This is a genomic window from Paenibacillus sp. YAF4_2 (assembly GCF_052113225.1).
Classification (GTDB): Bacteria; Bacillota; Bacilli; order Paenibacillales; family Paenibacillaceae; genus Pristimantibacillus.
Genome location: NZ_JBFRCT010000008.1, coordinates 1 through 115,343 on the forward strand (window position 1 = coordinate 1; position 115,343 = coordinate 115,343).

Annotated in this window: 89 protein-coding genes, 1 rRNA gene and 4 pseudogenes (1 of these 94 running past the window's edge); 72 read left to right on the forward strand and 22 right to left on the reverse strand. The window is 44.5% G+C overall.

What is annotated here, in order from left to right; all coding sequences use genetic code 11:
• Both AB4Y93_RS18700 and AB4Y93_RS18705 read left to right on the forward strand, forming a co-directional pair.
• A 23S ribosomal RNA gene (locus AB4Y93_RS18700) occupies nucleotides 1-145 on the forward strand; the annotation flags it as partial.
• 359 nt (nucleotides 146-504) lie between these two features.
• Nucleotides 505-1,143, forward strand: coding sequence for a cell wall hydrolase (locus AB4Y93_RS18705; protein WP_441894375.1), 639 nt, complete (start codon nucleotides 505-507; stop codon nucleotides 1,141-1,143).
• Between the two features lie 46 nt (nucleotides 1,144-1,189).
• Here AB4Y93_RS18705 and AB4Y93_RS18710 read toward each other — a convergent pair whose 3' ends face one another.
• Together AB4Y93_RS18710 and AB4Y93_RS18715 are read right to left on the reverse strand one after the other, a co-directional pair.
• Nucleotides 1,190-2,536: an Nramp family divalent metal transporter gene (locus AB4Y93_RS18710; protein WP_441894376.1), complete on the reverse strand. Its 1,347-nt coding sequence runs from the start codon at nucleotides 2,534-2,536 to the stop codon at nucleotides 1,190-1,192.
• A gap of 303 nt (nucleotides 2,537-2,839) precedes the next feature.
• Entirely contained in the window at nucleotides 2,840-3,046 is a 207-nt protein-coding gene (locus AB4Y93_RS18715; protein WP_441894377.1) for a hypothetical protein, read from the reverse strand.
• A gap of 207 nt (nucleotides 3,047-3,253) precedes the next feature.
• Between AB4Y93_RS18715 and sigK (AB4Y93_RS18720) the strand changes: the two genes are divergently transcribed.
• Both sigK (AB4Y93_RS18720) and AB4Y93_RS18725 read left to right on the forward strand, forming a co-directional pair.
• Nucleotides 3,254-3,952 (forward strand): RNA polymerase sporulation sigma factor SigK, encoded by a 699-nt coding sequence (gene sigK / locus AB4Y93_RS18720; protein WP_015845870.1) that lies wholly within the window; start codon nucleotides 3,254-3,256, stop codon nucleotides 3,950-3,952.
• Between the two features lie 780 nt (nucleotides 3,953-4,732).
• Nucleotides 4,733-5,233, forward strand: coding sequence for a hypothetical protein (locus tag AB4Y93_RS18725; protein ID WP_441894378.1), 501 nt, complete (start codon nucleotides 4,733-4,735; stop codon nucleotides 5,231-5,233).
• A gap of 744 nt (nucleotides 5,234-5,977) precedes the next feature.
• Here AB4Y93_RS18725 and AB4Y93_RS18730 read toward each other — a convergent pair.
• Both AB4Y93_RS18730 and AB4Y93_RS18735 read right to left on the reverse strand, forming a co-directional pair.
• Nucleotides 5,978-6,469: a hypothetical protein gene (locus AB4Y93_RS18730; RefSeq protein ID WP_441894379.1), complete on the reverse strand. Its 492-nt coding sequence runs from the start codon at nucleotides 6,467-6,469 to the stop codon at nucleotides 5,978-5,980.
• A 40-nt stretch (nucleotides 6,470-6,509) separates the two neighbouring features.
• Nucleotides 6,510-7,949 (reverse strand): hypothetical protein, encoded by a 1,440-nt coding sequence (locus tag AB4Y93_RS18735; RefSeq protein ID WP_441894380.1) that lies wholly within the window; start codon nucleotides 7,947-7,949, stop codon nucleotides 6,510-6,512.
• A 429-nt stretch (nucleotides 7,950-8,378) separates the two neighbouring features.
• Here AB4Y93_RS18735 and AB4Y93_RS18740 point away from each other — a divergent pair, with 429 nt between their 5' ends.
• The 15 genes and pseudogenes from AB4Y93_RS18740 to AB4Y93_RS18810 form a co-directional block, all read left to right on the forward strand.
• Nucleotides 8,379-8,774, forward strand: a complete 396-nt coding sequence (locus tag AB4Y93_RS18740) for a hypothetical protein (RefSeq protein ID WP_441894381.1) — start codon at nucleotides 8,379-8,381, stop codon at nucleotides 8,772-8,774.
• A 253-nt stretch (nucleotides 8,775-9,027) separates the two neighbouring features.
• Nucleotides 9,028-9,621 (forward strand): histidine phosphatase family protein, encoded by a 594-nt coding sequence (locus AB4Y93_RS18745; RefSeq protein ID WP_441894382.1) that lies wholly within the window; start codon nucleotides 9,028-9,030, stop codon nucleotides 9,619-9,621.
• Nucleotides 9,622-9,779: 158 nt separating this feature from the next.
• Entirely contained in the window at nucleotides 9,780-9,992 is a 213-nt protein-coding gene (locus tag AB4Y93_RS18750) for a bacteriocin immunity protein (protein ID WP_441894383.1), read from the forward strand.
• 749 nt (nucleotides 9,993-10,741) lie between these two features.
• On the forward strand, nucleotides 10,742-11,578 hold the full coding sequence (locus tag AB4Y93_RS18755) for a hypothetical protein (RefSeq protein WP_441894384.1): 837 nt from the start codon (nucleotides 10,742-10,744) through the stop codon (nucleotides 11,576-11,578).
• Between the two features lie 133 nt (nucleotides 11,579-11,711).
• A complete protein-coding gene (locus AB4Y93_RS18760; RefSeq protein WP_441894385.1) occupies nucleotides 11,712-11,987 on the forward strand; it encodes a hypothetical protein in 276 nt (91 codons plus the stop codon).
• A 175-nt stretch (nucleotides 11,988-12,162) separates the two neighbouring features.
• Nucleotides 12,163-12,375: a DUF6864 domain-containing function gene (locus AB4Y93_RS18765; RefSeq protein WP_441894386.1), complete on the forward strand. Its 213-nt coding sequence runs from the start codon at nucleotides 12,163-12,165 to the stop codon at nucleotides 12,373-12,375.
• Nucleotides 12,376-12,897: 522 nt separating this feature from the next.
• Complete coding sequence (locus AB4Y93_RS18770) at nucleotides 12,898-14,901, forward strand: peptidoglycan D,D-transpeptidase FtsI family protein (RefSeq protein WP_441894387.1); 2,004 nt, start codon at nucleotides 12,898-12,900, stop codon at nucleotides 14,899-14,901.
• Between the two features lie 235 nt (nucleotides 14,902-15,136).
• Nucleotides 15,137-15,346 (forward strand): hypothetical protein, encoded by a 210-nt coding sequence (locus AB4Y93_RS18775; RefSeq protein WP_441894388.1) that lies wholly within the window; start codon nucleotides 15,137-15,139, stop codon nucleotides 15,344-15,346.
• A 201-nt stretch (nucleotides 15,347-15,547) separates the two neighbouring features.
• Nucleotides 15,548-16,462: a phosphotransferase gene (locus AB4Y93_RS18780; protein WP_441894389.1), complete on the forward strand. Its 915-nt coding sequence runs from the start codon at nucleotides 15,548-15,550 to the stop codon at nucleotides 16,460-16,462.
• Nucleotides 16,463-16,554: 92 nt separating this feature from the next.
• Nucleotides 16,555-17,208, forward strand: coding sequence for a class I SAM-dependent DNA methyltransferase (locus AB4Y93_RS18785; RefSeq protein WP_441894390.1), 654 nt, complete (start codon nucleotides 16,555-16,557; stop codon nucleotides 17,206-17,208).
• A 584-nt stretch (nucleotides 17,209-17,792) separates the two neighbouring features.
• Nucleotides 17,793-18,344 carry a hypothetical protein gene (locus tag AB4Y93_RS18790; RefSeq protein WP_441894391.1) on the forward strand — a complete coding sequence of 184 codons (552 nt, stop codon included), beginning with the start codon at nucleotides 17,793-17,795 and terminating at the stop codon, nucleotides 18,342-18,344.
• A gap of 389 nt (nucleotides 18,345-18,733) precedes the next feature.
• Nucleotides 18,734-19,507, forward strand: coding sequence for a nucleotidyltransferase (locus AB4Y93_RS18795; RefSeq protein WP_441894392.1), 774 nt, complete (start codon nucleotides 18,734-18,736; stop codon nucleotides 19,505-19,507).
• Between the two features lie 273 nt (nucleotides 19,508-19,780).
• Entirely contained in the window at nucleotides 19,781-20,632 is an 852-nt protein-coding gene (locus tag AB4Y93_RS18800; RefSeq protein WP_441894393.1) for an ornithine carbamoyltransferase, read from the forward strand.
• 1,173 nt (nucleotides 20,633-21,805) lie between these two features.
• Nucleotides 21,806-22,144, forward strand: coding sequence for a hypothetical protein (locus AB4Y93_RS18805; RefSeq protein ID WP_441894394.1), 339 nt, complete (start codon nucleotides 21,806-21,808; stop codon nucleotides 22,142-22,144).
• A gap of 306 nt (nucleotides 22,145-22,450) precedes the next feature.
• Nucleotides 22,451-22,555, forward strand: a pseudogene (locus tag AB4Y93_RS18810) (transposase domain-containing protein); the annotation flags it as partial.
• Between the two features lie 33 nt (nucleotides 22,556-22,588).
• On the opposite strand, the gene AB4Y93_RS18815 reads toward AB4Y93_RS18810, so the two are convergent.
• A complete protein-coding gene (locus AB4Y93_RS18815; RefSeq protein WP_441894395.1) occupies nucleotides 22,589-23,437 on the reverse strand; it encodes a helix-turn-helix transcriptional regulator in 849 nt (282 codons plus the stop codon).
• A gap of 148 nt (nucleotides 23,438-23,585) precedes the next feature.
• On the opposite strand from AB4Y93_RS18815, the gene AB4Y93_RS18820 reads away from it, so the two are divergent.
• From AB4Y93_RS18820 to AB4Y93_RS18840, 5 genes are all read left to right on the forward strand, one after another.
• Nucleotides 23,586-24,377, forward strand: a complete 792-nt coding sequence (locus AB4Y93_RS18820; RefSeq protein ID WP_441894396.1) for an SDR family oxidoreductase — start codon at nucleotides 23,586-23,588, stop codon at nucleotides 24,375-24,377.
• Nucleotides 24,378-24,881: 504 nt separating this feature from the next.
• On the forward strand, nucleotides 24,882-25,538 hold the full coding sequence (locus tag AB4Y93_RS18825; RefSeq protein ID WP_441894397.1) for a hypothetical protein: 657 nt from the start codon (nucleotides 24,882-24,884) through the stop codon (nucleotides 25,536-25,538).
• Between the two features lie 5 nt (nucleotides 25,539-25,543).
• Nucleotides 25,544-25,819 carry a tyrosine-type recombinase/integrase gene (locus AB4Y93_RS18830; protein WP_441894398.1) on the forward strand — a complete coding sequence of 92 codons (276 nt, stop codon included), beginning with the start codon at nucleotides 25,544-25,546 and terminating at the stop codon, nucleotides 25,817-25,819.
• A gap of 37 nt (nucleotides 25,820-25,856) precedes the next feature.
• Nucleotides 25,857-26,201, forward strand: coding sequence for a hypothetical protein (locus tag AB4Y93_RS18835; protein ID WP_441894399.1), 345 nt, complete (start codon nucleotides 25,857-25,859; stop codon nucleotides 26,199-26,201).
• Nucleotides 26,202-26,979: 778 nt separating this feature from the next.
• Entirely contained in the window at nucleotides 26,980-27,411 is a 432-nt protein-coding gene (locus tag AB4Y93_RS18840; RefSeq protein WP_441894400.1) for a hypothetical protein, read from the forward strand.
• Nucleotides 27,412-27,545: 134 nt separating this feature from the next.
• Here the strand turns inward: AB4Y93_RS18840 and AB4Y93_RS18845 are convergent, their stop codons facing one another.
• Entirely contained in the window at nucleotides 27,546-28,457 is a 912-nt protein-coding gene (locus tag AB4Y93_RS18845; protein WP_441894401.1) for a LysR family transcriptional regulator, read from the reverse strand.
• Nucleotides 28,458-28,655: 198 nt separating this feature from the next.
• On the opposite strand from AB4Y93_RS18845, the gene AB4Y93_RS18850 reads away from it, so the two are divergent.
• The gene (locus AB4Y93_RS18850) at nucleotides 28,656-29,120 is read left to right on the forward strand and encodes a DinB family protein (protein ID WP_441894402.1); all 465 of its coding nucleotides are present in this window, start codon (nucleotides 28,656-28,658) and stop codon (nucleotides 29,118-29,120) included.
• A 78-nt stretch (nucleotides 29,121-29,198) separates the two neighbouring features.
• On the forward strand, nucleotides 29,199-29,597 hold the full coding sequence (locus AB4Y93_RS18855; RefSeq protein ID WP_441894403.1) for a nuclear transport factor 2 family protein: 399 nt from the start codon (nucleotides 29,199-29,201) through the stop codon (nucleotides 29,595-29,597).
• Nucleotides 29,598-29,821: 224 nt separating this feature from the next.
• Here the strand turns inward: AB4Y93_RS18855 and AB4Y93_RS18860 are convergent, their stop codons facing one another.
• Nucleotides 29,822-30,022, reverse strand: coding sequence for a hypothetical protein (locus AB4Y93_RS18860; protein ID WP_441894404.1), 201 nt, complete (start codon nucleotides 30,020-30,022; stop codon nucleotides 29,822-29,824).
• A gap of 201 nt (nucleotides 30,023-30,223) precedes the next feature.
• On the opposite strand from AB4Y93_RS18860, the gene AB4Y93_RS18865 reads away from it, so the two are divergent.
• Together AB4Y93_RS18865 and AB4Y93_RS18870 are read left to right on the forward strand one after the other, a co-directional pair.
• On the forward strand, nucleotides 30,224-30,631 hold the full coding sequence (locus AB4Y93_RS18865) for a MerR family transcriptional regulator (protein WP_441894405.1): 408 nt from the start codon (nucleotides 30,224-30,226) through the stop codon (nucleotides 30,629-30,631).
• Nucleotides 30,628-30,927 (forward strand): annotated as a pseudogene (locus AB4Y93_RS18870) (NADPH-dependent F420 reductase); the annotation flags it as partial. The gene AB4Y93_RS18865 and the pseudogene AB4Y93_RS18870, both read left to right, overlap by 4 nt.
• 174 nt (nucleotides 30,928-31,101) lie before the next feature.
• Here AB4Y93_RS18870 and AB4Y93_RS18875 read toward each other — a convergent pair.
• Together AB4Y93_RS18875 and AB4Y93_RS18880 are read right to left on the reverse strand one after the other, a co-directional pair.
• Nucleotides 31,102-32,541, reverse strand: coding sequence for a glycosyl hydrolase (locus AB4Y93_RS18875; RefSeq protein ID WP_441894406.1), 1,440 nt, complete (start codon nucleotides 32,539-32,541; stop codon nucleotides 31,102-31,104).
• Nucleotides 32,542-33,033: 492 nt separating this feature from the next.
• Nucleotides 33,034-33,873, reverse strand: a complete 840-nt coding sequence (locus tag AB4Y93_RS18880) for an AraC family transcriptional regulator (protein WP_441894407.1) — start codon at nucleotides 33,871-33,873, stop codon at nucleotides 33,034-33,036.
• Nucleotides 33,874-34,010: 137 nt separating this feature from the next.
• Between AB4Y93_RS18880 and AB4Y93_RS18885 the strand changes: the two genes are divergently transcribed.
• The 3 genes and pseudogenes from AB4Y93_RS18885 (at nucleotide 34,011) to AB4Y93_RS18895 (ending at nucleotide 38,583) form a co-directional block, all read left to right on the forward strand.
• On the forward strand, nucleotides 34,011-35,984 hold the full coding sequence (locus tag AB4Y93_RS18885; protein WP_441894408.1) for a beta-galactosidase: 1,974 nt from the start codon (nucleotides 34,011-34,013) through the stop codon (nucleotides 35,982-35,984).
• A 190-nt stretch (nucleotides 35,985-36,174) separates the two neighbouring features.
• A pseudogene (locus AB4Y93_RS18890) lies at nucleotides 36,175-38,336 on the forward strand (alpha-galactosidase).
• A 94-nt stretch (nucleotides 38,337-38,430) separates the two neighbouring features.
• The gene (locus tag AB4Y93_RS18895) at nucleotides 38,431-38,583 is read left to right on the forward strand and encodes a hypothetical protein (RefSeq protein ID WP_441894409.1); all 153 of its coding nucleotides are present in this window, start codon (nucleotides 38,431-38,433) and stop codon (nucleotides 38,581-38,583) included.
• Between the two features lie 5 nt (nucleotides 38,584-38,588).
• Here AB4Y93_RS18895 and AB4Y93_RS18900 read toward each other — a convergent pair whose 3' ends face one another.
• Both AB4Y93_RS18900 and AB4Y93_RS18905 read right to left on the reverse strand, forming a co-directional pair.
• Complete coding sequence (locus AB4Y93_RS18900; RefSeq protein WP_441894634.1) at nucleotides 38,589-40,427, reverse strand: glycosyl hydrolase; 1,839 nt, start codon at nucleotides 40,425-40,427, stop codon at nucleotides 38,589-38,591.
• Between the two features lie 624 nt (nucleotides 40,428-41,051).
• Nucleotides 41,052-41,816 carry an AraC family transcriptional regulator gene (locus tag AB4Y93_RS18905; RefSeq protein WP_441894410.1) on the reverse strand — a complete coding sequence of 255 codons (765 nt, stop codon included), beginning with the start codon at nucleotides 41,814-41,816 and terminating at the stop codon, nucleotides 41,052-41,054.
• A 1,174-nt stretch (nucleotides 41,817-42,990) separates the two neighbouring features.
• Here AB4Y93_RS18905 and AB4Y93_RS18910 point away from each other — a divergent pair.
• The 9 genes and pseudogenes from AB4Y93_RS18910 to AB4Y93_RS18950 all read left to right on the forward strand — a co-directional run.
• Nucleotides 42,991-43,305: pseudogene (locus AB4Y93_RS18910) on the forward strand (hypothetical protein); the annotation flags it as partial.
• 84 nt (nucleotides 43,306-43,389) lie between these two features.
• On the forward strand, nucleotides 43,390-43,929 hold the full coding sequence (gene sigK, locus AB4Y93_RS18915) for an RNA polymerase sporulation sigma factor SigK (RefSeq protein ID WP_441894635.1): 540 nt from the start codon (nucleotides 43,390-43,392) through the stop codon (nucleotides 43,927-43,929).
• A 232-nt stretch (nucleotides 43,930-44,161) separates the two neighbouring features.
• A complete protein-coding gene (gene cysD / locus AB4Y93_RS18920) occupies nucleotides 44,162-45,085 on the forward strand; it encodes a sulfate adenylyltransferase subunit CysD (RefSeq protein WP_441894411.1) in 924 nt (307 codons plus the stop codon).
• Between the two features lies 1 nt (nucleotide 45,086).
• Nucleotides 45,087-46,745: a GTP-binding protein gene (locus AB4Y93_RS18925; RefSeq protein ID WP_441894412.1), complete on the forward strand. Its 1,659-nt coding sequence runs from the start codon at nucleotides 45,087-45,089 to the stop codon at nucleotides 46,743-46,745.
• Nucleotides 46,746-47,408: 663 nt separating this feature from the next.
• Nucleotides 47,409-52,910, forward strand: coding sequence for a family 43 glycosylhydrolase (locus AB4Y93_RS18930; RefSeq protein ID WP_441894413.1), 5,502 nt, complete (start codon nucleotides 47,409-47,411; stop codon nucleotides 52,908-52,910).
• Between the two features lie 465 nt (nucleotides 52,911-53,375).
• On the forward strand, nucleotides 53,376-54,107 hold the full coding sequence (locus AB4Y93_RS18935) for an ABC transporter permease subunit (protein WP_441894414.1): 732 nt from the start codon (nucleotides 53,376-53,378) through the stop codon (nucleotides 54,105-54,107).
• The gene (locus tag AB4Y93_RS18940) at nucleotides 54,104-55,015 is read left to right on the forward strand and encodes a carbohydrate ABC transporter permease (RefSeq protein ID WP_441894415.1); all 912 of its coding nucleotides are present in this window, start codon (nucleotides 54,104-54,106) and stop codon (nucleotides 55,013-55,015) included. Before AB4Y93_RS18935 ends, AB4Y93_RS18940 begins: the two co-directional genes overlap by 4 nt.
• A gap of 42 nt (nucleotides 55,016-55,057) precedes the next feature.
• Nucleotides 55,058-56,833 carry a hypothetical protein gene (locus tag AB4Y93_RS18945; protein WP_441894416.1) on the forward strand — a complete coding sequence of 592 codons (1,776 nt, stop codon included), beginning with the start codon at nucleotides 55,058-55,060 and terminating at the stop codon, nucleotides 56,831-56,833.
• A 26-nt stretch (nucleotides 56,834-56,859) separates the two neighbouring features.
• A complete protein-coding gene (locus AB4Y93_RS18950; protein ID WP_441894417.1) occupies nucleotides 56,860-58,398 on the forward strand; it encodes a carboxylesterase/lipase family protein in 1,539 nt (512 codons plus the stop codon).
• Here AB4Y93_RS18950 and AB4Y93_RS18955 read toward each other — a convergent pair.
• Nucleotides 58,367-59,188 carry a helix-turn-helix transcriptional regulator gene (locus AB4Y93_RS18955; protein ID WP_441894418.1) on the reverse strand — a complete coding sequence of 274 codons (822 nt, stop codon included), beginning with the start codon at nucleotides 59,186-59,188 and terminating at the stop codon, nucleotides 58,367-58,369. The genes AB4Y93_RS18950 and AB4Y93_RS18955 overlap by 32 nt on opposite strands.
• 211 nt (nucleotides 59,189-59,399) lie before the next feature.
• Here AB4Y93_RS18955 and AB4Y93_RS18960 point away from each other — a divergent pair, with 211 nt between their 5' ends.
• Entirely contained in the window at nucleotides 59,400-60,170 is a 771-nt protein-coding gene (locus AB4Y93_RS18960; RefSeq protein ID WP_441894419.1) for an alpha/beta hydrolase, read from the forward strand.
• 57 nt (nucleotides 60,171-60,227) lie between these two features.
• Here the strand turns inward: AB4Y93_RS18960 and AB4Y93_RS18965 are convergent, their stop codons facing one another.
• Entirely contained in the window at nucleotides 60,228-61,934 is a 1,707-nt protein-coding gene (locus AB4Y93_RS18965) for an RICIN domain-containing protein (RefSeq protein ID WP_441894420.1), read from the reverse strand.
• 126 nt (nucleotides 61,935-62,060) lie between these two features.
• Here AB4Y93_RS18965 and AB4Y93_RS18970 point away from each other — a divergent pair, with 126 nt between their 5' ends.
• The 12 genes from AB4Y93_RS18970 (at nucleotide 62,061) to AB4Y93_RS19025 (ending at nucleotide 78,879) form a co-directional block, all read left to right on the forward strand.
• Nucleotides 62,061-62,216: a hypothetical protein gene (locus AB4Y93_RS18970; RefSeq protein ID WP_441894421.1), complete on the forward strand. Its 156-nt coding sequence runs from the start codon at nucleotides 62,061-62,063 to the stop codon at nucleotides 62,214-62,216.
• Nucleotides 62,217-62,338: 122 nt separating this feature from the next.
• Nucleotides 62,339-63,910, forward strand: coding sequence for a response regulator transcription factor (locus AB4Y93_RS18975; protein WP_441894422.1), 1,572 nt, complete (start codon nucleotides 62,339-62,341; stop codon nucleotides 63,908-63,910).
• A gap of 5 nt (nucleotides 63,911-63,915) precedes the next feature.
• Nucleotides 63,916-65,700, forward strand: a complete 1,785-nt coding sequence (locus AB4Y93_RS18980; protein ID WP_441894423.1) for a sensor histidine kinase — start codon at nucleotides 63,916-63,918, stop codon at nucleotides 65,698-65,700.
• Between the two features lie 14 nt (nucleotides 65,701-65,714).
• Nucleotides 65,715-67,271 (forward strand): response regulator transcription factor, encoded by a 1,557-nt coding sequence (locus AB4Y93_RS18985; protein WP_441894424.1) that lies wholly within the window; start codon nucleotides 65,715-65,717, stop codon nucleotides 67,269-67,271.
• Between the two features lie 102 nt (nucleotides 67,272-67,373).
• A complete protein-coding gene (locus AB4Y93_RS18990) occupies nucleotides 67,374-69,080 on the forward strand; it encodes an ABC transporter substrate-binding protein (protein WP_441894425.1) in 1,707 nt (568 codons plus the stop codon).
• 93 nt (nucleotides 69,081-69,173) lie between these two features.
• Complete coding sequence (locus AB4Y93_RS18995) at nucleotides 69,174-70,139, forward strand: ABC transporter permease (RefSeq protein WP_441894426.1); 966 nt, start codon at nucleotides 69,174-69,176, stop codon at nucleotides 70,137-70,139.
• 14 nt (nucleotides 70,140-70,153) lie between these two features.
• Nucleotides 70,154-71,059 (forward strand): carbohydrate ABC transporter permease, encoded by a 906-nt coding sequence (locus AB4Y93_RS19000; RefSeq protein ID WP_441894427.1) that lies wholly within the window; start codon nucleotides 70,154-70,156, stop codon nucleotides 71,057-71,059.
• 248 nt (nucleotides 71,060-71,307) lie between these two features.
• On the forward strand, nucleotides 71,308-72,963 hold the full coding sequence (locus tag AB4Y93_RS19005) for an extracellular solute-binding protein (RefSeq protein WP_441894636.1): 1,656 nt from the start codon (nucleotides 71,308-71,310) through the stop codon (nucleotides 72,961-72,963).
• A gap of 55 nt (nucleotides 72,964-73,018) precedes the next feature.
• Entirely contained in the window at nucleotides 73,019-74,767 is a 1,749-nt protein-coding gene (locus AB4Y93_RS19010) for a sensor histidine kinase (protein WP_441894428.1), read from the forward strand.
• A complete protein-coding gene (locus AB4Y93_RS19015) occupies nucleotides 74,760-76,400 on the forward strand; it encodes a response regulator transcription factor (RefSeq protein WP_441894429.1) in 1,641 nt (546 codons plus the stop codon). Before AB4Y93_RS19010 ends, AB4Y93_RS19015 begins: the two co-directional genes overlap by 8 nt.
• 110 nt (nucleotides 76,401-76,510) lie before the next feature.
• The gene (locus tag AB4Y93_RS19020) at nucleotides 76,511-77,938 is read left to right on the forward strand and encodes a glycoside hydrolase family 43 protein (RefSeq protein WP_441894430.1); all 1,428 of its coding nucleotides are present in this window, start codon (nucleotides 76,511-76,513) and stop codon (nucleotides 77,936-77,938) included.
• A gap of 83 nt (nucleotides 77,939-78,021) precedes the next feature.
• Entirely contained in the window at nucleotides 78,022-78,879 is an 858-nt protein-coding gene (locus tag AB4Y93_RS19025; RefSeq protein ID WP_441894431.1) for an AraC family transcriptional regulator, read from the forward strand.
• A 155-nt stretch (nucleotides 78,880-79,034) separates the two neighbouring features.
• Here the strand turns inward: AB4Y93_RS19025 and AB4Y93_RS19030 are convergent, their stop codons facing one another.
• Nucleotides 79,035-80,195 (reverse strand): glycoside hydrolase family 27 protein, encoded by a 1,161-nt coding sequence (locus AB4Y93_RS19030; protein ID WP_441894432.1) that lies wholly within the window; start codon nucleotides 80,193-80,195, stop codon nucleotides 79,035-79,037.
• A 288-nt stretch (nucleotides 80,196-80,483) separates the two neighbouring features.
• Between AB4Y93_RS19030 and AB4Y93_RS19035 the strand changes: the two genes are divergently transcribed.
• The 7 genes from AB4Y93_RS19035 (at nucleotide 80,484) to AB4Y93_RS19065 (ending at nucleotide 91,625) form a co-directional block, all read left to right on the forward strand.
• Nucleotides 80,484-82,010, forward strand: coding sequence for a glycoside hydrolase family 43 protein (locus tag AB4Y93_RS19035; protein ID WP_441894433.1), 1,527 nt, complete (start codon nucleotides 80,484-80,486; stop codon nucleotides 82,008-82,010).
• 3 nt (nucleotides 82,011-82,013) lie between these two features.
• Nucleotides 82,014-83,027 (forward strand): endo-1,4-beta-xylanase, encoded by a 1,014-nt coding sequence (locus AB4Y93_RS19040; protein ID WP_441894434.1) that lies wholly within the window; start codon nucleotides 82,014-82,016, stop codon nucleotides 83,025-83,027.
• A gap of 310 nt (nucleotides 83,028-83,337) precedes the next feature.
• Complete coding sequence (locus tag AB4Y93_RS19045; protein WP_441894637.1) at nucleotides 83,338-84,063, forward strand: ABC transporter ATP-binding protein; 726 nt, start codon at nucleotides 83,338-83,340, stop codon at nucleotides 84,061-84,063.
• Entirely contained in the window at nucleotides 84,026-85,084 is a 1,059-nt protein-coding gene (locus tag AB4Y93_RS19050) for an efflux RND transporter periplasmic adaptor subunit (RefSeq protein WP_441894435.1), read from the forward strand. The genes AB4Y93_RS19045 and AB4Y93_RS19050 overlap by 38 nt, the downstream gene beginning before the upstream one ends.
• Before the next feature lie 48 nt (nucleotides 85,085-85,132).
• Entirely contained in the window at nucleotides 85,133-88,000 is a 2,868-nt protein-coding gene (locus tag AB4Y93_RS19055) for an FtsX-like permease family protein (protein ID WP_441894436.1), read from the forward strand.
• A gap of 3 nt (nucleotides 88,001-88,003) precedes the next feature.
• Complete coding sequence (locus tag AB4Y93_RS19060) at nucleotides 88,004-88,894, forward strand: ABC transporter ATP-binding protein (protein WP_441894437.1); 891 nt, start codon at nucleotides 88,004-88,006, stop codon at nucleotides 88,892-88,894.
• Between the two features lie 55 nt (nucleotides 88,895-88,949).
• Nucleotides 88,950-91,625, forward strand: a complete 2,676-nt coding sequence (locus tag AB4Y93_RS19065) for an endo-1,4-beta-xylanase (protein ID WP_441894438.1) — start codon at nucleotides 88,950-88,952, stop codon at nucleotides 91,623-91,625.
• Nucleotides 91,626-91,752: 127 nt separating this feature from the next.
• Here the strand turns inward: AB4Y93_RS19065 and AB4Y93_RS19070 are convergent, their stop codons facing one another.
• Nucleotides 91,753-92,508: a response regulator transcription factor gene (locus AB4Y93_RS19070; RefSeq protein ID WP_441894439.1), complete on the reverse strand. Its 756-nt coding sequence runs from the start codon at nucleotides 92,506-92,508 to the stop codon at nucleotides 91,753-91,755.
• 259 nt (nucleotides 92,509-92,767) lie between these two features.
• Here AB4Y93_RS19070 and AB4Y93_RS19075 point away from each other — a divergent pair, with 259 nt between their 5' ends.
• From AB4Y93_RS19075 to AB4Y93_RS19120, 10 genes are all read left to right on the forward strand, one after another.
• Nucleotides 92,768-94,171, forward strand: a complete 1,404-nt coding sequence (locus tag AB4Y93_RS19075; protein ID WP_441894440.1) for an ABC transporter substrate-binding protein — start codon at nucleotides 92,768-92,770, stop codon at nucleotides 94,169-94,171.
• A 92-nt stretch (nucleotides 94,172-94,263) separates the two neighbouring features.
• Nucleotides 94,264-97,164: an extracellular solute-binding protein gene (locus AB4Y93_RS19080; RefSeq protein ID WP_441894441.1), complete on the forward strand. Its 2,901-nt coding sequence runs from the start codon at nucleotides 94,264-94,266 to the stop codon at nucleotides 97,162-97,164.
• Nucleotides 97,165-97,181: 17 nt separating this feature from the next.
• Nucleotides 97,182-98,147: a carbohydrate ABC transporter permease gene (locus tag AB4Y93_RS19085; RefSeq protein WP_441894442.1), complete on the forward strand. Its 966-nt coding sequence runs from the start codon at nucleotides 97,182-97,184 to the stop codon at nucleotides 98,145-98,147.
• Nucleotides 98,148-98,161: 14 nt separating this feature from the next.
• On the forward strand, nucleotides 98,162-99,022 hold the full coding sequence (locus AB4Y93_RS19090) for a carbohydrate ABC transporter permease (protein ID WP_441894638.1): 861 nt from the start codon (nucleotides 98,162-98,164) through the stop codon (nucleotides 99,020-99,022).
• 89 nt (nucleotides 99,023-99,111) lie between these two features.
• Entirely contained in the window at nucleotides 99,112-100,494 is a 1,383-nt protein-coding gene (locus AB4Y93_RS19095) for a hypothetical protein (RefSeq protein ID WP_441894443.1), read from the forward strand.
• Nucleotides 100,475-101,110 (forward strand): YIP1 family protein, encoded by a 636-nt coding sequence (locus AB4Y93_RS19100; RefSeq protein ID WP_441894444.1) that lies wholly within the window; start codon nucleotides 100,475-100,477, stop codon nucleotides 101,108-101,110. The genes AB4Y93_RS19095 and AB4Y93_RS19100 overlap by 20 nt, the downstream gene beginning before the upstream one ends.
• 275 nt (nucleotides 101,111-101,385) lie before the next feature.
• Complete coding sequence (locus AB4Y93_RS19105) at nucleotides 101,386-103,938, forward strand: DUF5696 domain-containing protein (protein WP_441894445.1); 2,553 nt, start codon at nucleotides 101,386-101,388, stop codon at nucleotides 103,936-103,938.
• Nucleotides 103,935-104,849, forward strand: coding sequence for a carbohydrate ABC transporter permease (locus tag AB4Y93_RS19110; protein ID WP_441894446.1), 915 nt, complete (start codon nucleotides 103,935-103,937; stop codon nucleotides 104,847-104,849). The genes AB4Y93_RS19105 and AB4Y93_RS19110 overlap by 4 nt, the downstream gene beginning before the upstream one ends.
• A gap of 22 nt (nucleotides 104,850-104,871) precedes the next feature.
• Nucleotides 104,872-105,810 (forward strand): carbohydrate ABC transporter permease, encoded by a 939-nt coding sequence (locus tag AB4Y93_RS19115; protein ID WP_441894447.1) that lies wholly within the window; start codon nucleotides 104,872-104,874, stop codon nucleotides 105,808-105,810.
• Nucleotides 105,811-105,899: 89 nt separating this feature from the next.
• On the forward strand, nucleotides 105,900-107,150 hold the full coding sequence (locus AB4Y93_RS19120; protein ID WP_441894448.1) for an endo-1,4-beta-xylanase: 1,251 nt from the start codon (nucleotides 105,900-105,902) through the stop codon (nucleotides 107,148-107,150).
• Nucleotides 107,151-107,393: 243 nt separating this feature from the next.
• On the opposite strand, the gene AB4Y93_RS19125 is transcribed toward AB4Y93_RS19120, so the two are convergent.
• Complete coding sequence (locus AB4Y93_RS19125; RefSeq protein WP_441894449.1) at nucleotides 107,394-108,254, reverse strand: EamA family transporter; 861 nt, start codon at nucleotides 108,252-108,254, stop codon at nucleotides 107,394-107,396.
• A 15-nt stretch (nucleotides 108,255-108,269) separates the two neighbouring features.
• Complete coding sequence (locus AB4Y93_RS19130; protein ID WP_441894450.1) at nucleotides 108,270-109,223, reverse strand: metallophosphoesterase family protein; 954 nt, start codon at nucleotides 109,221-109,223, stop codon at nucleotides 108,270-108,272.
• A gap of 246 nt (nucleotides 109,224-109,469) precedes the next feature.
• Here AB4Y93_RS19130 and AB4Y93_RS19135 point away from each other — a divergent pair, with 246 nt between their 5' ends.
• Entirely contained in the window at nucleotides 109,470-110,240 is a 771-nt protein-coding gene (locus AB4Y93_RS19135) for a DeoR/GlpR family DNA-binding transcription regulator (protein ID WP_441894451.1), read from the forward strand.
• Nucleotides 110,241-110,406: 166 nt separating this feature from the next.
• Here AB4Y93_RS19135 and AB4Y93_RS19140 read toward each other — a convergent pair whose 3' ends face one another.
• From AB4Y93_RS19140 to AB4Y93_RS19150, 3 genes are all read right to left on the reverse strand, one after another.
• Nucleotides 110,407-110,751, reverse strand: a complete 345-nt coding sequence (locus AB4Y93_RS19140) for a DoxX family protein (RefSeq protein WP_441894452.1) — start codon at nucleotides 110,749-110,751, stop codon at nucleotides 110,407-110,409.
• Nucleotides 110,752-110,891: 140 nt separating this feature from the next.
• Nucleotides 110,892-111,338 carry an RrF2 family transcriptional regulator gene (locus AB4Y93_RS19145; protein WP_441894453.1) on the reverse strand — a complete coding sequence of 149 codons (447 nt, stop codon included), beginning with the start codon at nucleotides 111,336-111,338 and terminating at the stop codon, nucleotides 110,892-110,894.
• Between the two features lie 395 nt (nucleotides 111,339-111,733).
• Nucleotides 111,734-112,258: a hypothetical protein gene (locus AB4Y93_RS19150; protein WP_441894454.1), complete on the reverse strand. Its 525-nt coding sequence runs from the start codon at nucleotides 112,256-112,258 to the stop codon at nucleotides 111,734-111,736.
• Between the two features lie 361 nt (nucleotides 112,259-112,619).
• Here AB4Y93_RS19150 and AB4Y93_RS19155 point away from each other — a divergent pair, with 361 nt between their 5' ends.
• Entirely contained in the window at nucleotides 112,620-113,189 is a 570-nt protein-coding gene (locus AB4Y93_RS19155) for an SF0329 family protein (protein WP_441894455.1), read from the forward strand.
• Nucleotides 113,190-113,225: 36 nt separating this feature from the next.
• Here the strand turns inward: AB4Y93_RS19155 and AB4Y93_RS19160 are convergent, their stop codons facing one another.
• Both AB4Y93_RS19160 and AB4Y93_RS19165 read right to left on the reverse strand, forming a co-directional pair.
• Nucleotides 113,226-114,971, reverse strand: a complete 1,746-nt coding sequence (locus tag AB4Y93_RS19160) for a sensor histidine kinase (protein ID WP_441894456.1) — start codon at nucleotides 114,969-114,971, stop codon at nucleotides 113,226-113,228.
• A protein-coding gene (locus AB4Y93_RS19165; protein WP_441894457.1) for a response regulator transcription factor crosses the window boundary here: on the reverse strand, nucleotides 114,968-115,343 show its 3' end. The gene runs 1,181 nt beyond the window's last position; only the last 376 of its 1,557 coding nucleotides appear in the window; its start codon lies beyond the right edge, outside the window; its stop codon occupies nucleotides 114,968-114,970. Before AB4Y93_RS19165 ends, AB4Y93_RS19160 begins: the two co-directional genes overlap by 4 nt.

Consider the following 115,343-nt stretch of genomic DNA (forward strand, 5'->3'; position numbering starts at 1 on the left):
GAAAGCATCTAAGCGTGAAGCCCCCCTCAAGATGAGATTTCCCAATTAGTAAGACCCCTTGAAGACGACGAGGTTGATAGGTTCGGGGTGGAAGCACAGCAATGTGTGGAGCTGACGAATACTAATCGGTCGAGGGCTTATCCTACAAAATCTTGCGTGTTAATCGCAAGTGATATAAATTGCTTAAGTTTCATTCATTCGCATCCAGTTTTCAAGGCGTAAGCCAAGAAAAGTCTGCCGCATTAGCGGCAGGCTTTTTTGTTGTTTTAAGGGGTTGAAGGAAAGTTAAAAGATATTAATAATCATTTCAACCCTCCGATAACTTAATAATAATACGAATTATATATTAAATAACGAGTATATTCATGAAAGAACATCAGTGAATTAGAGTTATATTAGAACAGATTAGAATATTCTAGTTAATTATGATGTTCAGGATAGTTATGGTATACTCGTGAGCCCAAGAACAATTTAGGCTACATACATTCTGGAGGGATTTGCTTGATGAAACGAAAGCTAGGATTACTTGCTCTAACGATGCTGATGGCATCGATCTTCTGTCTGCCATTTCAGGCTTCAGCCGCATCATTAACCGTAGGCAGCAAAGGTAGTGAGGTTGGAGATTTACAGGAAAGACTCTACATGCTGGACTATTATAAAGGTTCAATTACAAAATACTTTAGCGCTTCGACGAAATCGGCTGTTGCAGCCTTTCAAAAGGGAGCAGGCCTTAAAGCTGACGGTGTTGCGGGTTCCGTTACGCTGCATGCGCTGCATAAAGTTACGGTTGACCGCTCCGACCTATCTCGAATGGCGAGAGTCGTGAATGCAGAGGCGAAAGGCGAAAGCTACAAAGGGAAAATCGCTGTAGCTGCTGTTATTTTGAATCGGACCAAAGCTAATGGTTTCCCAGGTACAATTCGCGGCGTTATTTTTGCACCAAGCGCTTTCAGCGTAGTGAGTAACGGGCAATTCTGGGATATGCCAACAGTCAGTGCACTGGATGCATCAAAGGATGCTGCGAAGCGCATAGATCCAACGCATGGAGCATTGTATTTTTACAACCCAAAACTTACCGATTCCAAATGGATGAAGTCTCGTCCGGTAATAGCGAAGATCGGGAATCATGTCTTTACGAAGTAAATAGAATGGCCTGTCGTTACGATTATCGTAATGACAGGCCATTTTTTTATCCGAAGAAGGTTTTGTACAGCAGGTAGATATTGAGTCCAATAATGATAATGGCCACGAACCAGGCAAGCAGCTTAACCCAGAGTGGATTAACGAATGTGCCCATCTTCTTCTTATCACTTGTGAATTGAATGAGCGGGATAACGGCAAAGGAGAGCTGGAATGACAAGATGATCTGGCTTAAGATCAAAAGATCGGTTGTACCGCTTTCTCCGTATATGGCTGTTACGATAACGGCTGGAATAACGGCTAAGAGCCGTGTAATCAAGCGGCGGAGCCATGCGGCAATCCGAATGTTCAGGAATCCCTCCATGACGATCTGGCCGGCCAAAGTCCCCGTTAAGGTTGAATTTTGACCAGATGCAAGCAGGGCAACTCCAAATAAGACGGAGCCTACTGCTGTTCCAAGCAAAGGTGTCAATAAATCATAGGCTTCACTAATGTCAGCAACCTCGGTCATGCCTGCTTTGTTAAAGGTTGCAGCAGAGATGATCAGAATGGCAGCATTGATGAATAGGGCAAAGAACAAGGCAATTGTAGAATCCCAAGTTGCATATTTTATCGCTTCACGTTTGCCAAGCTCTGTCTGCTCAATGCGCCTAGTTTGAACGATAGAGGAATGCAAATACAGGTTATGGGGCATAACGGTTGCACCGAGAATACCGATCGCGATGTAGAGCATAGTAGGATCCATAATGATGTGATGACTTGGAATAAATCCGGCAAATAAGGCCGATGTATCTGGCTTGGCGAAGAAAATCTCCGTTATGAAACACGCACCAATCGTAAAAATAAGAACGATAACTAAAGTTTCAATATAACGGAAGCCTTTGTTTTGCAGCAACAGCACGATAAATACATCGAGTACGGTAATAATAACTCCATATATAATCGGGATTCCGAATAATAAATTTAATGCGATGGCAGAACCAATAACTTCGGCTAAGTCACAAGCTGCAATCGCGAGCTCACAAAGGATCCAGAGACCAAATACGACCGGTTTGCTGTAATGATCGCGGCAAGCCTGCGCTAAGTCACGGCCTGTTACAATTCCGAGTCTGCCAGCCAATGCCTGAAGAAGCACTGCCATCAGGTTGGAGATGAGGATAACGGAGAGCAGGGTATAGCCAAACATGGCGCCTCCAGCAATATCAGTGGCCCAGTTCCCTGGATCCATGTAGCCAACAGCAACCAAATAGCCAGGACCTGCGAAGGCGAGAAATTTTTTGAGCCAAGAGCCTTTCAGTGGAATACGGAGCGAGCGATGCACCTCAGGGAGAGAAGGTTGAGAGCCTTTTGTTCTCCATGCATCATCCTGCGAGCCTGTAGCAGATGGTCCTACCATCGTGAATCACCTCTTGTCTTTTCCTTAGACTAATAATGTTGCCTTAGCGCAACTTATCTTGTAAAAAAAACCACATACTTAGGTGTATGTAGATATTATCTGAATGTTCCTATAAATTTATTGTACCAGTGCAACTTTTTTTGTCAACGACAACTTTTCCGTAAAACCAAAATGGTTATTTAGAGTGAAGGATAAATAGTACTCGTGTGGAAAAAGTTATTCTGTCCCATTTTGTTAATTAATACTCCATGTAGGTGATGTGTACGCGAAAGGCTGTTCCGCTCGGGAACAGCCTTAACTTGATTAGGGATGTTTATGAGTAGGAAGCTCCTCATAGTGGCTATCAAATGATTGTTGAACATGATCCACGATTTCTTCAACGGCTTCGCTGACCATATCCAGTGGTCCAGTGTTTTCATGATTTTTTGGCGTATTAATGCCTGCTACGGTATTGGACGTTTCATTATACATTTCGTTATATTCGTCATCGTGCTTCTCTTTGTTGTGCATGTTAGATTGCCTCCTTCTACACATAGCTCTGCTACTGGTCTTGAGGTAGTTTACCCGATTAGAGGAAAAGCCAAACAGATGTCATTCGACGAATTTCTACGTACATGCACTTCTAGGCCGTGGCCTACATACAATGTAGAACCGACTTCATCGTGAACCAGTGGTATGTCATGCCCCTGGTAATCCAGCTTATGGGGGTGCAGGAATATGGGATTGTTTGCTGCAATTGCTCTGTTCATTAAGCAGCTGTCGCTGCTCGTATCGTACGTGAAAAATAATGCTTTTCCGCAGCCGCTTCATGAAGAGGAAGAGATGAAGCATCTGCAGTTGATGGCAGAGGGCAATGCGCATTCGCGCAATCTGTTGATTGAACATAATTTGAGGTTAGTCGCGCACATTGTCAAAAAATTCGACAATACAGGAGAGGACCTCGAGGATCTAATCTCGATCGGAACCATCGGGCTTATTAAAGCGATCGAAAGTTTTCAGACGGGTAAGGGGACGAAGCTCGCGACATTCGCAGCTCGTTGTATCGAGAATGAAATACTTATGCATTTACGCTCTTTGAAGAAGACTAGGAAAGACGTCTCTCTGCATGACCCTATAGGCACAGACAAAGAAGGCAATGAAATTACTTTGATCGATATCCTGGGTACAGAAGCAGACGATGTTGTTGACCGGGTGCAGCTGAAGATCGAGAAGAGCAAGATCTACCGTAACCTCGATATACTCGATGAGCGGGAGCAGGAAGTGATCCGCGGCCGCTTCGGCCTGGATCATGGTGGGGATGAGCGGACGCAGAGGGAGATTGCGAAGGAACTGGGTATCAGCCGGAGTTATGTGTCGCGGATTGAGAAGAGGGCGTTAATGAAGCTATATCATGAGTTTTATAAGGCGAAGAAGTAAAGTGAAGAAAATGGATTGTTATAACTACAAATTGCAATGAGTTAAACTAATTGCTCGTAAGAGGGACATTAAAACATAATGTAAGAGATGAATTCTTGTTCGCATTATTAAGCCATCCTTTTAGTGAAGGATGGCTTTTTGAATGAAGAATTTTAAATTGGAGAGAATGTAATATTCCTCTCCTACCTACACAAATTGGTTGTTGAAGCTGCGGACTGGACCGCAACCAATGAAATTCTCTGATAAGTATGAAACATCCTGGACACTTTGAGAGCGAATTAAGACTTCCCTATTTTTCATTAGCTAGGTCACATAAGAATTTCTCTACCACATCGTCCTCGAGATGGAATAGATCTATTATAGCGTAATCTTGCTCCAGTATATGAGCACCTACGTATTCCTTTTGAGTAAGGGTAAGACGTCCTTTATTATTGTTTCTCCTACTGTACTCAAACGATAAGAAATTTATAAGTTGGAAATACCTCATGTCAGTATACTTGTCCATCCATAACTCTTGAATTAAATGGGTGATTCTTGCGATGCGTTCAGGGCTTCTCATGATATTGGCCTCCAGTAACTCTCTTAAATGGTTTTTTATTATAACTTCTGTGAGGGTTTTAGGATTTCCTCTTGTCATATAAATATTTTAACGAGCTGAAAGGGCAGGAGTTATTAAGCTAACGGGCAGGTTAACGCAACTACTGATCAGCAGGATGCGTATTTATAAGAGAAGACAATTACCTGTTAGTCAAAATTCAACAGATAGGAAGATTGTATCAAATGATGAAGCAAACTAAATTCACCTTGCTATCTCTAGCACTAGCCGCAGCTTTAACGATTCCAGCAGTAATTAACGCTGATTCTGAAGAGGTAACACCGACAGAATCCAATTCCCCAATCGTAACTCCAGCCACGTCGCCAGAAGTACCTGACGAAGGCTTTGAATCTATTACGCCGTTTATTAAGGGTAACCAACAGCCTCTCACAACCGTGACCGCTTCTACTTCTGGCGCCCCCGCCTATTTTGTAATACCAGCTGGTTATGGACATGGAAAATTTTATTTTCACAACACAGGTAAAGGCGTGCTAACGGTTACGATGAAACACTCGTCAGGGTTAGAGTATATTGCAGCAACTATACAGCCAGGACAAGCATATACATGGAGAAGTACGACGGATTATCCACAAGGAATGCGCGGTGGTGATTATGCCATCTCATTCCAGTGTTCCAATGGTGTAAGTGTAGAGTGGTCTGCATCCGCTTCCGATAGTGTAACTTGAAGAAATTACACTGAATGAAGATCTGGGATTGATAAAGGGAAGTCGGATGGATTGGTATCTTCACTTTTTACGTTAAGCTATCGGGAGACTATAGTTCAATCAATAAGGCTGCAGCAGATCGGAAGATCTGCTGCAGCCTTTGTTGAAGTAAAGGGCAGGTTAATTTCAATATGAGGTAATATAAATATTATCCTATTGTGGCTAGGGAGTAGTGTAACTGTCTAAGCATCAGCTCATTGAAGTTATGGGAGATGATTAAAAGTTATACAGGGTTACCAATAAGTGAGGCATATGAACCTAGATGGATTAAACAACTCCGCAGACTATTACGGGGAACTTTAGTTGAATAGCCAAACTAAATGAAGCCGCCGGTACACGATCGGCAGGTTTTTTTCGTTAATAGAGGGAGTGGATTTCCAATATATTACAAAAGTATGTTGGGAGGTGTGTTATATACGGTAACTGACCATTAGACGGTTACCGCTATCAGCGGTTCGGAGGTTACTAAAGAAACTACATATTTTTTATTCGCTTGAATGGATCAGCTAAGAAAGTATATTTACTACTAGGCATTTTCATTAAAATAGCGATGCAGGGATGAACTGCAACGCTATTTTATGATAATCACTTCTTTGGATATACTTACGTGAACCGTAACTCCAGCGAGTTACCCCCTTTAGGGACAACCCTTTTATAAGTACGGTGGAGTGAGAGGACGGGGGCTAGCGCTCCCACCTACACGATTCAATGACTACTACCGCTGTTTTCCAACTTTACCCCGGCTTTATTGCCCTCGAAGTAATGCCAGGTTCGATAGCTGTCAATGACGCTTGGGTCGGTGCTAGAACCGTAGTAGCTCGAGACGTATTTGTAATCCGCAGTATCTTTGCCGCTCAGCATGAAGACAATCTCAATATCGGGATAGGGAAAAGTCCGTTTGCCATGCTTATCGGCATAGCGCTGCTTCACGATCTTCGTCTGTACCGGATCGCTGAGGAAGAAGTTGCGAGTCTCCTCGAAAATTGCCGTCCGCTCGGCATCGCTGCCGTCCATGACATACCGGAACGATAAGCCTGTATCGCCGGAGAGGATCGTAAGCTGCTTGACGGATGTGTACCGCGACAGGATGTCGCTTCGGAACGTCTTCGTTTCATCCGTCTGAACGGACGAAGGTTGTGAGCAACTTGCAATAAAAAGCAAGCAGCAGGCCATCAAGATGAAATAAGAGTTGCGCATGGCAGTGCCTCCTTTAGATGGTGAAGTGATAAATAGTGGACTATGAGAAGTAGATCAGACCCGGCGAACCGATAATGCCTTCGAACGCTTTCATAGCATCGAAGTGGGTCCGGTAGTTGATGCTTTCTCTACGGCCCCAAGTCGAGACAGCAATCCAGCGGTTGTCGTTCACGTCGCGGTAATATTTTGTAATGGTCATCCAATGCCATTCATATTCGTAATCGGAAAACTTGGATAGATTAAGCGTGCCTACCGGAACATTGGAACTAAGACCAGCTTTAATATATGTCGCGGTATTATCCAGAGTGAAGGAAGCATTGCTAGTTACCCGCTTGAGCGTAACGCCTTTGTCCTTAGCATATGATTCGATATCGTCTGCAAAATCCCAGATGGACAATTCGCCGAGCCAGCCCGGATTGATTCTAGAATACATCGTGTTCATATGGGCTAAGAAATCAGTATAGGACAGCGTGCTACCAGTGTATAATTTACCGTATTTAGTCGAATTAGTAATCTTGGCCATGTAGTTAGTAATATTCGCGGCGGCTACGGGTCCACAGCCATTATTCTGCCAGTCGCTATCCGCGTACCAGTTTTGATTGCCCCCATAGCTGTAAACGCCTGTTTTGTATTCAATAGGAACGAATAGTGAAGAGCTGCTCTCCGTCGTTAAGCTTACATCTTCCTTTGTAACGGTCGCAGCGGCGGCCAATGCAGCCGAGCTCGTAACTATGGAAGATGCGTTCAATGCCGAGACGGCAGCTACGGGATCATTAGAAGCGGAAACATTATCGGAGCTGTTCAGAATGTTTTTCAAATGCTTCTCGTTCTCCGCATTGCGAATGAACTCGTAGCCGCTCCGAAGAGCTGCCTTGTTCTTAAGTATCTTCTGGGTCACATCTTTCTCCGCCGATGGCTGCGTCAGATCGGAATATTGCTCACCGCTAGGTTGTACCGCCTTGACAAAGTATTGATAAGGAGGTAGGAATACGACGGAAGCAACGGACGCGCCGTTCGCTAGTGCTGCTAAGAGTTTCTCGCGAAGAGTTGAGACGGCATTATCTTCGATTCGAACGGAATAAACATCATAACCATCGGCAAGGGCGCCTACCGTTATGAATCCGATTTCCTTATTGGCCTCAAGCAGAGGAACCATATAAGCAAACAGGTTGCCTTCGAAATCATAGAGCGGCAATATATTATCCGACGGAGTGATTTTTTTGCCTTGCGTTTGAAAATCGTCTTTTAAATAATGCTTAATGTGGTACTGTGCTACTTTCAATATCTCTTTCGTGTTCAACTTGACAGCGTTCTTTAACGATTTGAGGGTGGAAGTCTCTGTCGCTTCCGGCTTAACTTCTTTTACAGACTGCGCTTCGTTGGTGTTGGCAGAGTCTGCGGCGGTAACAGACGTTCCTCCTGCCGTAATTGCACATGTTAATAACGCGATTAATAATTTTTTGTTAATACTAGCGGACATAACAATCCCCCTAATTTGGTAGAAGTCCCCTTATTTTTTCACAAATTAGGAATTTTGTAAGTCGAAATATAGCGAATGAACATAGTTGTTTCGACCTATTTTTATTAAATATATTTTATGAGCGCTATTGGTACTAGGATTCATTAAGTCAAGTTATGCAGACAAATTGGCACTAGAATCTTGGCAAACAGGAATCAAATATCGAAAATTTGCTGCATTGGATGTTTATTAACAAATTAACTCTCCACATTACTCAATTTTTGCTGTTAGTATTGATGAACAGAATTGAGTTAACGGAGAACTATAGTTCAATTAATAAGGCTGCAGCAGATCGGAGGATCTGCTGCAGCCTTTGTTGAAGGGCAGGATAGCGCAACTTTCCAACTGTTGGAAACGTAAATTAACATGAGGGGTATTGGAGGTGATTGATTGATTAACAAGAGGAAACGAAGTGTTTTAATTGCAGTTATATTAGTAGTAGCGTTATTTACTTCGATATATTATTATGCTGAACGGAGAAACAACTCTTATACAAGTGTTACAATGTTCATGTACATTGAGAAGAAAGAAGATTATATCGAACCTGGTAAGTACATGAAAATGTGGGTAATTGGTTCAAACTCAAGTGACAGTAGTCAAAACAAATTAAAATATAAAGTAATGATAAAGGACTCATCGATATATAACCTTTTAGAGGAAGGTAAGGAATATTTCGTTACTTTTGAAGGGGTAAAAAAGAAAAATCAATCCGAGTATACTTACACCTTTGGTCAATTGAGTATTCCCGGAGGGACGGAACTACGTGGCGAAGGAATAATTGAATAAAAATTAGAGATTCAACTAACGGTGAACATTAGCGTAACAATACGACAGCAGCCGGCGTACAACGTTTGGTTGCTGTTTTTGTTGAAGTAAAGGGCAGATTAGTGGGATAGTATCGAACTTATTATTCTGTAGAAAAATGCATTTATATAATCAGAAGTAAAGCGATCATAAAGGAGAATATAAGAGTTTCTCGAATACTCTGAAATGCTGATATTTTAGGTGTGTATTTATTGTTTTCAAATGGGGGGATCAAATGTCTGTTACTTTATATCTTATGAGACATGGTGAAACGGATTGGAATAAGGAAAAGAGGCTCATGGGTCACTTTGATGTACCCATTAATGAGGTCGGATTACAACAAGCACATATATTGGTTGAAAAACTTTATAATATTAAATTAGATTCAATTTATAGCTCAGATCTTCGAAGAGCTTTACAGACAACAGAAGTTCTCGCTGATCAGTTAGGGATTAGCAAAATAAAAAGCGATTGTCGATTGCGAGAAGCGCAAGGCGGAGTTTGCGAAGGATTAACTTGGGCTGAAATGCATCAAGCACATCCTGAGTGGTGGGAGAATGACCAGAAAGACTGGTATTCCACTCCTTATTCAGGCGGAGAAAGTTTGCTCGATATAACTAACCGTGTTGAAGATATTTTGAATGAACTCGCTAAAAAACACGTCGGAAAGCATATTGGTGTGGTGACACACTGGGGGGTTATTTGCGCTGTATTAATTTCTGTACTTAAAATAGATCAAGAACATATGAAAAGAGTACATATCGATAATTGTGGGTTAACAGTAGAACATTGGGGAAAAGAAAAGTCTTTACTACGACTAAATGCTTGAGAATAAACTACGCTAACGGGGAACTTTAGTTCAATCAATAAAGCTGCAGCAGATCAGAGGATCCACTGCAGCTTTTGTTTGTTGAATTGAAGTAAAGGGCAGGTTAACGTGGTGACTACGCAGAAATATTATTCATCATTATAGGATGGGTGACCGTAATGAAGGTACTAATTAAAGAGGAATTGATCGAGTTAGTAAGGAAAATTATGAACGTTGAAGGTAGTGAGGAAGAAATCGATAACATGATCGAACTTCTCAAATCTAACGTCCCGCATCCTGAAGTTAGTGATTTAATTTACTGGAATGAAAAAGAACTTACAGCAGAGCAAGTGGTTGAACAAGCACTGAGCTATAAGCCCATTCGGCTATAAACATTGCGCTAAACGAGGGACGGGGAACGTTAGTTGAATAGCCAAAGGACGAATAAAGATGCCGGCATGCAACCGGCATCTTTATTACTTCTTTATTATTATATTATTATTTATTAGTGTCGGGTGACAAGAACTTGATAACATTCCCGATAAGACACTTCATTAAGTCATTGCAGACAACATAATTTGCGAAAGTCTTATTAAGTTATTCGGGATCAACGTCCCAACCAGCCTAACCATGGTTGAACAAGTAGGGTAGTTTTGGCAAGGCTGGTAGCTCAGAAATGACCTACGATGTATGGAACCAATTGATGGCCTCTACTACAGGAGGAAGTAGCGCGCAGTATCAATATAATGGAGAAGAATTGCGAGTTAAGAAGACAGTAGGTAATCAAACGACGCAATATCTATACGAGTATGATCAGGTCGTACTCGAAACAGACGGTGGTGGGAAACAAACAGTCAGTTGTTCCTCTTAGTACTATAGTATCTATTTGGACTTAGACTAGAAAATATATGGTGTAAAATGGGTTAAATAAAAGGCATATACAATGTTTTAAATAGATAATATTACCTATATTAATGTTAGTTCTGATGATCAAAAATCCCTTTAAACTTTTAAATCAATAGTTATAAGATAATTTGTAATTATATGTTACGATTTCGTGAAAGATATAGACTTTATACTATTCCATATTATAGAATTTGACATGCAACAAACTACTATGATTTGGGAGTGAATGTTTATCATGTTTAAAAAGTTATTGGCATCATTGGTATTACTCTGTATGTGTATCGCCCCTAGTTTTGCCCTGGCTTCTGCTGCAGACCCAAGTGCTTCATCTGAGTTAGATTTGGTTAGAAACGCTGTTACTAATTTCTATGAAAGTATCAATAATAAGGATAGCGAGCTTTACCTTCAGTCTATTGCAAATCCTGAAGAACCTGCTAATCAATACAATGCTGTTAATCTATCGAATGAAGATTTGATTATTAATTTTGATATTATTGATATTGAAAAAGTAAATGATTCTAAATATACAGTTAATGTAGCTAAGACACAAAATGGTGTTGAATATCCACTAACACCTTATGATGTAATTCTTCAAGATGGTCAATGGAGATTCGATCCATCTAATATTGTTTTCTATGACAAGAAAGATCTCTATGCTGATCATATTAACGAGAATGTGAATGTAGTTAGTGAAAATGAGAATTACGCTGTGAGTAAAACTGAAACAAATCCTATTGATTATAATGAAGCTTTTGCAAGTGTAAATACATTATCTGTTTTCACAACACTTGGATCGCTGTCATACAATTTTGGTAATATGTCAACTGATATCTATTTCTCTGGAACGATAACGGTTAAAACAACTCCAACAAATGCTAATAACCCAAGTGATGACTTTGTTGCTGTAGAAGTTTATAACGTTGCATCTAGTGGTGGTGCATATTTGACAGGCAAAACAGCTAGTGCTACAGGTTCTGCAACAACAACTTTTAGCGGATATTATGGTTATTATAAAGTAAGTGCATATTTGTATAACTATGGTGGGGCTGGCACGTTTACAATTAACTACTAAAATAAAAACTGCCTCACTCTAGCGAGGGAGGCAGTTTTTATTTGCGTTATTTTTCGAGAATTGGTGTACTAGCAACAATATACTGCATATAAACGTCAATTAAGAAGTAGAGTTATGAAAGGAGGTGAAACAGTTGAGTAAAGCTAAAAAGATAATCTTTTCTTGCTCACTTACTGCAGCACTTATCGTAGGTGGTGCCTCTGCTGTCTATGCACAGTACACTAACCAAGACGCACCCGATTATCAAGTAATTACAGCTGATGAGTACTTAAGAATGTCTCATATTGTTGGGGAAGTAAATCAAGGGAACTTACCAGTGTCGGCTCTTAAAGAGGCTGGACCAGTACTAGAAAAACATCCAGAAATGATTACAAAAGAAACATGGGCAAAGTATAATGCATTAAAGTAGTCTTATTATTTAGATTTTAATATTAATAACCATTACTTGACGACAGCGCCAATAGGGCTGTCGTCTTTTATATCCATATAGATGATCAGAAGAATTAGATTATGCTAACGGTTTGAAGAGCTGAGAGAAAGCATTCATTATAAAATTGGATTTCTGAAATGTGAGGGTGTAAACAATGAAAATTAAGTCCGGCGGATTCGAAGCAATGTATCACGGTCGCATACTGGCCTATGGGATGAATCCGATCGAAATTGTATTGTCGGAAGAGAGCGATCCGCTGACCTTCGCCCTGTTAATCATAAAGAAGAATAGCATTATATTGAAAAATATGAAAACGGCTAATCTAATGTCGGGTGACAAGATCATAGTAACATTGAGAGTCGCATAATCTGCGGGGCTTTATTGTTTTATGTTATCAAGTTCTTGTCAAAATGAAATGACAAGAACTTGATAACATTCCCGATAAGAAACTTCATTAGTCACTGCAGACAACAAAAATTTGCGAAAGTCTTATTTAGCTAAGGAGTAGAATAGTTCCAATAAATGGTTTAAGAATTATATGAAATACAGAGCACATTATATTCATGTTTGACTCTTTAGAAGACACTGTAATTGAAGCCATTCTTCCACTGCCACAACTTCTATTTGATTTGGTCGTCTTAAATGTGGGATATTTTGCAAAGTGACTGAGGAAGGTGTGTTAAGAAGGTGTCAGATTAAGAGAATAGGAACTTCTATTAATCAAAATCAGATTGTTTAAAAATGATTCGCCAAGTAATGTCATCCAGGGCATTATCCATTTTAATGTTATTAAAAAGGACTCTGGATTTGGGATGAATTATGTACCTTTTCAAACCATCAACTGTTATCTTTTTATACGTCCAATTTTTTAACAAGAGGTGAAACAGGCTTGCATGATGATCCGCAGAAACGGGAAATTACGAATCGGCGTCATTTCTCGTTTCGTTTGAACTTATTCTTTTTTGTCGTATTTGGGCTATTTAGCGTACTTATTATTCAGCTTGCTATCTTGCAGTTTGTAGAAGGCCCGAAGCTTAGCGCCCAAGGCAGCCAGAAGAGCACAAGAAGCGTCAAGATTGCGCCGATTCGCGGCAATATATACGATTCGTCAGGCACTCCGATTGCTTATTCGACATCAACGCAGTCGCTGTATTTCACAATCTCGCCTGATTTCAAGGACGGGGATGCCGAAACGATCGCGGCGAAGCTTGCTGCCGTGTTTAAGGATAAAGGCAGTGATGATCCAGAGAAGCAAATGACAGTGGAAGATATTATCCGGCAGATGGACTTGGACTTCCGCCGCAATACGATTTCTACCCCACGGCGTATCAAAACGGATTTAACGAAAAAAGAAATCGCTTATTTCATGGAACACCGCTCAGAGTTCAAAGGGATCGATATTGTAGAAGAAAGCGTTCGTAACTATAGCAAAGATACGGTCGCCGTACAATTAGTCGGTTATTTGAAGAAATTTAAAGGTGGTGTACGCGAAGCGTTAGACTTTTACAAGGATAAAGGGAATGAAGAAGATCCGCAGCTTCAATATCTGGACGATGAAGACGTAGGCTATGATGGTTTGGAATTTATGTACCAGGATATTTTGCGCGGAAAAAACGGTCTGAAGACGTATCCGGTTAACAATGCGGAGCGGATTATTGGACCGGTTCAGATTACAAACCCGCAAAAAGGCGATGATCTATATTTGACGCTCAACCGGAATGTTCAATTAACAACGGAACAGGCGATCGTTGACCAGATCCATAAAATCAGCACGTCAACCATTAAATCAGAACGTGCCGAGAATGCAAAAATTGGTTTTGCTGTCGCAATGGAAGTGAACACGGGCAAGGTTGTGGCGATGGCGAGTATGCCGGACTATGATCCGAATATTTGGTTTGGCGGCAAGATCAGCAACGAAGATTATAAAAACTTCGAATCCGTCTTGAACAACGGGACGATCAGAGAGGTATTTCCTCACTACGAAACCAAGGAAGAGCGGAACCAGCATCCATCGTCCCTCGTTCCTCCGGGCTCAACGATGAAGCCATTGTCGATTCTGATCGGCTTGAAAGAGAAGCTGTTTACAACATCCAGCACCTATTACGATAACGGGGCCTATTTCTTTGGTTCTAAAGGCCATGAAGTGGAGATTGGCAATGCCTCGAAACACGCCTACGGCTTGCTTGACCCGGCATCAGCGATTGCCCATTCCTCCAACCCGTTTATGGCGAAGATGGTGGGTAACAACCTGTATGAGAAATATGGCAAAAAAGGCGTCGACGTATGGGATAACTACATGAGGCAGTTTGGCCTTGGCGTCTTGACCGGCAGCGGTCTTCGAGGCGAATCCAAAGGCACGATCGATTACTACCATGAACAGCAAACGGCCAGTTCCCAATCCGCATTGGTGCGGGCATCGTTCGGTCAGCAGGCGCGTTATACGCCACTGCAACTGGTGCAGTACGCAGCCATGCTAGCGAACCATGGCAAACGGATGAAGCCGCAATTCGTCGATCAGATTAAAGACGCGGAGGGCAATGTCGTTCAGACCTTTAAGCCTGAAGTGCTGAACACGGTTGATTTCTCCGAAGCGTATTGGGAAGAGATCGAGAAAGGCATGTCTCAGGTTAAGGTGCAAGGATTTGAAGGCGTAACTTATACGTTCGAGAGAAAAACCGGTACGGCCCAGTCCGACGTAGCCGGCCGCCGTGTGGATAATGCGGTATTTATCGCATACGCGCCAAGAGAAAATCCGAAGCTGGCTGTAGCGGTTGTTATTCCGGACGGTGAGTTCGGCGGCTGGGGCGCTGCTCCTATTGCCCGTAAAATTTTCGACTCGTACGATTACGAGGTTGGTCTTGATGGCCCAGCGGGCAAACTGAGCGATCCATGAGCTACCGATCGAGTTAGAGAAGCTGGAGCACCTGCGAATCTTGGACTTAGGAATGTGCATGATCCAGCGGAAGCCAGATTTCCTCTACGGTATGAAGCAACTGAAATATATTAATGTGTCGAGGAATTCGTTATCGTTATGGGAAACGATTGAATCAGAACAGTAGCTTAATGCACTAACGGGAAACTATAGCTGAATTAAATGAACGAAATGGAAGGATAAGGAGGTGATTGTTATGGATCGCATTTCAATTTTAACAACATTATTTGCTTGTTGGATTATTGTGTTGCTTATTGAAATTTTTAAGCTTCATAATACGGTTAATGAGGTGCACACACCTGATAATACTCTATTTAATATCACTCTAATTGCAATCACATTAATAGTAGGTGCTGTGGGTATTATAGTTGCCGCAATTGTATCACCGAAAAAATCATTAAACTAAATGGGAACTATAGTTCAATCAATAAGGCTACAGCAGATCGGAGAATCTGCTGCAGCCTTATTTGAAGTAAAGGGCAGTTTAGTGGAACAAAACGGTTAGATTGTTCTCAAACAGAATATTAAATCCATGTTATGATGTGGCAAATGGGTCAAGGTTAGGTGAGCAGATTTTCTATTTTTGCGAGGGAGGCGATAAAGGGATATGGTAAGTTCGAATCAATGGGATGCAGAATGGGAAGTATCAGAAGAATTGGCTCATAAATTAATAAATAGTCAGTTTCCACAGTTAGCTACACATAGCGTAAAAAAACTAGGACATGGCTGGGATAACACTGTTTTTCTTGTCGGGGAGGAATATGTATTTCGCTTTCCAAGAAGAGAAGTTGCAATTAATCGTTTAAGGATGGAAGGAAAGATACTACCTAAGCTTAAAGATTATTTCTCCATTGCATATTCGATACCATTATTTTTTGGTGAAGGGGATTTTAATTATCCTGCACCCTTTCTTGGCTATCACTATTTATCCGGAGAGTTTCCAATCGGACTAACTGACAAGCAACGTGCGTTATCAGCAACAACGCTCGCGCAATTTTTAAAAAGCTTACATGCATTCCCTGTGCAAATTGCTCAAGAAACTGGAGTTCAACATGACCATAGAAATCTGACTGATATTGCGATGCGTAAGGAAAAGATGTATCAATTCATTACCGACCTTACCCATCATTTTAGTGAAGAAGAGTATCATGCAATATCGAATTATTTGGAACAGCTCAGAACTGAAAGCGTGAAACAAAAGTACGTATTCCTTCATGGTGACCTTCATTTTAAAAATATGCTGGTAGATGATAATGGGAGAGTTTCAGGGATTATCGACTGGGGAGATATCAATATAGGACATCCTGCTTGTGATTTGAATGTTGCATTTAGCTTTTTACCTCCGGATGCGCGTTCTGACTTTTTCAAAGAATATGGGGATGTAGATGAAGAAACGAAGATATTAGCTAAATTTATTGCCATATTTATTCCTATTTTGATAATGATGCAAGCTATTGATGATAAAGATGAAAAGTTGGTTGATGAAGCAAAAGCGAACATAAAACGTGCTCTTGCAGATTAAGAAATGTTATTCCGCTAACGGGAGACGATAACTCAAAAAAACACGTGAACGATATTATCATTAAATAGATTGTGTGGAGGTGCGATACATTAGTGAATAATTCGCAGAATGATAAGTTCAAGATATCGCAAATGTACGATGGTATTGCTGAAATATACGAAAAACATACGACACCTCTAACCCATTTTCAAGCTTCCGTAAAGGATTTTCTAGAAGAGAACGTACGTGCTGGACATCGTTTACTTGATATTGGGTGCGGTCCTGGACATTTGACGAACGCAATGCCACTTGAAGTGGAGGTCGTCGGTCTTGATTTATCGACTTCTATGGTTGAAATCGCACGACTTAAACGCCCTTCTGGTACATATTTAGTACACGACTTCCACAGGACATTGCCTGTTGAACTCGGGAAGTTTAATACGATACTAGCTAACGGTTGCTTCGATTTTTGCGAGGATCTGATGCAAGTCATCGGTAATGTGTCAGCAGCTCTTGAACGGGGAGGCCGTTTTTACTTCACTGTAAACGAACGCCGCGCTGAATTGCCATTTCATGATGCGCCTTGGATTGACGCAACTGGTGGATTGACTGATACACGGATATTTTTCTGGACTTTTTCCGAAACGGTTGCTGCAATTGAGCAGTTTGGCCTCCGACCTTTAACTTATCGGCACGCGCCTGGTTGGGAGAACGAGGCTTTAGAGACAACGATCTATTACGGCTACTGGGTGGTGGAACGTCTCTAGCGTTTCTGATGTACAAAAAGCGATAGCAGGCTGCCAACATAAACGGCAGCCTGTTCAACTAACGGGAAACTATAGTTGAATAACCAAACGTAACAAAGCTGCCGGTACACGATCGGCAGCTTTGTTACGTTTATGGGCAGATTAACGCAACAAACTCTATAGATATTCGTCTAAATACTGGAAGTATTAATTGGGATTCATTTAGTTCTTTATAAAATGCACCAATGGAATCCACTAAAGGAGTGTATTAAAATTACCGTGAGTATAAGTTTCATTTTTTTAACTGTCCTAATTGTCTTACTAATAGTATTTTTGGTGAATTGGTTTGCATTATGGTTCAAACCACTCAATATCGTTTTGTAAGGTATTCAGTTAAATATCACTGGTGTATTTTTGTTACTTTTGTGGCTAGTATTAAATCACAAACTCGAAGAGCAGCATTACAATGTACTAGTATACCTTGCTATAGCATTCGGTGTTTTAGGGATTTTATTAAGCTGCTCTTTTGCATTGAGAAGGCATGAATAAATCCGAATGCGAGGTTTACAGCAGGGTTTCGGGATAATCCTTAATGAGGTGATAAAATGAATAGGAAATTCATCTTCGTACTACTCGGAGTAATTATAATTGCATCTCTTGGATTTAATGTATATCAACATAAGGAAATACGAAGTGAAAACAATGAAAGAGAAGAAACATCCAAATATTTCATGAGAGAGCATGAAGTAATATTTTCAAATGCACTTGCATCAATAAAAGATGATAAAGCAGACCGCACCAATACAGATATACTTAATACGCTTATTGAAGAAGTTAGCAAAGCACAAATGGATTTTTTGGCTGCAAGGTATGTCCAGGAATCTGAGAATGGTGGTCAATTCGAAGTGAATAATCTTGTAGTAAATGGATATTTAAATCAATTTAAGGCTTACCGTAGGCAACTTAAAAATGAGACCATCTCTAAACAAAATGGTGAAGTTAATGAGCAAATAAATGACTTGCAATACATTGCACAGTGGTTGGATAAGAAGTATCAGAACAAAGATTTTGATGTTTATTCGGACCAAGAATTCTATAACGAAGTTTTTCCTCAATTGAAAAGTAGTGTTAAAGATTATTATTTTAAAGGTTATTAGTAAGGACTTAAACTAAACATTCCTGTAGAGCTTAAGAAATGAGCTTTGAAAAAAAGGGAGCGCCTCGTTATGATGGGTTTGTCGACAACACATCAAGGAGGCGCTCTTATTATGAAGTTTAAGCAAACAGATGCACAAAATCAACGGATTGAACAGATTACCACCTCACATCTTGTCATCGGGATCGACATCGCTCTGACTAATTAAACTATCTGGGAACGATAGCTCCATATACACCTACGACGAAGCTGCCGGCATTATCGGCAGCTTCGTCGCGTTAACGGGAAGGTTAGTTGAATGATTTCGCGAATAACTTAAGTCATGACGAATTTACGAAGTTCGCAAAATGACGTTAGCCAAAAGAAGTTCTTAGTTTAGGAGGAGTCTATATGATATTAGAAAAAGTTATAAATAGAATTGTAATACAAAGTGAATATAAGGATTTTGTTGATAAGTATATAGATAATATACTTACCGAATTTAAAAGTAAGATTCATAGCATTTATATGTGTGGCACGATTCCAAAAGGAACTGCTAAACCTTTTAAGTCAGATGCGGACTTTACTATTGTATGTGTAAATCCCAAAGATATTGATTACGAAAGATTGTCAAATATTAAAGACAGGCTTTTGGAAGAATATCCAGTAGTAACTAAGATTGATACAATAATTTGCTCGATTGACGATGTATTAAGTAAACCAAATGAGTGGGGTTTTTGGGTAAAGATAATTTGTGTTTGCATATATGGTCATGACGTTGGTGAAAAAGTACCACCGATAATTATTTCTCCAGAGTTCATTTTAGACTTAAATACAGAGACCAAGAAGGAAGTAGGTCGTGTACATAGAGGTTTAATTTCTAATGCTAGTGATAACACATTGAAAACTAGACATATTAAAGGTTACTCTAAGAGATTAATTCGTGCATTATACTCTTTGGTTTTAGAAGATACTGGTGTATGGCAAGATGACATTATTAAGATGAAGGATGCCATATTAAACTATTGTGAGATTGACTCCGCTTTAGTTGATTATCTGTATGCTTGTTACTTGGATAGTAATAATGTACTTGTTGAAGAGTTTCTGGGAATTGCAGATGAAGTATATAGCTATTTTGAGAACGCCTTAAATGCAATGGCTGATTCCAGAACTTCCTTCGACTAACACCATATTGACGCTCCGGGTCACTCAGAGAAGCGAGTGACCACATCCAGTCCCCTAAGCCCGTCGGGACGTCACTGCATTAGGTGTTCGGCAAGCTCACAACTATAAGCAGCGACTTGAGAACAACAAAATGGCAGCTGATCTAGATGATCAGTTGCCATTTTTGATGAAGAAAAGGGAGTTTAGTCTAAATACTTGCAGTTAATCGGATGAATTTGATAATGTATAAATATGCAGTGATATATTTATTTATACAATTTAGGGGGTAAGTATGTGCACTTAGTGGATATTAGAGGATTGACGTATAAGCAAATCACTGAAATTTTTATGCTAACCGACAAACTAAGAATGCAAAATGATACATATTCGAGTTCTTTAGCTGGAAAAACCTTTGTTCTATTCTTTCCTGAATCGAGTCTAAGAACAAGAATTACTTATGAGAAAGGTATAAAAGAATTAGGAGGAGAGTGTGTATTATTTCCTCCTGAAACCCTAGACAAGAGGGAAAAGTTAAGTGATGTCATTAATTACTTGGATAATTGGGTGGATGGAGTCATTGTAAGGCATCCTGATTTTTCGAAAATCCAAGAATTATCTAGCCAATCATCGATACCCATTATAAATGCAATGACATCCGACAACCATTCTTGTGAGATTTTGTCTGACTTATATTCAATAAGCAGGCTAAGAGAGGACTATATGGAACTTGTATATACTTTTGTAGGACCAGCGGGTAATATTTGCAAATCGTGGGCAGATGTTGCAGCTGTAATGAATCTAAATTTTCATCACGTTTGCACAAAAAGTCATGATTTGGGCATAGGTTCCCCACACTACAACTTCCATATTGAACTTGAAAATATTTTAATGAGAAGCGATATTATATTAACCGATTCTCTACCTAAGGAATTGATTACCATTGAGTACATCAATAAGTACCAAATTACTTTAGATAGAATGAAATTAACAAAGAATAATGCAATTCTGAATCCGTGTCCTCCGTTTTTCAGAGGAGAAGAGATAAGTGAAGATGCAATATCTTCTGATTATTTTGTTGGTTATTCATTTAAGAGGGATTTACTATATGTTCAACAAGCTATTGTACTATATAGTTTGTTGAACTAACGTAAGAAGTACGACAAGTTCTGCTATAAGCGCCGAACAGCGTGAAAGGCAGAAGATTACAAAATAGTAATCTTAACTTTACAACCGAGGATGGGAATGATGGAGCCATGTTTCTTGAAACCATCCCGCCAATACTCCTGCAGGCGTCGTGGCTGGCAGGTCACGGGGTATGAAGTACAGGTAGATTCGGCAGAACGAAGGCTGGAGCCATTCTAACAGAAAAGGTATGCCAACGGATATGCCGCGCGGCTGAAAAACTGGATATGGTGAGAATGTTCCCCGGAAGGAACTGACGAACAACCGAATGTACGGGTCTAAAGTTAGAACATATGGAAACATATGGACCATCAAACGGTGGGGTGAGCGGCGTAAAGTAAGAATTTCTTCTATGAAATACGCTATACCGAACAATGGCGGCATTAAACTCACAGGCCTAGAGGTAACACCTAAGTCCAGAAGGAAGAGCTAGGTTGTAAGGGACTTGGAAAACAAGGGACGTTGCAACAAGGGCTGTCACCCGAAACGGTTGCTATAAGGCATTTGCCGAAATGCATTTATCTTTGTGAGGGTAGGGGCACGATTGATGAAGTTCCTGTAATGGGAATGGAGGAACAGCCCCAAGTCTAACTGAAAAGAATGATCATTCTCCAAGCGTGAATTGCACCGATCGGGTATGAACGTGGGGATTTCCACAGTGCAAACTTAACGGATTTTGGATGCGTAAATCCCAAATCTGTAAGTAACGAGGACCTAATGATCTAGTACGTTCAGTTAGAGGGAGCGCGGAGTGCGGTGAAAGTCGCACGCTCCGTGTGGAGCAGGGGAAAAGCTGGAGATCACATCAAACGCTTACCTATTGCGACCTATAGTTCAATCAATAAAAGCTGCAGCAGATCGGTGGATCTGCTGCAGCTTTTTTTAAAGTAAAGGGCAGGTTAGTGGGAATAACTTGAAAAAAATAGAGGACGAGATAAAATGAAAAGACATTGATATAAAATAGTAAAGGAGCTGGTGAAAGTATTTATGTCAGCGACAAATAAATCAACATTTTTGGGGAAATTTATTGCATATACAATATGTTCAATTCTCATCATCTCACTAGGAATAAATGTATATTAACACAATATGTCTATTTCCGAAAGAAATAATGCTATAAAAATGTCTGAAGATTTCATGAGCAATCATGCAGCAACCTTTTCAAATGCTTTATATTCTCCTGAAAATATTGATATTATGGAATACATTAATAATCCAGATAAGTTAAGTGTAATTATTGAAGGAGTTCAACTTGCCGAATCTTATTATTTGGCAGCTTCGAAATTCAAAACAATGCAACTGAGCGGTAAAAGCACTTTGCTATCGGGATTACTTCTCAATGATTATCTAAATGAACTTCGTTCATATCGAACCTATCTTCAAAGTAATTCCAAAGAACCTTACGATATTAAAGAAGTTGCAATTGTTATCAAAGACCTCCAAACGATTTCAAAATTGGTTAATGGGAAAATATAAAAATAAAGAGTTTGAAGTATATACGGACGAAGATTTTTATAGGGATGTTTACCTGAAGCTTGAAAGTGATGTGAAGAGTTATCGGTTTGAACAGCAATTCTAAGTTAATTCATTACGCTAACTGGAGACTATAGTTCAATCAATAAGGCTGCAGCAGATCGGAGGATCTGCTGCAGCCTTTGTTGAAGTAACGGGCAGGAGAGTTGAAGGGTGAGGGTGAGTCTATGGGTTATATGTTTCAAGATGGGTTTCCAAATTATTCAAGAGATGATGTTACTGAAGAAATTAGGTTAATTCCCTTACAATAACGCAGCAATCTACAGCGTGGTCGAAACGGCAAAGGAAAACGGGCTCCATCCGTTCCGATATCTCATATACCTGTTCGAGCAATTGCCTCTACTTCTGGATTAGCGGGAACCAAATGCGTTGGAACTGTTCATGCCTTTATAGACTCTCAGAACGAAACTCAGACAATAAATCTTCTAACCGTTCATCAGTTCCAGTGTCTTCGATTGGTGTGAACACCCTCATCAAGAAGTCACCGCTTTCAGAAACTGTGAAATTATTGTAACGAAATGTCAACAGGCCCGCTTGAGGATGTTGGATTACTTTTTCCCCTTCCGAATTTCCGGTAACATCATGTCTCCCCCACCACTCCCTGAACTCCTCACTCCTGTCATATAACATGTTAACTAATTCCTTATACCACGAATCATTCATGTATAAGGCATATCGGCTTCTGAAATGAGCTAGCAGCATGGTGGCAACGTTTTCCCAATTAACAATGCGAGCTTGCTTATCCTTCATCATAAACATGCGCCAAAGGATATTCCTCTCGATCTCTGTCGCTTGTTTAAAGTCTCCACATACCTTATTCGTTGCTTGGTTCCATGCAGAAACGTTCCAGCGCTTATCGATGACATAGGCAGGGTAGGTCCCCATCCTGTCAAGAATTTGTTGAATGGCTGGAGAAATGGATTCATCCACTGTTTCGTGTGGAAGTACGGCATGGTTAGCCAACACGAGCAGATGATTGCGTTCGTCGTTGCTAAGTTGAAGGGTACGTACCAAGCTTTCCAGTACTTGTTCCGATACTTGAATATCACGTCCCTGCTCCAGTGCGGTGTACCACGGTAAGGAAATGCCTGATAGACTTGCCACTTCTTCCCGCCTTAGACCAGGCGTACGACGGCGTGAGGTCTCAACCGGTAATCCCGCCTCATGCGGAGATAGACGCGAGCGGCGGGTCCGGAGAAAATCAGCTAGTTCTTTTCGTCTTCTTTCAGAATTCATAACAAGGATTCACCTCCATATCCTAATATGTTTTATACCAGTATCCATACGATTAGTATTCGGAATAGTACTACAAACACAGACCTATTTGTGTGTTTATTAGCTGATTATAATCGAATTGTCGCCTGTAGTGAAGGAGGAGTCGGCAGTGAATTTGTTCAAAACCGATCATGAAAACGAGGGAGATTCTATGGTAAAAATAGAACAGAGCGAACGAAGCAGTACATTAAGAGGCAAACGCGTTGTCCTCCTTGGAGGAACGTCAGGAGTTGGATTTGCAACAGCCGAAGCCGCTGCGCGGGAAGGGGCGTCCGTAGTCGTCGTCTCCAGTCGAAAAGAGAGAGTTGACAATGCGATCTCGCGTCTGCCCCAAGGTGCGGAAGGGCATGTGGTTGATCTATCGAATGAAGAGAGGGTTCGTGCATTCTTCAGCCAAATTGGAGAATTTGATCATTTGATTTTCACGGCTGGCGAGTCCTTGCATATCGAAAATCTCAGCACAATTGACATGGAAACAGCACGTCGATTTTTTAACCTGCGCTACTGGGGGGCGTTTATGGCCGCTAAATACGGTAGCGAGAACCTCAGAGAGGGCGGGTCAATCATTTTAACTTCTGGCGTTGCCGGAGTTCGGCCGCAGAAGGGTTGGGCGGTCACAGCCAGCATATGCAGCGCTATTGAGGCACTGACCAGGGCATTGGCTGTCGAACTTAGCCCGCTTCGAGTCAACGCGATAAGCTTCGGGTTAATGCGTACCGAGTTGTGGAACGACATGCCTGAGGAAAACCGAAACGATATGTACGAGACTTTGGGAAAAACCCTCCCGGTAGGCCGAGTAGGAGAACCGGAAGATGCGGCCGAGGCCTTTCTATATTTAATGCGCGAGAAATTCTCCACCGGACAGACTATTGTCGTGGATGGCGGTTCTTCGCTGGTATAACCGGGACCGTGTGACTAAAAGGACCGCTGCGATCGTCCGTTTGCGGCGGTCCGTTTAGTCGCACGGTCCCTAAAAAAGGTGTGGGGGATTAAACTAACTGGGAACAATAGTTCAATTAAAAAATCTGCAGCGGTTCGGAGGATCTACTGTAGCTATTATTGAATCATTTTCACCGTCAGTAAAGTCACAGCATTTTTCCCGTTGCCCTGATCTATATGACCATGATCAAGTAACGGCAAACGGTGATGTTGTGAACGCTCATGGAAAACCGCTCAGCACTCGGAGCGGTTTTTTTATGAGCAGTTTAAGACATAACCTGTATGATAAAAAATCACATAATGACGCAAGGTAAAGCAACTTCTTACGGGAAAATACGTACATATAGAGTGTGGTAAAATTTAGGTGTTAAGTATAATCTCGATTGCTTTAAAATTAATCCTATAATATCAATTCATGGTAATTTAAGGATGGGTAAAAGTTCACTGAATTAATAAGGAGGTATATATGAAAAAAATATTCCTTATTGTTATGTTGTTATCAACGACTTTGTTACTTATTGTTGGGTGCAGCAAAGAGAAAACATCACCTTATGGTACGCCTGTACCTATCAAAGGTTTAAAATGGGGCATGAATGAGGAAGAGGTAATGAATGCTTTAAAACTCTCCGATAAAGATATTACAAATGTAGATACAGGGCATGCTCATAATGATCAAATTAATTTTAATAATCCAATTAAATTATTTGACCACCCTGCTGAAGCTAGTATGACTTTCTCCTATAACATATTAATTGGAATTACAGCGCAATTTGCACCGGAAGATGTACCAGACTTAGAAAAAGCGATAACGAAAGAGCGGGGAACAGGGATTTACAAATATAACGGCAAAAATGAGAAAGCCGATGTAACCTGGGCAGACGACATACTTGAAAATAACAAAACGTGGAAAGCTGCAGTGAAAGAGATCTATAAAAAACTTGGAGTTAAGGTTAGCGATAATTTAATGGAAGATGGGGTTTCCGTTGGTCAAATGCCGATAACAAGTTGGAATCTAACTATTGATAAAAACAGCCCCCGATATGGAAATATGATAATAAATGGTGATGTCGCAGCGATGCTAAATTATCCTGAAAAGTATACGCCCGAAATGATTAATAAATAGTTTTAATGAACCGCCTTTTCTGCGAAGGCGGTTCATTAAATGGTGGGGAGGTAAACTCAACGCTAAGGTGGGTATTAAAGCAGCTTGCAGACCGAGGAAAGATTGAAGCCAATGTATACCCTCATCGCTTCCGTCACACTTATGCATGCCAACTTCTTGATAACGGTGCACCATTAGATTTCATACAAGGTATGCTAGGACATGAAAAAGCATCAACTACACAAATCTATGCTCAGTTACGTGGCGAGCGCCGGCGAGAACTCTATCGTAGGTTCTTTTAAGGTAATTGGATCTTAGACAAAAAAGGTGGAAAGAAACTTGGATAACAAATTAACTCCTAAACAGCTAAAAAGACAGCAGGAGCGTGAAATGATTGATGAATATCACAAATTGGTAACTGAAAAAGCCCTGGAACCTTTGTATCAATCATTTAGGGAATGGAAATCAGGTGCTTTGCCATATTTTGAACTTACAGAGCTCATTCATCAGTTTCATAAGAATAACCAGGAAATATATAAGGACTTTAACTACACTGAATATCAAGAGCTGGTTCTTCTTGCTAAGATGAAATTGGGACGATTAACTGAGGATGAAATCAAAGAAAATAAGCGACTTTTAGAGGTCTTGGGATTCGAGGATAGAAGTATTGATCTAGAAGAATAGGTTTTTACAGGTGTTGAAGATCCATTATTGAATTCAGAACGGTAGCCTCAATAAAAGGCTACCTTTTTTTGAATAGGCATAGGCTGTTTACTTGCAACAAACTCTCAATTAGTAATATTCCACCTTGTTTTAAGAATACAATTTAATAGAATACAAGGGGGTTGAGCGTGAATAAGAGCATTAATTATATATTTGGGTTGATTGGCGGATTAGGACTTATTATTCCTCTAATATTAGCAAGTAGTATTCCTCCTTCAATCTTCAGGGCTGCATTTTATATCGACGTACTTAATGTTATAAAGTTGCTAGCTAATATTGGGTTATATGCTGTTTTACTGTTCAGTTTCTTACTGGTTCTAAGCGGAATAAAATCTCTAGTAAAGAAGTGAATAGGCATTCTGACCTCTATGTATGACTATAAGAAACAAGAACAGTAGCCGGCCAATAATGACCGGCTACTGACGTTTCTCAACTAATGGGCAGTTTACTGGAACAAATTGTAGTATTGGGGATGGGGCTGCACTCATGTGAATTTGTAGAACAAAAGCATTATCATGAAGTGGAGTAGGAATCATGAACAAATTTATACTTATAGTTATTTCGTTTATTGGATTCTTTATTGGGATAATTGCTGTACTAATAATATTGTTATTTAAAGTGTTCTTCCTACATGTATTTTAGTGTTTAATTGGATAACCAGAACATTTTAATTCAATAATTTGTGTAATTCTTACAAGATTACTAAAGGACCATTTTATATAAATAGCGAGGATTTCAAATGATAAAATCGAAATTAGAATTCAAAAGTCGTGTGAGAGACGGCTATCCAGGACTTATAACTTTTGCAGATTTTATAGTAGACGGACAATCATTATACGATTTATATGCCAAGGAATTCGATTTTGTATCTTGTTTAGGATGGGGCAGTGAGGAATTTCAGAATGAATCAAGGCTTATTTTAATGAGTAAACCTGATTTCCAAAATGGGAAGAACTCAATTTATATTTGTCCTGCATGTGCTGATTTGGGTTGCGGGGCAGTGTCATTATTTATCGAAAAGACAAAAGATATTGTAACTTGGACTTGCTTTGAAGGCAGTGGTAAGTTATTCGGTAAGCAATTTACGTTCCATTTCGATAAACAAGATTATATTAATCAAATAAAAGGTACATATGGATTTGGCGGGTTTAAGTTTCCTTGGGCAGAATAAGCATTCATGTATGTATAGAGAGGACTGAATACGCGACTGCCATTATAAATTTTGCGCAAAGATATGGCAAGTTCCGCGTTGCCATTTTCACGCTGCCGGCTAATTTTGTAAGAGTCTACTCAAGCGACCTTATTTTACCCCAACGACCGAGTGGAAAGCTCCATTACACTTTGCACGAAAGACTGCAACTCTTCTATAAAAATTTTTGCAGCTTGCCCCATAAATTTATCCGTTCGATAGAGGATGCAAATATCCTGGCTTGGCGTTGGATTAAGAAGCGTTACGGCTGAGATGTTATCGCGTTTGAGGTAATCTAGCAACATCCGCGGAAGAATTGCCGCTCCTATCCCTCGTTCGACTAAGGACAAAAGCGTCGATAACGTGGAGGTTACGATTGAATTGTCTAATTCTATCCCCTTTTCTTGGCAGCTAGAATGAATGACCTTCGTAATCTGATGCTCCGGACCGAACATGACCATCTTAAGCTGCTGTAATTGTTCAAAGGGTATCGCCTTTGACTTCGCAAAGGGGTGATCTGAATGGATGGCCAATGCAAACTCCTCGTGGAACAATGGAATGATCGAGATTCGATCATCCGGATTCGCAGGCACAATAGTAACGCCAAGATCTCTTGTGCCGTCAACAACCTGTTCGTACACATCCACGGTCTCCGTAACGCGTATGGAAAGCTTGGGGTATGTACGGTGGAAATTGATCAACAGTGTATCGAACAGCAAATCTCCATCTCCAGGGAGAATTCCGATGTCCAGTCTGCCGCCTTCCATACGCTTCAGATCAGTAATCGCTCCCTTAATATAGTCGATGCGTTCGAAGATGACATGACATTGATCCAGCAAGATCTTACCCGCCTCCGTCAATGCAATCCGTTTGCCAATACGATCGAACAGAGGCATCCCAAGCTCGTTTTCCAAAAACTTGATCTGCTGACTCAAATTCGACTGTGTCGTGCACAGGTTCTCGGCCGCTCTTGAGAAATGCATTTCCTTACAAACGGCGGCAAAATACTCAAGTTGCCTGAACTCCACTCCTCGTTCCTCCTTTTAATATGCAGTCTCCTTTCATCATTATAAATGAAAATCCAATTTTTCCAATTCTTCATTCAATCATTACTGAAACCGATCAATTGGATCGGAATCTCGTGATTGTTGCTTTGTGGAGAGAGGAGTACACTTTGGATGTGAAAGCGATAAACTTATAACAATTTAAACGGGAGGCATTTAACCATGACCAATTCGATTATTACAAGCGGGAAAGTTCTGCAACAGATCGTGATCGGGCAGCTTCAGGGCGTTTCGGAGGATCAATTCGATATTCAAGCGAAAGGTTTCAATAACACGATTCGTTGGAATGTCGGTCATATAGTTTATTGGATGGATAAATACTCCACTTTATCCTTCGGACTCCCGTCTGTAATTCCGCCTCATTATGCATCGTTGTTCGGCTCCGGAACGAAACCTACTGAATGGACGATTAATCCACCCTCGAAGGAGGAGCTGACCGAACTATTAATGGCGCAGCTTTCCCGTCTCTCCGAACTGACGCCCGAAATGTTGGACATGACGCTGCAATCGCCATATATCATGGGCCCGTTCCAATTCATTACCTCCAGCGAGTTGTTCAATTTCGCTCTGATGCATGAAGCCATACACCTTGGCATCATTTCGAGCCAGCTTAAAGCCATGCAATAAGATGTCGTCATAACGAATAGTAGGTGGATCTGATCCGCCGTCCGATGTTCCATTTGTGAAAAAGGAGATGAGTAATAGATGAAACCGGATCAAGTGTTACTTCAATACTTTCACAATTTGGTGGATATCAACAAAGCCCTCAATTATGTACATCATGATGCCAAGTTTATCGCGGCATTCGAGGAAGAGACGGACAGACATTACTTCTATGGAACCTATTATGGGATAGAAGGCGTAAGGACGCTATTGTCCAAGTTCCAGAAAGATCTTGATACCCAAGAATTCGAGATCCGCAAGATACTTGCTGATGAAACTACTGCTTTAGCTTGGGGAAGATTTAAGCATCGGATTCGGCCTACTGGCAATATGTTTGTAAGCTATTGGGCGGTGGTATGCGAAGTGGAAGACGGCAAGATAAAGTATTTCCGGGGCTTTGAAGATACAGGTGCCTTGGAAGCCGCTTATAGAGAGGATTGATGCACCACGAGAATTCCGCATTTGTTCGACCGCCATGTCACACTAAAACGAAAAACTTTAGCCTAATATACTGGGAGCAGATCGCCGTGTGAACAAATAGGAGAAGTTGTCACAACGGCAGCTTCTTCTTTTTGTTCTTTTTGACGAGATGAGGATTCACCAGAACGGGCTCTATACCTTGCTTTAGGAGACAAAGTGCAAGGCTAAACCAGTCGATGAAGCTGCTATAAGTTTGTAGGATCATTGATCCAGCGTTCGAACTGATCGAACCCTTCACGATGGTTTCCGAACTCGAGTGGAGTACCCAGAGCAATCCCGCGAAAGCTGACAGCGCGAGGCACATGAGTTTCTTGAGCGATGTCTACGCCAATGACCAAATGATGAACGGTGTGTTGATTTGGCTTGTCTTGTGTCTTAAACTTCATGTTAGAGCGATCTCCTGATGGGCTTTTTTAGGCAATTGCTCTCGCGCGTAACCCCATCGTACAGAGGCGCTCGTTTTTGTTCATACTCCAAATTATTCGTTTTACAGGAATTCTAACGGGACCGTAAATCGGGTGTTGACCTGGAGTCGGCTCCAGCCTATAAAATAAAAATATTCAGAAGCAGGGAGGAGTGGTAATCAGATGTATTCGATCGGGCAAGCGGCGGAGTTGGCGGGTTTCAGTATCGATACGCTCAGGTATTACGAGAAAATAGGCTTGACCAAGCCGCCAATGAGAAATCCAGGGGGCCTGAGGTTGTATAGTGAGGATGACGTGCGGCTACTTTCTTCTTTGCACTGCCTCAAAAAGACGGGGTTGTCGCTAGGAGAAATGAAGGCGTTTCTGCAGGAAGGACGATGCTTCGCGAATCCTGCTTTCCCACTAAGCGACGAAGACAGGGAGGCCATCGCAGACCGCACACAAATTCTTTCAGAACATCTGGCTAGAATGGAGACGCAGTACTTAGCGCTAGCGAAGGTAATCGGAAAGACGAGAGAGAAGCTGGATTTCTACAATAAGATATTGGAAAAGGAGGCAGCGATGAAATGAAGATCGCATCGATTGGTTCAGGGAAGATGGGCGGGACACTGGGTACAAGATGGGCACCTATTGGGCATTGCGTGATGTTCGGCTCACGGAACCCGCATAGCGAGAAGAAAAAGCTCTTGCTGCAGGATGCGGGAGCTAACGCGCAGGCCGGGACGATCAAGGAAGCGGTAGCGTTCGGCGAGGTAATCCTGCTAGCTGTGCTGCCCGATGATGTGGAGCACGTGCTGACCGAGGCGGGGGATCTGGATGGAAAGATCCTCATCAATTGCACCAACCGATACGACGACAAGTCCGCTGATGCGGAGGTCCGGCGTCTGGCTCAGAATGCGCGCGTTGTCCGCGCTTTTCACACGCTGCCTTGGGAAGTGCTTGCAAACCCGCAGTATGAAGTAGGCATAGCCACGGCATTTTTGAGCGGGGATGACCCCGAAGCTGTAGCAACTGTTGCCAAGTTGACAACCGAGATGGGGCTAGATCCGGTAGATGTCGGTGATCTGATTGTGGAGTGGATCTCCTTGTTCGCTGTCGTATTTGAATGTGATGTTAATCACATATCCGGGTTTAATTGCATTCGGAAGATAGAAGGGACCCAGGTGGCTATTCCATGGTGTATTATTTTCTCCGATTCCCAGTCTCCACTGTCCTGGGTCTTTGCCCAAGGTTCTCTCGCTGCCTGTCCACCATATCCATTCTTCATAGTTTTCGGGTGCCGGCGGAGGCGGATCCTGGTTCGGAGCCATAGGCGGGGCCGGGATGGCCTGTATATCGGGCCTTAGGTTAGGCTGCGGAGGAAGGTCTTCTAAGGTGATAACCCTTTGGTCATTCAATGTGCTTTTCATCTTATCCACTGACGTACCGGTACCAAACGGGGCACCCACCCAAGTCGCCCAATAGCTCCACATAGCTCCATCGGCTTCCATTTCGTCGATACCCGGTATCGGCCCAGTCTCGGATAGGGCAAGCATCTTCATCTTCGTGAGGCCAAGTGTTTGAAAATCATCTGTGATGAATCTATTGTATCTATCGACATATGATTTGTGAACGTAGTCATCCGCGCCAACATCGGTGCTTGCTATATCAACAACGTCTGCGCCGGGGAACCAGTCTGCGCCTTCCGAGCACCAAACCCAAATCAAGTTGTCCAAGTGGTGAACGTTCGTCAGACGGTCGTACATCAACCTCCATAACGCTTTGTAATTATCCGCTCCGTATGCGCCCCACCAGAACCATGTGCCGGAAGCTTCATGCAGCGGCCGCCACAGCACGGGAGTGTTACTATCTTTTAATTTCTGCAGTTGAGCTGCGATTAAGTCTATGTCTTTGATGATATAGTCATACAGGTCGCCGGATTTGTTGGTCATCGCATCAGTGAATGCTTGACCGAACCTCTCTTGATCCATATCAGAATTGTAAGTGGTTTGCCACCATTGTTTGTTGGCTTGTGTATATTGCGGGTCGATATGCCAGTGCCAGTGGAAGCCGACGATGCCTCCATCGACTTTCGACCATGCTATTGCCCTGTCCACGGTATTTGACACAACGCCGTTATTAACAGCTGCTTGGTCGTAGTCGTACATCTCAAAATTCAATAACGCGGGCATTGTCCCAATAGTATCTTTGAAATAAGCCCGCTCTCTGAAATAATTCTTTTCGTTGTCATCGATGTCATGCCCGGAGATGACTTTTTTGCCGTAATTACTAACCAGGATATCCCAAAGCCATAAAGCGTCCGGGTTGGTAGATCCGCTGCTTAGCTGAGTGTCAATGTTCTGAGAGTCTGTGAGCTTTTCAACCACGGCGGTTTCTGTAGCATCTCCGCCTATACCAAATGGGGTAGCGGCTGCGATGCTTGGAGCGATGGCCATCATAAGCAACACAACGTTCAGTGCTAATAACAGGGTTCGTTTCATTTAATAAGCCTCCTAAATAATTTTTTGCGTAGTGCGCAGTTATAATATACGACACATCGCAACATGTCTCTTGCAGTATTGGTAATATCGATTGCACTATATTGACATTTTTGAAAGCGCTTTATTAAAGTCTTCCTGTAGTCGTTTTAGTAGTGTTAAGGCTGTGTTTTGATAACACCACCTATAAGGCAATTTTTCATGGGTATCTATCAGTCTGGATGCTTAGTGCGATAGAAGAGAAAAGTATTTATGTTTACTCTGATGTGTTACTTCTTAAAAAGGCTAAAGATATATTAGACATCCTAGAAGTCAATGGAAGTTCGAATGAAGAAAAGACTAAGGTTTCAGTTAATGCCATGGAGACCTTGCGTATTTTTAATGAATAAATCATTCAGTTAAACGGAGAACGTTAGCTCAATAAAATAGCGGCAGTCTAGGACATTATTTTCTCGTCCTTGGCTGTCGCTGTTTTTTCTAGCGTTCGTATGCTTTTTAATTGTTACTGGTGCCTCGCAGAGTTCTGAATTGTTCCGGAGTCACTCCCTCTGACTTCCGAAATGTCTGAATGAAGTACGAACTGTTCCCAAATCCGATGCGCTCTGCTATGTGCTTAACTGTCATGCTAGTTGATACAAGAAGAACTTTGGATTGAAGAATACGGCATTCTATTAAATATGCAATAGGGGTTTTACCGATTAAGCTATGGAATTGCCTGCTAAAATGCGAGGGGCTGCAGCTTGCTTGAGATGCCATATGCTCGAGTGTTAGAGGCTCACAGCAGTGTACTCGTATCCAATCCGCTGCTTCGGCCAGCTTGTCCCGCATCCCAGGTTTGGGGATGCCTTCAATAGTTTCTGCATGCTGGACAATTAGATTGATCATCTCATAAGTAATAGCTGATAATCGCACTGCTTCTTCTTGCATCGGAGGGATGTTGCTGTTTAATAATTCTGACCACAATTGGTCAAGTCTTATAACTCCAGTCCACGAGAAGAGCCAAGGCTCACGTTCTCCTCGCCCTTGCAGAATTGCTCCCAAACCGCGTGCCGTAAAATGAATCCATCTAACATCCCATGGCTCGCTGCTGTCGGAGTAATATAACTGAGGAACGCAGGGACCATAAAGAAAACCAGTACCGCTCTGCAATTCTACTAATTCATCTCCGATCCGCACATATCCCTTGCCGGCACGAACGATATGCCAATTGTAGGTAGTTAGTCCATTCGGCCGGTTCTCATAATGTTCAGGTTCTTTTGAGTAGTGTCCAAATGATTCTGGGTAACAGAGAAAACGTTCGAATCTTGGGTGCGGAACAAAATGATTTATACGCAAGTTTTTCACCTCAAATAGCATAATTATGATATGCATAGCAAAAATATATGATTTAATGCAGGCTTTATAAATAATATAATTAATTCAATGCAATTACTGCAAGCAAAATAATGATATATGGATTGGGGAGTTATGAAATGAGAATGGGGATGGATTATTATCCGGAGCATTGGGATCGCTCCATGTGGGAAGAAGATGCGAAGCTCATGCAAGATACAGGCGTCAGCCTGATTCGCGTCGCTGAATTCGCTTGGTCAAGACTTGAGCCGACTGAAGGCAATTACGACTTTGAGTGGCTTGATGATGCAATCGACACGTTTGCTAGACATGGGATCAAAGTAGTCATCGGCACACCTACTTGTACACCTCCCAATTGGCTAGTTAAGAAGTATCCTGATGTATTGCCAATAGATGCACAATTGCATCCTCATTATCCTGGAGTTCGTGGGCACCGTTGTTTTAATAGCCCTTCGATGAGGCATTACTCTTTTCTAATCGTGGAAAAGCTTGCTCTTCACTATAAAGATCATTCTGCTGTAATTGGATGGCAAATTGATAATGAATTTGGGCTTCACGAATGTAACTGTGAGCATTGCAATACGAAGTTCAGAGACTGGCTTAAGGATAAGTATTCTTCAGTAGAGAATATCAATGCAGCTTGGGGTAATGTTGTTTGGAGTGGGGAGTATAGCGAGTGGTCTGAGATCACTACCCCGCTTGGAGGCAATAGAGCTAAGAATCCATCTTATCTATTAGATTACAAACGTTTTGAGACCGATTCCGTTGTAGAGTTTCAACAGCTGCAATTGGACATTTTGAAGAAACACTGTCCGAACCATTTTGTTACCCATAATATTTGGAGTTATCCGATGAGCCTGGATTATTACAAGCTAGGCGAGAAATTAGACTTTGTCTCTCTTGATTACTACCCAAGCACCAGTCCGGAAAAGGATGTTACGAGTGGTTACAGTGGGGCACTAACCTTGGATTTGACTCGTGGAATCAAGCGTCAAAATTTCTGGATTATGGAGACAATTAGCGGCCCTCCAGGGTGTTGGATGCCAATGTGGCGTACACCATATCCTGGCTTTATAAGAGCTTATTCCTGGCAGTGCATCGCTCGTGGCGCCGATACGATCGTTCATTTCAGATGGAGAAGTGCTCCATCAGGAGGTGAGCAATTCTGGCATGGACTAATTGATCATAGTAATGTGCCTGGCAGACGATATGAAGAATATCGTGGGCTATGTGATGAAGTGAACAGGCTTGCTCCACTCTTGGAAGGTACACAAGTGAAAGGAAAAGTGGCCATCCTACATTCGCACGATCAATATAATGCCTTTCAAGGTCAATTACAATCTGATGGAATGGATTATTTTGAAAATATAAAAACGCTTCATCGTGCTTTTACTAAACTTGGCATTATGACGGATGTATTAAGTGAAAATGAAGACCTAACGGGATATAAGCTAATTGTAGCTCCTTCGCTTTTCCTTCTCGATACAGCACTTGCATCTAAATTTGATGAATATGTTAAGAACGGAGCGACGCTAGTAGTACTGCCACGTACAGGTGTAAAAAATCCAAATAACGTATGCTGGATCCAGCCGTTACCTGGACCACTTTCTGAATCTGCCGGGGTTACGGTCGCGGAGTATGATCCAATTGGAAAAGATAAAAACTCCATTAACTGGAACAACAAGTCGTATTCCTGCAGTCAATGGTGTGACATTTTAACACCTCAAGGTGCAGAGCCGGTAGCACGTTACGAGGATGATTTTTACGCCGGTAAAATTGCGGCAACTGTTCATACAGTAGATAAAGGAAAGGTTTACTATCTAGGAACGTTCCCTGAGGAAAGTTTCTACTCAGACTTCTTTAAGGATGTAGCTGATACATTAGGTTTGACTTATATCCCTAATTTACCAGAGGGAGTTCAAGTTTCTATAAGATCTAATGGAGAAAAACAATATATGTTCCTACTAAATCTTTCGCGTAAGCAACAGACTATTCAACTGGAACAATCGTATTATAGTGTTCTTAACAATAAAGATATAGCTCAAGAATTAAACATGAATCCATATGATGTGGAAATTGTGGAGCTTCTGTAGAGTATTCCTTAAATTAGGGGCTGTTATTTCTCTTCTAACGGGAAGAATGACAGCCTCTAGATCGCAAGAGAATTCCTCCCATTGGGGTTGCGAGTATGTTTATTTTCTGATTTATATCAAGCATTTAACCATGGATTTTTAATTTGCTGTTAAGTGACTGTTGAGTATGATTCAAAAAGGAGTTTATCAAATGAGTTTCATCGTTGAAGAGCAAACGGCTTTGTTTCATTTACAATCTTCCCAGATGAGCTACCTAATTCAAATCGTGAATGGCTATCCTGCTCATGTATATTGGGGGGAAAATTAAATCATTGAGGACCAATGAATGATCTATTAATTGGGGCTCCTAATAACGCAGGATTAGATCGGCTGCCACAAGAATATCCGCAATATGGCAGTGGAGATTTCCGCAATCCAGCTTATCAAGTTGAACTTGAGGATGGAACGCGCATTACAGAGTTAAGTACTTGGGTTACCGCATTATTAAAGGAAAGCCGTCATTAAATGCATTGCCAGCCGTTTATATCGAGGATGAGAGCGAAGCTGATACGTTGGAGCTGGAATTAGAAGATACGTATTCAAGACTCAAAACAGCTCTAAGTTACACAATCTTTACAGATCGCAATGTTATCACACGTTCTGTGCGGCTTACTAATGATGGAGTTACTCCTCTTCGATTGCGTCGTGCTTTAAGTGCTAGTATAGATTTTACAGGTAAAAACGATATGGATATTGTTTATCTAGCCGGTGCTTGGGCGCGGGAAGGAAATATTACTCGCAGGAAGCTACATCAGGGTGAAACACGAATTGACAGTAAACGGGGTATGAGCAGCCATTAGTTTAACCCATTCGCAGCTTTGGTTTCAAAGGAAACGACGGAGTACCATGGTGAGGCTTTTGGTTTTAGTCTTGTACACAGCGGTAGTTTTGAAGCTGTAGCTGAATTAGATTCTTTCGGTTCTACACGGTTTAATATGGGAGTAAACTCATTTGATTTTTCATTGCTTCTGAATCCAAGAGAAGGCTTCCAAACTCCGGAAGTAGTTATGGTTTACTCTGATCAAGGGCTTGGAGAAATGTCGCGCACTTATCATCGTTTATACCGCACAAGACTATGCCGTGGAAAATTTAGGGACGAAGAACGTCCGATTCTGGTCAACAATTGGGAAGCAACCTATCTTAATTTCGATACAGAAAAATTAGTATCAATAGTAGAAGAAGGAGCCAAGCTTGGCATTGAACTTTTTGTCCTTGACGATTGTTGGTTTGGAAAAAGGGACGCTGATAATTCTTCGTTAGGTGATTGGTACGAGGATCTTCGGGAACTTCCTGGTGGACTCGCTGATCTGGCTGATCGTGTAAATCAGCAAGGCCTCAAATTCGGACTCTGGTTCGAACCTGAAATGATCTCTCCGGACAGTGAGTTGTATAGAAATCATTCAGATTGGTGCCTTCATGTTCCAGGGAGGAGGCGGACGGAAGCGAGATGGCAGTTAGTATTGGATTATACTCGTAAAGAAGTACGCGACTACATCTGTGATTCGCTCTCAGCCATCTTCTCTACCGTTCCTATCGCTTATGTAAAGTGGGATATGAACCGTTGCTTGACGGAAAATCCTTCCTGCGGAACGTCAGTCCGAGACGGCTCATCGTTATGTCCTTGGTTTGTACGAGCTTTTAGAGCGCATTACGACTAGGTTCCCGCATATTCTTTTCGAGAGTTGTTCAAGTGGAGGCGGACGCTTTGATCCCGGAATGCTATACTACAACATGCCGCAAACCTGGACTAGCGATAACACGGATGCGGTCGAGCGCTTGAAAATTCAATATGGAACCAGCTTTGTTTATCCTGTCAGTGCAATCGGAGCTCATGTATCGACGGTGCCGAACCATCAAGTAGGGAGGAAAACCCCACTTGAGTTCCGTGGTGATGTAGCCATGTCAGGGAATTTTGGGTATTTGCTCGATCTTACTAAATTCACAGTCGAAGAAAAAGAGATAGTTAAACTCCAAGTTGCAACGTATAAGCAGATTCGGAGCTTAGTGCAGAAAGGTGACTTCTACCGTCTGAAGAATCCTTTTGAAGGAAATGAATCGGCGTGGATGTTTATTTCTGAGGATAAACAGGAGGCACTAGTTTACTATTTCCAAGTGATGGCAGTGCCAAACACTCCTAGACGTACTTTGCAACTCGCTGGACTTGATCCAGAGATCGAATACGAAGTTCAGGGAAGCAGCGTTCACAAGTCAGTTCTTGGAGGGGATAGACTTATGCAGCTTGGCTTACCTTTGAATTACGAACAAAAAGACTATTCCAGCGGATGGTTCAGGCTTCAGGCAATTAATAATTAAAAATAGCTAAAAAGAAAATGACGGGAAAACATGGTGCTTAGCAAACGAGGCTGTCCACGTTTCCGTCATTTTCTTTTCTCTTAAGGAGGAACCTATGCAACAGGTTAAGATTTCCGGTACAGATCTTACTAGCTCGTCGCTCTCGCTTGGAGGTGTTCCATTCGGTAGCTCAATGGATAAAACGGAGTCTTTTACACTGATGGACGTGTATGCTTTTAACGGTGGTAATATGATCGGTCATTTTTGATAAAATTATTGCAGTGTCACGCTGTCTACATAAATCGATGTGACGCCACTGGAATTCGCCGGCGACAAAAATTGTACACCAACTTCCTTCACATCGCCAAGATTGGCGATACCAGATAAATTCAGTGTCAGTGTTGTAGCGCTGGTGGAATTAATTGTGACAGAGCCGCCATCTGACCATGACCAACCGCTGCCCGTTTTGATAAACAGTTTCGCGGTTAACCCACTGCCCGCATTGCTCCATGTAGCATGTTTAACCTGCGCAGTCAGTTTCGTTTTGCCGCTGAAATTGTTCGCTCCTGTGTAGCTGAGAAAGTATTCGCCACCTCCAAGCGTTATGTCCGCTTTAAGCGAGTTGTTACCGATTCCCGCCCAATCCGTTGCTAACCATGGTCCTCCTGAGAGATTAAACCCAGCCCAGCCTTGCGTACTGTTTTCGAAACTGTAGACAGGACTACGATAGTTTTTCACATTTGGCAGTTCATCCAACGTAAGCACGTAAGATGAGTTGTACACTTTTATCAAATGATTCAGCGAGTTGGTAATACCGTCTGTTAGGTGGCTTCCAACCCAGGTACAGAACCAACTCCAATCAGCATGATAAATTGGCAGCAGATCCGGATCAGGAATGGGCCCGTTTTCTGTCATGGCCACGATCTTGCTATTCGAGACAATATTATTCAGATTATCGTATTGTGAAATTTGGGTGCTGTAGTCGCCCGCAGTCGGGTACGAGTCAGTACTGATAATGTCAACAACGTCACTGCCTGGGTACCAGTCAGGTGATGTAGAGTTCCAGATCCAGATCAGGTTGTTGATTTGGTGGTAATTCGTCAAACGATCGTACATTAAACGGTAAAGCTGTTTAGCTGGCTCCGGGCCTTTCGCGCCCCACCAGAACCAGCCGCCGTCTGCCTCGTGAAGCGGCCGGAATAGAACAGGTACGTTCGCTGTTTGCAGACGTTTCAGCTGTACAGCAATCGCATCGATATCGCTGATGAGCTTCTGATAATCAGTAGAGGACGTGTGTGAGAGTGCATAGGCAATATCGAATGTCGTAGAGTCGGTGTAGAACGCTCGCCACCACTCCTTACCCTGTTGATCAATAATTCCGGCAGGTGCATTCCAGTGCCATAAGAAGGTAACAATCCCACCTTGGCTGTCCCAGTTAATGGCGTTTTCCACTTCACTTGAAGTTGTACCATGTGCAACACGTGTCGGCGAGTAGTCCATGAAGTCGAATCCGACGATTGCGGGCTTTTTCCCGACATTGCTTTGCAGCCAAGGAACGTTCTCAATCCCCTGCTGTCCGGACAAAATTTTACTACCGTAGTTATCTACCAAGAAGCTCATTAGGTTTTTCGTAGCAGCTGTTGCGTTCGGGTTGACGAGCGTATTGCTTACAGTATGTGTTGCAGGAGCAGGAGCCGTCTCGATTTTAATATAATCGATATCAAACCATCCCCAGCCTCTGTCAATCTGAATTGTGTTCGTACCAGCATTTAGTAACATTTTGGTTGCAGTTATTTCCGTAAAGCCTGTGGTTTGGGCAAAATCAACACTGCCTGCTGCCGTGTTATTCAGGCTGATCGTTGTTGACTTAGGTCCAGACGGTGAATTGTAACGGATCTTAATTAGATACAAGCCTTGTGTAGCAATCTGCGCCGTTACTTTGAGTGAATCTCCATCATTATCGAAGCCTGTTACATATCCGCTGCCGGAATAGCCTGGAGTTGCAGTAGAAACCTGAGTACCTGTCAATTGGCCGCCTTCTGCCTCAACAATAATCGTCGCTGCGGATGCACTGGAAAACGGAATGATGGAGATGATCAACGTAACTAGCATGGTGAGGATTAATGATCTTTTCAAATAAATACCTTCCTTCCAAATTGGGTTGATCTAGCTCTTTCCCTAGTGCTGGATGATCATGATTAGAAGATATAAAAACGCTTACATTCTTGCTATTTGAATCACCCCCTTTGAACTAACAATCTTGTGACGCTGAGGAACGGCAATGCAGAATAGGGTTTTGGTTCTATAAGAGCAATTGAAGTGGGTCCAAATTTCATATGAAGATTAATGGCTAAAGTTATATAACATTACTTGATGAGTTGGAATGACGGCATTAAATGGATCGGAGGATGATGACGAGTATATTGGTGCAGAGATGAATGATTTCTACAAGACACTATAACAGGCATATAAGCCGACCGAGACTGAGGGAAACTGAATTCTGCTCTTGTTTTCGTCCTGCACATATAGAGATTATAAGAATGTTCATTGTTTGACGATATAGCTTCATGTATGTTGTACATGGCATAATGTAAGGTCAAAGTCCATTCTAATCGGCAACGATTAGAATAGACTTGAAAATAAGCCGGGCATCCACTTAAGGATGTCCGGCTTATTTTTTGAAACAAGGTTGACCAGACATGAGACACTCTCTGTAAATGCTCGGGGAGACACCAATCATCCGTTTGAACATTTTGGAGAATAACAGCGGATCAGGATAACCAACCGAATACATATTTCCGCGATGGATAGTGATCGGTTGTTAAGCAAGGCGCATGCTTTCTGCATACGAACTTGCAATAAGTACTGCTGAGGAGATAGTCCTATACTTTCTTTGAACAAGCTGGAGAGGTACACCCGATCGATACCGATCATTTCGGGTAGGCCTGAAACGGTAATGCGGTTGCCGTAGTTAATTTTTATATAATCAAGGGCTCTAGCAGTGTAGGTTTCTTTGACTTTTGGCAGCGACTTAACTTGGTTGGTGGATGAGAGAAGATCCACCCAATCGGCCATTAGGCGATACATAATGCTTTGTTTGTACAATAAACTTGTCCGCTCATTGGAAATGGTTGCATCGAATTCATTGATGTAACTATCGTACCAATTGAAAGGGGAGAAATGGAAAAACGGCTTGTCAATGCCAAGTTGTACTTGATTGAGCCAGTAATCTATTTGTTTGCCTACAAATGCGATCCAGGAATAAACCCAAGGATCCTTGTCATCAGCACACATGTAGTAAACATGATTAGGGAAGACAAGAAAACCTTGTCCTTTTTCTAAAACATAGGTTTGTCCGTTTACTTGATAAATACCCTTGCCTTCGTGGATGAATAAGATTTTAAAATGATCTTTTACGCCCGGTCCCCAAAATAAACCTGGTTCACAGTGTTGTTTCCCATAGTATCGGAATGTAATATCGTATGACATATGTAAGTTCATCGAATTCCTAGTCCCCTCTGCTACTGAAATAATGATTGGACTGTAAAGAAAAAACTAAGATCACAAAAGCCTAAAGAAAGATAAGTACAAGGATGCCAGTTGAGTGGACGTATAATTCAACATATTTGTATCCTCCTCACAAGAACCTCTGTCTCACAAAAGTATCGTAAAAGAGTTAGCTATTTGGCGCTATACAACAACGATTGGATTTTTTTCGTTTTGATTGGATTACTAATAAGATTACTAATAATAGTTATAGAAAATAGAAAGAACTCGAATACATGAACAAAGTGTCAGCAAAGTCTGGATGTCTTCACATCATAAAATAAGTGATGGACTGACCTTGAAATTTGAAACAGCGACAGCAAAAGACCAAATAGTCCTAGACTGCCGCTGTTAATTGAACTAATGTTCCCTGTAGCCCAATCTTCTTTAATAACTCATGGAGATTTGTTCAATATTTCTATTGTAACACCTACAACCACACCATTTAAGCGTACCGTCATCCTAGGCAGATTACAAAGTTAGCAGGATTGATTTTAAAAACTAAACTCATTAATTTCATTACTACAACGAATATAACACTTCAATATTAAATGAAAACCTGCTTGGAGGCGGCAATCATTTTGAGTCCACTATCCATACTCGGAATAATTGGAGTAATCTCCGGTGTTTTGCAAATTACAATCCCTGAAATATTATTAAGTCTTAATCTCTTTGGAGTCAGAACTAAAGAAGCTGTCAAGGTTGGAGGTTATATTACACTACCTGCGGGATTAATTATTATCATTACAGACTTGATAATAATTAATTAAGGTCATCATTGTTCAGAAGTTACGCTAGACGGGAAACGTTAGTTCGACTAGAAGAGGGGGAGCAGACCCCCGAGGTGCTGCTCCCTGTTTCATTGAAGTTCGTTGCCCTATTGGTAATAAAGGTTAAATATGGGGTAATATCGAATGATATGATCTAACCAAATTGAATGAAGGTGCTGCTAATGAATTCCCTAATTGAAGAATCAGTAATAAAACTCGCAGAGAGATTTCAGTTGCCAGAGCGTTTTGTGAACACTGGAACAAGTTTTAGGAGGTGGTTTGTTAGTGAAGTCAAAAAGTCTGCAACTGCAAGTGAGTTGAAGATAAGTGTGATTTAAGCCCAGGGAAGGTTCCATTTAGGTATTGATAGTGAAAATCCCGAGCGTCGTAAAGTATCAGCTGGGAAAGACGCAATCAAACTTGTAAGAGAATGCATATTACATCGGCGAGATTTTACAGTTGAGACTACACTTGCAGGTGGTAATGTCATCCGCCAAATGCGTGAAGCGAAAACAAATGGCTTTGAAGTCATTATGTTTTATGTAGGACTAGGTGATGTTCGTCTTAACATTGAACGTGTTGCAGCTCGGGTTCGAAATGGCGGTCATCATATTGAAACGGCTGATATTTTAAGGCGTCATCATACTTCATTAAATAATTTGCTTAAACACCTGGATGAATGAAGTTTTACTCGAAAAGAAATTTGTCATGATATGAACCCAGCTAGATATCCTCGCATAGATTTAATTTATAGTTAGATATTAAAAATTACATCGGGTTGTGTACACAATGTCAAAAAGTTCGATAATACAGGTGAGGATCTCGAGGATTTAATCTCCATCGGGACGATCGGATTGATTAAAGCGATCGAAAGCTTCCAGACAGGTAAAGGCACAAAATTGGCTACATTTGCTGCTCGCTGTATTGAGAATGAAATACTTATGCATTTACGCTCTTTGAAGAAGACTAGGAAAGACGTCTCTCTGCATGACCCGATCGGAACAGATAAGGAAGGCAATGAAATTACCTTGATCGACATCCTCGGCACGGAAGCCGATGATGTCGTTGACCGGGTACAGCTGAAGATCGAGAAGAGCAAGATCTACCGCAACCTCGATATACTCGATGAGCGGGAGCAGGAAGTGATTCGCGGCAGGTTTGGCCTGGATCATGGTGGGGATGAGCGGACGCAGCGTGAGATTGCGAAGGAGCTGGGGATCAGCCGGAGTTATGTGTCGCGAATTGAGAAAAGGGCGTTGATGAAGCTTTATCATGAGTTTTATAAGGCGAAGAAGTGACCTTATGATAATGATAAAAAAGGACGCCATCGAGATGATTTCACTCGAGCCGTCCTTTTTTGCTTGTTATTGAGCTTTAGATGTTGACTTGAACCAAGCGGTGACTTCCTGCGTCAACGCCTCAAAAAAATCAAAGAAAATACTTTATTCCACTTTGCATAAAAGTGAAAATCTGATACGATATAGAATATAGTCTATAGATTTAGTAAGGATTAAAGGGAGGCACTTTTTCATGGACAAATTGACGCTTGATTCCATAGATGCAACAACACATCTGGATCAACTCGAGGCTGAAGCGATTTATATTATTCGAGAAGTAGCGGCGGAATGTGAAAATCCCGTGATGTTGTACTCGATCGGTAAGGATAGCTCCGTAATGCTGCATTTGGCGCTGAAAGCATTTTATCCGGAGAAGCCGCCGTTTCCTTTCTTGCATATCGATACAACGTGGAAGTTCAAGGAGATGATTGAATTCCGCGACCGCAAGGCGAAAGAATTCGGAATCAAAATGCTTGTTCACTCCAATCAGGAAGGGATTGAGCAAGGGATTAACCCATTCGATCATGGTTCCGCATATACGGATATTATGAAAACCCAAGCCCTGAAGCAAGGCTTGGACAAATACGGATTTACAGCTGCATTTGGCGGCGGAAGACGTGATGAGGAAAAGTCACGTGCGAAGGAGCGGATTTTCTCATTCCGCAATAAGAATCATGCCTGGGATCCGAAAAATCAGCGGCCGGAAATGTGGAAGCTTTTCAACACCAGAATCAATAAGGGTGAAAGCATCCGCGTATTCCCGATTTCCAACTGGACGGAAAAAGATATCTGGCAATACATTCGCAGAGAGAACATTGATATCGTGCCCCTCTACTTTGCGAAAGAAAGACCTGTCGTCAACCGTGATGGGCAGATGATTATGGTGGATGATGAGCGGATGAAGCTCGAGCCGGGTGAGAAGATTGAAATGGCAAAGATGCGGTTCCGCACATTAGGCTGCTATCCGCTTACTGGCGGTGCCCCTTCAGAGGCGAACACGCTGGATGCTATCATCGAAGAAACGCTTGGTGCGGTATCATCCGAACGGACAACAAGGGTGATCGACCAGGAAGAAGCGGGAAGCATGGAAAGACGCAAACGGGAGGGCTATTTCTAAGATGAAAAGTCTGCTTAAATTTATTACTTGTGGAAGTGTGGATGACGGCAAATCCACCTTGATTGGACATATGCTTTATGAGGCGAAGCTCTTGTTCGCCGACCAGGAGAGAGCGCTCGAGCTGGATAGCAGGCTGGGCAGCCGTGGCGGAAAAATTGACTACTCCCTGCTTCTTGACGGGCTGATTGCGGAGCGTGAGCAGGGGATTACGATTGATGTGGCTTATCGGTATTTTACGACGGATCACCGTTCATTCATTGTAGCGGACACGCCAGGGCATGAAGAATATACACGCAACATGGCAGTAGGCGCATCCTTTGCTGATCTTGCTGTTATTCTGGTGGACGCAACCAAAGGGATTATTACTCAAACGAAGCGCCATACCCGGATTTGCGCCCTCATGGGGATTAAGCATCTGGTTTTGGCGGTAAACAAAATGGATTTGGTGGATTTTGATTCGGATAAATTTGATGAAATCAAAGAAGAATTTTCTCGCATCACCACTGAATTCCGGTTTGAGAGCATTCAAGTGATCCCTGTTTCTGCAACAGAAGGGGATAACATTACGAAGAAATCGCCTAATACGCCTTGGTACAAAGGTCTTGCTTTGCTTCCGTATTTGGAGAGTGTTGATGTTCATGCAAGCGACGACGTGAAGCCATTCATGATGCCCGTTCAGCGAGTATGTCGACCGGACCACACCTTCCGCGGATTCCAAGGCCAGATTGAAGCCGGCAGCATCGCAGTTGGCGATGAACTGATAACGTTGCCTAGCCATGAGAAGGCGAAGGTTAAACGAATCTTAGTAACAGACCAAGACAGGAATTCGGCTCATGCAGGACAACCTGTCACTATTCAATTAGATCGGGAAGTTGACGTTTCAAGAGGTTGTGTGTTTACGAAGGACAATCAACTCCAAGAAGCTGACAGCTTTAGCGCCACGATTCTTTGGATGGATGATTCTGTCCTGACACCGGGCAAAGATGTTCTGGTGAAAGTAGGTACGAAGATTCTTCCTGGTACGGTGACAGCAATTAATTACAAAATCGATGTGAATACAGGCGATACGGTTACAGCGGATCATGTGGTTAAGAATGAATTGGCTAAATGCGAAATTTCATTATCGGATGGTATTGTTTTTGATAAGTTTGAAAAAAATAAAAGCATCGGTGGATTTATTCTCATCGATCGTGTAACGAATATGACATCCGCTTGCGGCGTCATTGATGAAGCTCTTCAAAGCTCTTACAGTGTCGACCGAATGGATACGGAAATCACCAGAGATGTTCGTGCCCAGCAAAAAGGACAACAGCCATTAACGCTTTGGCTAACTGGTTCCGTTGTGGGCAATACGGCTCTTGCGAAAGAAGTCGAGAAACGGTTGGTAGCGAGAGGCTATCATACGATGCTAATCGATAACAGCTCAGGAGAATCTGTGCGGCAACTCGCGGCTTATGCCACATTGCTAAACGATGCGGGACTTCTTGCATTGGTACCGGCTGGTTCTACGAGCGACAACGACCAAGCCATTGCGCAAGAAATCATCGGTCAGGCCTTTTTGCCAATCGAGGCTGCTATAAACTCTTCGATTGAGGAAGCCGCAAAAGATATCGTAAAGCGTGTTGTGAAGGCTCTCATTCCAGATAGTTATACCATATAAAAAATAAAAGCACTGAAGTCCTAAGGACTTTATATCGACACTCTGAGCCGGCAATGCCGGCTCTTTTCCTTAATAAGTTCATTAGGACTTGGTGATTCCGGCCGGTTCGGCCTGGATTATGGCGGGGATGAGCGGACGCAGCGGGGGTATCATGAGTTTTATAAGGCGAAGAGGTAACTCATAATTTTATAAGATTGGCAAAAGACAACTCACTTCTGCAATGGGAAGAGAGTTGTCTTTTTGCATTGGCTATAAAGCCAGCTGAGGGATGTGGCAGGCATACCTACAATTACTGAGGTATATTGTCAATTCATGAACAGGTTGTTTCTCTCCTATATTGGATGTAGAATTTCGATGAAATCAAAAGATACTTTATAGGAGGTAAATTACTACGAAAGGCTGCCCGTTATCTGTTTTAAGATACAGTTCAATAGTTACATTATTATCTTTAAAAGGTAAAGAAATGCTGTTAACGTAAAAATATGAGCATTGATTTTTTTATTGATGTTATTTTTAGGTTTTAATTAAGGTTTGATATTAAATAAACACAAAAAAATCTTTACTTTTTAAACAAAAAAACACATCGATTAAAAATAGCAATTGTTTTAAAATGAGCACAGCTTCAAATCAAAGCTAGATATAACCTTATAAGGAGGCAACAAAATGATTAGAAAGTCATTCGCTTTTTTGATAGCGTTTACAATGTTGGTGTGCTTTGTACCAAGTCCACATGTATTCGCTGCGCAGCAAGAAGATACGACCTTTGAGAATCCGTTAATATGGGCGGATGTTCCGGATCCCGATGTCATTCGAGTAGGTGATACCTATTACATGACCAGTACAACGATGCACATGAATCCTGGTGTTCCTATCATGAAATCTTATGATTTGGTCCATTGGGAAATCGTCAATTATGTGTATGACATCCTAGCAGATGAAGATGAGCAAACTCTTCGAAATGGAAAAAATGATTATAGTAAAGGCTCATGGGCAAGCAGCATTCGTTATCATGAAGGCAAATATTACATTGCGTTTGCTTCATACAACACCGGTAAAACTTACATCTATCAAACATCGGATATTGAGCATGGCCCGTGGACACATGCGGAGCTGGATGGTGTCTACCATGATATGTCTCTTCTGTTTGATGATGATGGACGTGTGTACATGGTGTACGGCGGTGGAGATATTCGGATCATCGAGCTTAACTCAGATGCGACCGCTATTAAAGCGGATGGGCTTAATAAAGTACTGATTCCGAATGCAAGCTTGGTTGCAAGCACGCAGGAGAACGTTGGTCTTGCTGCAGAAGGCACACATATCCAGAAAGTTAACGGCTATTATTATGTATTTAATATTACGTGGCCCAAAAATGCGCCAAGAACGGAAATCGTACACCGCTCTGCTACAATTGATGGCACCTATGAAGGTAGAGTTGCCTTGCAGACGGGAGTAGCGCAAGGCGGCATTGTGGATACGGCAGATGGCAAATGGTACGGAATGCTGTTTCAGGATCATGGATCGGTTGGCCGAATCCCATTCCTTGTTCCGGTGACGTGGGAAGATAATTGGCCGGTATTTGGCGTAGACGGCAAGATTCCAGAGAATATACAAATTCCCGTAAGCGGTGTCGATTCAAAGAGCTTATTCGTAGATTCCGATGAATTTTATCCACGAGCCGAGAAATCCGGTGCCTCCCATTATCAATCAACTGAATCAGGCTTAAACAAGACGAACACGGTACAGAATACAACGTTGGCAGCCGCACCAGAGACTGGCGAGCTGACGGTTGAAGAGGTTCAAGAGCTTCTGATTAACGGCGATTTCGAAGACGGGCAAGAACCATGGTCAGCCCATGATGATGCGGTAGTGACGGTTACAAATGATGTCTATAGCGGCGGATCGCAGAGCTTGCTCATAAGCAATCGACAAGCTACTGGGGCCGGTGTTCAGCAGATGCTTACCGGCAAGCTCAAAGCCGGCGGCACTTATAAATTCTCGGCAAAAGTGAGATATGACGGAGACGAGACGCTTCCGGCTGCCAAGCGGTTTAATTATGATATCCAGGATGGAGACTGGCAGACCATTAAAATACTTGGCTCTGCCATGATTACGAAGGGAGAATGGGGGACCATTGAAGGAACGTATACGATTCCAGCTGATACCACATTTGATGAGCCTCGCATTTTCCTTGAGACCGTATGGACACCAGAGCAGGATCCCGTCCTGGACCGAATGGATTTCTATGTGGATGATGTGTCCTTCAAAGATGTGACACCGGATTCCAATCTTCTCAAGAATGGTGGATTTGAATCAGGTCTTGTCCCATGGACGAATCATGATAATGCCACGGTTGCGGTAACGACAGACGAAGCTTTTAGCGGTAACAGCAGTTTGTTCGTCAGTGGAAGAGCGGCTACAGGTGCAGGAGCGCAGCAAGATCTAACAGGGAAAGTGAAGCCGGGTGGTGTGTACAAGTTCTCAGCGAAAGTGAAATATGACGGAGCTGAAACGCTTCCTGCTGCTAAACCATTTAACTTCGATTTCCAGGATGGAGATTGGAGAACGATTAAGGTTCTTGGTTCAGCTACGATTGAGAAAGGAAAATGGGGAACAATTGAAGGAACCTTCACCGTACCGGAAGATGCTGCATTAAATGCTCCGCTTATTTTCCTTGAGACTGTATGGACGCCTGAACAAGATCCCGTAAAGGATCTGATGGATTTCTATATCGATGATGTATCTTTGGAAGATGTGACACCAGTCGGAGGATTAGACAAAACAACAGACGGAGAAAACGATTATAACGGCGATAATTTGGCATTAGTATGGCAATGGAATCACAATCCAGATAACAATAATTGGTCCCTATCCGAGCGTTCAGGTTACCTGAGGCTGACAGCGGGTCACAAGAGTACTTCCATGCTCGATGCCCGTAATACGCTTACGCAACGTACGTTTGGTCCGGAGAGCTCAGGCAGCATTGCAATCGATGTTGGTCAAATGAAAAATGGGGATTACGCGGGACTTGGCGCCCTGCAGAAGGACTACGGGTTTGTAGGGGTCAAAATGAACGGGAATACGAAATCCGTTGTTATGGTTAATGGAAGCTCGGGAACGGCAGAGGAAATCGCCAGTGTTCCACTCAGCCAAAGCAGAGTCTACTTAAAGGTGGAGTTCGATTACAAGAATAACACGGATAAAGCATACTTCTACTATAGTCTAAACGGCACAGAGTGGCATGCGATCGGCAATACGCTGCAAATGAGCTATAAGCTTGATCATTTTATGGGCTATCGCTTCGCCTTGTTTAATTACTCGACTAAGACTACTGGCGGTTACGTTGACTTCGATTATTTCCGAGTGGATGACAAACTGACTGGCGGAAACGATGCAGCTGCTATTCTGAATGCAAGCCTAGATGATGTATCCAATGTCATTGGTGTTCAGAACATGGAGTTGGAGGTCCCGGTTCACATGGAAGCATTGCCGGAGGGACAATATACATCCATCGCGGCATCGTTCAACATTCCAGAGCATCTTTCTGTTACAGATGTCGTGTTTAATACGGACAACATAATGGGGGAACCAACGTACACGTATTCGGGCAAGCAACTGCAGATGCGTGTATCCGGCAATAACGTGAACATCACGAATGAGTCCTCTGATCTGTTCGCCACCATCAAATTGAGAGTCGATGGATTCGTCCCATCTGATCTAATGGAACAGATTCGTACGGATTATATGAAGGTCGAAGGCGGAAATATAGCTTATAACGTGCATAACGCAGTAGCGAACATCGGATTGAAGCTATTCGATACCAAAGCACTTGCGAAAATTCCCGGCTATTCGAACCCGCTGATGAGCCATAAGCTTGGAGCTGATCCGTTCGCTATGGTTTATGACGGTAGAGTCTACATCTATATGTCTAGTGATGAATTCGAGTATGACGGCAATGGAAATGTAAAAGACAATTCGTTCAGTAATCTCAATCGAGTATTCGTCATTTCCTCTGATGATATGGTTAACTGGACCGATCATGGCGCAATTCCAGTAGCTGGACCAAATGGCATTGCTAACTGGGCAACCTTCTCTTGGGCGCCTGCAGCTGCGCATAAGAAAATTAACGGAGTAGATAAGTTTTTCCTTTATTTTGCGAACGGTGCAGGGGGCATAGGAGTGCTTACGGCAGACAGCCCGATTGGTCCTTGGACTAATCCACTTGGCAAGCCACTTGTATCGGGCAACACACCTGGCGTACCTGGTGTCGTATGGTTGTTTGATCCGGCTGTGTTGGTGGATGATGATGGAGCTGGCTACTTGTACTTTGGGGGAGGAATTCCAGGAGATCCAAATCCTTCAGCTGAACAAATCGCCCATCCGAACACGGCCAGAGTCATAAAGCTAGGTGATGATATGGTCAGCACGGTTGGCTCGGCAGAAAAGATCGACGCACCCTACATGTTCGAGGATTCCGGCATTCATAAATTTAACGGCAAATATTATTATACCTATTGCTCTAATTTTGCAGGAACACATCCGGAAGGAACGCCACCTGCAGGTGAAATCGCGTATATGGTAAGCGACAATCCAATGGGGCCATTTACTTACGTTGGACCCATTCTAAAAAATCCGGGTGTATTTTTTGGAGTAGGCGGCAATAACCATCATTCCATCTTTGAATTTAATAACGAGTGGTACATCACTTACCATGCTCAAACCGTCAGCAAAGCGATGATTGGGGATGGGAAAGGATACCGTTCTACGCATATCAACAAAGTGGAGTTCTATGAGAATGGTCATATCAAAGACATTCAAGCGGATATGAAAGGGGTATCCCAGCTTGCTAATCTGAATCCTTATACAAGAACGGAAGCAGAAACGATTGCCTGGAATGCAGGCATTGCTACGGAGAAGTCAGAGGCACCAGGAAACCCGGTTGAAGAGATTAATCTGGATGTTACGAATGTGAGTCAGGGAGACTGGCTAGCGGTAGCAAACGCTGACTTTGGGACGGATGGAGCAGCGACTTTCGAAGCGAATGTTGCTTCCACCAATGGAGGCAAAATCGAAATTCGAGTAGACAGTCCGATCGGCGACGTCATTGGCACGCTGGATGTCCATTCTACAGGCGGAGCACAGCAATGGAAGCTCATGAAAACCGATTTAACGAATGTAAAAGGCGTTCATAATATCTTCTTTATGTTCAGTGGTGAAGGGGATAATCTATTTAATATCGATTATTGGAAGTTTACTTCAAAGAACCCAACGTCACCAGTAATTCCAATAGAATCCGTTAGCCTTGCAGATGCTCCGGCCTCGATGAAGGTGAACGGTCAAGTAACGGTAAATGCTGCACTCGCTCCGGAAAATGCAACAAGCCCTGCCTACAAATGGGAAGCAAGTGGTGCGATCAGCATCGCAGGAGCTGACAATCAAGCAGCCGTTACGATTAAGGGAGTATCTGCAGGTTCTGGAAAGCTGAAGTTGACGGTTACAGCTGGCGGAGTGCAGAAACAAGCGGAAGTAAGTGTTACGGTATCGAAGGATAGTGGCAGCGGTAATACAGGAGCACCAGATCCGACAACTCCAGAACCGGCTGTTCCTGCATTTTCCGATCTGAAAGGCTATTCTTGGGCGGAAGAAGCTATAAACGCTTTGGCGAAAATAGGTGTCATAAATGGAACATCCAGTACAACATTTGAGCCAAGCCGCAGTGTGACAAGAGCTGAATTCGTAACGCTGCTGGTCAGAGCGATGGGGCTGAAAGCCGATGTAACAGACAATTTTGTCGATGTACCGGCTCATGCGTATTATTATGAAGCATTAGGCATAGTCAAGCAGCTTGGTATCGCGCTGGGGTCTGGCGACAATGAATTCCACCCGAATGCTACCATATCCAGACAAGATATGATGGTGCTTGTAGCACGGGTACTTGAGCTGACGAATAAAGAGCAGTTGGAAGGTAATGCAGCTGACCTAAGTGGTTTCACAGATAAGGACAAGATTGCTGATTATGCAGCAGAAGCATTAGCGGCATTAGTGAAGGAAGGTATTGTAACGGGAAGCGGGAACGGAAAGATCAATCCTCTTGGGGTGACAAGTAGAGCCGAAGCGGCCGTTATTATTTATCGTATACTGAATGTGTATGACCCAACACAATAATTTTCTTATATCCCCGAGCTGGATGCATCAGCCGGGGATTGTTTTTTTGTTTTGAACCATCTAAGAATAGATCAATAATCAATGAGGATAGGTCATTGTTTTGAATAATTAGATATTCTATACTAACTTCAATAAGAATAATGAAAGCGTTATCAATATTAATTAAAAGGAGAATTTAAATAATTTTCACAGAGGGGAGCGGCAATTAACTCAGCCTCAAGCATTAATTTCTGAATATTAGGAATTATAAATTAATTTATAATCAGGTGGTGTAAAACGATGCGAATTCCTTACAACAAGAGTAGAACTTCATTTATAAAATTTCTTTACATACTGCCGTTTATGATCTTACTTGGTATTTTTGCCTACTACCCTCTTTATGGATGGGTATATGCATTTTTTGACTATACGCCACCTATTCCTCTATCTCAGTCGCCCTTTGTGGGTCTAAAGTGGTTTCGTTCTTTGGTCGAAAACCAAGTGAAAATAGATCAACTTCTTCAAATTATAAAAAATACGTTTGGCATGAGCGGCTTAAATCTGCTTTTCTCCTGGCTTCCTATGGTCTTTGCCATATTTTTGACGGAGATTAAAGCGGTCCGATTCCGGAAATTTATACAGACGGTAACGACCCTTCCAAACTTTATCAGCTGGGTATTGGTTTATTCAATGGCATTTTCCATGTTCTCGAGTGAAGGGATCATTAATGGCTTTTTAAAGTTGTTTGGATTTATCGATTCTCCGATATTATTCCTTCAAAACTCTGACCATGTTTGGTTTACGATGTGGATGTGGTCGACTTGGAAAGCATTGGGCTGGTCCGCCATTTTGTATATTGCAGCAATTATGGGGATCGATGATTCTCTTTATGAAGCCGCCCATGTTGACGGTGCGACACGGATGCAGATTATTTGGTATGTTGTATTGCCAAGCATGATCCCGACTTACTTTGTATTATTAATGCTGCAAATTGCGAGCTTCCTGAATAATGGTTTGGAGCAATATTTCGTATTTCAGAATGCTTTTAACAAAGATACCATACAAGTTTTGGACTTATATGTATACAACCTCGCAATGGGAGGCGGCAGTTATTCCGTTTCCGTCGCGATCAGTATGCTGAAGAGCTTGATTAGCGTGGTGCTGCTCTTTTCCGTGAACAGGTTGTCCAAATGGCTGAGAGGAGAGAGCATCGTATGAGTAAAGTGAAATTACAGACCAGCACCACAGATAAAATGATTTCTGTCTTGATCTATACGATGTTTTCCCTGTTTGCTCTTATATGCGTTTATCCCTTTTACTCCATTATCATTAACACCATCAGTGCGAACGATATTAGTGCCAGAGGCGATGTTGTATTTTTCCCTAAGCATATTCATTTCCAGAACTATCTGGATGTGTTTAAAATACCAGGATTATGGGACGCTGCTGTAATCTCTCTAGGCAGAACTGTAATAGGTACGACTTTGACGGTCGGCGCATCCGCTTTTCTAGGATTTATGTTTACCCAGGAGGATATGTGGGGGAGAAGATTCTGGTATCGATTTACGGTTGTTACGATGTTTTTTAATGCTGGAGTTATTCCATGGTATTTGACTATGAAATCTTTACATTTGACCAACAACTTTTTGGCTTACATCTTGCCAACAATCGTAGCCCCATTTTTCATCATTCTAGTAAAAACCTTTGTGGAATCAACCCCAAAAGAATTGCAGCAGGCGGCAAGTATTGACGGAGCCGGGATTATGACTCTCTTTTTCAGAATCATGCTGCCTATAAGCAAGCCTATTCTAGCAACTGTTGCTATATTCTCGGCCGTAGATCAATGGAATTCCTTTCAGGATACACTGCTGCTTGTTACGGACAGCAAGCTGTATAGCTTGCAGTTCATACTCTATAACTATATTAATCAGGCAAGCTCGTTATCTACCATGGTCAACCTGCAAAATGCCGGTTCAACAGCCATGGCAAGCTTGGCGACAAAACAGACCACTACATCTATTCGAATGACCGTGACCATTATTGTTGTAGCGCCAATTTTACTGATTTATCCAATATTCCAAAGATTCTTCGTAAAGGGAGTTATGATCGGTGCAGTGAAAGGTTAACTTGCGCCATTATAATAAATGAAATGATTCGGGGGGATGTAAATGAAGAGCAGCAATAAAAAATGGACGTTGTTATCGGCTGCAGGTATCTTCTTGTTGTCGACAACATTAGCTGGGTGTCAGAACGCTTCCAATCCATCGCCAAGTAAGTCATCAGAGCCTAGTAATGGGACGGGCACATCGCAGTCCGGCAAAGGGATCGATCACAGTAAGCCGTTGACTGTTACCGTTTACGATAATGCGGCCAATTACCAAGGAGAGCAGACGGGCTGGTACGGAAAGCTTATCAAGGATAAGTTTAATATCACGCTTAACATTCTCGCTCCTCAGGTTGCCGGTGATCAGCTATACAAGACTAGAACGGCAGCAGGGAATTTGGGTGACCTCCTAATCGTTGATAACAGTCAACTGGAAGAGTTAATTCCGGCAGGGCTAGTGATGGATATCACGGACAAGGTGAAAAACACGCAATACCTGTCCAAATATGTGGACAATCATTTCAAGCCTTTTAATGCTGCCTTCGATAAGGTGAATCCGGACGGGAAAATTTACGCCATGCCGACATTTGAAGCGGATACTTCTCCAACCACATTCTCGGAAGAAATCCCTTACTCCAGTCCGATTATGCCTTGGGATTATTACAAGGGAGTAGGAGCTCCCAAGATCAATAATTTAACTGATCTTCTGAATGTATTGAAGGAAATGCAAAAGAAATATCCTGCTACGCCGGACGGCAAAAAAATCGTTCCGATAACCCTTTGGAAGGACTGGGATGGCGGAAGTATGGAAAATGTACGCTGGCTCAGCAACTGGTACGGCTATGAGCAGCCAGACGGAACATCGACCATTCAATTGAATGCAAAAGGTGATATTGTTCCGCTTATAGATGATAACAGTATGTACAAGAAGATATTGCAATTCTATTTTACAGCCAATCAAATGGGGCTTGTTGATCCCGACTCTGCCTCCCAGGATTGGAATAAGGTCTCGGAAAAGCTGACCAACAAGCAGGTTCTTCTCTTGTGGTACTCCTGGCAGAGAGGCTTCTACAATTCGATTGAAAGAGGCAAAAATGGTGATGGGAATATGGCTGTTCCGATTGCTGACACTCATATTATTCAGAGTAGTGATGCTTATTACGGAAATGGAAGAGTATTTGCCATTGGTTCAAAAGCAAAGGAACCGGAGAGAATTATGGAATTGCTTGATTGGATGGCTTCGCCTGAAGGTCTGCGTTATTATACAAACGGATTTGAAGGCTTCAATTACGAAAAGACTGAAGATGGCAAGTTGAAGCTTACCGAAATAGGACAAACTGCCTTCCAAAAAAACACTCCGGTTCCGGATCAGTACGGAGGCGGCGGATACCAGGATGGACAAAGCAAGATTAACAGTATGATTATGAGTGATTTTGTCACAGATCCGGAAACGGGAGAATTTTATAACAGCACTTATTGGAGCTCAACTATCGAGGCAAACAAAACGGCACTCACTACAGACTGGCAGAATACCTATACCGCAGCAAATGCAACCGAGTATTACATGAAGAACAATATGATTGATATCGTGCCGAATATCAATACAAGTCTTGGAAGTGATTCGTCTGACATTAAAAACAAACGCAGCCAGATTTCTGATTTTGTAAAAAATACATCCTGGAAAATGGTATTCGCTAAGAGCCAAGCAGAATTCGATCAGTTATGGACAAAGATGAAGAGCGATGTAGTGGGACTCGGTTGGAATGATGTCGTTGCTGTCGATACAGAAAAAGCTCAAAAAATCGTAAAAATGCGCGCCGATGCAACAGCCGGCAAGTAATGATTCGATTGAAGGGAGAATGATACATGCTTAGAGTTGTAAACGTGGAAAACGGGATGGTACAAGGGCTGCCGGCGGCTGATCCCCGGATTACGAGCTTCAAAGGAATTCCTTTTGCCGCTCCGCCTATAGGAGAAAATCGCTGGCGTGCCCCGCAGCCGGCCAACGATTGGGATGGCGTTCGGAAAGCCTACGAATATTCGCCGATTCCGTTGCAGGTCAGACAGGAACTCGACGATAACAATATTTATACACGGGAATGGGCGGTGGAGCCGGACATTGCCATGAATGAGGATTGTCTCTACTTAAACGTATGGACTCCGGCTAAAAGTGCGGATGAAAAGCTGCCGGTGTTCGTCTGGTATTTTGGCGGCGGCTTGCAGGTGGGGCATCCGTCGGAAATGGAGTTCGACGGCGAACGTATTGCCCGAAGAGGCATTGTTGTGGTCACAATCAACTATCGCCTGAACGTATTTGGTTTTCTAAGCCATCCTGAAATTACGGCAGAAGCGCCGGAAGCGCCTGCAAACTTCGGCCATCTCGACCAGCAGGCGGCTACGAGATGGGTCAAACGCAACATCACGGCTTTTGGCGGTGATCCAGATAACATGACCATCGGCGGACAATCTGCTGGTGGCGGCAGCGTCATGGGCCAGCTCACCTCACCGCAGAACAATGACCTCTTTCAGAGGGCGATTGTTCAGAGCGGCATATTTACGAAGCTTTACCCAAGCACCCGAGCGCCGAAGTTTCAGCGTACATTGAAGGAAGCCGAACAAGAAGGTATTCAATTCTTTGATTTCCTTGATGTTTCCTCGCTTGAAGAAGCCCGGAAACTGGATGCCGTGTATGTCCGGGACAAGATGGTGGAATATAGAGCATTCTGGGGTACGGTCATCGACAATAAGTTCAGTGTGGGCAACGCTTTCGAATTGTTCCTCCAGAACAAGCGCTGGCTGGTGCCGGTCATGTTCGGCCATACGTCATCCGAGTTTTTCAGCATTCCGGAGGCTGTCTCGCTGGACGAGATCCATACGATGGCGGTTGATCTATTCGGTGATGAGGCCAAGACATTTCTGGAGCTATGCGGGTACTCATCCGGCAACCTTGAAGAGGTCATAAACAAAGCTTCGGTAAGCGCAATCGAATACGCTATAAGGATTGCTGGTCAGGCTAATGCCGATACCGGAGCTGATATTCCACTTTACTATTACAATTTCGATGCAGAAATTCCAGGGTGGGATAATCCAGGAACCTTTCATTCGGTAGATCTTTGGTTCTTCTTCGAGACCCTTGCCAAATGCTGGCGGCCTTTTGTCGGCAAGCATTACGATCTGGCACGCCAGATGTGCAATTACTGGGCGAACTTCATCCGTGCCGGAGATCCGAACGGCAAAGATTCTACGGGAGAGGATTTGCCGCGTTGGGAGCCTTATACGCCTGATGCACCGTACGGCATGAAGTTCGCGGATCAAGCCGAGTTTGCCAAGGAAAAGCCTAATGATAGGATGAAATTCCTCGTAGGAGAATTTTTCAAGGAGAATCGATTGATTTCGACGGAATGACCGGTACGTCCTGAAACTCTTCGAAAGAGTCGGTATGCATTTGGAATTTTCGCGGCGAGTAACCGGTTACTTGTTTGAATTGCCGGCAGAAATGTTCCACATTTTGATAGCCGCACCGATAAGCAACCTCGGTAATGGTTTGAGAGCCGTGAAATAAATATTCTTTGGCTAGACGAATTCGGCTGCTGATGACATCCTCAATGCAGGAAATACCAAAGGTCTTTTTGTAAATGGTCTGTAGATAACCCGGGCTGATTCGGAGGGAATCCGCCATTTTCGGAACCGTCCAGTGATCGCCCGGGTTGCTCTGAATAGCTGCTCGTAGTCTTAATAAATCGTAATATTGTGTCGTAAAGCCATCATGGCAGTAGGACTCTAATAGCTTATTGAACAACGTATGGAGTAGATAATCGATGGAGGATTTCTTGTAATCTCTATTAAAATTATGTTCAATAACTAGCAGCTCGAACAGCTTGTGGCAATAGTCCGGATCATCCAAAGAAAATGGAATGCCAAATGGAAGCGATGTTTTTGAAACGAACGGCTCGTCCGACTCAAACCGGATCCAGTTGTTTACATATTTATCAGCGCAGGCCTGGTAATATATTTTTTGTTGTGCTTGGTAGAGGATTGCGCTGTGGGGCGGGTATTTCTTGAGTTCTCCATTAACCCAGAATAGAGCGGGGGTCTTGGTGATGACCAGAAGCCAGCAGTGATGGCCTTGAGGAATATCAAATATAAAATTACTTGCGTGCGTAGCATCGCTTTCTACATAGTGAATATGATTCATCTATTTGTCTCTCCTTTTACATGCTGTATATTCCCATTATTCCATTCATAAGGACAAGGATTGCCTCAAATATACAGAAAAGGACTTAGTAATATTCAGGTAAAAAACTACCTATAACTTGTACGGTAATTAAACCGTTTTTAACAGGTTGTTGTCAATGAGCTGGAGATGCTACTTTATTTATTAATAGATTGAAAGGGGAAAGGAATAAATGTTTCTTGAATCAGCTCCACTCGGCTATGACCAGTATAGGGAGGACATTCCTCATGGTCATATAACGACAGTCGAATATGAATCGGGCACGGTTGGCAGCAAACGCAGCTGCATGATTTACACACCTCCAGGGTATACAGAGGAACGAAAGTATAATGTCTTGTATCTCTTGCACGGGATTGGCGGAGATGAGATGGAATGGTATAAACATGGTGATCCGCAGGTTATTCTAGATAATTTATTTGCGGATAATAAGCTCTCTCCTATGATCGTGGTTCTCCCAAATGGGCGTGCGATGATTAATGACCGGGCTGAGGGAGATATATTTGCCCCTGATAAAATAAAAGCATTCGAAACGTTTGAATCTGATTTGCTCCATGACTTGATTCCTTTTGTAGAGTCGTTTTACCCAGTCCTAACAGGCTCTGAGAACCGAGCATTAGCCGGTCTATCCATGGGAGGCGGGCAATCTTTGAATATGGGGTTTAATAATCCCGATTATTTTGAATGGGTAGGGGCATTCTCTGCCGCGCCAAATACAAGAGATCCCGAGCAATTGCTGCCTTATCCGGAGAAATCGACAGCGCAACTGCGTCTGCTGTGGTTGTCTTGTGGTGAGCTTGATGAGCTGAAGCATGTCAGCGACAGAACTCATGCCTATCTGAAGCAGGAGAATATTCCACACCTCTGGTATGAGGAGAGCGGTAGTCATGACTGGCCGGTCTGGAAAAATGATTTGTACCATTTCTCCCAGCTACTCTTCAGATAATACGATAGAACAAACAATCGGGGCAGCCATCTTGTAGCGGTTGCCCCGATTGTTATGTTAGTTAATCTTCACTAGCTGCCACTGCTGATTCAAGTTGCCCCGATACAAATTCTGTTGAATCAGAGCATTGTTGGCTGTTGAAGAATTAGCAACTTCAACCGCCTTATTGCTGTTAACGTTAATAATGCTCCAATACCCGTTGCTCAGCTTGATTAGTCGGAACTGCTGCGGGGTATTATTGTAATCCGACATAAGCTGAATAGCTTCTCCATTGTTTTTTGTACCGTTACGTACATCCATGACTTTGCTGTCGGACGAGCTGACGCTCTGGAGCTTGTAGTAATTGTTGTAGGTGCCTTGATCTGTGATAACCCACTGCTGTGCGGTTGCGCCATTGTCTGTGTATTGCTGGAGCTGCAGTGCATTTGTGTTTGCCCCGCCTGGCACTTCTAACGCTTTGCCGGAAGCCCGGTTAATAATCTTGTAGGTCGATCCGGACTGTATGCCATTCCAGATTCCGTTCCATGGATGCAGCTGCGCCCTTTCGTAATACCATTCGAATATAAAGTGGGCCATGCCGTCTCTCGCCGTATTGCCGTCATACTTTAATCCAGCCGTAGGATCTGCGAAGGAGCTTCTTGTACCCGGTTCCAGCAGGAAGCCGTTCATATGAACGGCGATGCTGACATTGCCAGCCGCTGTAAAGATTGCTTTCGTATTCTTACCAAAGCCTGCGTTGGAACCGTTGAACAAATCCCAATAGGAAGAGTCTCCGGATAATGTCTTGAACCATGTTGTCTCGGTAATATTGATTGGATAATTGTTGGCACAAGGCTTGATGGTATCATCCCAGATCTGCTGCAGAGTTGCGTAATCATCATGGGCGCCATAACCAGGATACCAGTGAACGGCATAACCGTAATTGTTGAGCGGATCAGTCAGCGGGTAAGAAGCGCACAGCTGATAATATTGATCCCAACCAAGTCCTGACGCCCAGATCACATTATCTGCTCCATTATTGCGGATAGTTGAGATGATTGAGTTCTGGAACGTCTTGAGAGAATTCCAGTAGGCAACGAAGTCACTTTGGGCAGGGTTCCCGCCCCAAGAACCGTTGGCATAAGCTTGGACCGGCTCATTGATAAGCTCGAACATGACATTGTCCGCACTTTTGATTGCCGTTTGGGAGGACAGATAACCCCAGATTTGATTGAATTTGTCTAGATTAGCCTGTGTAGTCGCTTGGTTATTCAGAATGGTGAAGTCAAGTCCAAGCGTGACATATACTCCCTTGGTCTTGGCGTAGTTAATGAACGGAATGATAACATCCTGAGTGACGGACTGTAAGCCTGCAAAATTGTAGGTACCGGCCGCCACGTCGCCCATGTCCTCACGATCAATGAACAGGCGGACCTGGTTCATATACCAGCCATGATTGTTGCCGTATTTGTTTGATGTGCTGGTAAAGGTATCAGTAATGTCCTTCAGGTACGCCAGAACCGCCGCATGCCTGTTCCCGCCATACTGATCTAGATAGTAGCTGCTGTCCTGATACGTCCAGTAAGAGCCGGAAGGCTGATGCCAACCGCTCAGCAGTACAGGCTGACCGCTGCTGTTCACAAGCTGATTGCCGCTTACATGAAGCTTGGACATGGTCATTCCTGACCATGCATTTGCCGGATTACTGTTCAGCAGGGATGGCGTTATTATAAGGGCCACCAGTGTGAACAGCTTCAGAATCCAGCTTGACTTGCTCTTTCTCATTAATACCCAACTCCTTTGATATTTGGTTGTATGTGAAATCTAGGAAGTACAGGGATACCCCGCAAATATACAGCGGTCGGCGCGGTGTCAGCTAAGTAGGAGGCAGCTCTAAGAAGGGGGATTCATGTGGGGGATGCAATTGAATGCGCTTGCAAGAACGAGTTTACTACTTGGGAACAGGTGATGAACACCTGTCTAATTATGGGGCTTAACCCGCTTAACGATATAACAGCGGCAGGCAGCCCAAACGGCTGTACAGTCATTTTTCTGCTCAACAAGTAAACAACGGGTAAGGAAATAAAGAGATGTGTATTGTTTAACCCTACTGCTGGCCAGATAATTAAACATATCATCTCGAAAGCGGTTGCAAGGTAAGCTGACTTCTTGATAAAGTGCAGGTGTTAATGATGTACAAAGCAATAGTAGTGGACGACGAGCCCTATATGCTGGAAGCCTGGGAAACGCTGATTGACTGGCAGGCGTTCGGCTATCAATTATGTGGAACGGCAAAAGACGGTGAAGAGGCGCTTGCTTTAATTAAGACAAACGAGCCGGATCTGGTTATGACAGACATTCAGATGCCCGTACTGGATGGTATTGAACTAATACGTGTGATGAAAGAGGAGCTTAGACTGGAAGCCAGGACCGTTATCGTAAGCGGTTATTCGGAATTTACTTATGCACAGCAAGCGCTGCGCTATCAGGTTGATCATTATGTACTCAAGCCCTTAATGCTGAAGGAGATTCACAGCATTCTCACGGAACTGAAGGAAGAGCTGGATAAAGCGCTATTAGCCAAGGAAGAAGTTAAGAGAGAGAGAGCTGCGGTGGAAGCAGCCACAATTTTAAGACTGGCCAAATGCGGCGGAGCTGCTGCTGTCGCTGCTGCTGAACGGATGCTCGAAGTAGAAGGGGATTCACAGGTGACCCTACTTTTGGCTGAATCTGCTGATCAGACAAATCGAAGCGGGGATAGCCAGTCTGAAGCAGAGACTCTGTCCATTGCAGTCCAACTCCAGCAATATGTTAGTCATATATTCCACGATGACAGCATTCGGATGTGGCTGTTCGAAGATGGTCCGGAGCGTGCGGGACTACTTGTCGTGAATGAACAGCTGGAGCAGGAGAAATGGGAGACAGCTCTATCACTTGTTGCAGCTGCGCAGCCAGTCTTGCTGGAAGAGCTGACGGTTTATAGCAGCGCGAGTTCTTGCAAGCTGTCAGAATTGCATGAGCTGTACAGCCAAATGTTAGAATCTCGCCGCAATACACAATTTTTCGTGAAATCCGGTCTTTTGGTGTGCCGCAAACATGAACACGATAACTGCAAATTGGTGGACATAACAAGCATTGCTCAAGAGCTGCTTAATCATATAGAAGCTGGTGATGCTGACCGCATACAGTCGACCGTTGATCGCATGCATGCAAGTTATGAAGGTACGCCATTCACGTACGGCTGGCTGCAAGGAGCTCTTGAGTATCTTTGTGGTGAACTGCTGCGAAGATCTGAGGAGGAGAAAGATGAGTCCGGTTGGCTGCTGAATTGGTGCAAGGAAACGACAGGTACAAAGTACTGGACAAGCGAGCGGCTTAAGGCGAAGTGTATGGAGGTATCGGTGCATGTAAGGCACCGGAATGAACCAGCTCGTGCAGTGGAAAGAATCATTGCTGAAGCGATTACCTACTTGAAAAACCATTACCAGGAAAAGATGCAAATACTAGATGTGGCTGATCTGTTCCATCTGAATCCGGTTTATTTCGGGCAGCAGTTCAAACGGACGACAGGTACCAGCTTTCATGATTTTATTCACAATCTTCGGATTGACGAAGCGAAAAAGTTGATCAGGAGAACGGATTTGAGGCTTTCCGACATTGCCAGAATGCTCGGCTATCACAGTACGGAATATTTTACCGTCAAATTTAAAGCGCTTACAGGGAAGCTGCCTTCCGCTTACAAAAATGCTTGTCAGAGGTGACTGATATGGACGGCAGAAAGCATGGGATTATTGGTATTAATGATATCCCGCTGAAATACAAGTTCCTTCTTATTTATTTACTATGTGTGCTGCTTCCGATCGTAACCATCAATCTCTTTTTCTATCAACGAAATTCGGAAGATATTAAGATACGTGAGCAGGACAATTTGCGCAAATCGATAGAACGAGCGTCCGGTGAGCTTCTTGGCATGATTGACGAGAGCGTCGCGCTCAGTCGATCCATTGGCAGTGATGATTCGCTCTATGAGGTGCTGGACCGGACTTATGATTCCCCCAGTGATTATTATGAGGTGTACAACGGATTACTGCGAGACCGGTTAACTCGTTATATGTCTGAGAATATTGTGGAGGCTCGTATTTATACAGGTAATCCTACGATTCAGACTGGTGCAAACTATTATGTGATGGACCATTCGGCTGATGAGGATTCCTGGATCAAGCCGCTTCAGCAATCTAATGGCAACATTATAGTAGCGGCCTATTACGAGAGTGCAGGATTTAGTCCTGGCAAACGAATCAGCGTTATTAGCAAGATGAATACGTACACTTCATTTTCAAAATACCCCAAATATTTACGTATTGACTTAAATGTAGATAAAATTAATCGCATTCTTGATCGTGAGCTGGACAGTCTTCAGCTTCGTCTGATGGATGGCCGGAACCGGGTAGTTGCTGTTAGCAGCGGACTACAAAGTCCTGATTTGTCTAACCGGGAAGAGCTGCTGGTTCAAGAGCCGGTGGCAAGCAGCGACTATACCATTGAACATACGCTGGGAGATGTCAGTTATGCAAAGGGATGGAAGCTCACAGGAATTGCAGATACGCGGCGGATAGACAAGCTGCTGGAGGATGCGCACCGTTCCATCATTTGGCTAGCTGTGATTAGTACGGTACTACCGTCTTTACTTATATTTATTATTTTCCGTTCCTATCATTATCGGGTGAAGAAGTTATCCAGACATATGCAGAAAGTAAGGAACGAGAAATTCGAGCTCATTGACATTCAGGAAGGCCGAGATGAAATTGGAGGTTTAATTCATACCTTTAATGTCATGACTGGCAAAATTACAACGCTGATTAATGATGTATATAAGCTGGAGATCCGTCAAAAGAGTATGGAGCTTGAGCAGGTACGGACAGAGCTGTCGATGCTGCAAAGCCAGATGAACCCTCATTTCCTCTTCAATACCTTAAATGCACTGCTGATCGTCTGCATGAAGAAAGGCTATTGCGAGGTAACAGAAATAATCAGTAATCTGTCGCTGTTAATGCGCCAGCTACTGCGGAGCGCGGACGGTCTTGTGACGCTGGAGGAGGAACTTCAATTCACTACGATGTACCTGCAAATCGAGAAGTTCCGTTTTGGCGATCAGTTCGACTATCATTTTGAGATTGATCCGGAATCACTCTCCATGAAAATCCCAAGAATGAGCATTCAGCCGCTTGTCGAGAATGCCTGCAAGCACGGTTTGCAGGTCAGAAAAGGGAACAGGCTGATTCATGTTACCTCTAAGGTTAGTGACCGAGCTCTTGAAATCAAGGTAATCGATAATGGAGTCGGGATGGATGAGAGAAAGCTGCAGCAGCTGATGGATAGAGTAAGAAACGATCAGGATATGGAAGGTCATGTCGGTATCCGCAATGTATACCGTAGACTAGAGCTGTTCTACCACGAGAATGTCCGTTTTCTGATCAGCAGTAATCCTGATAACGGAACGGCAGCTGGATTCCACATTCCTTTATCCAAACTTGAGCCTGTAAAGGAATAGAAGGAGGCAAATACATGTATAAAGTTCTGCTGGTAGATGACGAACCCATTGCAATTGAAGGCCTTGAGATGCTTATTAATTGGGCAGAGTACGGTTTTCATATTGAAGCCGCTTGTAATAATGGGGAGGATGCGATGAACCATATCCGGAATTATAAGCCGGATCTCGTCGTTACAGATATTCAAATGCCGGTCCTAAATGGACTGGAGCTGATTGAGCAGACTCGCACCATGGGCAATCATTCAACGATGTTCGTTATTACAAGCGGATACAACAATTTCGACTATGCAAAGAGAGCGATTCGCCTTGGTGTTTCGCATTATTTGACAAAACCTATTAATAGTAAGGAAGCAAATGCGGTACTGCTGCAATTGCAGGAGACGCTTGAGGAGCGGGAACGTCAACACCTAATTAAGGCCAGTGCAGATCGGTGCGCAACTAAACGTGCTTTATCTCGGCTTCTGTTCAACAGAGTGGAGAAAGAGAGACTTGAGGCTAAAGAGCTGCTGCAGAGAGTTGCAGGACAGGTGGATGAATGGATCTGCATGCAGCTTATTGCGGATACTGAAAGTCTAGGTAATGCGCGTGAGGCAGCCCACCAGTTTTCTGTTCAGCAGGATTTGTGCTACTTGATTGATGGGGATAAGGATGAGCTGGGCCTGGTAATCGGACTTCAGACGTGCGGCGAATCCGCTGACAGGCAAGGGCGCATACATGAGTATGCGGACCGGCTGCTGCAAACCGTGAAGAACAGGGTCCATGGAAAAGTCGGAATAGCGGTCGGCAACAGCGCCAGCAGCCTGGATGAATTGTTCATGTCCTGGGAGAGCGCTGAGGAAGCCGGCCGTKTTTTATTTTTMAGCGAGACAGAGATTGTTCTCTGTGAAGATATCCAGGTAAGCCGATTCTCCAATGATTCCAGTTTTCTGAAAGCAGCGGATTCAATTATTGAAATGCTGGAGAGTGGCGATGAGGGAGATTTGGAATTATCGATCCATGAGGCCTATTGTAATTTCAAGTCTAACCGAACAATTCCTGAACTAGTCAGTATCTTTTGTACCCAGGTTATGATGCGCTGTGCGGCTGTGTATAAGGAGCTTGGAGGTAATCCAGATGAACTGCTTGTTGGGTTCGGACAGAGGTTAAGTGCTTCAGGAAACGGGAATTTGTATGAAATGGCCGTTGCCTTGACTAGCTTTTGCCTGAAGAGCCAGAAGGGGATTCGGCTGTTACAGGAGAAGAATACGGGCGGAACAGCGGTGAAGGTAGCAGAATTTCTTAATCAGAATTACAGGGATCCCTTGACGATCAAAGATATTGCAGAACGCTTTTATATGAATCCGGTCTATCTGGGACAGCTGTTTGCGAAGAAATACGGCAAAGGAATTGTTGATTACATTCATGATCTGCGCATGGAGGAAGCTAAGCAGCAATTAGTCGAAACGGATCAGGCCTTGTATATAATCGGAGAAAAGCTTGGCTACAGCAGCTATCAATATTTTATGAAGCAGTTCGAGAAGCGGGTGCTCATGAAGCCGGCAGATTATAGGAGCCACTATAAAACCACTTAATTATGGGGGTTAAAAATCTAAAGTATGCGTATGTTGCAAGCGTATTCATTTCTTCATAATAAAGAAGCAAGGACATAAGGAATTTAAAGGAGGAGCAATAAAATGGGGGTAATGAAAAGAAAGACGCTGTTAACCACGATGTCGCTTACACTTGCACTTAGCTTGACACTTGCGGGCTGCAGCGGCGGTAATAACAACAATGGCAAAGAATCTCCGACAGCTTCAAGCAATGCAACATCTGGTTCTGCAAACACGGCAACGGATAAGAAAGAGCAAATTACGATTTCGGCCTTTTTGGGTTCACCAAGTCAGGCGCCTACAGCAGATAATCGGATTTACAAAAAGATTCAAGATGAGCTTGGGGTTAAGCTCAATATGGAAATGCTGGTAGGCGATCTGCAGCAAAAGCTGGGGGTTATGATTGCCGGCGGCGAATACCCGGATCTGATCACGGCCGATACAAAACTTGTAGCTGCAAAGGCGGTTATTCCGCTGGAGGATTTGATTGAGCAGTATGCACCTAATCTAAAAGCACACTATGCTGGTGTATGGAACAAGATGAAGGACTCCAGCGACGGTCATATTTATTGGCTGCCGAACTACGGCGTTCAGCAAGGCGAAGTTCATTCCAACTCCTATTCCGGTCCGGCCTTCTGGATTCAGAAAGATATTTTGAAGGAAGCAGGCTATCCAACTCCGAAGACACTTGACGAATATCTTACTCTCATTCGCAATTACGCGGCCAAGCATCCGACAACAAGCGACGGTCAACCGACTATCGGCTTCACAACTCTTGCATTCGACTGGCGGACCTTCGGGCTGCTGAATGCACCTGAGCATCTGACAGGACATCCGAACGACGGTGGTGTTGTGGTCGATAACGATGTAGCTTCCGTTTTCGCCGATAAGGATATTGCGAAGCGCTACTATAAAGAACTGAACGGCCTTTATAACGAAGGTCTGATGGATAAAGAGGCATTTGTTCAGAACTACGATCAATACCTGGCCAAAATCTCGACCGGCCGCGTACTTGGCATGTTTGACCAGCACTGGAACTTCCAGGCGGGTGAAGATACGCTTGTTTCCCAGAACAAGATCGGTGAGACGTATGTCGGTTTCCCACTTGTTTATGATGCAGGTACCAAAGATTATTATTGGGATCGTGCTTTGCCTAACTTGAATAACGGTTTTGGCATCAGCAAGGATGCTAAAGATCCGGTTGCAATTATTAAGTTCCTTGATGCCCTTATGAGCGAGGAATGGCAAAAAACGTTGTCATGGGGTGAAGAAGGCGTTGACTATATGGTAGGCGACGATGGAAAGTTCTACCGTACCGAAGAACAACGTAAGCAGCAACAGGATCCTACCTGGAAGCTGGCAAACAAAGCAGATGCCTTCTACGCTGCATCACCGAAGATGGAAGGCAGCTTCAGTGACGGTAATGCAACAGATGCTGGCAGCCAGCCACAGGAATTCTATGATTCGCTTAAACCGGAAGATAAAGAACTGCTGGACGCTTACAAGTTCAAAACCTGGACAGATTTCTTCTCTGCACCGCCAGAAAACCGGGTTGACTATCCAGCATGGCAGGTCGATCTGATTGACGGCTCGGACGCATCTGTTGCCAACAAGAAGATGACAGATTCATCGCTTAAGTTTTTGCCGAAAGCCATTATGGCGAAGCCTGAGAAGTTCGACGCAGTATGGCAAGAGTATGTCAACGACTACAAGAAAATTAACGTCAAGGCGTACGAAGACCGTATTAACGAGCAGCTGCAATGGCGGACTCAGAACTGGACTAGCAAATAAAAAGAAAATAGGATGAAGTGCCGGAAGCAAAGGCAAAGCTTTTGCTTCCGGCAGTCACTCTATATGAAGGATCGGAACAAGGAGGAGAGAAAGATGGCGAGTACCCCGGAGATAATGACATCAAAGCCGTCTGCGAAAGCCGGCACCAAGTTATCGGTAATGAAACGGATGCGTGGCCAGAAGCAGCTCATGCTGATGTCGCTGCCTATAATGATTTACGTAGTAATTTTCTCTTATTACCCCATTTGGGGCTGGACTATGGCTTTTCAAAATTACAGTCCAGCAAAACATTTCTCCGAGCAGCAATGGGTAGGTTTCAAGCAATTTAAATTTTTGTTCAGTGATGAAACGTTCCTGCGGGTTCTCCGCAACACGATTGGTATGAGCGTTATTAATATGGTGTTTGGTTTCGTAACAGCGATTGTATTTGCCATATTGCTTAATGAAATTAAGAACAAGCTGTATAAACGCACCATACAGACCATTTCTTATCTGCCTCACTTCTTATCATGGATCATTGTAACTGGCATTGTTGCCAATACGCTGTCGGTAGATGGCGGGATCGTGAATGATGTACTAATGAAGCTTGGCTTTATTAATGAACCAATTATGTGGCTGAGTAAGCCTCATTATTTCTGGGGAATCGTAGCTGGATCCCATGTATGGAAAGAAGTTGGTTGGAATGCCATTATCTATCTTGCGGCTATTACGTCCATCGATCCTTCCCTGTATGAAGCAGCGGAAATCGACGGGGCTAACCGATATAAGAAAATGATGCATATTACTCTTCCGGGTATCAAATCCATCGTTATTATTTTGCTAATTATGAACCTCGGTTGGATTCTTGAAGCAGGCTTTGAGGTCCAGTACCTGTTAGGTAACGGGGTTGTTATAGACTGGTCGCAGACGATTGATATTTTCGTACTGAAGTATGGTTTGCAGCTCGGAAACTACTCGCTTGCGACAGCAGCGGGCATCTTCAAAACAGCCGTTAGTATTACTCTTATTTTTGCAGCTAATAAAATCGCCCAGCGTTTCGGCGAAGACAGACTGATATAGGAGGGCAATCTGAAATGAAAACAAAGCAGCTTCGAGGAGAACCGATTGTCTTCCATTCGTTTAATACCATTGTCATGATCTTGCTGGCTGTTGTTACCTTATATCCGTTTCTGAATACGCTCGCTGTATCCTTTAATGCCGGTAATGATACGATCCGTGGAGGCATTTACTTATGGCCGCGCGTTTGGACACAGCAGAACTACACGGCCGTATTTGCAGGCGGAGCGATCTACCATGCATTCTGGATCTCAGTAGCAAGAACAGTTATCGCCACGGTGCTCAGCTTATTCCTCACCTCTATGCTGGCCTACACGGTAAGCAGGAAGGAGTATGTGTTCCGCAAGCCGATTACGATCATTATCGTGCTTACGATGTACTTTAACGCAGGACTGATCCCTTCTTACTTCCTAATCAAGGATCTGCATCTCTTAAACAGCTTCTACGTCTATATTATTCCAGGACTGATCAGCGCCTTTAACATGATTGTCATCCGGACTTATATTCAGACTTTGCCGGAGGGACTAATTGAATCGGCGAAGATAGACGGTGCAGGGGATTTCCGTACCTTCATCTCTATTATTTTTCCGCTTTGCCAGCCTGTACTGGCGACAGTCGCACTGTTCGTAGCAGTTGGGCAATGGAATTCTTGGTTTGATACATTCCTGTACGCCTCCTCGAAGGAGAATCTCAGCACTTTGCAATACGAGTTAATGAAGTTGTTATCTTCTTCCATGTTCTCTAACAGCAATGCCGCTGTATCCAGCAGCGGAAGCGCGATGAACGCCGTACAAAACATGGTGACACCTGTGTCGATCCGGGCTGCGATTACGATCGTATCTGCCTTGCCGATTCTCGTGGTATATCCATTCATGCAAAAGTATTTCGTTCATGGCATGCAGCTTGGAAGCGTGAAGGAATAGTTTTAACTCCAAATAACCGTGCGGGTAAATAACCTGCACGGCTTTTTTACTTGAACGCAGCCTGTAATTGCTGTACATTTCATAGTATTAAAAAGTAAACAACGGGTAACGACATAAAGAGATGTGTATTGTATTATCAAGTGTCAAACAAGATAATGAATATCATACAGCTCGTCGCAGCTGCGCCCGAGTGAAAAGGGGTAATCCTGTTGCGGATACCAAGGTCAAGGTCAAACCAAGCTAAGCTTATGCTTACAGCATTTATGTTTCTATCAACCTTAGCTGCATGTGACGAAGAAAACGCTGTCAAACCGCCGAAGGAGCAGGTCAGCAATCCCCCAGTAATAAGCGGTGACCCGTCCTTCAGCCGATACGACCCTCCGATTGATCTTTCCTTTGTCAGAGAAACAGGGGAAGGACTGGATAACCTTATCAAAAGCCTGCCCGGGGAAACCCTGGCGGATAATCGCTGGACCAGGCTGGATGAAGAGGTTCTCGGAATCAAAATCAAGTACAATTGGACAGCCAAAGGGGATTTATACCGTCAGAAGCTTGGTGCCTCTATTGCTTCAGGCCATATTCCGGATGTAGTCGCAGTGGATGCCCAGCAGCTCCGGGAGCTCAGCAATGCAGGACTGATCGAGGATTTGACGGATGTCTATGAACAATATGCTTCTTCCCTTACGAAGAGAGTACTCAGTGAGGAAGGTGATGGTCCATTTGAGACGGCAACGATTGAAGGCAAGCTAATGGGCATTCCGCAGACAAGTTCCTCCATTGAAGATGCCGACTTGTTATGGATTAGAACGGACTGGCTGAATAGACTAGGGCTGAAACCGCCAACAACGATGCAGGAACTATTGACCATTTCGAAAGCGTTTACAGAGGATGACCCTGATCATAACGGCAAAGACGATACCTTCGGAATTGCGGCAACCAAATATTTGGGAGACCCTGTTATGGGGCTTGTGGATCTTATGGCCGGGTATAATGCATTTCCAAATATATGGATAAAGAATCAGCAGGGCAAACTCGTGTATGGAGGGATTCAGCCTGAGGTCAAGACAGCTTTGAAGGTCATTCAGGATATGTACCGGCAAGGGCAGATTGATCCTGAGTTTGCTTTGAAGGACGGAGAGAAGGCTAACAAGCTGATCGCAGCCGGGAAGATCGGCATGATCTACGGCGAGCAATGGGCTTCCTTTCTAGTGCAAACAAGCCGTGATAATAATCCGAACGCTGACTGGCAGGCTTACCCGATCGTGTCTGCTACTGGAGACGCAGCCAAAGTTCCACTTAAATTCAACACGAACACCTACTTCGTGGTCAAGAAAGGTTATGAGCATCCGGAGGCCATCGTCAAGCTGTTTAATCTGCATCTAGAGAAAAACTGGGGACAAACAGCGGAGTATGAAAAGTATTACAACACGACCTATGCCGTATGGCAGCTATCACCGGTTACACCGTCCCCAACTCGCAAAAATCTGGAGGCGTTCCGTCAAATTGAGGATGCGAACAGGAGCGGAAATAATGCTTTGATGAAGGATGAAGCCAAGTATATTAAGAAGAGAATGGATACCTATTTGTCCGGTAAGGATTCCGGTGAAACAGGCTGGGGCTGGCTGAAAACTTACGGTCCTACGGGAGCTTTCTCTATTATCGATCAATATGAAAAAAATGATCAGCTGCTGTATGAGAGTTTTGTAGGCGCTCCAACAGATACCATGATAGATAAGCAGCAGATTCTAAGTGATTTGCAGAATGATACCTACTTTAATATTATTTTGGGCAGACCTATCAATGAATTCGACCAATTTGTGAATAACTGGTACAAACTGGGTGGGGACAAAATTACAGATGAGGTTAATCAGTGGTATGCGAAGCGCGAAAGCGGGAAACAGTGAATACCTGCCAACGGTGCCCTATATATACGTAAAATAGATCAACGGAGGTATTCATTTGTTTAGACTGCCAGCTCATTCATGGCGCAATGCACTGTTTGTCAGGCTGATTATCACGAATCTGATTGTGATCCTGCCGATTATTTTACTAGGGGTCTATTTGTATAACTGGAGTTATACAAATGCCAGCAATGAAATATCGAAAAATACAACTGCCCAGCTCTCCTATTATCTGGAGGACTTGAATCATGAGATAGAGTGGCTGGAAATTCAACAATATGATATTTTGCAGGACACGGACATGAATAAACTAGCGGTTACCTGGGATTTGATGGACAATGCTGAGAGGAAGGAAAGCATCGATTATTTGCTCCACCGTTTTACTTCCATTAAGAACAGCAGCTCTTACATTAAAGATATTTATGTGCACGTACGTACCATTCAGAAGACCATCTCATCCAGCAATGGAGTTGACGATTTCAATCAACGCAGCTTTGACTATTTCCGTACAGAAGTGGATAAGAAGCAGGTACGCCTGATCCGCTGGGATAATTCGCTTCATTTAAGTGCTGCCAAATACGGCGGCAAGGAAGGTGCTCCTTTATTTATTGTTCAGATTGAGCTGGATATGGACAAGCTTAAGGAATCCTTGCAGCAGATCAGTGTCTATCCCGAAAGCGGCTCTTTTCTAATCTCGAATAAAACCGGATTTACACTAGCCAGCAGCGATGGCACTTCAGACGCCTTACAGAGCAATATATTTGCTGCGCTTCGTTCCAAAGATAATACAATGATCACGCGGTTAAATAATCGTAATTATCATCTGGATAAAGCTTACTCTGAGCCGCTCGGATTATCTGTCATCACCTATCTGCCTGAATCGGTTGTGAAGAAGCCGCTGAACGGATTTGATAACTGGGCTTGGGTGTTCGCACTGACCTCCTGCTGCGCAGTCGTTATTTATGCTTTATCAACTTATAAGTTTGTTCATAAGCCGCTGCTGCTGCTTGTACAGAGCTTCAGAAAGATGGAAGGAGGTGCATTGGACATTCATATTGACCATGAGCAGAAGGATGAATTCGGCTATTTGTATAACCGGTTCAACCAGATGATTAAGAAGCTGCAGACGCTGATCGACCAAGATTTCAAGCAAACGATGATGATGCAGAAGGCAGAGCTCAAGCAGCTTCAATCCCAAATTAAACCACACTTTTTGTACAACAGCTTTTTTATTCTGAACTCATTGGCAAAAACAGGGGATCTAGAGCGCGTTGAGCTCTTTACGAATATGCTTGGCGAGTATTACCGGTTTATTACTCGCAACGGCGAGGATAATGTTCACTTATCGGAAGAGACTCGGCATTCCAGAATGTATACCGAAATTCAAAAGCTCCGATTCTCCAGAAGAATTAAGGTAGAGTTCGATGAGTTGCCTAAGGACATGGAGCGGATTCGGGTGCCAAGACTGATTATACAGCCGATAATCGAAAACGCTTATGAGCATAGTCTCGAGAAAATGACAGATGAAGGCTTGCTCCGTGTATCCTTCGCTATGGATCAAGAGGAAGCAAGAATTGTAATTGAGAATAACGGCGATAACCCGATCAGCGACACTCAGATTGAAGCCCTTCAAACAAGATTAAACAGCAGAGGAGAATCCGGTGAAATGACCGGCATGATTAACATCCATCGGCGTATTATTTTGACCTATGGAGAAGGCAGCGGTCTGTCTCTGTCCAGAAGCGAGTTGAATGGCTTGAGGGTTGAGATTAGAATCAGGCTGAAAGGGGCCGGTGACTTTGTATAGACTGCTGATAGTTGATGATGAAGATATTATTACGGATTCCCTGTACGAGGTCTTTCACCGGCTGATGCCGGAGAAGCTGGATGTCTGCAAAGCTTATTCGGCCAAGGAAGCTTTGCAGTGGATGTCACGGACAAGGATAGATATCGTCTTGACCGATATTAGCATGCCAGGGATGAACGGTCTTGAGCTTTCCGATGAAATTCAAGCCTTCTGGCCAAGATGCAAGGTCATCTTCCTGACGGGATTCAGTGAGTTTGACTATGCCTATAAAGCGATTCAAATGCCGAAGGTCCGGTATTTGCTGAAGACAGAGGGCTACGATAAGGTTACGGCAACGGTACAAGAAGTGATTCAAGAGATTGAACATGAGAATCAGATGAGCAAAATGCTGGAGCAGTCACAAGAGCAGCTCTATGCTCTAGAGCAAATGGCACAAGGAGATTACATCCGCCACCTGCTTCAGAAAAGCTTAAATCTAGAAGAGACACGTCTGATAGATGAATTCCGTAAAATGAACATCGGTCTTGATCCGGAATTGCCTGTGTTCCTGGTCATCGGACATTTATGTTACCCGGATGGTACTACTTATATAGAAAGAAGCAGCTTGCTTACGAACGCTAGAATGATCTGGAATTCGTATTTGTCGGAGAAAACAAGGCATATCGGTACTGTAGATAAGCAGAGAGATCTCTTATGGCTGCTTCAGCCCTCCGAGTCTGCCGATGAGAAGTTCTACAATCATTTTGTCCGTTATTTGGAAGGCACGCTGGAATTGATTCAAGAGACTTGCCTGCAATCTCTTGGACTGCCAGTAGCCTTTACGATAAGCGGCACTCCCTGCGCCTGGGATGTGATGAACCGGCAGTACGAGCGGCTCCGTCAGCTACAGCAGATGAAGATTGATGGAGATGGAATGACCATTATTTTAAAAGACCGCGGTGAACAGCTAGAGGACTCCATAGAGCAGCTTCAAAGGAAAGAGGAAGGGCAAATCTCCTCTAAAGCAGAGATGCTTGCTGCCTTTCTGGAAGCAGGCAAAGCAGATAAATTCGATGAAATATTCGAAGAGCTGAGTACGAGCATGCTGCAGGCTAACAGTCCTGTCAAAAGAACCATTGAAGTGTACTATTCTATTGCGCTGGTTCTGCTCTCTTATATCAATCGTTCGGGGCTATGCCGTGAGATTCATGATTTCAGCAAGCTGATGCGTTTGGATGAGCACGCATCAATGAAAGAGGCGATTCACTACTTGAAGCAGGTCAGTGATCAGCTATTTCAAGTGAAAAGCTCAGTGAAGAAGGAAAATGCATCCAGCGTCATTGGTAACATATGTGAGTATATCAATGAACATTTAAGCGAAGATCTGTCTCTTGTCCGGCTGGCCGAGATCAATTATTTCAATCCGTCCTATTTGTCCCGGTTTTTCAAACAGGAGTGTGGCGTCAATTTATCTGAATTCATAGATAATTGTCGTGTGAGAAGAGCAAAGGAACTGCTGAAAGAGGATGACCTGAAGGTGCGGGAGGTTTCCGCTCTGGTGGGTTATGAGGCTGCACACTCCTTTACAAGGTTTTTTAAGAAGGCTACAGGCATGACACCGCAGGAATATCGGGACGCTCTTACCCAAACTTGATCACATCCCATCATTCGAAACAAATCAGCTTATGCTTACAATGCAAGAATCATCACGAATCGTCTAATCCTGACCATTTGTGTGATTATTCTTTTAAGGAGGAATTATCAATGGAAGAATTACAGGTTAAGTTGGCTAGCGCAGTAGGTAAAATACCGCCTCAAGGTAATCCGCTTGTCTCGCACAAGTTTGGAGCAGACCCATACGCTCTTGTATATGATGGCCGCGTCTATCTGTATACGACAAATGACGTGCTGGAATACAGCGAGGATGGCGCCGTGAAGGATAATACATATGGAAACATTAACAAGATTGGTGTTATTTCCTCTGCGGATCTGGTGAACTGGACGGATCATGGCATTATTAATGTTGCAGGTCCTAATGGAGCAGCTAAATGGGCAACACAATCCTGGGCGCCTGCTATCGCTCATAAGGTCATTAACGGACAAGACAAGTTCTTCCTTTATTTTGCGAATAATGCAAGTGGAATAGGTGTACTCGAGGGAGACAGCCCAACTGGCCCTTGGAAGGATCCAATTGGTAAAGCGCTCATATTAAGATCGACACCTGGAGTTGAGAAGGTTACCTGGTTATTTGATCCGGCCGTGCTCGTGGACGATGATGGCAAAGCTTATATCTACTTTGGCGGAGGGGTGCCAGAAGGCAAAGATGAAAATCCGGATACAGCACGAGTCATGCAGCTTGGTGAAGATATGACCAGCGTAGTGGGCGAAGCACAGGTTATCCCGGCCCCATTTATGTTCGAGGATGCAGGTATTAACAAATATAACGGCACTTATTACTATACGTATTGCTCAAACTTCTATAACGGCGTTCGTCCGGAAGGAAGCCCTCCGGCAGGGGAAATCGCCTATATGACCAGTGACAGTCCAATGGGACCATGGACATACCGGGGAACGATTCTGAAAAATCCAGGGCATTTCTTCGGAGTAGGCGGCAACAACCATCACGTCATCTTCGAGTTTAAAGATGCCTGGTATATTGCCTATCATGCCCAGACTTTATCGAAAGCGATGGGGGTTCCGAAGGGTTATCGTTCCACTCATCTGAATGAAGTTAAGTTCCAGGATTCCGACCAGTCCATTCAAGAAATGACGGCCAATTACGAAGGTGTTCAGCAAATTCAGCCGTTCAATCCCTATGAGCATGTAGAAGCGGCAACGATTGGATGGAATGCTGGAATTACTGCGGAAGGTTCTTCTGACGGCAGCGTGGTCGTATCAGATATAGACAGCGGTGATTGGCTCGCATTGTCCAAGGTTGATTTTGGCAGTGGTGCTTCCGGGTTTGCAGCGTCTGTATCAGAAGCAGGTTCGGTTGGTGTAATTGAACTGCGGTTGGATACTGCAGATGGCCAATTAATTGGGACCTTGCAGATTCCTGCTGCAAAGACGGAGACCGTTGAATATCACACTGAGGTAACTGGTGCCAATGGTATTCATGATTTGTACCTAGTGTTCAAGGGCAAGCCTGACAGCAAGCTGTTCAAGCTGCATAGCTGGCAGTTCAGCCAATAAAGATGGTTTTGTGAAGCAGAGGATCGCGGCAAGAAAGGGCCGCGGTCTTTTTTTACAGGCCGGAAAGGATACGGATGTTGTCCATGAAGCCAATTCAAGTCTTTGATACCTTTACCAGCAGTCAGTTCATATGCACCTACAGCGGCTATAAGCCAGCCAACAGGCATAAGTGGGGGCCGGGCGTACGTGATATTTATGCGTTGCACTACATTATAAGCGGGAAGGGAACGCTGGAGACGCGTAATCAGCGGTATCTGTTAACAGCAGGCGAGAGTTTTATAATCTTTCCGCAAACGGAGATTCACTACTATCCGGATCCGGAGGATCCTTGGGAGTATGTATGGGTTGAGTTTAAAGGTGATGAAGCGAAGCGTCTAGTGGCGTTGACGGGGTTTGAGCCGGGTAAACCTGTAGTCGAGGTATGTAAGGTTGATTTAAAGCTGTATTTCCCTGTAGTGCCAGGTGCTGAAGCGAGACCTTTTGAGAAAATGAGAACAGAGGCGCAATTACGTTTACTGCTCTCTTATTATATGGAATTTTATCCAAGAGAATCTCCTTCGATCAATTACGTCCAGCTGGCGAAGGAATATATCATGATTAATTATTGGCGGACTACCTTGACGGTATCGGATATTGTCCATGCTGTCAGCCTGGAGCGCAGCTACCTGTTCCGCCTGTTCAAGGAAGCCGAAGGGATGTCTATATCAAGCTATGTGACTGCTTACCGGATTGAACGAGCCTGCGAGCTGCTGAGGTCACCTGGATTGTCCATCAAGTCGGTCGCATGTTCGGTAGGCTACAAAGATCAGCTCTATTTCTCCAAGGTATTTAAGAAAGCAGCGTCATATACGCCATCTGAATATATGACGCTGCATAGCCTAGACACGAATGCTTTAGCGGAAGAGGACGCAGTTGCCGGATTCCCGGAAATACCGAATTAGCTTTACGATAGGCTCCCGTCCGCAGTCTAATTTGACCCCCAAGCAATCAATGCATAAAAAATGCTGAGCTGTTCTGGAAACAAGTTTCATGTAGATCGCTCTGTCATCTGCCTGAAGGGGAGCCTGACAAGCCTTGCAGGCTATACTATTCATCTTTATTTGACCAGCTTCGCCCGTACAATCAGGCAGTCATGTGCCGGCACAACGGGAGCGAACCGCTCCTTGAACACGCCAAGTTCCTTATGCTCCCAGCAGTCGTACATAGATAAGGAGAACCCGGAAGCGTAGGGAAGGCCGATATCCCAGAATTGCAGCGACAACTCTCGTTGACTATCGCTCAGATTAAAGAAGCCGATCGCTACGTCGCCATCTGTAAGTACTTTCACCAGCATAAAGACATCCTCAGCATGGAACCATTGCGGCTCTGGCTTGATCCGGTAAGCTCCACGGCTCTCGATATCTTGATTAATGGCGATTAAATCCGGGTTCAACAGTATATCTTTGGTCGCTTGATTAGCCGTGCGGATATCGCAGCCGATCATGAGCGGAGAACCCATTAAGCTCCATAATGAGAAATGAGTTTTGTATTCATTGTCACTGCAGCCGCCTATCTTACTGCCGATAAACGAGTTATTGCTGCCGCCATACATGCCGACAACGAGCATATCCATATCGTTATGGCAGAAGGAACCGGTATAGCATTCTTTGTCCAGCTGAGAAAGAGCAAGATTCTTGATAGAGTCCCAATGATCCTGAATATCGCCTGTTGACCGATACATATGGGCACCGGACTCACGTATCCATTGATAGACATTATCCTCGCCCCAATTGCAGGCAGAGAAGAGGATTTCTCGTCCGCTGTTTTTAAGGGCAAGACTCATTCGTTTGTACAGCAGTTCACCAGAGATATGCCGGGGCTTGAAGCAGTAATCGTATTTTAAATAATCGACGCCCCATTCGGCGAATAATTGAGCATCTTGAAATTCATGCTCAAAGCTGCCGGGATAACCCGCGCAAGTATGGGTGCCAACACAGGAGTACATGCCGAATTTCAGACCTTTTGAATGAATATAATCGGCGAGTGCTTTCATTCCGCTCGGAAACTTGGCAGGATCAGCAATCAGATTCCCTTGCTGGTCACGCTGTTTCAAGCTCCAGCAGTCATCTATGACGATGTATTCATACCCTGCGTCCTTATAGCCCTCCGTTACGAATAGATCGGCAACATCACGAATTAACTGTTCGTTGATGTCCCAGGTGAAGGTATTCCAAGAGTTCCATCCCAAGGCGGGAGTAAGTCCAAGCTGCTTGTCCATTAGTTATATACATCCTTTCTTATGCTGGGAATTAAGAGTTTAATGAAAAGAGCTGTTTGTATTACAACATAAGCGGCCTTGCCAGCCTATAGCCTGATGATGCTTTTATATGGATGGTTGTTGTTTCTAATAGAGTCATCATTATAAAAGCTTCTAACCTATAATTTGACGGGTTATAGAGCCGCAATCCGGCGGGTTGTTCGGGCCTGCTGCGAGAGCTAAACTTTCCTTGTTGCGCCAATAAACAAGGAGAGCAATACCTTGATGAATGGAGAGGGGAACTGAAACATGAGCAGCATCGTTATAACGAACCCTATTATTTGGGCGGATGTACCTGATATTGATATGATCCGCGTAGAAGATACTTTTTATATGGTCAGCACTAGTATGCATTCGATGCCAGGCTGTCCGATTATGAAATCTGTTAATTTGAAGGATTGGGAGATCGTAAATTATGTTTTTGACACGATCGAAGATAATGATGCTCACAATCTATCAGACGGCAAAGGCATTTATGGGCAAGGCTCATGGGCTTCCAGCCTGCGTTATCATAACGGAACCTATTATGTATGCTTCTCCTGCAATGATAGTCAGCAGTTCTATATTTACCGGACGCGGGATATCGAACAGGGCACATGGGAGCGCTCGGTCATTAATGGGCTTCTGCATGATCCTGGAATGCTGTTTGATGAAGATCGTGTCTTTGTATTCAGTGGCAACGGAAATATCTATATTACCGAATTAACAGCTGACGCTTCCGAGATCAAGCCTGACGGAATCCGCCAGCTATTAATTGAAGGGGAGCGGGAAGGCATGGGGCTGCGCATAGAGGGCTGCCATGCTTATAAGCTGCACGGTTATTATTATTTATTCTTCATAGATTGGCCGCGAACCGGTCATGGACGCCGCCGAGAGCTGTGTTACCGCTCGAAGGAGCTTCTTGGACCTTATGAACATAAAGTTATTCTCGATGATGATCTCGGCTATCACAACAAGGGAGTTGCGCAAGGCGGTATAATTGATTCGCCTTATGGTGAATGGTTCACCTTCTTATTTCAGGATCATGATGCTGTTGGCCGAATTCCATGCGTGCTGCCGATGTCCTGGGAGGACGGCTGGCCGGTTATCGCAAGTGACGGCAAAGCGCCAATCTCCTTCGAAGCAAATCTGCCGGAATCGGCTTCCAAGCCCATTATCATCAGCGATAAATTCGACTATGAAGAGAACAAACTCGCTCTGAACTGGCAATGGAACCATAATCCCGACAACACACGTTGGTCGGTTATCGCGCGCCCGGGTTATCTGAGGCTGGAGACCGGTCAAATCACGGATCGTGTCGTGCTTGCCCGCAATACGTTGACCCAGCGGACGGAAGGTCCGACATGCAGCGGAAGTGTGATAATAGATCTATCTCATATGAATGCTGGCGATCATGCCGGTCTTGTCGCCCTGCAAAGCGGATATGGCACGGTTGGCGTTCAAGCAGAGGGTAATGGCGAGTATTATGTCGTGATGGGGATGAACCGCGGTGATGGTGGTATGGAAACGGTGGAAAAGCACCGGTATAAAGAAAGCCAGATTCATGTGAAAATAGATTTTGATTTCCGTGACAGCATTGATCTTGCCTATTTCTATTATTCGACTGATGGATTGGAATGGACGCAAATCGGCCGTCCTCTGCAGATGAGGTACACGCTGGACCATTTCATGGGCTACCGGATTGGTCTGTATAACTATGCCACGAAGCAACCCGGCGGCTATGTCGACTTCGATTATTTCCGTTACAGCAAGTCAATAGAAGAAAAGGGGATATGAATCATGACAGCAGATCAAAAACAGCTGCAAACAGAGGTTTCGTTAGCTGATGCCTTTCAGGACGATTTTCTTATTGGAGCAGCAGTAAATAAACGGACAATTGTCAGTCAGAGTGATCTTCTGAAAAAGCATTATAACAGCTTAACTGCCGAGAATGAAATGAAGTTCGAAAGCCTTCATCCGGAGGAGCATCGTTATACCTTCGAGGAGGCTGACCGRATTTCGGGATTCGCGAGCGAGAACGGCATGAAGCTGAGAGGGCATACGCTTGTATGGCATAACCAGACGCCAGACTGGGTATTTGAGGATGGCAATGGCGGGAAGGCAGGTCGTGACTTGCTTCTTGACCGAATGAAGTCACATATTGAAACGGTAGTATCGCGTTACAAGGATACGATCTATTGCTGGGATGTTGTGAACGAAGCGGTAACGGATGAGGGAACAGAATGGATGCGTCCAACCAAATGGCTGCATGGCATTGGTGAAGATTACATCGAGCAGGCTTTCAGGTTTGCACATGCGGCCGATTCGCAAGCGCTGTTATTTTACAACGATTATAATGAGTGCAATCCTGGCAAACGGGAAAAAATCTACTTCATGGTCAAATCGCTGCTGGAAAAAGGTGTTCCTGTTCACGGGATCGGACTTCAGGCGCATTGGAATCTGTATGATCCATCTCTGGACCAAATCCGTGAAGCCATTGAGCGTTATGCCTCACTAGGCGTAAAGCTGCAAATGACGGAGATGGATGTGTCTATGTTTGCTTTTGACGATAGACGGACGGATCTGACGGAGCCTACAGCGGAAATGATGCGTCTGCAGGAAGTAAGATACAAGCAGTTCTTTGAACTGTTCCGGGAATATAAAGAGGTTCTGACCAGCGTAACCTTCTGGGGGGCGGCAGATGATTATACCTGGCTGGATCATTTCCCTGTTAGAGGCAGGAAAAATTGGCCGCTCTTATTCGATACCGATCAGCGTCCGAAGGATGCGGTCAAAACCATCATCGGACAATAACAAATAGAGAGAAACGCGTTCCCTGCGGGAGCGCGTTTTTTCGAATTCTAAGAATTTATAAGTTTCATTCTATAAACAGGGCTTAGAATTCTCCGGAATGAAATGCGCCCCGCTGCCAAGGACGGCGAAGCCGTTTCACCTTGTGTGAAAGCTGCCATAGTCATCCGGTTTTTTCTATAGCTTGGCGGGTGTTCTACCAAAGAGCGACAGGTTGTTGCCTCTTTCTGTAAGCACTACACTTTTTAAGAAAGCAATTGCGGGGGTGTTGGTCATTAGGAAACAACGCATAGAGGAAAGGGATATAGCTGTGCTGGCACTGGAGGAGAAGCAAATAGAAGCAGGTGGTCAAGTGCTTCTTACGGCAACAGGGATTAAGCGGGTATTCGGAAAAGGTAATACCGCTGTTACCGCTTTGTCTGATATTGAGCTTGATGTACCTGCCGGCTCGATGGTTGCCCTGAAAGGGCGGTCGGGCTCGGGCAAGACAACACTGCTCAATATTTTAAGTGCGTTGGATGAGCCGACAGAAGGCCAGGTTTTTTTTCGTGGTCAGGAGATTACAGGATTATCTGGTAAGGCGAGGAACGCATTGCGGCGTAAAGAGATCGGGCTGGTGTTCCAATCCTTTGGTTTGATTCCGCTGATGTCTGCTTACGAGAATGTTGAGTTCGGTCTTCGCATTGCGGGGACACCGGTCAAGGGCAACCGTGAAGCTGCGGAACGGGCGCTGGAACGGGTAGGAATGCGCGAGCGGATGAAGCATCGTCCAATGGAGCTGTCGGGTGGTGAGCAGCAGCGCGTGGCTATAGCCCGTGCGATTGCACATGAACCAACCCTGCTAATTGCTGATGAGCCCACCGCTGAATTGGACAGCCGAATGGGTCTGCAGGTGATGCGGGTGTTCAGAGATCTAGTCAGACATGCCGGTATGACCATTCTTCTTACTACCCATGACCCGGGAATTATGGAGCTAGTTGATTATGTTATTGCATTGGAGGATGGGAAAATTGTTTCCAAAACAACGAATCAATTCTAATTGGAAGTCGTTCGCGAAGCGGACTGCGGTCGTGGTATTCACAACGATTGCCTTGTCCGGCTGCTCACTTCTTCCTCGTGAAGAAGCGGCACTGCAGCCACCACTAATTCAGCCGGTTCAAGAAAAGCTGGATCTGGTTGCTGTAACCCGCGGCAATATTCAAACCTCGCTGAAGGGTACGGCAACCTTTGTCTCCTCGAATGTAAAGACGCTGTCATTTACCGAATCAGGCGGACAGCTGAAATCCGTTGACGTTAAGCTTGGACAAGAAGTGAAAGCCGGCGAACTACTGGCTGAGCTGGAGACAGAGGATCTGGCACTGCAGGTTCGATTGCAAAAGCTAAGCGTAGAGCGAGTGGAGCTTCTGTATAAAGAAGCCGTGCAGGGCGGAGTGTCCGGGACGGAGAAACGGCTGAAAGAAATCGACCTTGAAAGAGAACAAATATCGCTGCAGGCGATGGAAGGCAAGCTTAACAAGTCGCAGCTGTACTCCCCAATCTCTGGAACGGTCATTTACGTCGATTCAATTAAAACTGGCGATCGTGTAAATGCCTTTCAAACGATTGTAACGGTAGCTGATCCTTCCAGCATGCAGCTGACTTATGTGGCGTCGGATGCCAAGGATGTTCTTGGTATAGAAGCTGGCATGCCCGTCAGCCTGAAGTATAAGGGGAAGGACTACACCGGTAAAGTGCTGCAGTCTCCATCGAGTGCACAAGTCAGTACAGATCAGTCAAAGGCTGACAGCAACGGTGTAACAATCGTAATGGGGATAGATCATCCGCCGGAAGGGATTCAAATCGGCCATAGCGCCGACATGATGATTGATCTTCAGAAGCGGGAAAATGTTATCGTGCTGCCGCGGAAAGCGATCCGCTCTTATATGGGACGCAATTATGTGCAAATTGCAGACGGTGAACGTAAAAAAGAAGTCGATGTTGAAGTTGGCCTGACAACGCCAACTGAAGTGGAGATTGTAAAAGGCTTGGAGGAAGGACAGCAGGTTATTCTAAACAACTGACGGTACTATGAAAGCCCGGGTGACAGGGCGCAAGAATGAGGTGTACGCATGGCATTATGGACAATGATTCTCCGCAAAATGGCAAATAACAAATGGCTGCAGTTGAATTTATGGTTTGGTCTCACCGTTTGTGTAGCTCTGTTCAGCTCAATGCCGCTTTATTCGGATGCCATCCTGCAAAGGACTTTGCAGAAGGAACTTCAGATGGTTCAAAGCAAGAACTCCGAGTATCCGGGTTATGTACGGGTCAGCACATCGGTCTCTTCTTCCAAGATGGATCAGAAAACAGTAGAGGCGATTGGACGAGCGGACCGGTTCATACAATCGATTCCCGAGCGAATGGGGCTGGAGGCACTATCCTTTTATCAGCAGCGCTTCACCCAGAAAATGAAGGTATATGGAGCGGATGCATCGGAGCAGGAGATCAAAACACAGAAGACGACAGGCGGCTTCAAGTCGCTGTCTGATATGGAGAAGCGGGTTCGTCTCATTGACGGCCGGATGCCAGTTGACCGTTCGGATGGCCTGTTTGAAGCGCTGGTAACGCAAAAGTTTCTTAACTCTACCAAGCGCGATCTGGGAGAGGAGCTTCTGGCAGAATCGGCGGATAAGCAATTGTTCCGGGTCATCCCTGTTGGGATTATTGATACGGACCCGTCAGCAGATCCGTACCTGCCTTTTTTGGTGACGGATGAACCAGACGGTTTTATGATCCCCTTCCAGCAATTCGAGCGCGAATTCATTACAAAGGGCGGCAAAGTAAGGGTATCCGACCTGGAATGGCGTTATGCAATGGACTATAAGCAGATGAGTATGGATAAGATCGAGGTATTTAATGAAGCCAACCGGGCGATCCGAAGCTACTTCCGCGGACGACTTGGTTCAGCAGAGGTTAATATTCCTGCGAATGAAACCATTGCTTCCTATCAAGGCAAGAAAGAAAAGCTTGATGTTATGATGCTATCGCTGTATTCCCCGGTTATGCTCATGCTGGCATTCTATTTGTTTATGGCGGCTAATCTCGTAATTGAGAGGCAGAAAACGGAAATATCCGTGCTGCGAAGCCGCGGAGCCAGCCGGCTGCAGATCATGACCGCGTATACCCTGGAGAGCATGCTGCTTGGTGCAAGCGCACTTGCGGCTGGTCCGTTTATTGGGGTTACCTTTACCAAAGTACTTGGGGCATCCAACGGATTCCTTGAATTTGTTCAGCGCTCGGCACTGGAGGTCAGTCTTAACAGTAGTGCATACAAGGTCGCTGTTACAGCAGTAGTCGGAGCAATTGTACTAATCTTGATACCGGCTTTTTTGGCGACCAGGGTATCGATTGTAAGTCACAAGCAGCAGGCGGCAAGGCTCACCAAGATGTCCTTCTGGCATAAGACGGGCATCGATATTGTGCTTGTCGGTCTGGCATTATATTTACTCTATAATTTTAATAACCGGCAGGAGGATTTGAAGCGCCTGGCGCTGGATTCAGATGCCCTGCAGGTGGATCCACTGCTGTTCCTAATGCCTGCTCTCTTCGCGTTAGGGGCCGGACTATTGGTGCTGCGGATATATCCATGGTTTATCCGGCTTATATATTGGGCAGGACGCAGGTGGTGGCCGCCAGCACTATACAGCACGCTAGTACAAATCAGCCGTTCATCAAGTCAGTATCTAACGATTAAAGTGTTCCTAGTGCTGACGGTATCGACCGGCTTGTTCAGTGCCAATGCAGCCCGGACCATCAACGATAATATGGAAAGTAAAATCCAATATAACATTGGCGCAGACATTACGTTGACAACCCGCTGGGAAAGCGATGCACCTCCCCCAAGCCTGCAGGGGGGAGAGCCTCAGACACAGGCGGCGCAAGGCACGGGTGACAAACGGGTGCAATATACCGAGCCGCCGTTTCAGCCATTCCAAAATCTGAAAGGCATAGAATCATCAGCCAAGGTATTCCGTAAGGAGGGGGCAAGATTCAGTGCTGGCAGCAAAAATATATCCGGAGCAACTACGCTGGTAGGCATCGACACCATGGCGTTTGGTCAAACCGCATGGATGAAAGATGGTCTGCTGGATCATCCGATCAACAGTTATTTGAATCTTATGGCAACTAATCCGAAGGCCGTATTAATCTCGCGGTCGCTGGCGGATGCAGCCAAGGTGAAACCTGGAGATCCAATTCGTATTTATTGGGATGGACTCGATGAGGCTTTATTTACTGTATACGGCATTATCGATTATTGGCCGGGCTGGAGTCCACTGCCGGTTGCTGCGGATGGAGAGGAGAAGGCCTCTAAGCCCAATCTGATCATTGGCAATCTGAGTACTATTCAAAACAGGCTCGCTGTTGAGCCATATGAGGTGTGGCTTAAGCTGAAGGATGGTATTTCCAGCCAATCCATTTATGATCAGCTGACCACAGCCAAAATCAATGTGACCGGACTTCAAGATGCAAAGCAGGAGCTGATCACGTCCAGGAACGATCCATTCCGAATGGCGATTAATGGCGTCATGACGCTGGGCTTTGTGATCTCCATGCTGATCAGCTTCTTTGGATTTCTTTTATTCTGGGTGCTGGCCTTGTCAGGCAGAACACTGCAGTATGGTGTCCTTCGGGCGATGGGGATTCCGTTCCCGCAAATTATCGGGATGCTGCTCAGTGAGCAGCTGCTTACCTCCGGCGCAGCGGTTATTATCGGTGTGCTTATCGGCAACATGACCAGTGAACTATTCGTGCCCTTGTTCGAAATGTCATTTGCAACGTCGGAGCAGGTTCCGCCATTCGAGATTGTATATAAGCTCAGCGATTATGTGCAGCTGTACACCATTATTGGTCTGACACTGACCATTGGTCTGCTTATTCTTGGCTACCGGCTGTCTAGGACCAGAATTGCTCAGGCCTTAAAGCTGGGGGAGGAGTAAAGCATGATCAGATGCGAGGAACTTGTGAAAATCTACAAAACGGCCGATCTCGAGGTTGTTGCTCTTCAAGGTCTGGATATGCAGGTGGACGATGGCGAGTTAATGGCGATTATCGGTAATTCAGGCAGCGGGAAATCCACGCTGCTGAATATGCTGGGCGGACTGGATAAGCCGTCTGCAGGCAAGCTGTTTGTTGATGGTAAGGATTTGCTTTTGTTCGGTGAGAAGGAGCTTGTGAACTATAAGCGTGAGACGGTTGGCTTCGTATGGCAGAATAATGCCCGCAATCTGATTCCTTATCTGACCGCACTAGAGAATGTGGAGCTTCCTCTTCTCCTGAAGGGCAGAAGGCGCCGGGCGCGTGCAATCGAGCTGCTTGAGGCAGTAGGTCTTGGACATCGTCTTAAAAATAAGCTCAGTGAGCTGTCTGGCGGCGAGCAGCAGCGGGTCGCTATCGCCATCGCGTTGGCGAATGAGCCAAAGCTGCTTCTTGCTGATGAACCAACGGGCTCATTGGATACGAAGACCTCCGATCAGGTACTAGATCTGTTCCGGAATCTCAATCAGACAATGGGAATTACGATTGTCATCGTCACGCATGATCCGCTGCTCGCCCGTAAGGTGGACCGGGTTGTCCAAATCAGGGATGGTAAAACCTCTGCTGAAATGATCCGCAGAGAATCCTACGCCGACGAACTGGCAAGGCTTGATGCCGAGGATGCGATGTCTGGTCAGCAGGAGAGCCATATTGAGTATGCCGTGCTGGACAAAGCCGGCAGGCTTCAGATTCCGGCAGGCTATCTGGACGCAGAAGGTTTCAAGGACAGCAATAAGGTGCGGGTGGAGATGGAGGAAGGCCGTATTATCCTCTATCCACAGGAAATCACGCCATGATCCGCCCCGTAGGGGGTGTTTATATGGGATATACAAGAAAAGGTGAGGTGTATTAATGAAGGTACAAGGTTGGAAGCGTTCTTTATCAAGTGTTTTGGCAGCAGTCATGCTGCTAGCATCCTTGTCGCTAAGTGTGCTGCCGAAACAGGCAGGGGCAGAAGCGGGAATAGAGAGGATTGCAACGAACTTTGAGGATGGTACGGTTCAAGGCTGGCATGGACGCGGAGGGAATGAAGTGCTGACCGCTTCGGAGCTTGCTGCCCACACTGGGGCATTCGGCCTGAAGGTTACAGGAAGATCACAAAGCTGGAATGGCCCGCAGCTGGATGTAACCTCCATTATGGCGGAAGGAAAAACTTATGCGCTTACCGCATGGGCCAAGCTTCCCACCGGCGTAACGGCAGCTTCAATATCAATGACGGTACAGCGTACAACCGATGGAACGACTTATTATGAAGGAGTTAATGCCGGAAGTGTAACCGCGGACGGCTGGGTGAAGCTTAGTGGTCAATATCAATTGAAGCAGCCGGCTCAAAGTCTATCTGTTTATTTTGAAGCTTCTTCTAATCCAACACTGGATTTTTATATTGATGATTTTTCGATTGAGCGGCTTCCTGATCCAGAACCGATTGTTATTCAGCAGGATATTCCATCCTTGAAAGATGTATTTGCCGATGATTTCAAGTTGGGTACGGCTCTTCTTGCTAATGAAATTGAAGATCCGAGCGGACCGGATGCCCAGCTGATTAAGAAGCATTTCAACAGCTTGACGGCAGGCAATGAGCTGAAGTGGGATGCTACCGAGCCGCAGGAAGGACAGTTCAATTTCACTCGTTCGGACAAAATTGTTGATTTTGCCGTTGAGAATGGCATTGCCATGCGTGGTCATACGCTGATCTGGCATTCTCAAACCCCGAACTGGGTGTTCTACGATGAGAATGGTAATCTTGCAAGCAAAGAGCTGCTGTTTGCTAGGATGAAGCGTCATATTGAGACTGTAGTTGGCAGGTATAAAGGCAAAATTTATGCTTGGGATGTTGTTAATGAGGTGCTTGAACCAGGTGATAATCAGCCGGGCGGTCTCCGCAACAGCCTATGGTACAAGATTGCAGGCGAAGAGTTTATCGAGAAGGCATTCGAATATGCGCATGAAGCAGATCCGGATGCGAAGCTCTTTATCAATGATTACAACACGAATATACCGGACAAACGGCAGGATTTGCATGACTTGATTAAAAGGCTGCAAGATAAAGGCATTCCTGTTGACGGCGTTGGTCATCAGACACATATCGGCATTGAAAATCCACAGGTTCAAGAGCTTGATGATATGATTCAGGCTTTTACTGATCTGAACATTGAACAGCAGATTACTGAGCTTGATATGAGTGTGTACACGAATGACAATGATGCCTATGAGACATTCCCGCTAGACCTGCAGATTAAGCAGGCGAAACGGTATAAGGAAATATTCGATGTGTTCAGGAAGCATGCGGATCAGTTAACGGCTGTTATTTTCTGGGGCAAGGATGATCTGAATACTTGGCTGCGAACCTTCCCGGTCGACCGCAACAACTGGCCGCTGTTGTTTGATGAACGGCTTCAAGCGAAATATGCTTATTGGGCATTGGCAGACCCGAGCAAGCTGCCGGTAGATATACAGACTACAACAGCAGCGAATGCTGGTGCTCACATTGATGGTAAGCTGGAGGATGCTTGGAGCAAGGCCTCTGCTGTATCCATACTAAACGAAGGTGCAGCTGTCGCGAAGTTTAAGACCTTATGGGATCCAGACCATCTCTATATGACTGTTGATGTATCGGATGCAAGCACGAACGGAAATGATGCAGTTGAAGTATTCATCGATGGCAATAACGGTAAGACAACAGCATACGAAGCGGATGACAAGAAATATACCTTCCGCCGGAGCGGAGCAAATCCGGGTAAGCCTGCTGCTTATAAAGTGATTAAGCTTACTGACGGATACCGGATTGAAGCTGCAATTCCGGTTGATAGCATGTCGCTGAACGATAAGCTTGGATTTGATGTTCGTATTGTAGACAAGGCCGGCAGCACAGTAACGAATACTTCCTGGAACGACAGAACGGGTTCACAGGATACGGATACGTCCAAATATGGTGTATTAACCCTGATTGAAGGTCCACAATCTTCAGAAGCTCTGATGGGGACGCCAGTAATAGACGGCAATATGGATTCCTTATGGAGCAAGGCCAATATAATAACAACTGACCGATGGGTGCAAGGGACCAATGGGTCAAAAGCAAAGGTTAGAACGCTGTGGGATGCAGGACGTTTATACGTTCTCGCAGAAGTGACGGATTCGCTGCTATCCAAGCAAAGTCCTAATGTGTGGGAGCAGGATTCACTAGAAATATTTGTTGACCAGAACAAAGCGGCGACTGCCAGCTATCAAGCGGACGACGGCCAATATCGGATCAACTTTGATAATCAGCAAAGCGTAAATCCGGGGGTGCTTGGTGGAAATCTTGTATCTGCAGTGAAACAAACGGCGAACGGTTATGTCGTAGAAGCCTCCATAAAATGGACCGGATCACCTCCGGCAGCCGGAGACATCATCGGCTTTGATGTGCAGGTGAATAATGATGAAGACGGCGACGGGGACCGTGACAGTGTGGCGATATGGAATGACCGTTCCGGTCTGTCCTACACGAACACTTCTGGTTTTGGACTTCTGAAGCTTGGTGGTCAATAAGGCAGGACCGGGTTAAGGTCATAACGAAGAAAACCGGCTAAAGTTCGGGACTTATGGATAAGTCCAAAGCTTTAGCCGGTTTATTATTTTTTATAACTGCAAGCGCTTTCCAAAAAGGGTTTTCGAATTAAGCGATAACTGTGCTTTGCTTACGGTACTCATTAGCGCTCGTGCCGGTGTATTCCTTGAACTTCTTGTAGAACCAGTCAATTTCCGTATAGCCTACTTCATTTGCGATCTCATAAATCCGCATATCCGTTCTCTCAAGCAGGATTTTTGCCTTCTCCATTCGCTGCTGAAGAAGATACTCGTTAAACGACATATTCTCCTGATCTTTGAATTTCTGACCAAGATAGGCACAGTTGAAATGCAGCAGGCTTGAGATTTTTTTTAAGGTAATGTTCTGATGCAATTGCTCCTGTACATATTGCTTGACAAGGTCAATGATGGACGGATTCAAATTTTTTTTCTTCTCATAACTTAAGGTAATCCGATGGGATTGAACAGATAGAGCGTCGAGCTCTTTCTTTACCTTACACAGGCTGGCGGCCAAATCCTCCGAATGCACCGGATTCGCAATGTAATCGCTTACCTGAAAGGCCATCGCTTTCCGCAGAAGCTGGAAATCATGACTGCCTCCAAGAAGAATAATAGGTACCCGGCTTTGCTCACGGATTCGTTCACAGAGCAGCATCCCGCTGGCATGCGAATGTTTAAGATCTATAAGAATAAGGTCGACTGACTGTGTTCTGAGAATGGCTTGAGCATCAGAGAGAGAATCCGCATCGGCTTGAAGCATGAAGCCATGCTGCTCCCAATGAAACATAAGTCGGGTCTCTTCTCTGGAATAACGGTCAGGTTGAACTAGCAACGCCCTATACATAGGCTGAGCCTCCCTTTCTAAGGAATCGTCTCTGACGGATTATGGTTTTTATTATTGTTCATCTTGTGGACAGGTGACAATGTGCATTTCTTTATCCATCATCCATTTGTTTACCTCTTGGCTTAATTGCTTCCTTACAATCCGCGTTATTCCTGAAAACCTATAAATTGACAGGTCATTGACCTATCTACAGGCAGGTTGTTGGTCAGAAATGTAAGCGCTACACTTTTCCCTGTAAACCAAATTAGGGGGGACCAATGTGAGAGTGAAAAAGACGGTTATGATGCTTTCGACTTTGATGTTAGCTGCTTCATTAACGGCATGCAGCAGTGGCAGCGGCAGCAATGGCAATGGGAAAGGCAATAGCAATGCTAACAACGCAGATGCGACGGCGAGCAATAATGCAGCCGCCTCTAATAACGCCGCAGCGTCGAATAATGCGGGGAACGCTGAAGAAGATCCTTCTTCGCCCGAAATGGACTTCGACATGGGCGGCAGAACAATCAAGGTTGTATCCTGGTGGGATATGACGATTGGAGAAGACAATCCGGACAATATCCAGCGCAAGAAAAACCTGGAGGAGCTTGAGAAGAAGCATAACTTCAAGATGGAATTCGTAGCGGTTGACTACGGCGAATACCAGCAAAAAGTTGTCGCATCCCTGCTTGCAGGCGAACCGCTTGGCGATATTGTGAGATTGGGTAAAAACTACACCGTTCCAGCCCTGGTCCAGCAAGACCTGTTATGGCCGGTTGACGAATACACGAAAAACACAAAGGTATTTAATCCAAAGGCTACCGAATTCATGTCGTATAACGGCCGCGGTTATGCCTTCTCCGAGGGCCAAGGCAACCTGATTACCGGCATTTTCTATAACCGTACTCTTCTTAACAAGCTTGGTATTAAGTCTCCTCAAGATTATGTGAAAGAGGACAATTGGAACTGGGATACATTCACTCAAGTAGCTAAAGATGCGAACAAAGATACGAATAATGACGGAAAGCTGGATACATGGGGACTTGCTTCAGGCGGATTTATGGATCCAGCTCTTGTCTCCAATGAAACGAGCCTAACCAATGGAGATAAGCAAAATCTGGACGATCCAAAAACCGTTGAGGTATTTAATTTCCTCTCCAAGCTGGCAACAGAGAAGGTTGCCCGCCCAACAGAAGGCGGAGACTGGACAGAACCAGGACAATTCTTCCGTCAAGGCAATACGCTTATGTATGCAGGAGCCATGTATGAAATTGGTGGTTTGAAAACGGATATGAAGGACTACGATATTGGCTTTGTGCCATTCCCTAAAGGTCCAAGTGCTACGGCGTACCATTCCGCTGAAGGGGCATTCCAAGCCCTTACCATTCCGAAGAGTGTAGAGAATCCCGATCAACTGGTATACATCTGGGAAAAAATCAATGATATCGATTCGATCTACGACTATGCGGACCAAGCATCGCTTGAGAGCAACTTCACGGATGAGAACGATATCCAAAATGCCCGCGATGCAGGCGCAGGCATGCTGGTGCTGGACAGCGGCACATTCCCGAAATTCCCTTACTACGAAATGATTGGCGAACTGACCTCAGGCAACTCGGTGTCTACCGTGATCGACACGTATAAAGCACCGGCTCAAGCTGCAATTGACGAGGTTTACAAAAAGTAACAATTGAAGTTAATGCCGACAGTCCCTATTTTGAATATGGCAATGGGGACTGTCGCTGAAGTGAAATCTCTTGCCGCAGGAGGGGAGAAGAGTTGAGTAACAAAAGAAGAAAGCGCTACGGAATTGCCATACTGGTTCTACTCGTATTTTTTTTGTCCATTTGGGCTTTCTACCCTTCGGGTCAGCTGCATAACGGACGCGCTCAGGCGATGGGCGGATTTCAGGCGATTACAGACTCGGATGATAGAGGCGGCTATAACGAGTATTTGAAAAGTTATTCTGCTGATGACAGACCTTCTCAAGTCATTCGTATAGAAGGCGAAAGCTTCGCTGAGAGCGATGGAGAAGGATTTGAGGTAGATGATCATCTGGAAGGATTGAACGGAAAAGCAGTCTTTACGCCGGATGCCGGCTCGATCAGCTGGAACATACCTATTGAGCAAGCGGGACTCTATAATCTTCGGATTCGTTACTATCCGATTGAAGGGAAAAGCTCAGCCATTGAACGCAAGCTCACGATTAATGATGAGCAGCCATTTACTGGAGCTGATGATCTGTTGTTTGACCGGTTATGGGGCAACCGTGATGCTAAGATTCAAAGAGATGACCGGGGAAATGATCTTCGTCCAAGGCAGATTGAGAAGCCAGCTTGGCAGCTCAAGCCATTGATGGACAGTGAAGGTTATTATGCAGAGCCCTATTTATTCCACTTCGACAAGGGTACGCAGAAGCTTACTCTGACGGCTTCCCGAGAGCCGATGGCCATCGACTATATCGAGCTGTATCAGGATCAGACCATCAAGTCCTATGAGGATTTGAAGAAGGATTATGAAGCGGAAGGCTTAAAGCCTGCCAAGGATCAATCTATGATGATTCAAGCGGAGGACGCGGAGCTCAAATCGTCTCCTACGCTATATCCATTGTCTGACAAGTCAAGCCCTGCCGTTATTCCATATGATGTGTCCAAGATTCGGATTAACGCAATCGGCGGCGTGAACTGGAAGCTGCCGGGGCAGTGGATGGAGTGGGAAGTGGATGTACAACAGGATGGATTATATCAGATTGCTTTAAAAAGAAAACAGGATCAGCTTCGTGGTGTATTCAGCACACGCAGTCTGATGATTGATGGCGAATATCCGTTTAAAGAAATGAAGCAGATTCCGTTTAATTTCGATATGGACTGGAAAATGGACGTCATGGGCGGTGATGAGCCCTATTTGTTCCATTTGACGAAAGGCAAGCACGTGCTTCGTTTGTCCGTATCCCTGGGCGAGATCGCTCCGCTGCTACAGACGATTGAATCAAGCGTCCTGCAGCTTAATGAGATATACAGAAAGATTCTGATTATTACCTCCAATTCGCCTGATCCGTACCGTGATTACCAGTTAGAGAAGCGGATTCCAGAGATGACGGAAGTGTTCAAAACACAGGCAGCTACGATAAAAAGTGTTGCCGATTATCTCGAGCAAACAACGGGCGAGCAAAGTGATAAAGTAGCGGTTCTCCACACGATGGTGACTCAGCTTGAAGAAATGGCTGCAAAGCCTGAAACGGTTGCTAAACGGCTGTCCGCTTTCAAGATTAATGTCGGCGGACTTGGTACTTGGATATTGAACGTCAGAGTACAGCCGCTTACGCTGGACTATTTAATCGTATCTTCCCCTGAAGCAGCGCTTCCGCGTGCAAGTGCAACCTTTTTCCAAAAGGTTAAGCATGAGCTTGGAGGACTGATTGCTTCTTACACGGAGGACTACGACAGCATCGGCAATACAAAGAAAAGCGACAAGTCAATCACCGTATGGATTACGACCGGCCGTGATCAGGCGCAAGTATTAAAGAGCCTGATCGATGAGAGCTTCACGCCGGAGTCGAAAATATCCGTGAAGCTGAGACTTGTTCCGGCTAATATTCTACTTCCTGCGACGCTGGCTGATGAGGGACCTGATGTTGCCATGCAGATTGGGGAAGATGTGCCGGTCAACTATGCGATGAGGAAAGCTTCAGCGGATTTGTCCGTATTCCCTGACTTCAAGGAAGTTGCCTCCAGGTTCAACGACAGCGCTTTGGTTCCTTATGAATACAGCAATGGCGTATACGCCTTGCCGGAGCAGCAGACCTTCCCGATGCTCTTCTACCGGAAAGACGTGATGGCAGAGCTTGGATTAACACCACCTCAAACCTGGCAGGAAGTATACAATATGATTTCCGTGCTGCAGAAGCATAATATGGAATTCTGGCTTCCAATCGACGACGTAAAGAATAATGCGAATCTGATACCGAACACAACTTTCTCGATGATGCTCTATCAGAATAACGGAAAGTTCTATACCGAGGACGACAAGAAAAGCGCACTTGATTCGGACATTTCCATGGAAGTTTTCAAGAAATGGACGCAGTTCTATACCAACTATAAGTTTCCGCTGATTGCGGATTTCCCGAACCGATTCCGTACCGGCGAGATGCCGATTGGGATTGCGGATTATACGACTTACAACAACTTGACGGTAATGGCGCCTGAGATTAAGGGGCTATGGGACTTTACGATGGTGCCGGGGACGGAAATGCCTGACGGCACGGTAAATCATGAAGTGGCCAGCCATACAACCGCTGTGATGATGCTGGAGAATGCCAAGGATAAAGATGCGTCATGGGAGTTTATGAAATGGTGGACCAGCAAGGAGACACAAATTGCATATGGCCGTGAGATGGAAGGATTGCTCGGAGAAGCCGCTCGTTATCCGACCGCTAATATTGAAGCACTCGAAGAATTACCATGGCCAGTCAAGGATTATCAGAACCTCCAAAGCCAGTGGCAATGGGTGGAAGGAATTCCTCAGGTTCCGGGTGGATATTTCACCGGACGCCATCTGGATAATGCCTTCCGTAAAGTAGTCAACGGCAGTGAGAATCCTCGTGAAGCCTTATCGGATTATCTGTTGTATATCAATGATGAAATCGCAATTAAGCGAAAAGAATTTAAATTACCGAACTAGCTTGGGGGTGAATTCCGATGCCTGAAACGAGTCAAACCGTAATCGTGCCTGCGCCCGATCTCATCCGGCAGCCGGTCAAGGTATCCAGATGGGCGCAAACATTCAGAGAGATTAAGAAAAACAAGCACTATTACATCCTCATGAGCCCGTACATGATTATTTTCACCCTGTTTACCATTATTCCTGTTGTATTCTCGATCTGTCTCAGTTTTTTCTATTTCAATATGCTCGAATTCCCAAGGTTCGTAGGCTGGGACAATTATTCCAGGCTGTTTCTGAATGATGATGTCTTTATGATTGCCTTGCGGAATACGTTCATGTTCGCTGTCATTACAGGACCAATCAGCTATCTCGCCTGCTTCCTGTTTGCCTGGATTATAAATGAACTGTCTCCGAAGATACGGGCGATTATGACTTTGATTTTTTATGCACCATCAATTGCAGGAAATGTGTATTTCATATGGCTGATCGTATTTTCGGGAGACCGTTATGGTTACTTGAATGGTTTCCTGATCAAATTCGGCTTTATACTGGAGCCGATCCAATGGCTTACGAATGAGAAGTATATTCTGGCCATCGTTATTATCGTTCAATTGTGGCTGAGCCTCGGTACCAGCTTCCTTGCGTTTATTGCAGGGCTTCAGACAATTGATAGAACGCTTGTAGAAGCAGGCGCAGTTGACGGAATCCGGAACCGTTGGCAGGAGCTGTGGTTCATTACTCTCCCTTCGATGAGGCCGCAGCTTTTATTCGGCGCAGTCCTGCAAATTACGGCTTCGTTCGCCGTAGCGGATGTTTCCATTGCGCTGGCGGGCTTCCCAAGTGTTAACTACGCGGCGCACACAATCGTCACGCATCTGATGGACTATGGCACGATCCGCTTTGAGATGGGTTATGCCTCAGCCATTGCAACCGTTCTATTCCTGATTATGGTGGGCGCCAATAAGCTGACCCAGAAATTGCTTAGAAAGGTCGGTGAGTGACGTTGAACAGTTGGATGGCGGTTTTCCGTATTCAGAAGAAACTTAACCGATCCCTTACCGTCAGTTTTTTACTCTTCCTGCTACTTGCCGTGTTCGGCCTTTTTATGGCCATTCCGCTTGTCTACGCAGTGAACAATGCCTTCAAACCGTTGGATGAGTTGTTTATTTTCCCGCCTAGGATAATGGTAAACAATCCGACGTTGGATAATTTCTTTGACTTGTTTGCTTTAATGGGTAATTCCTGGGTTCCACTGTCCCGCTATATCGCTAATACGCTGGTTATTACGCTCGCGGGAACGTTTGGGCATATTCTTCTTGCATCAGCAGCTGCCTATCCGCTTGCCAAGCATAAGTTTCCAGGCTCCCAAATGATTTTCTCAACCGTCGTTTTATCACTGATGTTCTCTGGCACGGTTACAGCCATCCCAAACTATATGATGATGTCTTGGCTGGGCTGGATTAACACGCATTTATCGATTATTATTCCATCGCTTGCTTTCCCACTGGGGCTATTCCTAATGAAGCAGTTCATGGAACAGATCCCGGATGCGTTAGTGGAAGCTGCCAAGATTGATGGAGCAAGCGAGTATCGGATCTATTGGCAGATTGTGATGCCGAATGTCAAGCCTGCATGGCTGACCCTTATGATATTGCAATTCCCTATGCTGTGGGGCTCTGATGGGGGCAACTTTATCTACAGTGAAAATCTTAAGACGCTTCATTACGCATTGGGGCAAATATCACTCGGAGGAATTGCCAGGGCTGGCGTTGGGGCTGCCGTCGCACTCATCCTGATGGTCGTTCCAATCACGCTCTTCATCATATCCCAGAGCAGTGTCATCCAGACGATGGCAACTTCCGGGATGAAAGAGTAGAAGGGAGCCGAAGCATGATGTGGGTACAGAAAAAAATATACCTCCTCATTGCCCTATGCTGCTTAGTAGGCATAAGCGCAGGAGGAACAATGGTTCAAGCAGCGGATGGCGCAGAATCCTATAACTATTCTTATTGGGGGCTGACAACTGTAGCTCCTGCCGCATACCAGGCTAATGTATTGTGGAACGGTGAAAGCATAGGGGCAGGAGCTTTCAAAGAGCCGAGTGATTTCCATGTGACAGAGGATAATCAAATCTATGTGCTCGATTCAGGCAATAATCGGATTGTCGTGCTGGATGATAAGTTTCAGCCCGTACAGATGATCAGTTCGTTTGTCCGTGACGGCAAAGAGGAGACTTTCAATAACCCTCAAGGGTTGTTTGTAACCGACAGCAAACAGCTAGTAGTAGCAGACACCGGCAATAAACGGATTGTCCACCTTGATCAGAGCAATAATCTGATAAAAGTTATCGAAGCTCCAAAGTCCGATATGCTGAACGAGAAATTTGATTTTCAGCCGGTCCGGGTGGTTGTTGATAAGGCACAGCGGATTTATGTCATGTCCACTGGCGTGTACGACGGTTTTATGGAATTCAGTCCGGATGGCACATTTACTTCGTTCGTTGGAGCGAACCGGGTCTCCTTCAATCCGACGGATTATTTGTGGAAGATGCTGTCGACTAAAGCACAGAAAAGCCAGATGGTCATGTTTACACCAACCGAATTTACCAATCTGGACATCGACCAGGAAGGCTTTATTTATGCAACGAATGGTCAGGAGAGCGGGAATGTCAAAAAACTGAATGCCCAGGGTAATGATATATTGCGGAGAAATGGATACTTTGCCCCGGAGGGCGATATCCGCTATAGGAGTGCTGACGGACCATCCCGATTGATTGATATTGACGTTGGTGACAGTGAGATTTTCTCCATTCTGGACGGCAAACGTGGCAGGATTTTCACTTACGACGGAGATGGTCATTTACTGTATGTGTTCGGAGGGATGGGCAATCAAATGGGGCAGTTCAATACGCCGGTTGCCATTGAGCGGCTTGGCGATGAATTCCTCGTACTTGATAAGGCACTTGGTGAGATTACTGTATTCCAAACAACCGAATACGGCCGCACGCTGAACGAGGCTGTCAGAGCTTATTACAATGGTGAAGAAGATAAAGCCTACAGCTTGTATCAGCAGACAATCAGCATGAACGCCAATCTCGAATTCGCGTATGCAGGGATTGGTAAAGCACTGCTGCGCCAAGGAGATTATCACGAAGCTATGAAATATTTTAAGGAAAGTATGGACCAGAAGGATTATTCCAAAGCTTTCCTGCTTTACCGCAAAGAAGTGCTCCGCGAGTATTTTCCCGGGATCATGACAGGTGTTCTTCTAGTCATTGTTTGTTGGTTCGGGATCAGCAAGTTCCGGAAACGGAAAGGGGGGAAGAAGATTGCCTTCATGGAACAGTGAGCTGTACAAATATCCGTTATATTTGATTCTGCATCCCTTTAATGGCTTCTGGGAATTGAAATATGAACGCAGCCGGAAGATGAATCTGTTCATCTCCTTGGTCATCTTGTTCCTGCTGATCGTCATGAAGATTATGAAGACCCAGTACAGCGGATTTCTTGTCAACATTGTATATCCGGACAGTATTAACAGTCTGATGGAGACGTTATATGTCGTGGTGCCTGTCCTGTTCTGGTGTGTAGCGAATTGGTCGCTGACAACCTTAATGGATGGAGAAGGCAAATTTGTCGATATTTTTACCTCGACTTGCTTTGCCTTGGTACCTCTCCTGGTCATTCAACTGCCATGGATCGGGCTGAGTAACCTCATTTCGCTGGAAGAAGTGTCCTTCTATCATTTTTTCAATAGTTTGTCTGTGCTCTGGTGTGCCTATCTCCTGTTTGTCGGCAATATGACGGTGCAGCAATATTCACCGTCGAAGACAATCGGAACTATTATTCTCACCATTGTGGCCATGGCGTTTATGGCTTTCTTATGCTTATTATTCTTTAGTTTGATTCAGCAGATGATCGCTTTCGTACAAGTCATTCACCAAGAAATCGTGCTTAGGCGTTAGCAACGCTTTCGAAGCAAGAATTGCTTCACAATTCTTTTAGATTATGCTTACGAAGTATGAATCATCACAATGGCCTGAAGCTGGCCATTTGGGTGATCATTCATTTGAGGCATATGCTTTCGAAGCAAGAATTGCTTCACAATTCTTTTAAGTTGATGCTTACGAAGTATGAATCATCACAATGGCCTGAAGCTGGCCATTTGGGTGATCATTCATTTGAGGCATATGCTTTCGAAGCAAGAATTGCTTCACAATTCTTTTAAGGAGGCAAGAAGATGAATAAGGCCAGAATGGCCCTGCTGACCGCATGCTGTCTGGTTGGGTTCATGCTTGCCGGATGCTCGGATTCCACATCGGGCAAACAGGCGGGAGAAGCCGAGCAAGCCGCAATGGCGTTTACACAGGGAAAGGCTTTAAGCGCGTCCTTCACTGATCCCCGCTTTGCCGACATGAAAGGGGTGGCCGAGAATGATCAACTTCAGTTATTCGTAGATGATCAGACTGGCGCTGTCGCTGTTCTTAATAAGCAAAGCGGAGATGTTTGGCGCAGCAATCCGCCCGGCAGCAGCGGGGATACCCTAGCTGCCGGCGTGAATAAGGATTTATTATCAGCCCAGATCAAGCTGGACTTCTACAATAATTTCGGTCAGCTTAACTCAATTAATTCCTATTCGGACAGCGCAGTTAACAAACAGATCAACATGGAGAAGCTTCCGAATGGTCTCAGCGTTACCTATCAATTCGGCAAGGCGGAGAAAACGCTTGAAGATATGCCCAAGATGATGACTACTGAGCGGTTTGAGGCATTAAACAAGAAGCTGGACAAAACGGGACAACGTGCGCTAAAAATCGCCTATAAAGAAAATAAGGAACAAACGGCATATGAACGAAATGACAGCGCGTTAAATGGGCTTCAGCTTGACCGGGCACTGAAAGCGATCGAAGCAGCCGGCTATTCGGAGGAAGATCTGAAGAAAGATATGGAGGAGCTTCATTTCTCTCAGGAGAAAACAGCCCCGAGAATATTCGAAGCTACAATCGAGTATGCCTTGGACGGCAACAGTCTGGTTGCTTCCGTCCCGGTGGAAGATATTCACTATCCCAAAGAGTACCCGGTAAATAGTGTATCCTTCCTTAATTTCTTTGGGGCAGGCGGGACAGACGAGAAAGGAACGATGCTAGTTCCTGATGGTTCAGGCGCACTGATTAACTTTAACAGCGGGAAAACAAGATACCCTTCCTATCAGCAGCTTGTCTATGGTCAAGACAAAACAATGGCAAGAACAGAAGATGCTGCAAGGGAAGAGGCAGTCAGACTTCCGGTATTCGGCATCATCCGTGAGAACAGCGCATTCCTTGGCATTATTGAGCAAGGGGAGTCAGTTGCAACGATTAATGCGGATATTAGCGGCAGGCTGAACAGCTATAACTACGTTTACCCAAGCTTTAAGGTCATCAATAAAGGCGAGGTAACGCTGGACGCCAATGGTCAGCAGCGTTCGCTTCCGAAGTTCCAGGAAAATCCGACAAAGTCTGATTTTGTTGTCCGATATGCCTTCCTGAACGGGAAGGATGCTACCTATCAGGGAATGGCCACTTACTACAAAGAGTACCTGGTCAAAAGCAAGTCGCTTCCTGTTCTGGAGAAAGCTGCAGATGAGGATAACATTCCATTTTACCTCCAGCTGGATGGAAGCATCTCGGATAAAAAGCATATTATGGGCATACCGTATCGTGCGCTTAAAACATTGACCACCTTTAATGAAGCTAAGGCAATTATCAATCAGATGAAGCAGCTGGATATTCATAATATTAAGCTAAAGTATGCCGGATGGTTTAATAATGGACTTGATCATAAAGTGCCCAAATCTATTTCGGTAGACAGCGAGATTGGTGGAAGCAAAGGGCTGAAGGACTTGGCATCGTTTGCTGCAGGCAACGATGTTACGCTTTATCCAGACGTTGCGCTTCTAACGGCAAATACCGGCGCGGATTTTGATGAATCCAAATCGGCATCAAGAACGCTAAGAGGGGATCCGGCAGCGATTTATCCGGTAGACTTAGCATTGAACCGGCGAGATATTAACAAGTCGCCATCTTATATCGTTTCACCTCGGCTTGTTGAGAGCTATGTAGATTCAGCTTTGAAAGGTATCCGTAAATTTAATGCGGTAGGGATTTCGCTCAGGGACCTTGCCGATCAGCTAAACAGTGATTACCGGAAGCATAATCAGATCGACAGGACAGAGTCTGAGGAGATATCCAAGGCGGCACTGGCGAAGCTGCAGGATGGAAATTTGCAGGTGATGGGTAAAGGCGGGAATGCTTATGCACTTTCCTACTTATCTGACATTACAGATGCGCCGATGGGCAACAGCGGCTTTAAGCTGGAGGATGAGCAAATCCCGTTCTATCAGATGGTAGTCCGCGGATTCGTGGATTATACGGGAGCGCCTTTTAACCTGTCGAATTATACCAATGAGAAGCAATATATTCTGCAGTGTCTGGAGTATGGCGCTAATGTGTACTTTGAATGGATTTATGAGCCGAATTATTCGGTGAAGGACACCGATCATAACGAGCTGTTCGCGGTGAACTACAAGCTGTGGATTGACAAAGCTGCAGGCATATATCAGGAAGTGAACAAGGTTCTGAAGGGTGTCCAGCACGAGCCGATTACAGGACATGAGAAGCTGCAGCAAGGCGTCTATAAGACGGTGTATGGAAATGGCATGTATGTCATTGTCAACTATAACCGCTCACAAGTGACGATTGAAGGCAAGACCATTAAAGCTGAGAGCTACATGACGGGTGGTGGCCAATCTTGAAACTAATATCAAAGCTCGGCATGAAGAATAGAACCTATGCAGAGCAAAAGGCGCTGCTCGGATTTCTGTTTGTATTGCCTTGGCTGCTAGGGTTCATCTTCTTCTTTATTATTCCGTTGGTCAACTCTTTCCGATATAGTCTCAGCAAGATTGAAGCAAATTCATCCGGTTTGAAAATCAGTTTCATCGGCTTTGAGAACTATATCAATGCTCTGACCGTGAACACAAGCTTTAACCGTACGCTGACGGAGTCCATCATTAACATGGTTGTTAATGTCCCGTTAATCGTAATATTCAGCTTGTTCCTGGCCGTTCTGCTTAATCAGAAGTTTATTGGCCGTTCCATTGCGCGTTCGATCTTTTTCCTGCCTGTTATTCTAGCTTCCGGTGTGATTATGACGCTGGAGACATCAAGCCTGGTTCAAGCGGTTAACGATCAGAACCAAGGCTCCGGCGGTGCTATTCATGCTTTAGGCGCCTATGAGCTGGCGGGACTAATGCTGGATGCAGGCGTAAGTGAGAGCATTGTTAATTATTTGACAAGTGCGGTAGAAAGAATCTACCAGATCGTCAGCCAATCGGGTGTACAGATTCTGATCTTCCTGGCAGGCATTCAGACGATCTCCCCGCAGCTGTATGAAGCTTCCAAGATGGAAGGGGCAACAGGCTACGAGGCGTTTTGGAAGATTACCTTCCCGATGGTCAGCCCTCTTATCCTAGTTAATATGATCTATACCATTATTGATTCCTTCTCAAGGAACGAGATGACGGATCTTATTAAAGAGACGGGGTTTACTAACTTTGACTTTGGACTTAGTTCGGCAATGGCTTGGCTTTATTTCGTGTCAATTATGCTGATTCTGCTGATTAGTTCCTATATCGTTTCGAGGAAGGTCTTCTACCAGGAATAGAAAGAAGGTGAGCTCGTTGATTATGGCCCGATTATTATCATTTGAAAGCTGGAAGCGCTGGCTTTGGTCGTTCGTTCGACTAGTCCTGATTGCCGGACTTTCGTTTGTTATTTTATACCCGATCATTCAGAAAATATCTACTGCCATAAAAGCAAAAACGGATCTATATTCACCTATTGTTGTATGGATTCCCGAGCATTACTCGCTTGAGAACTTCAAGAATGCGATCTCCATTATGGACTACTGGAAGACGCTCCTGAATACGTTCACGCTGTCGGCGACAACGACAATTCTGACGGCACTCTCTTGCGCACTGGCGGGATATGCATTTGCAAGATTGAAATTTAGAGGCAGCAACCTGTTGTTTGCAGGCGTTATTCTAACGATCATGGTCCCGCCTACAACGATACTTATTCCGATGTACTTGAATCTGAAAGACTTCAGTCTGATGGGGCTTATCCCTCTTATTACCGGAAAACCTGTCAATTTGCTGAACTCCTATTGGCCGTTTATCTTAACCTCCATAACAGCAAACTCTCTAAAAGCCGGATTATATATTTTTATTTTCCGGCAGTTCTTCCGGGGCATTCCGCGGGAAGTCGAAGAAGCGGCTTATATGGATGGAGCAAGTGTTGGCCAGACGTTCCTGCGGATTATGCTACCTAACGCGATTCCGTCCATCATTACGGTGCTGCTCTTCTCGTTTGTCTGGCAGTGGAATGACAGCTTCTTTACGACAACCTATCTCACCTCGAGCAACGTCATGTCAACGCAGCTATCGTCCTTGCCTTATAATCTGTCTATCGTTCTTGGGAATGACGCATCAGCGAAGGATCCGTTCTATTTAAGTATGGTGCAGGATACAGGGATTCTGCTTGCTATTCTGCCTCTTATCATTATGTATCTGTTCGTGCAGCGCTACTTCGTCGAAAGTATCGAGCGGACAGGACTTGTTGGGTAATAGGTTTGCCGACTCACCTGGTGGGAAATGGCTGGACACAGCATTCTCACTAGGTGTTTCTTATTTCACAAGAAGAAGGCGGGTTTCTGATGCTTCGAGTACGTAAGAAAGTCTTTTTTACTATTATTTTATCAGCAGCCCTCCTCGCGGTAATCCTACTAGTAATGGGTTTGAACAAATCCGGAGAAACCGGGCAGACCGCTGAGGCTCCTGTTCAAACATCGGATCAAACAACGCGACAAGAACCGAAACGCAGTACAGAACCGTCGAAGCAGCCTGCTGAAGTCGCAGCGTCTTCCGTTCAGATGAATATACCGTCGCTGGCGGCAACCTTCAAGAATGAATTTGCTATTGGAGCTGCCCTGGAGCCGAACCAGACAAGCGGATTATCGGCAGATCTGATGAAGAAGCAAGTGAATATGATAGTCGCCGAAAATGCCATGAAGCCGGCTTCCATTCAGCCGGTAGAAGGGCAATTTAAGTGGGGCCAGGCGGATCAGATTGTGGCTTTCGCCAAGGCGAATGGCTTGGCTGTGCGCTTCCATACCCTTGTATGGCACAGCCAGGTGCCTGACTGGTTTTTCTTGGACACAGACGGCAAATCGATGGTAGATGAGACTGACGCCAAGAAGCGGCTAGCCAATAAGAAACTTCTGCTGGACCGCCTGGATGCTCATATCCAGGCCATTGTTAGTCGCTACAAGAATGATATTCAATATTGGGACGTCGTTAATGAAGTGATTGAGCCTGCGGATCCAGACGGGATGCGGAACAGCAACTGGTATAAAATAACGGGAACCGACTATATTGCAACAGCCTTCCGGGCTGCAAGAGAAGCGGGCGGCCCTGGAATTAAGCTGTATATTAACGATTATGGAACGGATGATCCGAAGAAGCGGGATCGACTCTATGATCTGGTGAAGGAGATGCTGGATAAAGGTGTTCCGATAGACGGTGTTGGTCATCAGACACATATCAGCATTTATAACCCGTCTGTTCTGAATATCATTGATTCTATGAAAAAATTCAAGGAGTTGGGACTCGATAACCAGATTACCGAGCTAGATATGAGCCTCTATAAATGGAACGACCGGACCGATTACGGATCTGCCGTGCCGGAAGATATTTTGCAGAAGCAGGCACAGCGATACCGGGAACTATTCGAAGCATTGAAGTCCAATGAAGGACTGGTAAGTGCTGTTGTTTTCTGGGGGATAGCTGACGATCATACCTGGTTAAGCACATTTCCAGTTACTCGGACGGAAGCGCCGCTTTTGTTTGACAAGCAGCTGCAGGCGAAGCCTGCATTCTGGGCGATCGTGGATCCCTCAAAGCTTTAACGAATTACTATCTATGATGATAAGCGGTTATATTTAAAATTACATCCAGCGCAAGAATGCGAAGGAGCTCTGCATCAGCCGCACTGTTGAGCTGCGATTGGCTGAAGAAGGTAAAATGCTGCGAGACCATTAAATAAGCAGCGAGGGTCTTCTTGGAAGACCCTGGCTTTCTCTTTAAGCAGCAGGTTGTTGTTGCTTTTACATCGCTTTATATTTAGGTTTTTTGTTTGAGTAGGATAATTTCTAGCCCCAAAAGCTAATCGTGAGAATTCCTATTAAAATGAGAACCGAGCACAATATGCGTAAAGTGCCCTGCATCTCCTTAAGGACGACAATGCCTAGAAACGTGGCAAACACGGTGCCAATTTCACGCATAGGGGAGATATGGGCAACGGGTGCGTACTTCATTGCGAAAAGGAACAATAAATACGATCCTGGATTAAGAATCGCTCCGAGCAAAATGATCCTGCTATTTAATTTCCATTCCATGCGTAGTTGTTTAGAGGCGATAACGGTCGGTGTCAATGCTGCAACGAACCCGATATTAGTCACCTCAAGTAAAGAAATGGCTGAGATATGCTCAAGGTTAAGCTTATCCACGAAGACGTAGCAGGTCGTGCATAAGCCAACACTAAGCGCCATAAAGAAAGGTTTAAAGGACCTTACGGAAGCCGAACTTGATCTTGCGCTGGTGAAAATGCCACTTAGTGAAACGAAACCAATGACCATACAAAGCAGTCCCATCCATCCGTATACCGATAAGGATTCACCAAGGAACAGGACACCAATAATGGGAACGAATAAGGTACTGGTACCTCTCATAATGGGATAGATTTGCGACAAATCACCCATGTTGTAGGTACGTGCTAACAAGAGAGAATAAGCGGCTTGCAAGCAGGCGGATAACAGCAGGAGACTGTAGGACGATAAGGATAAAGGATGGAGCCACAATTCTCTTATTAAGTAAGGAAGAAGGACGATGGTGCTTACCATAAGGATGGACCATAGGAAGACGCTTTTGTTACGACTGCTTTTCGTGAATAAACTCCAAATGGCATGCGCCAAGCCAGAAGCGATGACTAGCAGCGTTGCGACGATAATCAAACCATTACCTCCAAGTTAAGTACCAGGGATGTGTTCAGGCTGCTCGGTAATGACAGTGCCGTCAGCAAGACGCAGCCATGTCTCGAAGCTACGCTCGTCTTCTCGGAGTCGAATCATTCTTGCGCCTCGTTGAAAGCCCTCTTTTCCATATGTGTTATAGCCGCTGGCTCTGCCGTAACATAGACGAATCCCGTGCAGCTCACCCCAATAATCGTTGATATGATCATGGCCAACGAAGGTTCCTACGATATCACCCATTTCTTGCATGGCTGCAAATAGGCCTGAGTTCACTTGGCTGCTGGAGACACTAGCTTCGTAAAAGTTCCCATAACAGGTCTTGGTGTCCCACACCTCTTGATATTCTGGGAAGGGGATATGGAAGAAAGCGAGAGCTGGCAAAGGCTGTTCAGCAGAAGTATCTCTAATCTGTTGGGATTCTTTCTTGTACCATTCTATCTGATTGCTGCGAATCCAATCATACCCTTCAATATGGGAAACAGGTGAATAAGCACCTGAATCAAAGAAATAAAGGTTGAATTTGCTTTGCCCTGCAGCATCTTGAATGGACAACCGGTAATTTCCTTCTCCGCTAACTTCTACCGGGCCCCGCTGGGTAACCGTATGAGGATACTCCAGAACGGCATGGATGAGCTCTTCTCTTGTAATGATCGATTCCGTGTCATGATTGCCGAACACGATAGCCCAAGGAATCCCGCGAATTTCTGCGGAGTGGACTGCTTCTCGTAATGCGCCTACTGGATCCTCGCACATGAGATCACCTGGGGCTACATTACCGGTATAAATGACATCACCCGTGAAAACAACAAGATCCGGCTGTTCAGCATCGAGAATGTCTTCCATGAGACGGCGTGTCGCCTGATCTAGAACACCGTCATCTTTCCAATGTAAATCCGTGAATTGCGCAATCGTAAAGGTGTGATTCTCGCGAAAGACGAGTGAATGTGGCACGATAAGCCCTCCATTTGCATGTAATGTTGTTACCATTCTTTAATCATGTTGATTTATGTTGTTTTCATGTTGTTTTATGAAAATTGTAGCGCCACTATATCAGACTGTCAACCAGCAATTCTAATAACGTTCCGCTGATTGAGGAATAAGCGGATGAGTTGACATCCTGTACCCCTAATTCTAAAATGATGAAAACAACATAAAACAACATTAATTAGATGAAATCAGTCAAGTAGGAGGCCCCTGATGTCATTAACATTTGAAGATCGCAGGATGACGATTTTGAATCATTTGGAAATGGAAGGAAAAGTGCAGGTGCATCACCTGTCTGAGCTGCTCAGCGTTTCAACGGAAACGGTGCGGCGGGATTTGGATCGACTGGAGAAGGAAGGCAAGCTTCGCAAGGTGTACGGGGGCGCGGTCAAAATGCGTTTGGAGCTTGTTGAGCCGCCTTTTCTAAAGCGGACCCAGATGATGAAGACAGAGAAAATATCCATTGGTAAGCTGGCAGCTTCTTTAATTAAAGACGGTGAAACGATAATGATGGATACCGGAACGACGACAATTGAGATTTTGCCTTATTTAAAGGAACGAACGAACATTACCTTGATCACGCACTCGGTCCCAGTACTTAATCTAGCGATGGAAACGTTTCGTGGGAAAATTATTTTTGCAGGCGGGGAAGTAAATCAAGAGTACCAAGCGACAACAGGCTCCCTGACCGATCAGATACTGGATCAATTTAAAGTGAACAAAGCGTTTATTTCGGTGGGTGGCATTTCTCTTGTAGATGGCATTACTGACTACCATTTAGCAGAAGCGACCATTTCGCGTAAAATGATGCAGCGGGCGGAAGAGTCTATTGTGGTTGCGGATCACTCCAAATTTGGGATGTCCACGTTTTCCAGAATTTCGAGGCTGGAGGAGATTTCTATGCTGATCACGGACACGGGTTGTTCCAAAGAATGGGTAGATACAATGGAAGCGCTTGGTATTGAGGTGCGAATTAGCGAGTAATAAGGTGAAGAAGTGAAGGCTTGTAAATGAACACAGGAGCCGGCAAAGCCGGCTCTCTTTTTTTGCGGATGAATCAATTGACGTAAGCATAGGGCAGCAGATAACCTTGTTTTGATTAGATATTTTGAGAGCGAACTTGCAAAAGGATCTCACTTCAAGTAGCAGCTTATAATACGTTAATTGCAGATACTGCCAGCACGAAGATTAAAAATACGACTGGCAGCATGATTTCTTTGCCATCGCTTTTCGCACGAATTTGTGTAATCGTAGCCCCAACCATAATTACCCCAAGCCACAGACCAGCCAGTATAGCCACCAGTTGCGACCAAATGCCAATTATCATCAACACACCACCGAGAATTTCAAGAATACCGATTAAAATGCGAAATCCATTCGAATATCCATAATGTTTGAATGATTCTATGGGCTCTTTGCCTCCAAACTTCATAAAACCGACAATCACATAGCCTATGCCTAGAATAACCTCGAGTACAATAGATAGAATGTGCAACACTTTCACCTCCTTACTGAGTTTGAATTAGGCACAATTAAGCGCATGCCGAGACTTTGCTGTGGATCGTTTGGCATTGTTGATACTGAGCCCGATATAGACACAGTATATGATAAAACTATGCCTTTGTAAAGCACAGTTTATAGCTCCAATTTAATAATTTCTGCCGCAATGTGTTCAATCGTATATTGCTCGAAAACACGGAGCGTACTCTCTTCCACCTGAGAAGACATTTCCTGAAAAAGGCCTTTTAACTGATTCCCTCGTTCGCAGTCGGTCGTGGAATCGATCATCCCGCTTCCCAAAGGATCATGCAGTTCTAATGCCCGGTAAACGTCCGCCACTGTAATCAAGTTTGCAGGTTTGGCCAGCAAGTAGCCTCCGTCTCTGCCTTCCCTGGCTTCAACCAGACTTGCACGAACCAATGGACGAAGCATACGGCGCAAAAAAGTCGTTCCTGTGTTCATCATTTTCGCAAGTTCTTGACTTGGACAAACTTTATTTGACATTGAAAGTAAGACAAGTCCTTGTATGGCCAAACCAAATGTCGACGAAGTGACAGTGCGGTTTTTGGGAGTCGGATGCATGCCATTTCACCTCATCTCTATAATGTGCAGTGTTTAAATAGTTACAAAGAATTTTCATTTTTTTGGCTCATGAATTTCCCTCATGTTTCAGCATAAAAAACTGGTTGTAGAAAGTCAACCTTGTTGAGCAACAGAATCCTTATTTTCCGGGAAGGCGATAGGATGGGCTTCATAAATTGGAATTCTGTTTGAATGTTTTTAAGGACACAATGTCAAAAAATTCGATAATACAGTCGAGGATCTTGAGGATCTGATCAGTCAGGATATTCTCGATGAACGGAAGCAGGAAGTAATCCGCGGCCGGTTTGAGCCTGGATCATGGCGGGGATGAGCGGACGCAGCGCGATGGAGCTGGTATGGAGCAACCTTATTAAATATCCAACTTTAAACGATGCTTAAGAATCAGGCTTTATGGCAGTTTCCCTGGCCGCATTGTGAGCCAGTCTATGCAAGTAGTTGTTTTTCTTATGTTTGCTAATATACTTGATCTGAATATCAACTTCGGGAAACATACTGTTGAGAACGTTTAGAGCCGCTAATAGTTCATCTCTTCCTAGCTTTTCATGGGGATGAGAGAATCGTTCTTGAGTTAAGAGATGTGAAATGCGGATACAATCGGTAAATATGACCGCGATTTTAGGTTGATGTTCCACTAATGCTGCAGCAAGTGTTTCCAGACTCAGAATGATCGCCATCATTTCGCCATAGTTCGAACCTTGATCCCGTGTAATCGGCAGCTTCTTGGCTGTCATGCTAACCATTCGATTAAAAACCATACAACAAGCTGCACCGTAAACGTTGCGCGAAGCGAAGCCGGCGTAATCGCAATAAAGAAAAATCGTTCCTTTATTCACAATATTTTGTCTTAGCCTAGGGCTCGCAAAGGCTTTTTTGACCAGCAGGTCATTCATTATATTCATAAGCGCATCTCCGATAAATAGATGGTACCAAGTAAGTAGTATTGAATCAGCATAAACCGTTGGATCACAATTTAAACCTGCGCATAACCGTAAATCAGAAACTACGCTGGATAGCTGCAATCTGTATCGTTATAATCGGATTCAACAGATATGACTAGCGAGATTAAGGGATATCGGCAGCAGTCGAGATCTGATCTCATATGAAGCCAAAGGGAAGAATTTCCGTTTGGCTTTTTTAATTGTTCAAAGTTGTGGAAGGTTACTTGTTCTTAGTTTGATCGGTGTGTTTGTTGTTGTAAAAAGGATATAATAGAATGACTGCCTTAGTAGGTATTATTCTTATACAACATTGGAGGATTACATGTCCTGGAGCAAATTGAAGCAACAACTAGAGAGTTTTCTCTGTCCTGCATTAGTTGGGAGGTTCGAATATACGGCAACCAGCTACCGTTATTCACCTGATAAAGCAGGACATTGTTATATTGCAGTAGACAAAAAGAACGTACTTAATATGAGTGATGCAACGACATTAATCAGATGGTATCAATCGGAGCAGGAAATTAAGAATGATTCGGATATCTATGTTCCTATTACCACGGAAGAAATTGAAGCGGTCAGAAAAGGTGCCAAGGGGCCGGTTCCTGAGGATCGTCTAAAAGTAATGGCAAGAGGCAGAAAAATATCAGAGCTTGCAAAGGAACTTATAACAGCTCAGTCAACATTAAGTAAATCAAACTTTACGGTTGATGCTACTAAGTTTTTAGCCAGTTCTATAGAAGAAAGCTTAGAAAGCAATAATATCTTGTTAAATATTTTGGCGTTAGTTGATAGACGAGTTGGGAAAAAGCGTGTTCTAAATATGAAGGATAAAATAAAGTTAAAGCATCCAATTGTGCAGTATTTTTATGAACTACGGCTTAGTACGTTTTGAGGAAGCCACTAACCGCTCACTATCGGTGAGCGGTTTTTATTTGTTCACCTTAGGTATCCGTATAGAGACACAAGTACCTTCACCGACTACACTCTTTATCTGTACGGACGCATGGCTTCCGAATAAATGCTCTAGTCGCCTCTTCGTATTATTGAGTCCGATGTGCCTCAGGCCGCTGCTGCTCTTTTTCTCCTTTGTTTCCCAGATTGTCTGCAGCCGTTCCGGCTCAATACCGACACCATCGTCCTCGATTGTGAGGAGGAGCAGGCTTTCGGATTCATGAGCGGTAATACGAATCGTGCCAGGCTCGTCCTTTGGACATATACCGTGGAAAATCGCGTTTTCGACAAACGGCTGAATCAGAATGCGCGGTACAAGACAATGAAGGGAGCGATCATCTAACTCCCACTCCACCTTAAACATATCGGCGTACCTGTACGATTGAATGTCAATGTAATCCCTTAGCAGCGCGACATCGTCATGGAGCGGGACAAGCGAATCATCTCCACCCGTTCTCACCGCGTCCTGAAGCACTCGAATAAAAGCGGCAACCATACGGACGATGTCTTCATTCCCTTGCTTTTGGGCCATGTAAATAACGGCATTCAGTGTATTGTACACAAAATGTGGATTAAGCTGCGACAACAGCAGTTCCATTTCTAGCTCACGCTTGGCTTTCTCGTACTGGATCGATTCTTCGATGTGAGTCCTCAGCTGGCTTGTCATCCGGTTGAACCCATTCCCCAGCTTTTCCATCTCATCACCTGTGTTGATATGTACGGATGTCTGCAAATTACCGCTCGATACAGCATTCATCGCACTATACAGCCGCATAATCGGACGTGTAATGCGGAGGATCGCCGGAATCATAAGGGCAAGGATAAGCGTGGTGCTGACAAGCGTGAAGAAACCGAGCAGGTACAAGACGATCTTGGCCCGGTCGAACAACGATGATTGCGAGATGAAGGTGGCTAACCGCCAGCCGGATGTTTCGAATCGGTCAACCAGGAGGTAACCGTTATTCACGCGGAATGCTCCTTCCTTGCTCGCGGCATCATCAAAATCATGGACAAGGCTGGCAACCTTTTGATTGTCGCCGTTTGGTTTAGCATACAACACGTTTCCGGAATCATTAAGCCAGGCTAAGCTCACGAATGGACTGAAGTCGAGAAGCGACTGAAAATGGCTGTAGTCCAGATTGACAATAAATTTGCCGATCGTCTGTCCGGGCTTCTCGATGTCCCGCACCGTCACGACATAGCTGATGATTGTCGTCTCGGAAGTTGGTTTCTGGTCTGCAAGCATAAGGTGGGGCTCGGTGAAGCCGTACTCAGCACCTGACTGGACGAAGTTCAAGTACCATGGCTCCTTCAAGCGCTCGCTGAAATACCCGTCGTTGCCAGCTGCGTTCCAAAACACGCGTCCGTCCGGGAGCACGATCGCGTAGCTGGTTACTTCCTTGCGGAGGCCTTTGTAGCCATCGACGAACTTGAACGTGGTCTGCATCATCTTGAACTGATCAAACGTGTCCAGCTGATCATACGTTTTGTAGAACTCCTGCAGCTGCTCGGCAATAATAAGCGTTAACGTAAATTTGGAAATGTCATCGGACATATAGTCGAGCTGGCGAACTGTCTGGCTCAGCTTCGCTTTGTCCTCCGCCATCATTTGACCGATCAGGATATGATTATAGTAGTAGTATGTAAAGGCGATGGACAGCAGGAAACTGACGGCGGCGACGATAACGATTCTCCAAAAAATGACGGTGCGAAGTCTGGTCATCGGGCTTGCTCCTTTGCACGGAACTGATGGGGGAGAACGCCGGTCAGCCGCTTGAACACTTGACTGAAGTGCTGGGGAGAACGGTAGCCGACGCGTGCGGAGACTTCAGCCATTTTGGCGTCCTCGCGCATGAGGATCAGTTTAGCTTGCTTGATTCGGTATTCGGTCAGGTAATCAAGGAAAGTGCGGTTTAGCTCTCGCTTGAACAGCTCGTGCAAATATCTAACGCTAATGCCGATTGCGCAAGAGACATCCTCGACCCCGATCTCGCTTTGGAAGTTGGCATGGAGGTAGCGCAGCGCCTGCAACAGCTTCGGTGACAGCTGTTTGTGGACAGCCGATCCTTGCTCGCGCAGCTCACCGAAAGCACGG

Excerpts from the sequence above, each read along its gene's own strand:
- AB4Y93_RS18705 (WP_441894375.1), top strand. The coding sequence starts at position 505 with ATGAAACGAAAGCTAGGATTACTTGCTCTAACGATGCTGATGGCATCG.
- AB4Y93_RS18710 (WP_441894376.1), bottom strand. The coding sequence starts at position 2,536 with ATGGTAGGACCATCTGCTACAGGCTCGCAGGATGATGCATGGAGAACA.
- AB4Y93_RS18715 (WP_441894377.1), bottom strand. The coding sequence starts at position 3,046 with ATGCACAACAAAGAGAAGCACGATGACGAATATAACGAAATGTATAAT.
- sigK (WP_015845870.1), top strand. The coding sequence starts at position 3,254 with ATGGGATTGTTTGCTGCAATTGCTCTGTTCATTAAGCAGCTGTCGCTG.
- AB4Y93_RS18725 (WP_441894378.1), top strand. The coding sequence starts at position 4,733 with ATGATGAAGCAAACTAAATTCACCTTGCTATCTCTAGCACTAGCCGCA.
- AB4Y93_RS18730 (WP_441894379.1), bottom strand. The coding sequence starts at position 6,469 with ATGCGCAACTCTTATTTCATCTTGATGGCCTGCTGCTTGCTTTTTATT.
- AB4Y93_RS18735 (WP_441894380.1), bottom strand. The coding sequence starts at position 7,949 with ATGTCCGCTAGTATTAACAAAAAATTATTAATCGCGTTATTAACATGT.
- AB4Y93_RS18745 (WP_441894382.1), top strand. The coding sequence starts at position 9,028 with ATGTCTGTTACTTTATATCTTATGAGACATGGTGAAACGGATTGGAAT.
- AB4Y93_RS18750 (WP_441894383.1), top strand. The coding sequence starts at position 9,780 with ATGAAGGTACTAATTAAAGAGGAATTGATCGAGTTAGTAAGGAAAATT.
- AB4Y93_RS18755 (WP_441894384.1), top strand. The coding sequence starts at position 10,742 with ATGTTTAAAAAGTTATTGGCATCATTGGTATTACTCTGTATGTGTATC.
- AB4Y93_RS18765 (WP_441894386.1), top strand. The coding sequence starts at position 12,163 with ATGAAAATTAAGTCCGGCGGATTCGAAGCAATGTATCACGGTCGCATA.
- AB4Y93_RS18775 (WP_441894388.1), top strand. The coding sequence starts at position 15,137 with ATGGATCGCATTTCAATTTTAACAACATTATTTGCTTGTTGGATTATT.
- AB4Y93_RS18780 (WP_441894389.1), top strand. The coding sequence starts at position 15,548 with ATGGTAAGTTCGAATCAATGGGATGCAGAATGGGAAGTATCAGAAGAA.
- AB4Y93_RS18790 (WP_441894391.1), top strand. The coding sequence starts at position 17,793 with ATGAATAGGAAATTCATCTTCGTACTACTCGGAGTAATTATAATTGCA.
- AB4Y93_RS18795 (WP_441894392.1), top strand. The coding sequence starts at position 18,734 with ATGATATTAGAAAAAGTTATAAATAGAATTGTAATACAAAGTGAATAT.
- AB4Y93_RS18805 (WP_441894394.1), top strand. The coding sequence starts at position 21,806 with ATGAGCAATCATGCAGCAACCTTTTCAAATGCTTTATATTCTCCTGAA.
- AB4Y93_RS18815 (WP_441894395.1), bottom strand. The coding sequence starts at position 23,437 with ATGAATTCTGAAAGAAGACGAAAAGAACTAGCTGATTTTCTCCGGACC.
- AB4Y93_RS18825 (WP_441894397.1), top strand. The coding sequence starts at position 24,882 with ATGAAAAAAATATTCCTTATTGTTATGTTGTTATCAACGACTTTGTTA.
- AB4Y93_RS18830 (WP_441894398.1), top strand. The coding sequence starts at position 25,544 with ATGAACCGCCTTTTCTGCGAAGGCGGTTCATTAAATGGTGGGGAGGTA.
- AB4Y93_RS18840 (WP_441894400.1), top strand. The coding sequence starts at position 26,980 with ATGATAAAATCGAAATTAGAATTCAAAAGTCGTGTGAGAGACGGCTAT.
- AB4Y93_RS18850 (WP_441894402.1), top strand. The coding sequence starts at position 28,656 with ATGACCAATTCGATTATTACAAGCGGGAAAGTTCTGCAACAGATCGTG.
- AB4Y93_RS18855 (WP_441894403.1), top strand. The coding sequence starts at position 29,199 with ATGAAACCGGATCAAGTGTTACTTCAATACTTTCACAATTTGGTGGAT.
- AB4Y93_RS18860 (WP_441894404.1), bottom strand. The coding sequence starts at position 30,022 with ATGAAGTTTAAGACACAAGACAAGCCAAATCAACACACCGTTCATCAT.
- AB4Y93_RS18865 (WP_441894405.1), top strand. The coding sequence starts at position 30,224 with ATGTATTCGATCGGGCAAGCGGCGGAGTTGGCGGGTTTCAGTATCGAT.
- AB4Y93_RS18875 (WP_441894406.1), bottom strand. The coding sequence starts at position 32,541 with ATGAAACGAACCCTGTTATTAGCACTGAACGTTGTGTTGCTTATGATG.
- AB4Y93_RS18885 (WP_441894408.1), top strand. The coding sequence starts at position 34,011 with ATGAGAATGGGGATGGATTATTATCCGGAGCATTGGGATCGCTCCATG.
- AB4Y93_RS18895 (WP_441894409.1), top strand. The coding sequence starts at position 38,431 with ATGCAACAGGTTAAGATTTCCGGTACAGATCTTACTAGCTCGTCGCTC.
- AB4Y93_RS18900 (WP_441894634.1), bottom strand. The coding sequence starts at position 40,427 with ATGCTAGTTACGTTGATCATCTCCATCATTCCGTTTTCCAGTGCATCC.
- AB4Y93_RS18905 (WP_441894410.1), bottom strand. The coding sequence starts at position 41,816 with ATGAACTTACATATGTCATACGATATTACATTCCGATACTATGGGAAA.
- cysD (WP_441894411.1), top strand. The coding sequence starts at position 44,162 with ATGGACAAATTGACGCTTGATTCCATAGATGCAACAACACATCTGGAT.
- AB4Y93_RS18925 (WP_441894412.1), top strand. The coding sequence starts at position 45,087 with ATGAAAAGTCTGCTTAAATTTATTACTTGTGGAAGTGTGGATGACGGC.
- AB4Y93_RS18930 (WP_441894413.1), top strand. The coding sequence starts at position 47,409 with ATGATTAGAAAGTCATTCGCTTTTTTGATAGCGTTTACAATGTTGGTG.
- AB4Y93_RS18940 (WP_441894415.1), top strand. The coding sequence starts at position 54,104 with ATGAGTAAAGTGAAATTACAGACCAGCACCACAGATAAAATGATTTCT.
- AB4Y93_RS18945 (WP_441894416.1), top strand. The coding sequence starts at position 55,058 with ATGAAGAGCAGCAATAAAAAATGGACGTTGTTATCGGCTGCAGGTATC.
- AB4Y93_RS18950 (WP_441894417.1), top strand. The coding sequence starts at position 56,860 with ATGCTTAGAGTTGTAAACGTGGAAAACGGGATGGTACAAGGGCTGCCG.
- AB4Y93_RS18955 (WP_441894418.1), bottom strand. The coding sequence starts at position 59,188 with ATGAATCATATTCACTATGTAGAAAGCGATGCTACGCACGCAAGTAAT.
- AB4Y93_RS18960 (WP_441894419.1), top strand. The coding sequence starts at position 59,400 with ATGTTTCTTGAATCAGCTCCACTCGGCTATGACCAGTATAGGGAGGAC.
- AB4Y93_RS18965 (WP_441894420.1), bottom strand. The coding sequence starts at position 61,934 with ATGAGAAAGAGCAAGTCAAGCTGGATTCTGAAGCTGTTCACACTGGTG.
- AB4Y93_RS18975 (WP_441894422.1), top strand. The coding sequence starts at position 62,339 with ATGATGTACAAAGCAATAGTAGTGGACGACGAGCCCTATATGCTGGAA.
- AB4Y93_RS18980 (WP_441894423.1), top strand. The coding sequence starts at position 63,916 with ATGGACGGCAGAAAGCATGGGATTATTGGTATTAATGATATCCCGCTG.
- AB4Y93_RS18990 (WP_441894425.1), top strand. The coding sequence starts at position 67,374 with ATGGGGGTAATGAAAAGAAAGACGCTGTTAACCACGATGTCGCTTACA.
- AB4Y93_RS18995 (WP_441894426.1), top strand. The coding sequence starts at position 69,174 with ATGGCGAGTACCCCGGAGATAATGACATCAAAGCCGTCTGCGAAAGCC.
- AB4Y93_RS19000 (WP_441894427.1), top strand. The coding sequence starts at position 70,154 with ATGAAAACAAAGCAGCTTCGAGGAGAACCGATTGTCTTCCATTCGTTT.
- AB4Y93_RS19005 (WP_441894636.1), top strand. The coding sequence starts at position 71,308 with ATGCTTACAGCATTTATGTTTCTATCAACCTTAGCTGCATGTGACGAA.
- AB4Y93_RS19020 (WP_441894430.1), top strand. The coding sequence starts at position 76,511 with ATGGAAGAATTACAGGTTAAGTTGGCTAGCGCAGTAGGTAAAATACCG.
- AB4Y93_RS19025 (WP_441894431.1), top strand. The coding sequence starts at position 78,022 with ATGAAGCCAATTCAAGTCTTTGATACCTTTACCAGCAGTCAGTTCATA.
- AB4Y93_RS19030 (WP_441894432.1), bottom strand. The coding sequence starts at position 80,195 with ATGGACAAGCAGCTTGGACTTACTCCCGCCTTGGGATGGAACTCTTGG.
- AB4Y93_RS19035 (WP_441894433.1), top strand. The coding sequence starts at position 80,484 with ATGAGCAGCATCGTTATAACGAACCCTATTATTTGGGCGGATGTACCT.
- AB4Y93_RS19050 (WP_441894435.1), top strand. The coding sequence starts at position 84,026 with ATGGGAAAATTGTTTCCAAAACAACGAATCAATTCTAATTGGAAGTCG.
- AB4Y93_RS19055 (WP_441894436.1), top strand. The coding sequence starts at position 85,133 with ATGGCATTATGGACAATGATTCTCCGCAAAATGGCAAATAACAAATGG.
- AB4Y93_RS19060 (WP_441894437.1), top strand. The coding sequence starts at position 88,004 with ATGATCAGATGCGAGGAACTTGTGAAAATCTACAAAACGGCCGATCTC.
- AB4Y93_RS19065 (WP_441894438.1), top strand. The coding sequence starts at position 88,950 with ATGAAGGTACAAGGTTGGAAGCGTTCTTTATCAAGTGTTTTGGCAGCA.
- AB4Y93_RS19070 (WP_441894439.1), bottom strand. The coding sequence starts at position 92,508 with ATGTATAGGGCGTTGCTAGTTCAACCTGACCGTTATTCCAGAGAAGAG.
- AB4Y93_RS19085 (WP_441894442.1), top strand. The coding sequence starts at position 97,182 with ATGCCTGAAACGAGTCAAACCGTAATCGTGCCTGCGCCCGATCTCATC.
- AB4Y93_RS19090 (WP_441894638.1), top strand. The coding sequence starts at position 98,162 with ATGGCGGTTTTCCGTATTCAGAAGAAACTTAACCGATCCCTTACCGTC.
- AB4Y93_RS19095 (WP_441894443.1), top strand. The coding sequence starts at position 99,112 with ATGGTTCAAGCAGCGGATGGCGCAGAATCCTATAACTATTCTTATTGG.
- AB4Y93_RS19105 (WP_441894445.1), top strand. The coding sequence starts at position 101,386 with ATGAATAAGGCCAGAATGGCCCTGCTGACCGCATGCTGTCTGGTTGGG.
- AB4Y93_RS19115 (WP_441894447.1), top strand. The coding sequence starts at position 104,872 with ATGGCCCGATTATTATCATTTGAAAGCTGGAAGCGCTGGCTTTGGTCG.
- AB4Y93_RS19120 (WP_441894448.1), top strand. The coding sequence starts at position 105,900 with ATGCTTCGAGTACGTAAGAAAGTCTTTTTTACTATTATTTTATCAGCA.
- AB4Y93_RS19135 (WP_441894451.1), top strand. The coding sequence starts at position 109,470 with ATGTCATTAACATTTGAAGATCGCAGGATGACGATTTTGAATCATTTG.
- AB4Y93_RS19145 (WP_441894453.1), bottom strand. The coding sequence starts at position 111,338 with ATGCATCCGACTCCCAAAAACCGCACTGTCACTTCGTCGACATTTGGT.
- AB4Y93_RS19150 (WP_441894454.1), bottom strand. The coding sequence starts at position 112,258 with ATGAATATAATGAATGACCTGCTGGTCAAAAAAGCCTTTGCGAGCCCT.
- AB4Y93_RS19155 (WP_441894455.1), top strand. The coding sequence starts at position 112,620 with ATGTCCTGGAGCAAATTGAAGCAACAACTAGAGAGTTTTCTCTGTCCT.
- AB4Y93_RS19160 (WP_441894456.1), bottom strand. The coding sequence starts at position 114,971 with ATGACCAGACTTCGCACCGTCATTTTTTGGAGAATCGTTATCGTCGCC.